General features: G+C 56.2%; 106 protein-coding genes and 1 tRNA gene (2 of these 107 running past the window's edge). 53 read left to right on the top strand and 54 right to left on the bottom strand.

Features of this window, described 5'->3' with window-relative positions; translation table 11 throughout:
- Both dinF and ABIE02_RS12470 read left to right on the top strand, forming a co-directional pair.
- Positions 1-746, top strand: the 3' portion of a protein-coding gene (dinF, locus tag ABIE02_RS12475) for an MATE family efflux transporter DinF (protein WP_103793481.1). Its footprint begins 574 nt before the window's first position; 746 of the gene's 1,320 nt are visible here — the last part of the coding sequence; its start codon lies beyond the left edge, outside the window; its stop codon occupies positions 744-746.
- Between the two features lie 141 nt (positions 747-887).
- Positions 888-1,097: a CsbD family protein gene (locus ABIE02_RS12470; RefSeq protein ID WP_032615972.1), complete on the top strand. Its 210-nt coding sequence runs from the start codon at positions 888-890 to the stop codon at positions 1,095-1,097.
- A 69-nt stretch (positions 1,098-1,166) separates the two neighbouring features.
- On the opposite strand, the gene zur is transcribed toward ABIE02_RS12470, so the two are convergent.
- Complete coding sequence (gene zur, locus ABIE02_RS12465; protein ID WP_032615974.1) at positions 1,167-1,682, bottom strand: zinc uptake transcriptional repressor Zur; 516 nt, start codon at positions 1,680-1,682, stop codon at positions 1,167-1,169.
- A gap of 112 nt (positions 1,683-1,794) precedes the next feature.
- Here zur and ABIE02_RS12460 point away from each other — a divergent pair, with 112 nt between their 5' ends.
- The 4 genes from ABIE02_RS12460 to pspG all read left to right on the top strand — a co-directional run bounded on the left by ABIE02_RS12460 (position 1,795) and on the right by pspG (position 5,218).
- A complete protein-coding gene (locus ABIE02_RS12460; RefSeq protein WP_032615976.1) occupies positions 1,795-2,283 on the top strand; it encodes a cupin domain-containing protein in 489 nt (162 codons plus the stop codon).
- Positions 2,284-2,446: 163 nt separating this feature from the next.
- Complete coding sequence (locus ABIE02_RS12455; protein WP_336995171.1) at positions 2,447-3,757, top strand: conjugal transfer protein TraF; 1,311 nt, start codon at positions 2,447-2,449, stop codon at positions 3,755-3,757.
- Positions 3,758-3,837: 80 nt separating this feature from the next.
- Positions 3,838-4,833, top strand: coding sequence for a tRNA dihydrouridine(20/20a) synthase DusA (dusA, locus tag ABIE02_RS12450; RefSeq protein ID WP_117386859.1), 996 nt, complete (start codon positions 3,838-3,840; stop codon positions 4,831-4,833).
- A gap of 142 nt (positions 4,834-4,975) precedes the next feature.
- Positions 4,976-5,218 (top strand): envelope stress response protein PspG, encoded by a 243-nt coding sequence (pspG, locus tag ABIE02_RS12445; protein ID WP_032615982.1) that lies wholly within the window; start codon positions 4,976-4,978, stop codon positions 5,216-5,218.
- Positions 5,219-5,565: 347 nt separating this feature from the next.
- Here pspG and ABIE02_RS12440 read toward each other — a convergent pair whose 3' ends face one another.
- On the bottom strand, positions 5,566-6,549 hold the full coding sequence (locus ABIE02_RS12440; protein WP_032615984.1) for a quinone oxidoreductase: 984 nt from the start codon (positions 6,547-6,549) through the stop codon (positions 5,566-5,568).
- Between the two features lie 85 nt (positions 6,550-6,634).
- Here ABIE02_RS12440 and dnaB point away from each other — a divergent pair, with 85 nt between their 5' ends.
- The 6 genes from dnaB (at position 6,635) to ABIE02_RS12410 (ending at position 12,825) form a co-directional block, all read left to right on the top strand.
- Entirely contained in the window at positions 6,635-8,047 is a 1,413-nt protein-coding gene (gene dnaB, locus ABIE02_RS12435; protein WP_032615986.1) for a replicative DNA helicase, read from the top strand.
- 205 nt (positions 8,048-8,252) lie between these two features.
- Positions 8,253-9,332, top strand: coding sequence for an alanine racemase (alr, locus tag ABIE02_RS12430; RefSeq protein WP_059308947.1), 1,080 nt, complete (start codon positions 8,253-8,255; stop codon positions 9,330-9,332).
- A gap of 506 nt (positions 9,333-9,838) precedes the next feature.
- Complete coding sequence (gene tyrB, locus ABIE02_RS12425) at positions 9,839-11,032, top strand: aromatic amino acid transaminase (protein WP_336995170.1); 1,194 nt, start codon at positions 9,839-9,841, stop codon at positions 11,030-11,032.
- Positions 11,033-11,227: 195 nt separating this feature from the next.
- On the top strand, positions 11,228-11,941 hold the full coding sequence (gene aphA / locus ABIE02_RS12420) for an acid phosphatase AphA (protein WP_336995169.1): 714 nt from the start codon (positions 11,228-11,230) through the stop codon (positions 11,939-11,941).
- 111 nt (positions 11,942-12,052) lie between these two features.
- On the top strand, positions 12,053-12,469 hold the full coding sequence (locus tag ABIE02_RS12415) for a secondary thiamine-phosphate synthase enzyme YjbQ (protein ID WP_032615993.1): 417 nt from the start codon (positions 12,053-12,055) through the stop codon (positions 12,467-12,469).
- A gap of 2 nt (positions 12,470-12,471) precedes the next feature.
- Complete coding sequence (locus ABIE02_RS12410) at positions 12,472-12,825, top strand: MmcQ/YjbR family DNA-binding protein (protein ID WP_032615995.1); 354 nt, start codon at positions 12,472-12,474, stop codon at positions 12,823-12,825.
- Here ABIE02_RS12410 and uvrA read toward each other — a convergent pair whose 3' ends face one another.
- Positions 12,826-15,651: an excinuclease ABC subunit UvrA gene (uvrA, locus tag ABIE02_RS12405; protein ID WP_117386864.1), complete on the bottom strand. Its 2,826-nt coding sequence runs from the start codon at positions 15,649-15,651 to the stop codon at positions 12,826-12,828.
- A 250-nt stretch (positions 15,652-15,901) separates the two neighbouring features.
- Between uvrA and ssb1 the strand changes: the two genes are divergently transcribed.
- Positions 15,902-16,432, top strand: a complete 531-nt coding sequence (gene ssb1, locus ABIE02_RS12400; RefSeq protein ID WP_032615999.1) for a single-stranded DNA-binding protein SSB1 — start codon at positions 15,902-15,904, stop codon at positions 16,430-16,432.
- A gap of 97 nt (positions 16,433-16,529) precedes the next feature.
- On the opposite strand, the gene ABIE02_RS12395 is transcribed toward ssb1, so the two are convergent.
- The gene (locus ABIE02_RS12395) at positions 16,530-16,811 is read right to left on the bottom strand and encodes a YjcB family protein (RefSeq protein WP_032616001.1); all 282 of its coding nucleotides are present in this window, start codon (positions 16,809-16,811) and stop codon (positions 16,530-16,532) included.
- Between the two features lie 610 nt (positions 16,812-17,421).
- Between ABIE02_RS12395 and ABIE02_RS12390 the strand changes: the two genes are divergently transcribed.
- Complete coding sequence (locus ABIE02_RS12390) at positions 17,422-18,750, top strand: GGDEF domain-containing protein (protein WP_230431116.1); 1,329 nt, start codon at positions 17,422-17,424, stop codon at positions 18,748-18,750.
- Positions 18,751-19,088: 338 nt separating this feature from the next.
- Positions 19,089-20,675 carry an EAL domain-containing protein gene (locus tag ABIE02_RS12385; protein WP_059308943.1) on the top strand — a complete coding sequence of 529 codons (1,587 nt, stop codon included), beginning with the start codon at positions 19,089-19,091 and terminating at the stop codon, positions 20,673-20,675.
- Here ABIE02_RS12385 and soxS read toward each other — a convergent pair.
- Positions 20,672-20,998, bottom strand: coding sequence for a superoxide response transcriptional regulator SoxS (gene soxS / locus ABIE02_RS12380; RefSeq protein WP_039031951.1), 327 nt, complete (start codon positions 20,996-20,998; stop codon positions 20,672-20,674). The two genes, ABIE02_RS12385 and soxS, sit on opposite strands and share 4 nt — an antisense overlap.
- A gap of 98 nt (positions 20,999-21,096) precedes the next feature.
- On the opposite strand from soxS, the gene soxR reads away from it, so the two are divergent.
- The 4 genes from soxR (at position 21,097) to ABIE02_RS12360 (ending at position 25,957) form a co-directional block, all read left to right on the top strand.
- The gene (gene soxR, locus ABIE02_RS12375; protein ID WP_032616010.1) at positions 21,097-21,555 is read left to right on the top strand and encodes a redox-sensitive transcriptional activator SoxR; all 459 of its coding nucleotides are present in this window, start codon (positions 21,097-21,099) and stop codon (positions 21,553-21,555) included.
- A 273-nt stretch (positions 21,556-21,828) separates the two neighbouring features.
- Positions 21,829-22,500 carry a glutathione S-transferase family protein gene (locus tag ABIE02_RS12370; protein ID WP_336995168.1) on the top strand — a complete coding sequence of 224 codons (672 nt, stop codon included), beginning with the start codon at positions 21,829-21,831 and terminating at the stop codon, positions 22,498-22,500.
- Positions 22,501-22,809: 309 nt separating this feature from the next.
- Entirely contained in the window at positions 22,810-24,159 is a 1,350-nt protein-coding gene (gene ghxP, locus ABIE02_RS12365) for a guanine/hypoxanthine transporter GhxP (protein ID WP_032616060.1), read from the top strand.
- A gap of 151 nt (positions 24,160-24,310) precedes the next feature.
- Positions 24,311-25,957, top strand: a complete 1,647-nt coding sequence (locus ABIE02_RS12360) for a Na+/H+ antiporter (protein WP_032616015.1) — start codon at positions 24,311-24,313, stop codon at positions 25,955-25,957.
- A 94-nt stretch (positions 25,958-26,051) separates the two neighbouring features.
- Here the strand turns inward: ABIE02_RS12360 and ABIE02_RS12355 are convergent, their stop codons facing one another.
- A complete protein-coding gene (locus tag ABIE02_RS12355) occupies positions 26,052-26,936 on the bottom strand; it encodes a LysR family transcriptional regulator (protein ID WP_059308941.1) in 885 nt (294 codons plus the stop codon).
- A gap of 101 nt (positions 26,937-27,037) precedes the next feature.
- Here ABIE02_RS12355 and ABIE02_RS12350 point away from each other — a divergent pair, with 101 nt between their 5' ends.
- The gene (locus tag ABIE02_RS12350) at positions 27,038-27,448 is read left to right on the top strand and encodes a CidA/LrgA family protein (protein ID WP_032616019.1); all 411 of its coding nucleotides are present in this window, start codon (positions 27,038-27,040) and stop codon (positions 27,446-27,448) included.
- The gene (locus tag ABIE02_RS12345) at positions 27,441-28,130 is read left to right on the top strand and encodes an LrgB family protein (RefSeq protein ID WP_032616021.1); all 690 of its coding nucleotides are present in this window, start codon (positions 27,441-27,443) and stop codon (positions 28,128-28,130) included. Before ABIE02_RS12350 ends, ABIE02_RS12345 begins: the two co-directional genes overlap by 8 nt.
- A gap of 74 nt (positions 28,131-28,204) precedes the next feature.
- On the opposite strand, the gene ABIE02_RS12340 is transcribed toward ABIE02_RS12345, so the two are convergent.
- Positions 28,205-29,479, bottom strand: a complete 1,275-nt coding sequence (locus ABIE02_RS12340; RefSeq protein ID WP_336995166.1) for an ABC transporter substrate-binding protein — start codon at positions 29,477-29,479, stop codon at positions 28,205-28,207.
- Positions 29,480-29,577: 98 nt separating this feature from the next.
- Positions 29,578-30,873 carry a Gfo/Idh/MocA family protein gene (locus tag ABIE02_RS12335; protein ID WP_059308939.1) on the bottom strand — a complete coding sequence of 432 codons (1,296 nt, stop codon included), beginning with the start codon at positions 30,871-30,873 and terminating at the stop codon, positions 29,578-29,580.
- 47 nt (positions 30,874-30,920) lie between these two features.
- On the opposite strand from ABIE02_RS12335, the gene ABIE02_RS12330 reads away from it, so the two are divergent.
- Positions 30,921-32,498, top strand: a complete 1,578-nt coding sequence (locus ABIE02_RS12330) for a hypothetical protein (protein ID WP_285124984.1) — start codon at positions 30,921-30,923, stop codon at positions 32,496-32,498.
- A 210-nt stretch (positions 32,499-32,708) separates the two neighbouring features.
- On the opposite strand, the gene actP is transcribed toward ABIE02_RS12330, so the two are convergent.
- From actP to acs, 3 genes are all read right to left on the bottom strand, one after another.
- Positions 32,709-34,358 (bottom strand): cation/acetate symporter ActP, encoded by a 1,650-nt coding sequence (gene actP, locus ABIE02_RS12325; RefSeq protein WP_032616029.1) that lies wholly within the window; start codon positions 34,356-34,358, stop codon positions 32,709-32,711.
- Positions 34,355-34,669, bottom strand: a complete 315-nt coding sequence (locus tag ABIE02_RS12320; protein WP_032616031.1) for a DUF485 domain-containing protein — start codon at positions 34,667-34,669, stop codon at positions 34,355-34,357. The genes actP and ABIE02_RS12320 overlap by 4 nt, the downstream gene beginning before the upstream one ends.
- A gap of 140 nt (positions 34,670-34,809) precedes the next feature.
- Positions 34,810-36,768, bottom strand: coding sequence for an acetate--CoA ligase (acs, locus tag ABIE02_RS12315; RefSeq protein ID WP_032616033.1), 1,959 nt, complete (start codon positions 36,766-36,768; stop codon positions 34,810-34,812).
- A 420-nt stretch (positions 36,769-37,188) separates the two neighbouring features.
- Between acs and gltP the strand changes: the two genes are divergently transcribed.
- Positions 37,189-38,502, top strand: coding sequence for a glutamate/aspartate:proton symporter GltP (gltP, locus tag ABIE02_RS12310; RefSeq protein WP_032616035.1), 1,314 nt, complete (start codon positions 37,189-37,191; stop codon positions 38,500-38,502).
- A gap of 88 nt (positions 38,503-38,590) precedes the next feature.
- On the opposite strand, the gene ABIE02_RS12305 is transcribed toward gltP, so the two are convergent.
- Positions 38,591-39,265, bottom strand: a complete 675-nt coding sequence (locus ABIE02_RS12305) for a tetratricopeptide repeat protein (RefSeq protein WP_032616037.1) — start codon at positions 39,263-39,265, stop codon at positions 38,591-38,593.
- A gap of 254 nt (positions 39,266-39,519) precedes the next feature.
- Positions 39,520-41,667 carry a formate dehydrogenase subunit alpha gene (gene fdhF / locus ABIE02_RS12300; RefSeq protein ID WP_429211276.1) on the bottom strand — a complete coding sequence of 716 codons (2,148 nt, stop codon included), beginning with the start codon at positions 41,665-41,667 and terminating at the stop codon, positions 39,520-39,522.
- Between the two features lie 264 nt (positions 41,668-41,931).
- On the opposite strand from fdhF, the gene ABIE02_RS12295 reads away from it, so the two are divergent.
- Positions 41,932-42,663, top strand: coding sequence for a response regulator (locus tag ABIE02_RS12295; protein ID WP_032616044.1), 732 nt, complete (start codon positions 41,932-41,934; stop codon positions 42,661-42,663).
- Here the strand turns inward: ABIE02_RS12295 and ABIE02_RS12290 are convergent.
- The 6 genes from ABIE02_RS12290 to ABIE02_RS12265 all read right to left on the bottom strand — a co-directional run bounded on the left by ABIE02_RS12290 (position 42,660) and on the right by ABIE02_RS12265 (position 48,966).
- On the bottom strand, positions 42,660-43,673 hold the full coding sequence (locus ABIE02_RS12290) for a carbohydrate kinase family protein (protein WP_429211274.1): 1,014 nt from the start codon (positions 43,671-43,673) through the stop codon (positions 42,660-42,662). The genes ABIE02_RS12295 and ABIE02_RS12290 overlap by 4 nt on opposite strands.
- Complete coding sequence (locus ABIE02_RS12285) at positions 43,670-44,530, bottom strand: ketose 1,6-bisphosphate aldolase (protein ID WP_059308934.1); 861 nt, start codon at positions 44,528-44,530, stop codon at positions 43,670-43,672. The genes ABIE02_RS12290 and ABIE02_RS12285 overlap by 4 nt, the downstream gene beginning before the upstream one ends.
- 10 nt (positions 44,531-44,540) lie before the next feature.
- Positions 44,541-45,227 carry a D-lyxose/D-mannose family sugar isomerase gene (locus ABIE02_RS12280; RefSeq protein ID WP_144839726.1) on the bottom strand — a complete coding sequence of 229 codons (687 nt, stop codon included), beginning with the start codon at positions 45,225-45,227 and terminating at the stop codon, positions 44,541-44,543.
- Positions 45,228-45,357: 130 nt separating this feature from the next.
- Positions 45,358-46,299 (bottom strand): ABC transporter substrate-binding protein, encoded by a 942-nt coding sequence (locus ABIE02_RS12275; RefSeq protein ID WP_059308932.1) that lies wholly within the window; start codon positions 46,297-46,299, stop codon positions 45,358-45,360.
- 154 nt (positions 46,300-46,453) lie between these two features.
- Complete coding sequence (locus ABIE02_RS12270) at positions 46,454-47,449, bottom strand: ABC transporter permease subunit (protein WP_032616052.1); 996 nt, start codon at positions 47,447-47,449, stop codon at positions 46,454-46,456.
- 2 nt (positions 47,450-47,451) lie between these two features.
- On the bottom strand, positions 47,452-48,966 hold the full coding sequence (locus ABIE02_RS12265; RefSeq protein WP_032616054.1) for a sugar ABC transporter ATP-binding protein: 1,515 nt from the start codon (positions 48,964-48,966) through the stop codon (positions 47,452-47,454).
- A gap of 564 nt (positions 48,967-49,530) precedes the next feature.
- On the opposite strand from ABIE02_RS12265, the gene ABIE02_RS12260 reads away from it, so the two are divergent.
- Together ABIE02_RS12260 and yjdP are read left to right on the top strand one after the other, a co-directional pair.
- A complete protein-coding gene (locus ABIE02_RS12260) occupies positions 49,531-51,813 on the top strand; it encodes an ATP-binding protein (RefSeq protein ID WP_336995162.1) in 2,283 nt (760 codons plus the stop codon).
- 72 nt (positions 51,814-51,885) lie between these two features.
- Positions 51,886-52,209: a DDRRRQL repeat protein YjdP gene (gene yjdP, locus ABIE02_RS12255; protein WP_336995161.1), complete on the top strand. Its 324-nt coding sequence runs from the start codon at positions 51,886-51,888 to the stop codon at positions 52,207-52,209.
- Between the two features lie 515 nt (positions 52,210-52,724).
- On the opposite strand, the gene phnP is transcribed toward yjdP, so the two are convergent.
- The 16 genes from phnP to ABIE02_RS12175 all read right to left on the bottom strand — a co-directional run bounded on the left by phnP (position 52,725) and on the right by ABIE02_RS12175 (position 64,978).
- A complete protein-coding gene (phnP, locus tag ABIE02_RS12250; protein ID WP_336995160.1) occupies positions 52,725-53,483 on the bottom strand; it encodes a phosphonate metabolism protein PhnP in 759 nt (252 codons plus the stop codon).
- A 9-nt stretch (positions 53,484-53,492) separates the two neighbouring features.
- Complete coding sequence (phnO, locus tag ABIE02_RS12245; protein ID WP_059308930.1) at positions 53,493-53,927, bottom strand: aminoalkylphosphonate N-acetyltransferase; 435 nt, start codon at positions 53,925-53,927, stop codon at positions 53,493-53,495.
- On the bottom strand, positions 53,920-54,471 hold the full coding sequence (gene phnN, locus ABIE02_RS12240; RefSeq protein WP_098946279.1) for a ribose 1,5-bisphosphokinase: 552 nt from the start codon (positions 54,469-54,471) through the stop codon (positions 53,920-53,922). The genes phnO and phnN overlap by 8 nt, the downstream gene beginning before the upstream one ends.
- Positions 54,468-55,604 (bottom strand): alpha-D-ribose 1-methylphosphonate 5-triphosphate diphosphatase, encoded by a 1,137-nt coding sequence (gene phnM / locus ABIE02_RS12235; protein ID WP_059308928.1) that lies wholly within the window; start codon positions 55,602-55,604, stop codon positions 54,468-54,470. The genes phnN and phnM overlap by 4 nt, the downstream gene beginning before the upstream one ends.
- Positions 55,601-56,281, bottom strand: coding sequence for a phosphonate C-P lyase system protein PhnL (gene phnL / locus ABIE02_RS12230; protein WP_336995159.1), 681 nt, complete (start codon positions 56,279-56,281; stop codon positions 55,601-55,603). Before phnL ends, phnM begins: the two co-directional genes overlap by 4 nt.
- A 54-nt stretch (positions 56,282-56,335) precedes the next feature.
- On the bottom strand, positions 56,336-57,091 hold the full coding sequence (gene phnK / locus ABIE02_RS12225) for a phosphonate C-P lyase system protein PhnK (RefSeq protein WP_032616077.1): 756 nt from the start codon (positions 57,089-57,091) through the stop codon (positions 56,336-56,338).
- Positions 57,088-57,933, bottom strand: a complete 846-nt coding sequence (gene phnJ / locus ABIE02_RS12220) for an alpha-D-ribose 1-methylphosphonate 5-phosphate C-P-lyase PhnJ (protein WP_336995158.1) — start codon at positions 57,931-57,933, stop codon at positions 57,088-57,090. The genes phnK and phnJ overlap by 4 nt, the downstream gene beginning before the upstream one ends.
- Positions 57,926-58,990, bottom strand: coding sequence for a carbon-phosphorus lyase complex subunit PhnI (locus tag ABIE02_RS12215; RefSeq protein WP_336995157.1), 1,065 nt, complete (start codon positions 58,988-58,990; stop codon positions 57,926-57,928). The genes phnJ and ABIE02_RS12215 overlap by 8 nt, the downstream gene beginning before the upstream one ends.
- Positions 58,990-59,574, bottom strand: coding sequence for a phosphonate C-P lyase system protein PhnH (gene phnH / locus ABIE02_RS12210; protein WP_032616083.1), 585 nt, complete (start codon positions 59,572-59,574; stop codon positions 58,990-58,992). The genes ABIE02_RS12215 and phnH overlap by 1 nt, the downstream gene beginning before the upstream one ends.
- Positions 59,571-60,023, bottom strand: coding sequence for a phosphonate C-P lyase system protein PhnG (gene phnG, locus ABIE02_RS12205; protein WP_059308924.1), 453 nt, complete (start codon positions 60,021-60,023; stop codon positions 59,571-59,573). The genes phnH and phnG overlap by 4 nt, the downstream gene beginning before the upstream one ends.
- Positions 60,024-60,749, bottom strand: a complete 726-nt coding sequence (gene phnF, locus ABIE02_RS12200; protein WP_230431121.1) for a phosphonate metabolism transcriptional regulator PhnF — start codon at positions 60,747-60,749, stop codon at positions 60,024-60,026.
- A 20-nt stretch (positions 60,750-60,769) separates the two neighbouring features.
- Positions 60,770-61,549, bottom strand: a complete 780-nt coding sequence (phnE, locus tag ABIE02_RS12195) for a phosphonate ABC transporter, permease protein PhnE (RefSeq protein ID WP_032616090.1) — start codon at positions 61,547-61,549, stop codon at positions 60,770-60,772.
- 532 nt (positions 61,550-62,081) lie between these two features.
- Complete coding sequence (gene phnD / locus ABIE02_RS12190) at positions 62,082-63,098, bottom strand: phosphonate ABC transporter substrate-binding protein (protein WP_032616093.1); 1,017 nt, start codon at positions 63,096-63,098, stop codon at positions 62,082-62,084.
- A 66-nt stretch (positions 63,099-63,164) separates the two neighbouring features.
- A complete protein-coding gene (gene phnC / locus ABIE02_RS12185) occupies positions 63,165-63,953 on the bottom strand; it encodes a phosphonate ABC transporter ATP-binding protein (protein ID WP_144839741.1) in 789 nt (262 codons plus the stop codon).
- Between the two features lie 133 nt (positions 63,954-64,086).
- On the bottom strand, positions 64,087-64,518 hold the full coding sequence (gene yjdN / locus ABIE02_RS12180) for a VOC family metalloprotein YjdN (RefSeq protein WP_336995156.1): 432 nt from the start codon (positions 64,516-64,518) through the stop codon (positions 64,087-64,089).
- A 124-nt stretch (positions 64,519-64,642) separates the two neighbouring features.
- Complete coding sequence (locus tag ABIE02_RS12175; protein ID WP_032616100.1) at positions 64,643-64,978, bottom strand: zinc ribbon domain-containing protein YjdM; 336 nt, start codon at positions 64,976-64,978, stop codon at positions 64,643-64,645.
- Between the two features lie 589 nt (positions 64,979-65,567).
- Between ABIE02_RS12175 and crfC the strand changes: the two genes are divergently transcribed.
- Together crfC and ABIE02_RS12165 are read left to right on the top strand one after the other, a co-directional pair.
- Positions 65,568-67,925, top strand: coding sequence for a clamp-binding protein CrfC (crfC, locus tag ABIE02_RS12170; RefSeq protein ID WP_059308920.1), 2,358 nt, complete (start codon positions 65,568-65,570; stop codon positions 67,923-67,925).
- On the top strand, positions 67,922-68,800 hold the full coding sequence (locus ABIE02_RS12165) for a diguanylate cyclase regulator RdcB family protein (RefSeq protein WP_336995155.1): 879 nt from the start codon (positions 67,922-67,924) through the stop codon (positions 68,798-68,800). The genes crfC and ABIE02_RS12165 overlap by 4 nt, the downstream gene beginning before the upstream one ends.
- Before the next feature lie 477 nt (positions 68,801-69,277).
- Here the strand turns inward: ABIE02_RS12165 and kdgT are convergent, their stop codons facing one another.
- Positions 69,278-70,273, bottom strand: coding sequence for a 2-keto-3-deoxygluconate transporter (gene kdgT, locus ABIE02_RS12160; protein WP_059308919.1), 996 nt, complete (start codon positions 70,271-70,273; stop codon positions 69,278-69,280).
- Positions 70,274-70,924: 651 nt separating this feature from the next.
- Between kdgT and proP the strand changes: the two genes are divergently transcribed.
- From proP to ABIE02_RS12105, 11 genes are all read left to right on the top strand, one after another.
- Entirely contained in the window at positions 70,925-72,427 is a 1,503-nt protein-coding gene (proP, locus tag ABIE02_RS12155) for a glycine betaine/L-proline transporter ProP (protein ID WP_032616111.1), read from the top strand.
- Positions 72,428-72,743: 316 nt separating this feature from the next.
- Complete coding sequence (locus tag ABIE02_RS12150; protein WP_032616113.1) at positions 72,744-74,159, top strand: undecaprenyl-phosphate glucose phosphotransferase; 1,416 nt, start codon at positions 72,744-72,746, stop codon at positions 74,157-74,159.
- Positions 74,149-75,450 (top strand): outer membrane beta-barrel protein, encoded by a 1,302-nt coding sequence (locus ABIE02_RS12145; protein WP_336995154.1) that lies wholly within the window; start codon positions 74,149-74,151, stop codon positions 75,448-75,450. Before ABIE02_RS12150 ends, ABIE02_RS12145 begins: the two co-directional genes overlap by 11 nt.
- 1 nt (position 75,451) lies before the next feature.
- Positions 75,452-76,009 carry a polysaccharide biosynthesis/export family protein gene (locus ABIE02_RS12140; RefSeq protein ID WP_032616118.1) on the top strand — a complete coding sequence of 186 codons (558 nt, stop codon included), beginning with the start codon at positions 75,452-75,454 and terminating at the stop codon, positions 76,007-76,009.
- A gap of 2 nt (positions 76,010-76,011) precedes the next feature.
- The gene (locus tag ABIE02_RS12135) at positions 76,012-78,129 is read left to right on the top strand and encodes a GumC family protein (protein WP_032616120.1); all 2,118 of its coding nucleotides are present in this window, start codon (positions 76,012-76,014) and stop codon (positions 78,127-78,129) included.
- Positions 78,126-79,337, top strand: coding sequence for a lipopolysaccharide biosynthesis protein (locus ABIE02_RS12130; RefSeq protein ID WP_059308917.1), 1,212 nt, complete (start codon positions 78,126-78,128; stop codon positions 79,335-79,337). The genes ABIE02_RS12135 and ABIE02_RS12130 overlap by 4 nt, the downstream gene beginning before the upstream one ends.
- Positions 79,334-80,710, top strand: coding sequence for a hypothetical protein (locus ABIE02_RS12125; protein WP_032616125.1), 1,377 nt, complete (start codon positions 79,334-79,336; stop codon positions 80,708-80,710). Before ABIE02_RS12130 ends, ABIE02_RS12125 begins: the two co-directional genes overlap by 4 nt.
- Entirely contained in the window at positions 80,707-81,705 is a 999-nt protein-coding gene (locus tag ABIE02_RS12120; RefSeq protein WP_098946280.1) for a glycosyltransferase, read from the top strand. Before ABIE02_RS12125 ends, ABIE02_RS12120 begins: the two co-directional genes overlap by 4 nt.
- Positions 81,705-82,916, top strand: coding sequence for a glycosyltransferase family 4 protein (locus ABIE02_RS12115; RefSeq protein WP_059308916.1), 1,212 nt, complete (start codon positions 81,705-81,707; stop codon positions 82,914-82,916). Before ABIE02_RS12120 ends, ABIE02_RS12115 begins: the two co-directional genes overlap by 1 nt.
- A gap of 1 nt (position 82,917) precedes the next feature.
- The gene (locus ABIE02_RS12110; RefSeq protein ID WP_032616132.1) at positions 82,918-84,030 is read left to right on the top strand and encodes a glycosyltransferase family 4 protein; all 1,113 of its coding nucleotides are present in this window, start codon (positions 82,918-82,920) and stop codon (positions 84,028-84,030) included.
- A 2-nt stretch (positions 84,031-84,032) separates the two neighbouring features.
- Complete coding sequence (locus ABIE02_RS12105; protein WP_077226960.1) at positions 84,033-84,440, top strand: hypothetical protein; 408 nt, start codon at positions 84,033-84,035, stop codon at positions 84,438-84,440.
- Between the two features lie 43 nt (positions 84,441-84,483).
- Here the strand turns inward: ABIE02_RS12105 and galE are convergent, their stop codons facing one another.
- Together galE and ABIE02_RS12095 are read right to left on the bottom strand one after the other, a co-directional pair.
- Complete coding sequence (gene galE, locus ABIE02_RS12100) at positions 84,484-85,500, bottom strand: UDP-glucose 4-epimerase GalE (RefSeq protein WP_032616137.1); 1,017 nt, start codon at positions 85,498-85,500, stop codon at positions 84,484-84,486.
- Positions 85,501-85,573: 73 nt separating this feature from the next.
- Positions 85,574-86,548 carry a glucosamine inositolphosphorylceramide transferase family protein gene (locus tag ABIE02_RS12095; RefSeq protein ID WP_243428328.1) on the bottom strand — a complete coding sequence of 325 codons (975 nt, stop codon included), beginning with the start codon at positions 86,546-86,548 and terminating at the stop codon, positions 85,574-85,576.
- Positions 86,549-86,930: 382 nt separating this feature from the next.
- Here ABIE02_RS12095 and ABIE02_RS12090 point away from each other — a divergent pair, with 382 nt between their 5' ends.
- On the top strand, positions 86,931-88,355 hold the full coding sequence (locus ABIE02_RS12090; protein ID WP_336995153.1) for a DUF4832 domain-containing protein: 1,425 nt from the start codon (positions 86,931-86,933) through the stop codon (positions 88,353-88,355).
- Positions 88,356-88,921: 566 nt separating this feature from the next.
- On the opposite strand, the gene ABIE02_RS12085 is transcribed toward ABIE02_RS12090, so the two are convergent.
- Both ABIE02_RS12085 and ABIE02_RS12080 read right to left on the bottom strand, forming a co-directional pair.
- Entirely contained in the window at positions 88,922-89,593 is a 672-nt protein-coding gene (locus ABIE02_RS12085) for a hypothetical protein (RefSeq protein ID WP_336995152.1), read from the bottom strand.
- A 656-nt stretch (positions 89,594-90,249) separates the two neighbouring features.
- Positions 90,250-90,325 (bottom strand) — tRNA-Phe (locus tag ABIE02_RS12080).
- A gap of 172 nt (positions 90,326-90,497) precedes the next feature.
- On the opposite strand from ABIE02_RS12080, the gene ABIE02_RS12075 reads away from it, so the two are divergent.
- Positions 90,498-91,340, top strand: a complete 843-nt coding sequence (locus tag ABIE02_RS12075; protein WP_336994955.1) for an AraC family transcriptional regulator — start codon at positions 90,498-90,500, stop codon at positions 91,338-91,340.
- Between the two features lie 36 nt (positions 91,341-91,376).
- Positions 91,377-91,967, top strand: coding sequence for a LysE family translocator (locus ABIE02_RS12070; protein WP_032616143.1), 591 nt, complete (start codon positions 91,377-91,379; stop codon positions 91,965-91,967).
- Here ABIE02_RS12070 and ABIE02_RS12065 read toward each other — a convergent pair.
- The 5 genes from ABIE02_RS12065 to aspA all read right to left on the bottom strand — a co-directional run bounded on the left by ABIE02_RS12065 (position 91,964) and on the right by aspA (position 97,561).
- Entirely contained in the window at positions 91,964-92,539 is a 576-nt protein-coding gene (locus tag ABIE02_RS12065) for a transcriptional regulator (protein WP_032616144.1), read from the bottom strand. The genes ABIE02_RS12070 and ABIE02_RS12065 overlap by 4 nt on opposite strands.
- Before the next feature lie 47 nt (positions 92,540-92,586).
- Entirely contained in the window at positions 92,587-94,296 is a 1,710-nt protein-coding gene (locus tag ABIE02_RS12060; RefSeq protein ID WP_155166221.1) for a protein-disulfide reductase DsbD, read from the bottom strand.
- Positions 94,272-94,595 carry a divalent cation tolerance protein CutA gene (gene cutA, locus ABIE02_RS12055; RefSeq protein WP_032616146.1) on the bottom strand — a complete coding sequence of 108 codons (324 nt, stop codon included), beginning with the start codon at positions 94,593-94,595 and terminating at the stop codon, positions 94,272-94,274. Before cutA ends, ABIE02_RS12060 begins: the two co-directional genes overlap by 25 nt.
- Positions 94,596-94,708: 113 nt before the next feature.
- Entirely contained in the window at positions 94,709-96,010 is a 1,302-nt protein-coding gene (locus ABIE02_RS12050) for an anaerobic C4-dicarboxylate transporter (RefSeq protein WP_032616147.1), read from the bottom strand.
- 114 nt (positions 96,011-96,124) lie between these two features.
- A complete protein-coding gene (gene aspA / locus ABIE02_RS12045) occupies positions 96,125-97,561 on the bottom strand; it encodes an aspartate ammonia-lyase (protein ID WP_032616148.1) in 1,437 nt (478 codons plus the stop codon).
- Positions 97,562-97,896: 335 nt separating this feature from the next.
- Here aspA and ABIE02_RS12040 point away from each other — a divergent pair, with 335 nt between their 5' ends.
- Entirely contained in the window at positions 97,897-98,367 is a 471-nt protein-coding gene (locus tag ABIE02_RS12040) for an FxsA family protein (RefSeq protein ID WP_032616149.1), read from the top strand.
- Between the two features lie 78 nt (positions 98,368-98,445).
- Here the strand turns inward: ABIE02_RS12040 and yjeH are convergent, their stop codons facing one another.
- Entirely contained in the window at positions 98,446-99,684 is a 1,239-nt protein-coding gene (gene yjeH / locus ABIE02_RS12035; RefSeq protein ID WP_032616150.1) for an L-methionine/branched-chain amino acid transporter, read from the bottom strand.
- Positions 99,685-99,861: 177 nt separating this feature from the next.
- Between yjeH and ABIE02_RS12030 the strand changes: the two genes are divergently transcribed.
- The 3 genes from ABIE02_RS12030 (at position 99,862) to ABIE02_RS12020 (ending at position 102,443) form a co-directional block, all read left to right on the top strand.
- A complete protein-coding gene (locus ABIE02_RS12030) occupies positions 99,862-100,155 on the top strand; it encodes a co-chaperone GroES (RefSeq protein WP_032616151.1) in 294 nt (97 codons plus the stop codon).
- A gap of 44 nt (positions 100,156-100,199) precedes the next feature.
- Positions 100,200-101,846 carry a chaperonin GroEL gene (groL, locus tag ABIE02_RS12025; protein WP_032616152.1) on the top strand — a complete coding sequence of 549 codons (1,647 nt, stop codon included), beginning with the start codon at positions 100,200-100,202 and terminating at the stop codon, positions 101,844-101,846.
- Between the two features lie 243 nt (positions 101,847-102,089).
- Entirely contained in the window at positions 102,090-102,443 is a 354-nt protein-coding gene (locus ABIE02_RS12020) for a DUF4156 domain-containing protein (RefSeq protein ID WP_032616153.1), read from the top strand.
- Between the two features lie 54 nt (positions 102,444-102,497).
- Here the strand turns inward: ABIE02_RS12020 and epmB are convergent, their stop codons facing one another.
- On the bottom strand, positions 102,498-103,529 hold the full coding sequence (epmB, locus tag ABIE02_RS12015; RefSeq protein ID WP_336994954.1) for an EF-P beta-lysylation protein EpmB: 1,032 nt from the start codon (positions 103,527-103,529) through the stop codon (positions 102,498-102,500).
- Positions 103,530-103,569: 40 nt separating this feature from the next.
- On the opposite strand from epmB, the gene efp reads away from it, so the two are divergent.
- The 3 genes from efp (at position 103,570) to ecnB (ending at position 104,586) form a co-directional block, all read left to right on the top strand.
- Positions 103,570-104,136: an elongation factor P gene (efp, locus tag ABIE02_RS12010; RefSeq protein ID WP_032616155.1), complete on the top strand. Its 567-nt coding sequence runs from the start codon at positions 103,570-103,572 to the stop codon at positions 104,134-104,136.
- 96 nt (positions 104,137-104,232) lie between these two features.
- Positions 104,233-104,334 carry an entericidin A/B family lipoprotein gene (locus ABIE02_RS12005; RefSeq protein ID WP_373407770.1) on the top strand — a complete coding sequence of 34 codons (102 nt, stop codon included), beginning with the start codon at positions 104,233-104,235 and terminating at the stop codon, positions 104,332-104,334.
- A gap of 105 nt (positions 104,335-104,439) precedes the next feature.
- The gene (ecnB, locus tag ABIE02_RS12000; protein ID WP_032616157.1) at positions 104,440-104,586 is read left to right on the top strand and encodes a lipoprotein toxin entericidin B; all 147 of its coding nucleotides are present in this window, start codon (positions 104,440-104,442) and stop codon (positions 104,584-104,586) included.
- A gap of 49 nt (positions 104,587-104,635) precedes the next feature.
- On the opposite strand, the gene ABIE02_RS11995 is transcribed toward ecnB, so the two are convergent.
- Positions 104,636-105,223, bottom strand: coding sequence for a helix-turn-helix transcriptional regulator (locus ABIE02_RS11995; RefSeq protein ID WP_032616158.1), 588 nt, complete (start codon positions 105,221-105,223; stop codon positions 104,636-104,638).
- 271 nt (positions 105,224-105,494) lie between these two features.
- Here ABIE02_RS11995 and sugE point away from each other — a divergent pair, with 271 nt between their 5' ends.
- Complete coding sequence (gene sugE, locus ABIE02_RS11990) at positions 105,495-105,812, top strand: quaternary ammonium compound efflux SMR transporter SugE (protein ID WP_032616159.1); 318 nt, start codon at positions 105,495-105,497, stop codon at positions 105,810-105,812.
- On the opposite strand, the gene blc is transcribed toward sugE, so the two are convergent.
- From blc to frdA, 5 genes are all read right to left on the bottom strand, one after another.
- Positions 105,809-106,339, bottom strand: a complete 531-nt coding sequence (blc, locus tag ABIE02_RS11985; protein ID WP_130587955.1) for an outer membrane lipoprotein Blc — start codon at positions 106,337-106,339, stop codon at positions 105,809-105,811. The two genes, sugE and blc, sit on opposite strands and share 4 nt — an antisense overlap.
- Positions 106,340-106,425: 86 nt before the next feature.
- Positions 106,426-106,785 carry a fumarate reductase subunit FrdD gene (gene frdD / locus ABIE02_RS11980; protein WP_032616161.1) on the bottom strand — a complete coding sequence of 120 codons (360 nt, stop codon included), beginning with the start codon at positions 106,783-106,785 and terminating at the stop codon, positions 106,426-106,428.
- 10 nt (positions 106,786-106,795) lie between these two features.
- The gene (gene frdC, locus ABIE02_RS11975) at positions 106,796-107,191 is read right to left on the bottom strand and encodes a fumarate reductase subunit FrdC (RefSeq protein ID WP_032616162.1); all 396 of its coding nucleotides are present in this window, start codon (positions 107,189-107,191) and stop codon (positions 106,796-106,798) included.
- 10 nt (positions 107,192-107,201) lie between these two features.
- Positions 107,202-107,936, bottom strand: coding sequence for a succinate dehydrogenase/fumarate reductase iron-sulfur subunit (locus ABIE02_RS11970; RefSeq protein WP_032616163.1), 735 nt, complete (start codon positions 107,934-107,936; stop codon positions 107,202-107,204).
- Positions 107,929-109,719: a fumarate reductase (quinol) flavoprotein subunit gene (gene frdA / locus ABIE02_RS11965; protein WP_032616164.1), complete on the bottom strand. Its 1,791-nt coding sequence runs from the start codon at positions 109,717-109,719 to the stop codon at positions 107,929-107,931. Before frdA ends, ABIE02_RS11970 begins: the two co-directional genes overlap by 8 nt.
- A gap of 310 nt (positions 109,720-110,029) precedes the next feature.
- On the opposite strand from frdA, the gene epmA reads away from it, so the two are divergent.
- From epmA to ABIE02_RS11950, 3 genes are all read left to right on the top strand, one after another.
- Positions 110,030-111,007, top strand: coding sequence for an elongation factor P--(R)-beta-lysine ligase (epmA, locus tag ABIE02_RS11960; protein ID WP_032616165.1), 978 nt, complete (start codon positions 110,030-110,032; stop codon positions 111,005-111,007).
- 198 nt (positions 111,008-111,205) lie between these two features.
- Positions 111,206-112,708, top strand: a complete 1,503-nt coding sequence (gene yjeM, locus ABIE02_RS11955) for a glutamate/gamma-aminobutyrate family transporter YjeM (protein ID WP_336994951.1) — start codon at positions 111,206-111,208, stop codon at positions 112,706-112,708.
- A 278-nt stretch (positions 112,709-112,986) separates the two neighbouring features.
- Positions 112,987-113,304: a DUF2645 family protein gene (locus ABIE02_RS11950; RefSeq protein WP_077226977.1), complete on the top strand. Its 318-nt coding sequence runs from the start codon at positions 112,987-112,989 to the stop codon at positions 113,302-113,304.
- A gap of 46 nt (positions 113,305-113,350) precedes the next feature.
- Here ABIE02_RS11950 and mscM read toward each other — a convergent pair whose 3' ends face one another.
- On the bottom strand, positions 113,351-114,923 hold the end of the coding sequence (gene mscM, locus ABIE02_RS11945) for a miniconductance mechanosensitive channel MscM (protein WP_032616168.1). 1,751 nt of this gene lie beyond the right edge of the window; 1,573 of the gene's 3,324 nt are visible here — the last part of the coding sequence; the start codon falls outside the window, past its right edge; it ends in the stop codon at positions 113,351-113,353.

Genomic DNA, 114,923 nt, shown 5'->3' with positions numbered 1-114,923 from the left:
TGGCGACCGCTATCGCGGAATACGCCACCCTGTTGATCGGCTTATGGATGGTCTGGCGGGTATTGGCGCTGCGCGGTATTTCGCTGGCGCTGCTGAAAACGAGCTGGCGCGGCAACATCCGTAAGCTACTGGCTCTCAATCGCGACATCATGTTGCGCTCGCTGCTGCTGCAACTCTGCTTCGGGGCGCTGACGGTTATGGGGGCACGGCTGGGGCCGGAGATTATCGCCGTCAACGCCGTGCTGATGACCTTGCTGACCTTTACCGCTTACGCGCTGGATGGCTTCGCCTATGCGGTCGAGGCGCACTCCGGGCAGGCCTATGGCGCACGGGAAAGCGGTCAGCTGCGGGAAGTGTGGCGGGCGGCCTGCCGTCAGTCTGGCCTGGTCGCGCTGACCTTTGCCCTCATCTATGCCCTGGCAGGCGATCAAATCATTGCCCTGCTGACTTCACTGCCCGAACTGCGCGAGCTGGCGAGCCACTATCTTATCTGGCAGGTGATCCTGCCGGTGGTGGGCGTCTGGTGCTATCTGCTGGATGGCATGTTTATCGGTGCCACCCGCGGGGCGGAGATGCGCAACAGCATGGCGGTGGCCGCTGCCGGGTTTGGCCTGACGCTCTTCACCCTGCCGTGGCTGGGCAACCATGGTTTGTGGCTGGCCCTGAGCGTGTTCCTGGCCCTGCGCGGGCTGTCTCTGGGGTGGATCTGGCATAGGCACTGGCGCAACGGCAGCTGGTTTTCATAGCGGCCTCGCCTTGCCAAATGGTAAAAGATTCCGAATAACAAACCTAACGCCGCAGGCTTATCTATAATTATTATCACGTCCAGCACGAAACGTATTTCAGGACGAACTTAACCTTAACGACCGAACGAAGAGGAATCGATGATGAATAAAGACCAAGTCGGCGGTAACTGGAAACAATTCAAAGGTAAAGTGAAAGAACAGTGGGGCGACCTGACTGACGATGACATGACCGTCATCGAAGGTAAACGTGACCAGCTGGTGGGTAAAATTCAGGAACGCTATGGTTATGAGAAAGACCAGGCGGAGAAAGAAGTTGGTGACTGGGAAACCCGTAACAACTATCGCTGGTAATTAACCTATACCCGCAGGTACACGGATGTACGCCCAGGGCGACCTTACAGGTCGCCCCTTTTTTTGCCCTCAGCGCGGCTTTTTCTTCAGCTGGATAGAGTGATCGTGCTGGCAATCTTCCTGATGGCGGCAGGCTTCCACTTCGACGCAGTTACGGCACAGGCCGTGCGCCTCAATCACGTTGTGACGCAGGGCAAAGCCCATCTTCGCTGCCAGGGTATGCATGATATCTTCCACCCCTTCCGCGCCCTCTTCCTTCACGCTGCCACAGCGGTCACAGATAAACATCGCAGAGGTGTGGGTCGGCTGATCGAACAGATGGCACAGCACATAGCTGTTGGTCGATTCCACCTTATGTACAAAGCCCTGCTCAAGTAAAAAATCGAGCGCCCGATATACGGTAGGCGGTTTGGCCTGAGGCTCGCTTTCGCGCAGCAGGTCGAGCAGATCGTAGGCGCTGATGGCCCCGTTTTGCAGACTCAGCAGACGCAACACTTCAAGGCGCTGCGGAGTCAGGCGCACATTGCGTTGCGCGCACAGCTTTTCGGCTTGCGCTAACAGTGCCTGCATTGTGGTCGTTTCCATTTTGCACCTCGAATAACGTGGAATAACAAACCGCCACTTTATCATGTTCTGGCCCAAACACCGAGATCCACCGGGTGTGCTACCCTGACGAAAAACCACAGGGGATGAAAAGATGAAAAGACCGGACTGCATTCGACACTGGCGTGAAGTAGAAGGTGCTGACAACTCGACCTATCCTGACAGCCCAGAGCGTTTCTCCATTGGCGCGCCGCTGGCCCGTGCGCTGGGGCTTGGCCGCCTCGGTATCCACCACGAACGTCTGCCGCCCGGGCGTCGCACTTCTTATCCTCATGCCGAAAGCGATGAAGAGGAATTTATCTTTGTGCTCGAGGGTTATCCCGAAGCCTGGATCAACGGCTATTTATGGAAGCTGGAGCCGGGGGATAGCGTGGGTTTTCCTGCCGGGACGGGGGTCTGTCACACCTTTATTAATAATACCAGTGAAGATGTACGGTTATTAGTCGTGGGTGAAGCAAATAAAAAACATAACCGAATTTATTATCCGCTGAATCCGGTATATGCCGCCACGCGCGAAGATCGCTGGATCGATCATCCGCCGCAATTTTTTGGACCTCATGATGGAAAACCAGGGCAAAAATAATTTCTTGTTCTATACATATTTAAACAGATAAGAAAATCAACGAGTTATCTAATACGAAAGTTTAGATAAATTCGTCGCCTAATACTTTTTTCACAAAGGACGTATGCCCCTGCGCGGCATTTAGCTGCCGGGGTTTATTCACCCACAATAAGTCAGGTGTCCTGTGAAAATAAAATTCAAATTTTCTGTGGCGGGAATTGCCACCGCTTTTCTTTTGTCTAATCAGGCCGGAGCTGCAAATACATGGACGGAAGCACGCGGCGATGCAATGGGTGGGACAGGCGTTGCGTCGGCGCATTATAGCAGTGGGGTATTGATCAACCCGGCCCTGCTGGCAAAATCCCAGGCGGAAGATGACGTCGCCATTATATTTCCCTCGGTGGGGGCGCAAATCAGCGATAAAGACAATCTGCAGGATAAGATCGACGAAATCAGCGATGAGATCCGCGCCGATCAGGAGATGATCGACGATCTGACCGTAGCGAGGATCATGGCCGATCCGCAGGGAACGCTCAGTGAGCTTCAGGGTGCCGCAGGCAGTCTGGCCGACCAGCTGGAGTTTCTTGAGGGAAAAACCGCGCACGGCAACGCCGGGGCAGGGATCGCCGTCAGTATTCCCGGCTCGGGGCTGTCGCTGGCGTTTGTCGCTAAGGCCAATGCCCACGCGCGCGTCAGCTCGGAGATCGACCAGCAGGATATCGATTTTCTTCGGAGATTGCAGGGCAGCATGGGGATGACCAACCAGATGGCGTTGGGTGCGGCGCGAAACGGCAGTGACGTGATTACCCGCAACCTTAACTCCATCGCCAAGGGCAGGGCGGCGATCGTCTCTGATTACGGCGTGGCGATTGCCCGCCAGTTTGATTTCAACGGCCTGCCGGTTTCGGTCGGCGTGACGCCAAAGCTGCAACAAACCTGGCTCTACAACTACACCACCTCCATCTATACCTACGACAGCAGCGACTTTAACAGCAGCCGTTACCGCAATGACGATACCAGTTTTAACGTTGATGTCGGCGTTGCAGTGGACCTCGGTGAAAACTGGACGGTCGGTCTGAGCGGGCAGAACCTGTTGTCCCGCGACATTGATACCAACGATATCCGCGTTCTCAACGGGCGTACCGGGCAAGAGGTGAGTTATCAGGATACCTGGCAGATCCGCCCTCTGGTCACGGCGGGGGTGGCCTGGCATACCGGCCTGTTAACCCTCAGCGCCGACGGCGATCTGACTCAAACCCGGGGCTTCAAAAGCGAAGAAAATTCGCAGTATGTCGGGGCGGGGGCAGAGGTCTCTCTGCTGGGCTGGCTGGCGGTGCGCGGCGGCTTTCGCGGTGACGTGAAGGGCAACGACAGTAACGTCTTTACCGGCGGGCTGGGCTTCGCCCCCTTTAACACCGTGCATATCGATCTGACCGGCATCGTCGGCGAGGATGAAACCTGGGGGGCCGGAGCGCAATTTAGCGTGAGGTTCTGACAGGAACCGGAGGCGCTCTGCCTCCGGCAAATCTGTGCTATAGTAGCGCCCCCTTTTCACCAGATGCTTAAAATTTCGCCATGTCGTCAGAAAACTCGTCCATCTATCCTGCTCACCGTTTTTCCATCGCGCCGATGCTCGACTGGACAGACAGACACTGTCGCTACTTCCTGCGTTTGCTGTCGCGCCATACTCTGCTCTATACCGAGATGGTGACCACCGGGGCGATTATTCATGGCAAGGGCGACTACCTCGCCTTCAGCGAAGAAGAGCATCCGGTAGCCTTGCAGCTCGGCGGCAGCGATCCGGCCGCGCTGGCGCACTGCGCGAAGCTGGCAGAAGAGCGCGGTTATGACGAGATCAACCTCAACGTTGGCTGCCCCTCCGATCGTGTGCAGAACGGCATGTTTGGTGCCTGCCTGATGGGCAATGCGCAGTTGGTGGCCGACTGCGTGAAAGCGATGCGCGATGTGGTCTCCATTCCGGTGACGGTCAAAACCCGTATCGGCATCGACGATCAGGACAGCTACGAATTTCTCTGCGACTTTATCGGCACGGTAGCCGGCAAGGGCGAGTGCGACATGTTTATCATCCATGCCCGCAAAGCCTGGCTTTCTGGCCTTAGCCCGAAAGAGAACCGTGAGATCCCGCCTCTGGATTACCCGCGTGTCTATCAGCTGAAGCGTGATTTCCCGCAGCTGACCATGTCGATCAATGGCGGTATCAAATCTCTGGACGAGGCCAAAGCGCATTTAGCGCATATGGATGGCGTAATGGTGGGCCGCGAGGCGTACCAGAACCCGGGCGTGCTGGCGGCGGTCGATCGCGAAATCTTTGGTGTGGATTGCGCCGATCGCGATCCGGTCGCGGTGGTGCGGGCAATGTACCCCTACATTGAGCGTGAGCTGAGCAACGGCACCTATCTGGGCCACGTGACCCGCCACATGCTGGGTCTGTTCCAGGGGATCCCGGGGGCGCGCCAGTGGCGTCGTTACCTGAGTGAAAACGCCCATAAAGCGGGAGCCGATATCGAGGTGCTGGAGCAAGCGCTGCGTCTGGTGGCAGACAAGCGATAATTTTCACTAAAACCTGGTCAAATTCACCACGCCCGGCACCGCATTGCCGGGCGTTTTTATTTACTATCAATCACTTATTTTTGGCACGGATCTTGTAATGGTCATAGCAGCGTATCGTTGTTATGCATTACTGGAGAGAGCCATGCTGGAACTACTTTTTGTGATTGGATTTTTTGTCATGCTGTTGGTAACCGGCGTCTCGCTGCTGGGGATCATTGCCGCATTGGTGGTTGCCACCGCGGTGATGTTTATCGGCGGGCTGTTTGCACTGATGCTAAAACTGCTGCCGTGGTTGCTGTTGGCCGTGGCGGTGGTGTGGGCGATACGGGCGATTAAATCGCCAAAAATCCCACGCTATCAGCGCAATAACCGCTTTCGTTACTAAGGTATTGAGCGGTTCGTCACATCCTTGCAACTTTTACGGCAGCATTGCTTAGAACAGAATAGGATTTAGTTATCGAATCTGTCACTATTGCCGCCGTTAAAGAATTCATCGTGCTGTACCCTACATACAGCCGAACTAAAAAAAGAAAGGGCTTCCTCCGGGAAGCCCAATTTCTTTCTGACCCGTTATCATTCCTGCCGCAAATGCGTTGACTGCTTTCATTCACCCCAGTCACTTACCTGAGTAAGCTCCTAGGGTTCATTCAATTGTCGCGTTACCCGGACTTTCGGGGCCAGCGCAAGCGCTGTTCAAAGCGGTTAAGCGTTTCGTCCTGCAACATGAATTAGTTAGGGGATCAGCAGACTCGACCCCTGCGTCGCCCGGCTCTCCAGCACTTCATGCGCCCGTTGCGCATCGGCCAGCGGATATTTCTGCGCCTCCGCCACATCCACCTTAATTACGCCGCTGGCAATCAATGAGAACAGCTCATTGCTGGCCTCAACCAGTTCGTCATGATTAGTGATGTAGCCTTGCAACGAAGGACGAGTGGCGAACAACGATCCTTTCTGGTTGAGAATGCCGAGATTCACCCCGGTCACCGGGCCGGAGGCGTTACCGAAGCTGACCATCAGGCCGCGACGTTGCAGACAATCCAGCGAGGCTTCCCAGGTGTCTTTGCCCACCGAGTCATACACAACGCGCACCTTTTTACCGCCGGTGATCTCTTTCACCCGCTCAACGATGCTCTCTTCACGGTAGTTGATCACCTGCCAGGCACCCGCCTGAAGCGCGCGCTGCGCCTTTTGCGCGTTGCCGACGGTGCCGATCAGTTTGGCGCCCAGCGCTTTTGCCCACTGACAGGCAATCAGCCCAACGCCGCCTGCGGCCGCGTGGAACAGGAACTGTTCATCGGGTTTGATCTCATAGGTTTTGCGCAACAGATAAAACACCGTTAACCCTTTCAGGAAGGAGGCGGCGGCCTGCTCAAAGGAGATGGCGTCAGGCAGAATGGCGGCTTTATCTGCCGGGACATTGTGGATCGAGCTGTAGGCGCCGAGGGCAGATTGCGCATACACCACGCGGTCGCCCTCTTTTATATGCTTAACGGCGCTGCCCACTTTGACCACTACGCCCGCCGCTTCGGTGCCCAGTCCGCTTGGCAGAGCCGGGGGCGGATAAAGGCCTCCCCGGATATAGGTGTCGATATAGTTAATACCAATGGCTTTGTTTTCGACCTGGACTTCGTTATCGCCAGGCGCGGTGGGGGTAAACTCTACCGCTTTGAGAACGTCCGGGCCGCCGTGCTTATGAAATTCAATACGCGTTGCCATTTATCCTCCAGTGACATTTGGGTGGGGCAAATGTTATGAATCATGGTAAAATATCGACCCCATTTCTATCTCGGCTCCCTTCACTATGGCAGGAAATAAACCCTTCAACAAACAGACTGAGCCCCGCGAGCGCGATCCGCAGTTAGCCGGGTTAAAAGTCCCGCCGCACTCGATTGAAGCGGAACAGTCGGTGTTGGGCGGTTTAATGCTGGATAACGAACGCTGGGACGATGTTGCCGAGCGCGTTGTCACCGACGATTTCTATACCCGCCCGCACCGCCATATCTTTACCGAGATGGCGCGTTTGCAGGAGTCGGGCAGCCCGATTGACCTGATCACGCTCGCGGAATCGCTGGAGCGACAGGGACAGCTCGAATCCGTTGGCGGCTTCGCCTATCTGGCCGAGTTATCGAAAAATACCCCAAGTGCGGCGAACATCAGCGCCTACGCCGATATCGTGCGCGAACGTGCGGTTGTGCGCGACATGATTTCCGTCGCCAACGAAATCGCAGAAGCCGGTTTCGATCCGCAGGGGCGTAACAGCGACGAGCTGCTCGATCTGGCCGAATCCCGGGTATTTAAAATCGCGGAAAGCCGCGCCAATAAAGACGAAGGGCCAAAAAACATTGCCGAAGTGCTGGACGCCACCGTCTCGCGTATTGAGCAACTGTTCCAGCAGCCGCATGACGGGGTAACCGGGGTTAACACCGGCTATGACGATCTGAACAAAAAGACCGCAGGTCTGCAGCCGTCGGATCTGATTATCGTCGCCGCGCGTCCGTCGATGGGTAAAACCACCTTTGCGATGAACCTCGTCGAAAATGCGGCGATGTTGCAGGATAAACCGGTTTTGATTTTCAGTCTGGAGATGCCCTCTGAGCAGATCATGATGCGTTCTCTGGCCTCGCTGTCGCGCGTGGATCAGACCCGCATTCGTACCGGCCAGCTGGACGACGAAGACTGGGCGCGGATCTCCGGCACCATGGGTATTCTGCTGGAAAAACGGAACATCTATATCGATGACTCCTCCGGCCTGACGCCGACGGAAGTACGTTCCCGCGCGCGCCGCATTGCCCGCGAGCATGGCGGCATTGGCCTTATCATGATCGACTACCTCCAGCTGATGCGCGTTCCGTCCCTGTCGGATAACCGTACCCTGGAGATTGCCGAAATCTCCCGCTCGCTGAAGGCGCTGGCGAAAGAGTTGCAGGTGCCTGTTGTGGCGCTGTCGCAGCTTAACCGCTCTCTGGAACAGCGTGCCGATAAACGCCCGGTAAACTCCGACCTGCGTGAGTCTGGCTCCATCGAGCAGGATGCTGACCTCATCATGTTCATCTACCGTGATGAGGTGTATCACGAAAACAGCGATCTTAAAGGCATCGCAGAAATTATTATCGGTAAGCAGCGTAACGGCCCGATCGGTACGGTGCGGCTTACCTTTAACGGCCAGTGGTCGCGCTTTGATAACTATGCGGGCCCGCAATACGACGACGAATAACGCTTCACCATCCTTCACGCCGCAGGGGCGTTGACTGCGCCCGCTCACCCCGGCTTACTAAGCTCCCGGGGTGAACGGGCTTGTCACGTGACTCGGCTGCGTCCTCGCTCCTTTGGGGCCTGCGCAGGCGCTGTTCAAACACGCGATAGCGTTTTTGTTCTGCATCGTGAATGATTCCGGAGAGTCTTTTTATTAAGGAATTCAAATGCAAGCGGCAACTGTAGTCATTAACCGCCGCGCTCTGCGACACAACCTGCAACGCCTGCGTGAACTGGCTCCCGCCAGCAAACTGGTTGCAGTCGTGAAAGCGAACGCTTACGGACACGGTCTGATCGAGACCGCGCGAACGCTCCCTGATGCAGACGCCTTTGGCGTCGCCCGTCTCGAAGAAGCCCTACGCCTGCGCGAAGGGGGGATCACCCAGCCGATACTGCTGCTCGAAGGCTTCTTTAATGCCGCCGATCTGCCAACCATCGCCGAAAAACAGCTGCATACCGCCGTGCACAACAGAGAGCAGCTCGAGGCGCTGGAGAACGCGGTACTCAGTGAGCCGGTCACCGTGTGGATGAAGCTCGACACCGGCATGCACCGCCTCGGCGTACGCCCGGAGCAAGCTGAGGCTTTTTATCAGCGTTTAAGCCAGTGCCAGAACGTTCGTCAGCCGGTCAATATCGTCAGCCATTTTGCTCGCGCCGATGAGCCGGAATGTGGCGCGACCGAACAGCAGCTCGATATCTTCAATACCTTCTGCGAAGGCAAGCCGGGCTTACGCTCGATAGCGGCCTCCGGCGGTATTTTGCTGTGGCCGCAGTCCCACTTCGACTGGGCGCGTCCGGGCATTATTCTGTATGGCGTTTCACCGCTGGAGGGCAAGCCCTGGGGGCCGGACTTCGGTTTTCAGCCGGTGATGTCACTCACTTCCAGCCTGATTGCGGTGCGCGAGCACAAAGCCGGTGAACCGGTGGGCTACGGCGGCACCTGGGTCAGCGAGCGCGACACCCGTCTGGGCGTGGTGGCGATGGGCTATGGCGACGGTTACCCGCGCGCGGCCCCATCCGGTACGCCAGTGCTGGTCAATGGCCGCGAAGTGCCTATTGTCGGCCGTGTCGCGATGGACATGATCTGCGTTGACCTCGGGCCAGAGGCGCAGGAGAAGGCGGGCGATCCAGTGATCCTGTGGGGGGAAGGTTTACCCGTGGAGCGCATTGCAGAAATTACAAAAGTGAGTGCTTACGAACTTATCACCCGACTGACGTCGCGGGTGGCAATGCACTACCTCGACTGATATCGACTTTCCCTCAATTCTGTATGAGTGAGAAACCCGCACGGACTGCTCTCTCTCCCTTAGGGAGAGGGCTGGGGTGAGGGGGAGCATGCGACTGAGGTGATTGTTCCGTTCACCTTAGGTTCTGCACTTCTCTGCCAGCCGCGTCACGGTGCACTCAGCTTATTCCTTCAGGCTTTCGGGTCGGGCACCAGCCTGCATCCCTGCAGGCTATGCCCTCCCGGCGCATCTCTGCGCCTCGCCCCGGCCTTCCGGAAACGCTTCGACGATTTTCAGCCGGACCAGGGAGTCGCTGTAAGTTATTTATCCCCTTAGAACGCCGACATGGCTTTAAGGGCAATAAAATACTGGGGAGCCCTCGGCCTTTTAGAGCCAGGGTGAGGGGAAACAGGCCGCCCGCAGGTTCTGTCGCCCACACCTCATCTTCCTTAACATCCTCTCGATCTTCTGCCGCTTCCGGTTTATTGTTGAATTCCCTGCCTCATTATTACCCGGAGAACCATCGCGTGTTCCAGAAAGTTGACGCCTATGCTGGCGACCCCATCCTCTCCTTAATGGAGCGTTTTAAAGAAGATCCGCGCGGCGATAAAGTTAACCTCAGCATCGGTCTTTATTACAACGAAGCCGGCATTATTCCGCAGCTGCAGGCGGTGGCCAAAGCCGAAGAACGTCTGAACGCCACGCCGCACGGCGCCTCGCTCTATCTGCCGATGGAAGGGCTGAACAGCTATCGTCACACCATTGCCCCGCTGCTGTTTGGCGCAGACCATCCGGTTCTGGTGGAAAAGCGTGTCGCCACCATCCAGACCCTGGGCGGCTCAGGCGCGCTGAAGGTTGGCGCAGACTTCCTGCACAAATATTTCCCGGAATCTGGTGTCTGGGTGAGCGACCCGACCTGGGAAAACCACGTCGCCATCTTTGAAGGCGCGGGCTTCACGGTGAACACCTACCCGTGGTTTGACGATCAGAGCAATGGGGTGCGTGTTGGTGCGTTACTGGAAAAACTGAGCACTCTGCCGGAACGCAGCATCGTGCTGCTGCATCCATGCTGCCATAACCCGACCGGTGCCGATCTGACCAACGATCAGTGGGATGCCGTAATTGAGGTGCTGAAAGCGCGCAACCTGATCCCGTTCCTCGACATTGCCTATCAGGGCTTTGGTGCCGGGATGGAAGAGGACGCCTATGCCATTCGCGCCATCGCCAGCGCTGGCCTGCCGGCACTGGTCAGCAACTCCTTCTCCAAAATCTTCTCCCTGTATGGCGAGCGTGTGGGTGGCCTTTCCGTGGTCTGCGAAGACCAGGACGCTGCCGGGCGCGTGCTTGGCCAGTTGAAAGCCACCGTGCGTCGTATCTACTCCAGCCCGCCAAACTTTGGTGCGCAGGTCGTGGCGACCGTACTGGGCGACGACGCACTCAAAGCCGAGTGGCTGGCGGAAGTGGAAGCGATGCGTACCCGTATCCTTTCCATGCGCCAGACGCTGGTCGATGTGCTGAAAGAGGCGGTGCCGGGGCACAACTTCGACTACCTGCTGCAGCAGCGCGGCATGTTCAGCTACACCGGCTTCAGCGTGCAGCAGGTGGATCGCCTGCGCGATGAGTTTGGCGTCTACCTGATTGCCAGCGGACGTATGTGCGTGGCAGGCCTGAACAGCAGCAACGTTCAGCGCGTGGCGCAGGCCTTTGCCGCTGTAATGTAAGTACTTACTCGCGGCCTCCTTGCGTTGACGAAGGGGGCCGCAATCAGGAAACCCCGCGCTGTGATATCCCTCCTTTTATTACGCCTTTAATGAAGAATTTCCTTTCATTCCCCTCCCGCTGCGGTTATTTTCGATGTGGTTTTTGACCAACCGCTCAAAAATAAACAATAACGGTTTGAATATTCAGGGGATAATATGCGCAAGATCACACTGGCTTTCAGCGCTGCCTGCTTATTACTCTCGCTTAGTCACCCGGTAGTCGCGCGCCCCTCATCACCCCCACCGTTATATACCGGTACCAACGCCGCCAGACTGGCCGAACAGGAGCCGATCCATTGGGTGTCTGTTACCCAGATAGAAAACAGCCTGATGGGACGTCCGCCCATGTCGGTGGGATTTGATATTGATGACACCGTCCTGTTCTCCAGCCCGGGCTTCTGGCGGGGTAAAAAGACCTGGTCACCGCAGAGCGAGGATTACCTGAAAAATCCGGCCTTCTGGCAGCAGATGAACAACGGCTGGGATGAGTTCAGCATTCCGAAAGAGGTGGCCCGCTCGCTGATTGCCATGCACGTTAAGCGTGGCGACAGGATCTGGTTTATTACCGGGCGTCATCCTACTCGAACCGAAACCGTCACCAAAACCTTGCAGGACGCCTTTCTGATCCCCGCCGCGGCCATGAACCCGGTCATTTTTGCCGGTGACACATCGGGCACAAACAACAAAGCGTCGTGGATGGAGCAGAAACAGATCAAGATTTACTACGGCGACGCCGATAGCGACATCACCGCGGCCCGCGAGGCAGGCGCCAGAGGCATTCGGGTGCTGCGCGCCTCCAACTCGACGTACAAACCTCTGCCGCAGGCAGGGGCGTTTGGCGAAGAGGTGATCGTCAATTCAGAATACTGAGTGCCCGGGGCGGAAAAGTCGCTTTTTTAAGCAGATTTACCCGCAACGGGTTTTACCTTTCGTCGTATTGCTGCACACTTAGAAGGATTATCCTGTAACACGGAGCAGCACATGTGGTATCAGCAAACCCTGACCCTGCGCGCCAGGTCTCGTGGTTTTCACCTGGTGACGGACGAGGTCCTTGGACAGATCCGCGATCTTTCCCGCATCAACGTCGGTTTACTGCATCTTTTGCTGCAACACACGTCAGCCTCTCTCACGCTCAACGAGAATTGCGATCCCACCGTCCGTTCCGATATGGAGCAGCATTTTCTCAAATCCGTTCCCGACGGTGCCCGCTGGGAACATGATGATGAGGGGCCAGACGACATGCCTTCCCATATTAAATCCTCCATGCTGGGCGTCTCTTTGCTGCTGCCGGTGAATCATGGCCGCGTGCAGTTGGGTACCTGGCAGGGGATCTGGCTGGGAGAACATCGTATCCATGGCGGTTCGCGCAAAATTATCGCTACGCTACAAGGGGAATAATGATGACAATTTCGGAGATACTTCAGTACTGCATGAATAAGCCGGGTGCGGAGCAAAGCGTGCACAGTGACTGGAAGGCAACCCAGATTAAAGTCGCAGACGTGCTGTTTGCGATGGTGAAAGATGTGGAGGGGCGTCCGGCGGCCTCGTTAAAAACCAGCCCGGAACTGGCGGAGCTGCTGCGTCAGCAGCATACCGATGTGCGTCCCAGCCAGCACCTGAATAAAGCCCACTGGAGCACGGTCTACCTGGATGGGTCGATACCGGATTCGCAGATTTACTACCTGGTGGATGCCTCTTACAAACAGGCGGTGGAACTGCTGCCGGAGATGACCCGGCAGCAGCTTTCGGTGTAACTACTTCAGAAGAGGCTTAAGGAAGCGGGCCGTGTGTGAGGCTTCGCATTCCGCGACGGTTTCCGGGGTGCCGGAAACCAGGATTTCGCCGCCGCCGCTGCCGCCTTCCGGGCCGAGATCGACAATCCAGTCCGCGGTTTTAATCACGTCCAGGTTGTGCTCAATCACCACGATGGTGTTGCCCTGATCGCGCAGCTGGTGCAGCACGTCGAGTAATTGCTGGATATCGGCAAAGTGCAGACCGGTGGTTGGCTCATCCAGAATGTACAGCGTCTGACCGGTGCCGCGCTTGGAAAGCTCACGCGCCAGCTTCACGCGCTGCGCTTCACCGCCTGACAGCGTGGTCGCCGACTGGCCCAGACGAATGTAGGTCAGACCGACATCCATCAGGGTCTGGAGCTTACGCGCCAGCGCCGGAACGGCATCAAAGAACTCACGTGCTTCTTCAATGGTCATATCCAGCACTTCGTGGATGGTCTTGCCTTTGTACTTAATTTCCAGCGTTTCGCGGTTATAGCGCTTGCCTTTGCACTGGTCGCACGGCACGTAGATATCCGGCAGGAAGTGCATTTCGACTTTGATCACCCCATCGCCCTGACAGGCTTCGCAGCGACCACCGCGCACGTTAAAGCTGAAACGACCTGGCGTATAGCCGCGCGAACGCGATTCCGGCACGCCGGCAAAGAGTTCACGTACCGGCGTAAAGACACCGGTATAGGTCGCCGGGTTAGAACGCGGAGTACGACCAATCGGGCTTTGATCGATATCGATCACCTTGTCGAAATGCTCCAGACCGGTAACGTCGCGATACGGCGCTGGCTCAGCCAGGGTCGCACCGTTCAACTGCGTCTGAGCAATCGGGAACAGGGTATCGTTGATCAGCGTCGATTTACCGGAACCTGACACACCCGTAATACAGGTGAACAGGCCAACCGGCAGGGTCAGCGTGACGTCTTTCAGGTTGTTGCCACGCGCCCCGGTGAGCTTCAGCACTTTTTCCGGGTTCGCAGGTACGCGCTTTTTCGGCACTTCAATCTTGCGCTTGCCGCTCATGTACTGGCCGGTCAGGGATTCCGGTACCGCCATAATAGCGTCCAGCGGCCCTTCTGCCACAACCTGACCACCGTGGACGCCAGCCCCCGGGCCGATGTCGATCACGTGGTCGGCCGCACGAATGGCATCTTCGTCATGCTCAACCACAATCACCGTGTTACCGAGGTTACGCAGGTGGATCAGCGTGCCGAGCAGGCGTTCGTTGTCGCGCTGGTGCAGGCCGATAGACGGCTCATCCAGCACGTACATCACCCCGACTAAGCCCGCACCAATCTGGCTCGCCAGACGGATACGCTGCGCTTCGCCGCCGGACAGGGTCTCTGCCGAGCGGGAGAGGGTCAGGTAGTTCAGGCCGACGTTGACCAGGAACTTGAGGCGATCGCCGATCTCTTTCAGCACTTTCTCGGCGATTTGCGCACGCTGGCCGGAGAGCTTCAGGTTGGTGAAGAAGTCCATCGCGTGGCCGATGCTCATGTCCGAGATGGTCGGCAGCGGCGTGTTTTCAACATACACGTGGCGCGCTTCGCGACGCAGACGGGTGCCGTCACAGGTCGCGCAGGAGCGGTTGCTGATGAACTTCGCCAGCTCTTCACGTACCGCGCTGGATTCCGTCTCTTTGTAACGGCGCTCCATGTTGTGCAGCACGCCTTCGAACGGATGACGGCGTACCGAGGTATCGCCGCGATCGTTCATGTATTTGAACTCGATGTTCTCTTTCGCGGAACCGAACAGGATCACCTTGTGCACGGTTGGGCTGAGGCTGCCCCACGGCGCTTCGACGTCAAATTTGTAGTGTTCCGCCAGCGACTTCAGCATCTGGAAGTAGTAGAAGTTACGCTTATCCCAGCCGCGGATCGCGCCGCCTGCCAGCGACAGCTCCGGGTTCTGGATCACCCGGTCAGGATCGAAATACTGCTGCACGCCCAGACCATCGCAGGTCGGGCACGCCCCCGCCGGGTTGTTGAACGAGAACAGACGCGGTTCCAGCTCGCGCATGCTGTAACCGCACACCGGGCAGGCAAAGTTGGCCGAGAAGAGCATTTCGTCTGCTTTCGGGTCGTCCATATCGGCAACCACGGCCGTACCGCCGGAGAGATCCAGCGCGGTTTCGAACGACTCCGCCAGGCGCTGAGTCAGATCGTCACGCACCTTAAAGCGATCGATGACCACTTCAATGGTGTGTTTCTTTTGCAGCTCCAGCTTCGGCGGATCGGAAAGATCGCACACTTCCCCGTCAATACGGGCGCGGATATAGCCCTGGCTTGCCAGGTTTTCCAGCGTTTTGGTGTGCTCGCCTTTACGCTCTTTAATGATTGGCGCCAGCAGCATCAGGCGTTTGCCTTCCGGCTGCGCCAGCACGTTATCCACCATCTGGCTGACGGTCTGGGCCGCCAGCGGAACATCGTGATCCGGGCAGCGCGGCTCGCCCACGCGGGCATACAGCAGACGCAGGTAGTCATGGATTTCGGTGATGGTCCCGACGGTGGAGCGCGGGTTATGGGAGGTCGACTTCTGCTCAATAGAGATGGCCGGCGATAACCCTTCGATATGGTCGACGTCCGGTTTTTCCATCAGCGACAGGAACTGGCGCGCATAAGCAGAGAGCGATTCGACGTAACGACGCTGCCCTTCGGCATACAGGGTGTCGAAAGCCAGTGAAGATTTGCCTGAGCCTGAAAGCCCGGTCACGACGATCAGTTTGTCGCGAGGGATGACGAGGTTGATATTCTTGAGATTGTGGGTGCGGGCGCCCCGAACTTCTATCTTATCCATTCACCTTTCCCGGTAGGTAGATACACGGAATGCCTGGTTTGTTTGAAGGACAACCGGCAGAAACGATTAATTATGACACAAATTGACCTGGCTGGATATACAGTATTGGAATGCAAATTCTGGTGACTTGTGCAACAATGTATCCTTCGTGAGAACTCTGGAAGATGCTTCGAAACTATCGAAAGACCACGTGGAAATGGTACACTCGCGCGCTACACTCTTTTCAGACAAGTTTTCAGGAGACACGATCATGGCCAGCAGAGGCGTAAACAAGGTGATTCTCGTCGGTAATCTGGGCCAGGACCCGGAAGTACGCTATATGCCGAGTGGTGGTGCAGTGGCCAACATTACGCTGGCTACTTCCGAATCCTGGCGTGATAAAGCGACCGGCGAGATGAAAGAGCAGACCGAATGGCACCGCGTTGTGCTGTTTGGCAAACTGGCCGAAGTGGCCGGTGAATATCTGCGTAAAGGCTCCCAGGTCTATATCGAAGGCCAGCTGCGTACCCGTAAATGGACCGATCAGTCCGGCGCAGAAAAATACACCACTGAAGTGGTGGTAAACGTCGGCGGCACCATGCAGATGCTGGGTGGCCGTCAGGGCGGTGGCGCACCAGCAGGTGGCGGCCAGCAGCAGCAGGGCGGTTGGGGTCAGCCTCAGCAGCCTCAGGGCGGCAACCAGTTCAGCGGCGGCGCGCAGTCTCGCCCGCAGCAGCAGCCGTCTGCACCAGCGCAGTCTAACGAACCGCCAATGGATTTCGACGACGATATCCCGTTCTGATAATCAGAACCTGCGTTTCGCAACAACAAAAAACCCAGACCGCGGTCTGGGTTTTTTGTTTACAGTTTTTCTTTTCAGAATGTCTCGCCCACAGGCATCAGGTGTACATCATTGGCCAGTCTGGTGGCGTATGGCTCATCGCCTCGACCATTACCGCTTTAACGTTATTCCAGATCGCCGCCACATCCAGCAGGGTGATACCCAGCAGGCCGGTGGCAAACCAGCATGCCGCCGCCAGACCCAGACAGGTGCTGATCACCGCCAGAACGGCGTAATCCGATTTACGAAACTGAATGTTCAGCGTGCTGGCCAGAAACATCAGCACCGCGCTCAACAACTCCCAGCGTGCAAACACAACGCCAGTGGTAATAGCTGCCATAAAAACGATCCTCAAAGATAACCGCCGCCGGGTAAAGCGCGACGTTGCCCACACACTGTGGCAAACTGGCTATCGGCAGGCTCAGACTCACAACAATGAAACAATGTTTCTTGTTACATAAGATGTGTGAACTATATCACATTTGTTCTTTTATTCGCCACTGGGCAAATGCATAAAAATAGCGATTTTTAAACCATGCTGTCAGCATGGTTATAACTACTTGAAATATATATTTAGTCTGCCATGCGCTGTATTTATGATAACTTTGCTGATAATTCATCAGGATAAGAAAACATGTACAGAGCGAAGGCCGATGTACAATATTTACAGCCTCAGAGGTATGGATTATGCTTCTTCCGGTTGCTTAATATGTTCGTAATAAATAAATCAGGCTTGAGCTTTTTTTCTGTTTATTCTTTTTTCCTTTAATTTTACACACGCGTCTCTGGAAGATTCTCGGATTCATGTATCTGACTGAATGTCATTTCATTCCTGATTAATTCGTTGCGGTATTTCTGTCTCGTTAATGAGCTGCGAATAAACAATGAAGCAAGTAAATCGAGAAAATATTAATGACAGTACCCGGGCCTTGCATGCATTAGCTAAATTAATGCCAAAACTATCCTCCCATGCCACCTTAACGTCTTTGCTGGAGACGATAAATTATACCTTTGGCGCCCAGCTCAGCTGGGTAATGATGCAGGATGAGACGGGCCAGCCGCAGCTGGTCAGTGCCGGTGAGTTAACCTGCCATCCGCTGGAAATTAATGCTTTTCTTGCCAGCCTGTTATTGCAACGTCATCAGCGTTCATGGCAGACAATCGGCTGGAAAGAGAATACCGGCACGCTGATATTCCCTCCCGGCCATCCGGGACACCACCAATTACAGTGCGGGGTGCTGTGTAAAATGGCCCCGCATCAGCACGGCTACTTCTTCCTTGGGTTTACGCAGCCGCAAAGCCCCCTCACTGTGCTGAAAGAGGTGGTGATTATCCTGGTGGAAAAGCTGAAGGATGTTGTCACCGGGCTTGTCGCCCGAGAGCGCACGGCAAAAGAGATGCAGCGGATGATCGCCCAGTACAAAACACTGTTTGAACGGGCGCCGGTGCTGATGAACTCGTTCGACAGAAATAGCCGCTGCGTGTTGTGGAATGCCGAATGCGAAAAGGTGTTTGGCTGGACGATGGCGGAGATCAACGCCCATCCCGATCCGCTGGCGCAGTTTTATCCTGACCCGGAGATGCGTCGCCGGGTGCATGAGTCGGTCAACATCACCCCGCTTAACGACATGTACGAATGGCACCCTGTGCGCCGGGACGGGATGCAGCTGACGATCCTGTGGTCGAACATTTCCCTGCCGGACGGCTCAATACTCAATATCGGGCTTGATATTACCGCCCGTAAAAACGCGGAGCGGCTTCTGGAAATGAAGGCCATGACCGACGATCTGACGGGCTGCTTAAATCGTTTTGCCATCCTGCAGCAAATTGCCGTTGCCCTTGAAGCCAGCCAGCGACAGGAGGGCGACAGCTACTTCTCAGTCCTGATGTTTGACCTGGATTTCTTCAAACAGATTAATGACCAGTGGGGCCACCTGGTGGGAGATGCCGCGCTGGTGCACTTCTGCGACTGCCTGCGGGCGCTGATCCCCCCAGATGCAGCGCTGGGCCGGGTGGGTGGAGAAGAATTTTTACTGCTGTTGCCTAAGACCCGCAGCGACACGGCGGTGCAGCTTTCCACCCGTCTCCGCCAGGCGCTGACCGTGACGCCGCTTAACGTAGGCACCCGAATGCTGACCCTTTCCTTTAGCGCGGGGGTCGTGGAGGTGAGCGGCGAACCGCACGATACCTCCTCGCTACTCATTAGCGCAGATAAGGCACTTTACGATGCCAAACGCGCGGGAAGAGGAAAAACAATCGTCGCGGTTGATTATTTATAAATCACTTTAATCATTATCATGGGATAAATAGCACAAAATCTCATGATGAAGTTGCGCTTTTTACATGCTGTAGGTAGTTTGAGTTAATCGACGACATTCTGTTGAGTTATCCGGGAGCCTGGCTTTCGACACCGGTAATTATTTTACTTAATAACCAGGAAACGAATACTTTCAGTTTGGCTTACGGACAAATATTATCGGCATAACCAAATATTAGGTTATTGGTGTTAAAAGTCAGTTGCTAACTTCGCATGATTCATGCAACGTAATCACCTGTTTAGCAAAGCATCCGGCCTTCATGATTACAGGCACATAAAAAGCAGGGATATAGGGCGGAAATGAATCGTAACGCACGGGACAAGGTGCTGAGGATAGTCGGGGTTATCATGGTAGTTTTGCTACCTGTGATGCTTGCGCTATGGTTTGCCCAGCAACGCGCGATTAACGAAACAAGCAGCCAACTTCGTTCCTTTGCAAAACTCGCTTTAGACAAAACTGAACTGGTCATTCAGCAGGTTGAGCTGGCTCGTCATGCTGCCGAACAGTATTCGGGCGATATTTGCACGCCGGCACACCGACAAAATATGTTGAATATCGTCCGGGGGCGACTCTACATTGCTGACCTGGTGTATGCGCAAGGCCGTGAATTCCTTTGCTCAACGACGAGCACCCCCGAGAATCCGTATACCATTTCCGCCGCCAATTACCAACGCAAGCCTGACGTCTCTATCTATTATTACCGCGACACCCCGTTTTATGAGGGATATAAAATGACCTATATGCAGTTAGGTCATTATGTGGTGGTGGTTAACCCCCTGACGTATAGCGAAGTAATGTCTTCAGACCGATCCCTGGCGTGGGGAGTATTTGATACGGTCACTAATACCTTTTTCTCCGCCAGTGAACAGGCTAATCAGAGTGAATTGAAAACCCAGATTAGCAATGACGATCTTATATTCCAGAATGAAGGCCGTTTTTATACGATTGTTCGCTCGGACAAGCGCCCGATTGCCGCCATTGTCTCAACGACTAACCAACGTTTTTATGAAGTCCTTTATCACCAGGCGACATTAACTCTGCCGCTGGGGATGATCAGCAGCATTATTATTTTATTAATGTGGTCGAGAACACGACGCGAATTTAATTCTCCGGGGCGCTTATTGCATCGGGCATTAAATAAAAGACAGCTTTGCCTGCACTACCAGCCCATTATCGATATCAAAACCAATGTCTGTGTCGGGGCTGAAGCGTTATTGCGCTGGCCGGGTTTTAACGGCCCGGTAATGAGTCCGGTAGAATTTATTCCACTGGCAGAAGAAGAGGGCATGAGCGAGCGCATTACCGACTATGTAGTGGAAGAAGTCTTCAGCGATCTGGGTCCGTTTCTCGCCTGCAATCCGCATATCTATATCTCGATTAACCTGTCGGCCACGGACTTCCACTCTTCACGCCTGATTGCGATGATCACCGATAAAGCCCGCCACTACAATGTCCGGGCGCAGCAAATCAAAATTGAAGTGACCGAGCGTGGGTTTATCGACGTGCCGAAAACGACGCCGGTAATTCAGGCGTTTCGTCAGGCGGGTTATGAAGTGGCGATCGATGATTTTGGTACCGGCTATTCCAACCTGCACAACCTCTATTCGCTGAACGTCGATATCCTGAAAATCGATAAATCTTTTATCGATACTCTGACGACCAACAGCACCAGCCACCTGATTGTCGAGCACATCATCGAAATGGCTCAAAGCCTGCGCTTAAAAACCATCGCCGAAGGGGTGGAAACACCGGAGCAGGTCACCTGGTTAAACAAGCGCGGCGTGCAGTATTGTCAGGGCTGGCACTTCGCGAAGGCGATGTCGCCGCAGGATTTCATGACCTGGCAGCAACAGCCTGTCGCGGCATCACTCGCCCACAGCCACTAATTCAGCTGATGACGATAGTCGCTGGGAGTACGATCAAACTCGCGGCGGAATACGCGGGAAAAGGTCTGCTGGGAGACATAGCCCAGATCCATGGCGATATCAAAAATAGGGCGCTGGGTGGTGCGTAACGCCTGAGCCGCCAACAATAATCTGCGTTGCCGAATGTACTCGCCCAGCGTCTGGTGCATGACGGCGCGGAACATTCTCTGTAAGTACCACTTCGAGTAACCCGACTTTTTAGCCACCACATCAATACTCAAGGGTTGATCGATATGGTCATCCATCCATTCAATAAGTGTCTGAATAATTTGTTGATGCGACATAGAGCAGCCTCTTTCTGGTTACACCTGTATCGGTTAATTCGTCGTTTTGTCTGCGGGCGAGTATAATTCCTCAAGTTAACTTGAGGTAAAGAGGTTTTATGGAAAAGAAATTACCGCGGATTAAATCGCTGCTGACGCCGGGCGAGGTGGCAAGGCGTAGCGGCGTGGCGGTGTCGGCTCTGCATTTCTATGAAAGCAAAGGGTTAATTAAGAGTATCCGCAACACGGGCAACCAGCGCCGTTATACCCGCGATGTGCTGCGCTATGTGGCGATCATCAAGATTGCCCAACGCATCGGGATCCCGCTGGCCACCATTGGCGAGGCGTTCGGCATCCTGCCGGAGGGGCATACGCTGAGTACGAAGGAGTGGAAAGCACTCTCGTCACAGTGGCGCGATGAGCTGGATCGGCGCATTCATACCCTGGAGGCGCTGCGCGACGATCTTGACGGCTGTATTGGCTGCGGATGCCTGTCGCGCAGCGACTGCCCGCTGCGTAACCCTGGCGATAAGCTGGGCGAGCAGGGCACCGGCGCGCGGTTGCTGGAAGAAGATTAGCCCGACGCATAAAAAACTAAAGCGCCATACAGGCGCTTTAGTTTATTTCCGGTCTTTGTCTTTCTCTCTATCCCGCTGGTTCACAGGAGGGTTTCCCCCGACATCAACACCCCTCAGTCGAGCATGGTTTGGAGGTTCCGGTTTGTGCTGACAATTTAAGTCTAGGCCGGGAGGCCGGGTTTGCCAGTTCCACAGCGCACAAAATAGGCGAAATTTTTTCGCCAGGTTGTGCAATTTTCTATAGTTAGTGGGTAAGCCCAACTGGAGATGTCCATGATTAAGGTCCACCACCTCAACCAGTCCCGATCCCAGCGTGTGCTGTGGGCGCTGGAAGAGCTTTCTCTGCCGTATAAGATTGAACGTTATCAGCGTGATAAGACGATGATGGCGCCCGCCGCATTGCGAAAAGTTCACCCGCTGGGTAAATCCCCGGTGCTGGAGGATAACGGCCTGATTCTGGCGGAATCGGGGGCGATCCTCGAATATTTGCAGGAGACCTACGATCCTACATCGCAGCTCAAGCCGCAGGATCGCGAGATGAAACTGCACTACCGCTTCTGGCTTCACTACGCGGAAGGTTCCCTGATGCCGTTGCTGCTGATGAAGCTAGTTTTCTCCAGCCTCGGTAAACCGCCGATCCCGTTTGGCCTGCGCTCGCTGGGCAAAGTGCTGGGGCAGGGGGTGCAAAAGGCGTATCTCAACCGTCAGCTGGAAACCCACGCCCGTTTTCTGGAGTCCTGGCTGAAGGATCACCGCTGGTTTGCCGGGGATAACCTCAGCATGGCGGACGTGCAGATGAGTTTTCCGGTGTTTGCCCTGCTGGAGCGTGGCGGCATCGCGGATCTCCCTTATCTGCAAACATGGATGAAAAACGTCGAAATGCGTCCGGCCTGGCAGCGGGCGATCCAGCAGGGCGGTCCGTTCGAAATCCCTGGCAAATCCTGAACGAACCCTGAAAATGTTATCAAATTGCGCATTCACGATAACGTTTGCGCATACTCTGGTTATTTCTTCACCGCCCCGCAGGAAAATAAGCGAAAAACGGCAAAGTTAAGTTGAAAATGCCCGTGTTCAGGACGGATAATCGTTTGCCTTTAATTCAACACCCGTTTTGTCAGCGTGAAGCTAAACGTTTGCTTTTTTTATGACGCCCCTCTTTGTCATAAACGCAGCACAGGGATATGACGTTTCGCTGGTCGTGGAGTGTCCATCACGCTGACCGACGACGATTATAATTTTCAGGGGATGTTTTCTATGTCTACGCCATCTGCGCGTACCGGCGGTTCACTCGACGCCATGTTCAAAATTTCTGCCCGCGGCAGCACCGTGCGTCAGGAGATCGTTGCCGGTCTGACGACCTTCCTGGCCATGGTCTACTCGGTGATCGTGGTGCCGGGCATGCTGGGCAAAGCCGGTTTCCCACCGGCGGCGGTCTTTGTCGCCACCTGTCTGGTTGCCGGTGTCGGCTCCATCGTGATGGGTCTGTGGGCCAACCTGCCGCTGGCAATTGGCTGCGCCATCTCACTGACCGCCTTCACCGCGTTCAGCCTGGTGCTGGGCCAGCAGATCAGCGTCCCGGTTGCGCTGGGCGCCGTGTTCCTGATGGGTGTGCTGTTTACCATCATCTCTGCCACCGGTATCCGCAGCTGGATCCTACGTAACCTGCCGCAGGGCGTTGCGCACGGCACCGGCATTGGTATCGGCCTGTTCCTGCTGCTGATTGCCGCCAACGGCGTTGGCCTGGTGATCAAGAACCCGCTGGACGGTCTGCCGGTTGCGCTGGGTGATTTCGCCAGCTTCCCGGTGATCATGTCGCTGATTGGCCTGGCGGTGATCATTGGTCTGGAAAAACTGAAAGTGCCGGGCGGCATCCTGCTCACTATCATTGGCGTCTCTGTGGTGGGGCTGATTTTCGATCCCGCGGTACACTTCTCCGGTGTATTTGCCATGCCATCCCTGAGCGATGAAAACGGCAACTCGCTGATTGGCAGCCTGGATATCATGGGCGCGCTGAACCCGGTTGTCCTGCCAAGCGTGCTGGCGCTGGTGATGACCGCGGTCTTCGACGCCACCGGCACCATCCGCGCGGTAGCGGGCCAGGCGAACCTGCTGGATAAAGACGGTCAGATCATCGATGGCGGCAAAGCGCTGACCACCGACTCCCTGAGCAGCGTCTTCTCCGGTCTGGTGGGTGCTGCGCCAGCAGCGGTATATATCGAATCGGCGGCGGGTACGGCGGCAGGCGGTAAAACCGGTCTGACGGCGATCACCATCGGCGTGCTGTTCCTGTTGATCCTGTTCCTTGCCCCGCTGTCCTATCTGGTTCCGGCGTACGCAACTGCCCCTGCGCTGATGTACGTTGGCCTGCTGATGCTGAGCAACGTGGCGAAAATTGATTTTGCCGACTTCGTTGACGCGATGGCCGGGCTTATCACCGCGGTGTTCATCGTGCTGACCTGTAACATCGTTACCGGCATCATGATCGGCTTCGCATCACTGGTGATCGGGCGTATCGTCTCCGGTGAATGGCGTAAGCTGAACATCGGTACGGTGGTGATTGCCGTGGCGCTGGTGGCGTTCTACGCGGGCGGCTGGGCTATCTAAGCTGTCAACTGCGCAAACAGACGGGTGGCTAAGGCCGCCCGTTTTTATTTTCGGAACACATCTTGTTGCCTTATGCGTTACTCTGAGGGAGATACACTGTGGCAAGATGCCAGTGATGTAAACGTACCAAAACCTCGCAAACAGGGAACGCATGGAAATCTTCTTCACAATACTCATCATGACCCTTTTGGTCTCCCTCTCCGGGGTAGTTACCCGCGTACTGCCCTTCCAGTTACCGCTGCCGCTGATGCAGATCGCCATCGGTGCTCTGCTGGCATGGCCGACGTTCGGATTGCATGTCGAGTTTGATCCTGAACTGTTTCTGGTGCTGTTTATCCCGCCTCTGCTGTTTGCCGACGGCTGGAAAACCCCGACGCGGGAATTTCTTGAGCATGGGCGCGAGATCCTGGGGCTGGCGCTGGCGCTGGTGGTGGTCACCGTGGTGGGGATTGGTTTTCTCATCTACTGGGTGGTGCCGGGGATCCCGCTGATACCGGCCTTTGCGCTGGCGGCGGTGCTGTCGCCCACCGATGCCGTGGCGCTGTCCGGGATCGTTGGTGAAGGACGCATTCCGAAGAAAATCATGGGCATTTTGCAGGGCGAAGCCCTGATGAACGACGCCTCCGGCCTGGTGGCGCTGAAGTTTGCCGTCGCCGTGGCGATGGGCACCATGATCTTCACCATCGGCGGGGCATCCGTTGAATTCTTGAAAGTGGCGATTGGCGGCATTCTGGCCGGTTTTGTGGTGAGCTGGCTGTATGGCCGTTCGCTGCGCTTCCTTAGCCGCTGGGGCGGCGACGAACCTGCCACGCAAATCTTACTGCTGTTCCTGCTGCCGTTCGCCTCTTATCTGATTGCGGAACACATTGGCTTCTCCGGCATCCTGGCGGCGGTGGCGGCCGGGATGACCATCACCCGCTCCGGTGTCATGCGCCGCGCGCCGCTGGCGATGCGCCTGCGCGCCAACAGCACCTGGGCAATGCTGGAGTTTGTCTTCAACGGCATGGTGTTCCTGCTGTTGGGCCTGCAGCTGCCGGGGATCCTCGAGTCCTCGCTGGTGGCGGCCGAGGCCGACCCGAATGTTGAAACCTGGATGCTGTTTACCGACATCGTGCTGATTTACGCCGCGCTGATGCTGGTACGTTTCGGTTGGCTGTGGACGATGAAAAGATTCAGCGTGCGTTTCCTGAAAAACAAACCGATGGAGTTTGGTTCCTGGACCACGCGTGAGCTGCTGATCTCCACCTTCGCCGGGGTGCGTGGGGCCATCACCCTCGCCGGTGTGCTTTCCATTCCGCTGCTGCTGCCGACTGGCGATGTCTTCCCGGCGCGCTACGAGCTGGTGTTCCTGGCGGCAGGGGTGATTCTGTTCTCCCTGTTTGTTGGCGTGGTGATGCTGCCAATCCTGCTGCAACATATGGAGGTGGGCGACCACGTTCAGCAGCATAAAGAGGCGCGTATCGCCCGGGCAGCAACGGCTGAAGTGGCGATTGTCACCATTCAGAAGATGGAGGAGCGTCTGGCCGCCGATACCGAAGAGAACATCGATACCCAGCTGCTGAAAGAGGTGAGCTCGCGGGTGATTGGTAACCTGCGCCGCCGTGCGGATGGCCGCAACGACGTGGAAAGCTCGCTGATGGAAGAGAACCTTGAACGCCGCTTCCGCCTGGCAGCGCTGCGCTCGGAACGCGCAGAGCTGTACCACCTGCGTGCCACCCGGGAGATCAGCAACGAGACGCTGCAAAAACTACTGCACGATCTCGATTTGATGGAAGCGTTGTTGATAGAGAAGCAGTAGGGTGAGTGCGGTCTGATGCCTTCACCCCGGCCCTCTCCCACAGGGAGAGGGTGCAAACACTAAAAACGGTAACCTGGCGGTTACCGTTTTGCGTTTACCCCGGCACCCAAAACCCTTCGCAGCATTTCAGCCAGGCCTGGGCGCTGTGCGACAGATACACTCCCTCCCGCCAGATCATCCCCAACTGCCAGTGCAGGTCGCTCTGCAGCGGGATCCAGCGCAACGTGTTTTTATCCAGCCGCTCACAGATGGGCTGCGGCAAAATCGCGATCCCAACCCCCGCCTGTACCATCGCAGCCAGAAAGTCCCACTGTCCACTGCGCACCGCGATGCGCGGCTTAACACCGTGCTGGCTGAACAACTGCATCAGCTGGCGGCTGAGGGCAAAATCTTCGTTGTAGATCAGCAGCGGGTGCTCGGCCAGCAGTTCAGGATTAATGGTATCGAGGGTCAACCAGTTGCCGGAGCGCGGCACCAGCACGCACAGCGGGTGGCTGAACAGCGGCAGTGCCGTCAGACCGCTGTCCTCCTCCACGGGCAGGGCGGTCATCGCCAGATCCAGCTCGCCGTTGATCACCGCCTGCTGGACGGTTAAGCCACCAAATTCAGAAATTTTCAGCTCTACGCCGGGATAGCGCTGGCGAAACAGGCCGATAGGCCCGGCCATCATCATCCCCACCATCGGCGGAATACCGAGGCGTAATATGCCTTTGTTAAGGTGGTTGATGTCGCCAAGCTCCGCCTCCAGCTGGCGAAACTCTGCGAGGATCGCCAGACCGCGTTCAAACACCACCCGACCGGTGTCGGTTAACAGCAGCTTGCGCCCGTCGCGGATCAGCAGGGTACAGTTCAGTTCATCTTCGAGGTTTTTCAGCATTTTGCTGATGGTGGGTTGGGTGACAAAAAGCTTCTCCGCAGCGCGGGTGAAACTCTGCTGGCGTACCACTTCGACAAAGTAACGCAGCGTGCGTATGTCCATGACTATTCCTCGAAACTATACCTTTGATGATTTTAATTCATTTCAGTCAATTACGGGCGCTGACTATACTGGCGCTCCGTCTCATTTTGAGGAAATCCCCCATGACCGTGGCGTTAGGTCGCGTTACGCCTGCCGTCGTGCAACGACTCCAGGTACCGGTTCAGGTACTGCTTTACGCGGGTCTTTTTGTCTTCGCTGAATACCTTGTTGGCTGGCTACATCTGCCGCTGCCGGCCAATCTGGTCGGGATGGTGCTGATGTTCAGCCTGATCCTCTGCCGCGTTATTCCCCTGAATTGGGTGCGGGCAGGCTCACGCTGGCTGCTGGCAGAAATGCTGCTGTTTTTTGTGCCCGCGGTGGTGGCGGTGGTGAATTACGTCCAGCTGCTGATGGTGGATGGCTGGCGCATCTTTGCGGTGATCGCCCTGAGCACGCTGATGGTGCTGGGTGCCACCGCGTGGGTGGTGGATAAAGTCTATCGCTTTGAGATTAGCAGGCAGAAACATGACTAACTTTCAGGTCAGCGTGCTCTGTCTGGTGGTGACGCTGATTATCTATTTCGCCAACAAGCGCCTGTATCGTCGCTTTCGCAAACTTCCCCTGATGCCGCTGGTCTTCACCCCGATTTTGCTGGTAATGATGCTGGTGTGGGGGCATATCTCCTGGCAGAACTATATCGGTGAGGCGCACTGGCTGCTATGGCTGCTCGGCCCGGCGACCATCGCCTTTGCGGTGCCCGTGTACGACAACCTCGCGGTGATCAAACGCCACTGGATGTCGCTTTCGGCCGGGGTGATCACCGCCACGGTGGTGGCCGTCACCAGCTCGGTCTGGCTGGCGCGGTTGTTTACCCTGTCGGATGAGATCCAGCGCAGCCTGGCGGTGCGCTCCGTCACTACGCCCTTTGCGCTGGCCGCGGCAAAACCGCTCGGCGGACAGCCGGATCTGGTGGCGCTGTTTGTGGTGGTCACCGGGGTGTTTGGCATGGCGGTGGGGGACATGCTGTTTTTGCGGCTCTCGATCCGCGAAGGGATGGCGAAAGGGGCCGGGTTTGGTGCCGCCTCCCATGGCGCTGGCACCGCCCGCTCCTATGAGCTGGGCCAGCAGGAGGGGGTGGTCGCCAGCCTGGTGATGATGCTCTCCGGCGTGGTGATGGTGCTGGTGGCACCGCTGGTGAGCTGGTTAATGTTCTGAGTCTTGCCCGGCGGCACGGCGCTTGCCGGGCCTGCGGTTCTCCAGGTCGGTAAGCGCCGCGCCATGCGACAATACTAACGGTTTAAACGCCGCACAATCCGCTCCACCTGCTGGCGGAAATCCGCTGCGACCTGAGCGGGAAGCTGGCCCTGCTCCAGTTTTTCCCGCGCGGCGGTGAACCTGTCGATCACCTGCAAATCTTCAATATAGGGCGTGGCGACGGCGGTCGTGTGCAGCGACTGCGCCTGGCGCAACCCGGCGATCACCGGATCCTGCGGGTCAATCAGCCCCTGCTCTGTGAGCTGTGTTTCCGCCGCCTTGTTAAGCGGAATACCGCGCTCCAGCCCCAGCGCCTCTACCGACTTAGGATCGTTAAGCAGGTAGTTCACCAGGATTGCCGCCTCTTTGGGATGTTTCGTGGATTTTGCCACCGACAGCATCTGCGCCGTTTTGAAATACACCCCCGATTCCTCCGTCCCGGGCTGCATCACGTAATCCCCCAGCACCAGCTTCGCGGGCGGGGTCATGTTGTTGGCAAACATACGAATGGTGATGTTCCAGGTGAACAGGCCGCCCCATTCGCCGTTGATCCACGGCTTCATCTCATAGAGGTTGCCTTTGCCGTAGGAGGAGAGGGTTTTGGGCGACGGCAGAACGTGGTCATCGCTCAGGCGCTTCACAAAACTGAAGGCCTCATCCCACTGCGCGTCGTTCCAGGCGAAGGTGCCGTCGCTATTGAACATCGGCTTGCGGTGCGTCTGCATCATGTAGGCATTGAGCAGCAGAATGACATCCTGATCGACCATGGTGTAGGGATAGTAGTTGTTGCCCAGTTTCTGCTGGAAGGTTTTCCCGGCGGCAAAAAACGCCTCCCAGTTTTTCGGGTACGCCAGCCCGGCTTTCTGCCAGGTCACGTCGTTATAGTAAAAGACCGGGGCGTTGACGGAGACCGGCAGGCCGTTGAGCTTGCCGTTGATGGTGGTGGATTGCAGATCCTGAGCCTGATACTGGCTTAAATCCAGCTCCGCTTTCAGCTTGTCGAGATCGTAATACCCGTCGCCGTTTTTGGAGAAGATTATCAGCCACGGCCAGTTGGTCTGCATCACATCCGGCTCGGTGCCGCTCGCCATCTGGGTGGTCAGGCGCGAAAGATGCCCGTCCCAGCCGGTGTATTCGGCCTTCACTTTGATATCCGGGTGCGACTTTTCGAAGGCGTCCAGCGCCTTCAGCGTGGCCTGGTGGCGGCTGTTGCCACCCCACCACGACATGCGTAATTCAACGGGCTGCGCCCAGGCAGAGTTACAGGTAAATAACAGCGATGCGATGACACCTGACAGGAGTTTATTCATTTTTTATCTCCGGAATTTTTATTATTAAACAGGTGAGTAACGACACAATACTGACCAGTCGCGCTGGCGCGGCCTCCTGCCGCGCCTTCATCATGCTCTTAGCGTTTCGTCAGACGGGAAACCAGCTCGAACTCCTTAAAATTGACCGGACGTTGCTGCTGCATGGAGATATTGCCCGCAATCCCGGTCAGGATGGACATAGCCCCTGCCCGGTGGTCGGCCGCGCGCTGCAGCGGATCCTGGCCCGGCGTGCCAAACAGGTCGGCCAGCATGGCGTTATCGCCGCCGCCGTGGCCCCCTTCACCGAGGCTGAATTCCGCTTTCCAGGGTTCGGCAAACATCGGGAAGACGGTGAGATCGCACTGCTCCAGGCTGCCCTCGTTTTCGCGATCGCCCCCGGCGTTGACGTAGGACTTCTCGACGATCTTCATCTCCAGACGACCTTCGGTGCCGTTAAAGACCACGTTCAGCCCTTCCCACGGCAGGTAGGCGTTCAGGGAGTAGGTGAGCTGCACCTGATTTTGATATTTAACCAGTACCGACAGGGTGTCTTCGATGGTGATGCCATCGCTGAACACGCTCTGGTCGCGGAAGTAGTTATCTTCATGCTCGGCATCGAGATAGAGCGCCTTAAGCTGGGCGTTCTCCGCCATCTGCAGGGCAAACGGATCCGCTTTCGCGTCGGCAAAGCCGTGGGCACGCGGGTAGAACTTCGTCACGCCGCGCTGCTCGGCGTTCTCCCTGCCGTAGAATTGCAGGCTGCCTTCGGCGTAAACCCGTTCCGGGTAGCTGCCGAGCCAGAAGTTCATCAGATCGAAATGGTGGGTAGATTTGTGTACCAGCAGGCCGCCACTGTTGCGCTTTTCCCGGTGCCAGCGGCGGAAGTAGTCTGCGCCATGTTCGGTGTTGAGCAGCCACTCAAAGTGTACCGAAGTAACCTTGCCAATCGTGCCCTGCATCAGCAACTCGCGCACCTTGCTGTGGTGCGGGGCGTATCGGTAGTTGAAGGCCACCCGCACGCTGCGGCCGGTCTCTTCGATGGCATCGAGAATGCGCAGGGCGCGTTGTTCGTCGATGGTCATGGGTTTTTCGGTGATCACATCGCATCCGGCGTGCAGCGCCCGAACGATGTAGTCGTCATGGGTGCGATCCATGGTGGTCACGATGACAACATCGGGACGCGTTTCGCGGATCATCTCTTCAAACTGCGCCGCCTGCCAGAGGGAAACCGGCTCTGCCCCTTCGTTTTTTAATAGCTGCCGGGCATACTCCATGCGCGTCCTATTGGTATCGCAGAAGGCGACCAGTCTGGCATTTTCCCGCCAGGCACCGCCGATAGCGGAAATATATAAACCAGCACGACCACCGGTTCCTACCAGAGCATAATTTTTCATGGCATCCTCAAGTCAAATAGCAAAATAAATATCAGCAAGGTGACGCAATGAAACGTATTCCACATCAGTTGATGGAGCTGAACAGCACTTTTATCTGGCACTGGCCCTGGTTTATTCAGGGGGTGAAAAGCGCGAAACAGCACGGTTTCACTGGGATCATCCTGCACCAACAGGAACTGCTTTCGGTACTTGCCACGCCCTCGGCATTAAGCCAAAAGCTCAACGTCGAGAACCTTATTCATCAGCAAAATTACGCCCTGCAATATTTAATCCGCGTCGATCGCTATCTGGCGGAAAATAACTTATCGTTCTGGCTGCAAGGGGAGGCCGCGCCTGATGACGATATTATTAAGCGTAAATTTCCTGAACTGACGTTCGACGAAAAAAGCGCGCCGGATTTCTGGCACCATTTCTATGCCGCCATATTGCATCCGCTATTACACGCCTTGCCTCACCTCAGCGGGCTTATTCTCAGCCTGACGACACCGGACTTTCAGACCACCCGCTGGCAGCAAAGCCTGCATGATGTCTGGAGCCTGCTGCGCGCCCGGGGCAAAAAGCTCATCCTGCGCGACTTTATTGATAACAGCTGGCCGCGACAGCAGCTGGCTAATATTCTGGCGACGCTCCCGGACGATGTCCGGGCCTCGGTTAAAGCCACGGAGCTGGATTACCACCCCGGCTTTGCCAACCATCCGCACATCGCCACCCTGCCGGGGCATAAAAAGTGGATCGAGTACGATCTCTTCGGCACCGGTTACGGCTGGACCGCGCTGCCGTGTTATCTGGGCGATGAGATCAGCGGCCGCTTAAGCTGGGCACTCAGCGCCGCCGAAAACGAAATCGAAGCCATTACCTCCCGCGTGAGCTGGCAGTGGCTGCCCGACAGCCGGGTGATGGACTCCGCCAATGCCATCAACCTGTTCGGTCTCACCGCCGCCAATCAGGCCGCCGATGCGGCGTTGCCCGCCACCTTCGATCGCTGGGCGGAACATCATCAGCTCGGCTTTCGCTCTTTGCAGGACAAGCATCAGCTCTCGACTATTGTCCACGCCAGCTACGACTGGCTGTGTAAAACGCCAAACCTCCTCGGGCGACGGCTGCACTACCAGAGCCAGATCCCGGAGAGCATTGCCCAGGCGCAGCAGCTGCTGCATATGGACACCCGCAGCGCCAACTGGCTGCACGCCTGGCAGCCGCTGATGCCCGCCGACGATCCTGCGCTTGGCAAAGAGCAGCGTGAGCGGATGGCGCTGGAGAAAGAGGCCGCCTGCTTCCTCGCATCACGCACGCTGCAAAACCTGCGGGAGCTCATGCCGCGGATAACCTGCCAGGACGACACCCTGGCGACCCTGCTCGCCGCCTGGCGCAGCGCGGAAATCTACAGCCAGATGTTCTCCCACGTGGCCGCCGCGGTGACCGACGTGTTGTGGCGGGATCACTACGGTGCGAACAGTCTGCCTGCTGACACCCTGCAAAAGCATCAGCAGCGGCTGCTTCACTACACCGACACCCTGAATCGCTGGCTGGCGGACCCACCCGCCAGCGGCCCCTTGTTCCTGCCGCTACTCCTCAGCCCGGAGCGGCTGGAGCGCTTTGCCAGAAGCCTGAGCGAGTCGCTGTGACTAAAGCATAAAAACTGAGACGGGGATTGTCTGTACGGGGGGCAGAGGGAAAGCCGGGGATTGAGGTAAAATCGGGAAAAGTGTGATGGCCTTTGCGAATTACAGATAAAGCCTGTGATGCACATCGGCTTTTTCCGTTCTGGTGACGTGATAAACGTCACCAGAAGGGGAAAAAAATGTGATCCCCGACCAGCGGCCGGGGAGGGGGTTTTAGTGCGCGCGGCCCTGTTCGACGCCCAGGCCGGTTTGTGAACGGATAAACTGGGCGCGGAATTTCTCACGCTCCAGGTTACCTTCTGGTGAGTTATCAGTAGCGGAGAAGAACCAGATCCCGATGAACGCCACGGCAATAGAGAACAGCGCCGGGTATTCATACGGGAAGATGGCGCTTTCGTGGCCGAGGATCTGCACCCAGATGGTCGGGCCGAGGATCATCAGGATCACCGCCGTCAGCAGCCCCAGCCAGCCGCCAATCATCGCGCCGCGTGTGGTCAATTTAGACCAGTACATGGAGAGCAGAATGATCGGGAAGTTACAGCTTGCCGCAATGGAGAAGGCCAGTCCCACCATAAAGGCGATGTTCTGTTTCTCGAACAGAATGCCGAGCAGGATCGCCACCACACCCAGTACCAGCACGGTGATTTTGGAGACTCGCAGCTCGTCGCGCTCGCTCGCGCCCTTACGGAAGACGTTGGCGTAAAGGTCGTGCGATACCGCAGAGGCACCAGCCAGCGTCAGCCCGGCCACCACCGCAAGGATAGTGGCGAAGGCCACGGCGGAGATAAAGCCGAGGAACAGGTTGCCACCCACCGCGTCGGCAAGGTGTACCGCCGCCATGTTATTACCGCCGATCAGCGCACCCGCCGCGTCTTTAAACGCCGGGTTCGCCCCCACCAGCATGATCGCGCCAAAGCCGATGATAAAGGTCAGAATGTAGAAGTAACCCATAAAGCCGGTGGCGAAGAAGACGCTCTTACGCGCTTCACGCGCATCGCTCACGGTGAAGAAGCGCATCAGGATATGCGGTAAGCCCGCCGTACCAAACATCAGCCCCAGGCCAAGCGACAGTGCGGATATCGGGTCTTTGACCAGCCCGCCCGGACTCATGATCGCTTCCCCTTTCGGATGCACCGCCATCGCTTCGGTGAACAGGTTATTGAAGCTAAAGCCGACGTGCTTCATCACCATAAAGGCCATAAAGCTGGCACCGAACAGCAGCAGCACCGCTTTGATGATCTGTACCCAGGTGGTGGCGAGCATGCCGCCAAACAGCACGTACATCACCATCAGTACGCCAACCAGGACTACCGCAACGTGGTAGTTCAGGCCGAACAGCAGCTCAATCAGCTTGCCGGCACCCACCATCTGCGCAATCAAATAGAGGGCTACAACCACCAGCGAACCGCAGGCAGAGAGCATACGGATGGGGCCTTGTTTCAGACGATAGGAGGCGACATCTGCAAAGGTGTAGCGCCCGAGGTTACGCAGGCGCTCGGCAATCAGGAACAGAATGATCGGCCAGCCGACGAGGAACCCGAGGGAGTAAATGAGGCCATCATAGCCGGAGGTATACACCAGCGCGGAGATCCCGAGGAAGGAGGCGGCGGACATAAAGTCACCCGCAATCGCCAGCCCGTTCTGGAAGCCGGTAATGTTTCCGCCCGCCGTGTAGTAATCGTTACGGGAGCGCACGCGTTTCGATGCCCAGTACGTGATGTACAGCGTCAACACGACGAAAATCAGGAACATGATAATCGCCTGCCAGTTGGTTGGCTGACGCTGAACCTCGCCGGTAATGGCATCTGCCGCATGGGCAGCAAAGGGAAGTGTGGCGGCAAGCGCCGTCAGAACTCGCTTCATGATGCTTTTACCTCGTGCAGGACAGCCTTATTAAGCCGATCGAATTCGCCGTTCGCACGCCAGACGTAGACGCCCGTCAGCACAAACGAAATGATGATAACGCCAATGCCAATGGGAATACCGCGCGTGACGCTGGTGCCAGCGTGCAGCGGCGTACCAAGCCAGTGCGGCGCAAAGGCGATCAGTAAAATAAAGCCGACGTAGATAATCAGCATGATGATGGAAAGAATGAAGGCGAACCGTTGCCGTTTTTCGACAAGCTCCCTGTAGTGCGCACTGTTCTCTATCTGCTGACAAATATCGTTATTCATCAGATTCTCCAGAAGTATCGGTAGGGTTGAGGTTTATTGTTATTCCCTCTCCCGGAGGGAGAGGGTTAGGGTGAGGGTGAAGGAAGGAGCGATCTGATGCCCTCACCCCAGTCCTCTCCCACAGGGAGAGGGAGAAAAAATTACGAAGGCATTGCGATGGCCTGCTTCTCTTCGAGCAGTTTGTCCACCACGCCAGGATCGGCGAGCGTCGAGGTATCGCCTAAGTTGCTGGTATCACCCGCGGCGATTTTGCGCAGAATACGGCGCATGATCTTGCCGGAGCGGGTTTTCGGCAGTGAGTCGGTCCAGTGCAGCACGTCCGGAGTGGCAAGCGGGCCGATCTCTTTACGTACCCAGTTACGCACTTCGGTGTACAGCTCCGGCGACGGCTCTTCGCCGTGATTCAGCGTGACGTAGGCATAAATCGCCTGGCCTTTGATGCTGTGGGGAATACCGACGACTGCCGCTTCGGCAATCTTCGGATGCGATACCAGCGCCGATTCAATTTCGGCAGTGCCCAGACGGTGGCCGGAGACGTTCAGCACGTCGTCCACGCGACCGGTGATCCAGTAGTAGCCATCTTCATCACGACGCGCACCGTCGCCGCTGAAGTACATGTTTTTGAAGGTGGAGAAATAGGTCTGCTCGAAGCGCTCGTGATCGCCAAACAGCGTGCGCGCCTGGCCCGGCCAGGAGTCGGTGATCACCAGGTTGCCCTCGGTGGCTCCGTCCAGCGGGTTGCCTTCGTTATCCACCAGCGCAGGCTGCACGCCAAAGAACGGACGGGTCGCGGAGCCGGCTTTCAGCTGGGTCGCGCCTGGCAGCGGGGTGATCATGAAGCCGCCGGTTTCGGTCTGCCACCAGGTATCGACAACCGGGCACTTCTCGTTACCGATCTTCTTCCAGTACCACTCCCAGGCTTCCGGGTTGATCGGCTCGCCCACGGACCCGAGGATGCGCAGGGAGGAACGGTCGGTCCCTTCAATGGCCTTGTCGCCCTCGGCCATCAGCGCGCGGATCGCGGTTGGTGCGGTGTAGAGAATATTGACCTGGTGTTTGTCCACCACCTGGCTCATGCGCGCCGGGGTTGGCCAGTTTGGCACCCCTTCGAACATCAGCGTGGTCGCGCCACAGGCCAGCGGGCCATACAGCAGGTAGCTGTGACCGGTGACCCAGCCCACGTCGGCGGTACACCAGTAAATATCCCCCTGATGATAATCAAAGACATATTTGAAGGTGGTCGCGGCATAGACCAGATAGCCGCCAGTGGTATGCAGCACGCCCTTTGGCTTGCCGGTGGAGCCGGAGGTATAAAGGATAAACAGCGGATCTTCCGCGTTCATTGCTTCTGGCTGGTGCTGGTCGCTGGCCTGCTCAATCAGGTCGCTCCACCACAGGTCGCGGCCCTCATGCCATTCAACCGCATTACCGGTGCGCTTGAGCACAATCACGCTGTTGACGCTGTTCACACTCGGGTTTTTCAGCGCCTCATCGACGTTCTTTTTCAGCGGAACGGCACGGCCCGCACGCACGCCTTCGTCGGCGGTAATCACCAGTTTTGAACTGGAGTCGATAATGCGACCGGCAACCGCTTCCGGTGAGAAGCCGCCGAAGATGACGGAGTGGACCGCGCCGATGCGGGCGCAGGCCAGCATCGCGACGGCCGCTTCCGGCACCATTGGCATATAGATAGCAACCACATCACCTTTTTTGATGCCCTGAGCCAGCAGAACGTTGGCAAAGCGGCAGACATCGCGGTGCAGTTCGCGGTAGGAAATATGTTTGCTCTGGGATGCGTCGTCGCCTTCCCAGATGATGGCCGTCTGATCGCCGCGCTCGGCAAGATGACGGTCCAGGCAGTTGGCGGCGAGGTTCAGCGTGCCGTCTTCATACCATTTAATAGAGACATTGCCGGGGGCAAAGGAGGTGTTCTTGACCGTTTGATAAGGGGTGATCCAGTCAAGAATTTTGCCCTGCTCGCCCCAGAAGGCGTCAGGGTTGGTAATCGACAGCTGATACTTCTCCTGGTACTGCTCCGGGTTGATCAGGCAGCGGTCCGCAATATTTGCGGGAATGTCGTGTTTATGGACCTGGCTCATGGTTTTTGTTCTCCTTGTAGAATGTTAATAATATGTCGCAAAAACGTTAATTGTAGGGGCTTTGGGACCTTTGTTTACTATTTGGGCGACAGATCACGCAAAAATTAAAGAGTTCGAAAATTGAGCAAATGACACTTTGCAGAAAAATAATTACTCTTGAGGATTATTTGCATTTATAGATAAAAAAGCGTTTTTATAACAAAAGGTTATTTATCATTACTGATATAAATTAGCGTGATAACGCCTTTTGTCAGTCAAATGCCTCGTTCTTAAAGGCTTGCGCAGCATGCCGTGCAAATGGTACTGATACCGCGCGTTAAAAAACCCCATAAATGAACGCAACACAATTCATACCCTTTCAGTATGTGTCGTCCCCGCCGTTTTACGAGTACGAACACTTCATTGAGGAAGTCTCTTGTTATGAAAAATTTGAAAGTCAGCCTGGCCTGGCAAATTTTGCTGGCCCTTGTGCTGGGTATCTTGCTGGGCAGTTATCTGCATTATCACAGTGACAGCCGCGAATGGCTGATCGCCAACTTACTGTCGCCAGCCGGTGATATCTTTATTCATCTGATCAAGATGATTGTGGTGCCAATTGTCATTTCGACGCTGGTGGTTGGGATTGCCGGGGTCGGCGACGCGAAGCAGCTCGGCCGTATCGGCGCAAAAACGATTCTTTATTTCGAAGTGATCACTACGGTCGCGATCATTCTTGGCATCACGCTGGCGAATGTGTTCCAGCCTGGCGCGGGTATTGATATGTCGCAGCTGGCGACGGTGGATATTTCGAAATACCAAAGCACAACCGCAGAAGTGCAAAGCCATTCTCATGGCCTGATGGGCACGATCCTGTCGCTGGTGCCGACCAATATCGTGGCGTCGATGGCGAAGGGCGAAATGCTGCCGATCATCTTCTTCTCGGTGCTGTTTGGTCTGGGCCTGGCGTCGCTGCCCTCCACCCATCGCGAGCCGCTGGTGACCGTGTTCCGCTCCATCTCTGAAACCATGTTCAAAGTCACCCATATGGTGATGCGTTATGCGCCGGTTGGGGTATTCGCGCTGATTTCCGTAACGGTGGCGAACTTCGGTTTTGCCTCCCTGTGGCCGCTGGCGAAGCTGGTGCTGCTGGTACACTTCGCCATCCTGTTCTTCGCCCTGGTAGTGCTGGGGCTGGTGGCGCGGATATGTGGCCTGAGCATCTGGATCCTGATCCGTATCCTGAAAGACGAACTGATTCTGGCGTACTCCACCGCCAGCTCCGAGAGCGTGCTGCCGCGTATTATTGAGAAGATGGAAGCCTACGGGGCGCCTGCGTCAATCACCAGCTTTGTGGTGCCGACCGGGTACTCGTTCAACCTCGACGGCTCCACGCTGTACCAGAGTATCGCGGCGATCTTCATTGCCCAGCTGTACGGTATCGACCTCTCCCTGTGGCAGGAGATCGTGCTGGTGCTGACGCTGATGGTGACCTCAAAAGGGATTGCTGGCGTGCCGGGCGTGTCGTTTGTGGTCCTGCTGGCGACGCTGGGTAGCGTGGGCATTCCGCTGGAAGGGCTGGCGTTTATCGCCGGTGTTGACCGTATCCTCGACATGGCGCGTACCGCGCTGAACGTGGTGGGTAATGCGCTGGCGGTGCTGGTGATTGCCAAGTGGGAACACAAATTCGACCGTAAGAAAGCCCTGGCGTATGAACGCGAGGTGCTGGGCCGTTTCGATAAGACGGCTGACCAGTAGTGTAAAAAAAGCCCGGTGGCGCTGCGCTTACCGGGCCTACCATACTATACCCTCTCCCCTTTGGGGAGAGGGTTAGGGTGAGGGGATTTTACTCCCCGCTCAACGCATCAAACTCCTCGCAGCCGGTATCAAACCCTTCGCTACAGCTCAGATTAAACCAGTACAGCGCCTTCTGTTTATTGGGGGTGATAAACCCGGCCTCGCCCTGATGAAACACCTGACCTGCCCAGTATTCCGCGTAACCCGTGCGCGAGAGGGCGGAGCTTTGCTTAAACCACTGCGCGGCCTGCACATCATCCTGCGCCACCTCCACGCCGTTGGCGTAGATCAACCCCAGCAGCAGTTGGGCATCGACAGCGGCGTCATCCTCGGTATTCGCCGCGGCTTTATGCAGTAAGGTCAGTGCCTGCGGGTAGTCGGTTTGCCCGGCACGGGTATTGACCAGCAACCGCGCCAGCATCACCGCCCCCGGCGAGCTGCCCGCCACTGTGGCCTGCTGCGCCAGCCCCTTTGCCTGGGTTAAATCGCCGTGTTTAAACTTGATTTGCGCCAGCAGCGCCATGGCATCAATATCGCCGTTTTTGGCTGCTTTTTCGGCCCAGGTTTCGGCCTGCTTATCATCACCCGAGCTGTAGTAGGTTTCGGCAAGGTAATACTGCGCGCGGCTGTCGCCCGCCTCAGCCTGCTTCAGGTACTGGCCGCCAATCTCTTCGGCGCCCACCAGGGAAGAAAAAAGGATCAATAAAAGATAAAGAGATTTCATGCGTTATTTTCGTAGGGGTAGATAACGGGCAGTATAAGCGTGGGACGAGAAGAAAAAAATGGGTGCATTAAGACCTCCACTGTCCACAAGCCGGGCGGGTTTCCCCGCCCGCTGACGTTAGCCTGCCGCGCAGGCTGATTTAGCCGCCACGTCGTGCTGTTCATCCTTTATACCCGTCATACTTCACGTTGCTGACGCCTGTAAAAATGGAGTGAATACTCACCCCATTTTTTTATGGTTCCGTTAATTAAGCCTTAGCCTGTGGCCATTTCACGTAAGTTATTTTTCAGTTTGTTATATTCCTCAAGAACATATTGTTCGGCAGCCAATTGATCCGCAATGGGTTCCACGCGCACCGCACAATATTTGTATTCCGGCGTTTTGGTTATGGGGCTTAAATTCTCCGTCACCAGCTCGTTACAGGCGCCGATCCACCACTGGTAAGTCATGTACACTGCCCCGACGTTTGGCCGGTCGCTCACCTGAGCGCGGGTAATGACCCGGCCTTTGCGTGAGTTGACCCACACCAGCGCCTCATCCTCAATGCCCAGCCGTGCGGCATCCTCAGTGTTAATTTGCACATAGCCGGGTTCATCGGCCAGCGCCGACAGGGCCGCACAGTTGCCGGTCATCGAGCGACAGGAGTAGTGACCCACTTCGCGCACCGTGGAGAGCACCAGCGGATAGTCGTCATCCAGCTTATCAATGGGGGCCATCCAGTCGCAGGTGAAGAACTGCGCCAGCCCGTTCGGGGTATCAAATTTTTCCGCGAACAGGTACGACGTGCCCTGATCTTCTGGCGATTCATCCCGGCAGGGCCACTGGATATAGCCCAGCTCGCCCATCTTTTCGTAGGTTGCGCCCTTAAAGCCCGGACACAGCTGGCGCAGCTCATCCCAGATTTGCTGGGTGTTGTCGTAGAGCATCGGATAACCCATCCGGGTCGCAATCTCGCTGATGATCTGCCAGTCGGTTTTCAAATCCCACTTCGGCTCGACCGCCTTAAAGAAACGCTGGAAGCCGCGATCGGCGGCGGTGTAAACCCCTTCATGCTCGCCCCAGGAGGTGGACGGCAGGACGACATCCGCCACCGCCGCGGTTTTGGTCATAAAGATGTCCTGAACAATCACCAGCTCCAGATCGGCAAAGGCCTGACGCACCGCCGGAAGTTCGGCATCGGTTTGCAGCGGATCTTCGCCCATGATGTACGCCGCCCGCACCTCGCCGTGGGCCACACGGTGCGGCAGTTCGCTGATGCGGTAGCCGGGATGCGCAGGCAGGCTCGCCACGCCCCAGGCTTTCGCAAATTTCTCGCGGTTTTCCGGGAATTTAACAAACTGGTAGCCCGGGTAGGTATCCGGCAGCGCGCCCATGTCGCAGGCACCCTGCACGTTATTCTGGCCGCGCACCGGGTTGACCCCGACGTGGGCTTTGCCGAGATTGCCGGTCAGCATCGCGAGGCTGGTGAGCGAGCGCACCGTTTCCACCCCCTGCCAGAACTGGGTGACACCCATCCCCCACAGCAGGGTGGCCGTTTTCGCTCCGGCATACAGACGCGCGGCCTGGCGGATCTCTCCCGCACTCACGCCGGTAATGGCCTCGACCGACTCCGGCGTATAGCGTTCAACGATCTTACGGTACGCCTCAAAGCCTTCCGTGCGGGCAGTGACGAAGGCCCGATCGTAGAGCTGCTCGGCAATAATCACGTGGCCGATGGCATTAAGCAGGGCGATGTTTGAGCCGTTTCGCAACGCGATATGCATATCGGCAATGCGCGCGGTTTCGATGCGCCGCGGATCGCAGACGATAATCCTGGCCCCGTTCTGCTTCGCGCGCAGAATGTGGTTCGCGACGATTGGATGTGAATCCGCCGGGTTATAGCCGAAAATAAACACCAGATCGGTGTTATCAATCTCGTTGATGGCATTGCTCATGGCGCCATTCCCGACCGACTGGTGCAGACCTGCAACCGAGGGGCCGTGTCAGACGCGTGCGCAGCAGTCGACGTTGTTGGTGCCAATCACGGCGCGCGCAAATTTTTGCATGATGTAGTTGGTTTCATTCCCGGTGCCGCGCGAGGAGCCGGTGGTCTGGATCGCATCCGGGCCGTGCTGCGCCTTGATGGCGCTGAGACGGCGGGCAACGTAATCCAGCGCTTCATCCCAGGAGACGGACTCCAGCTTGCCGCCACGTGTGCGCCGGATCATGGGGGTTTTCAGCCGCGGGGTCAGGATTTGGGTGTCGTTGATAAAATCCCAGCCGTAGTAGCCCTTCAGGCACAGCTTGCCCTGGTTGGTTTTCCCTCCGGCTGCCTCGGCACGGACGATGCTGCCGTTATCGACGACCAGGTTTATCTTGCAACCTGATGCGCAATAGGGGCACACCGTGATGACGTTTTTCATCGGTCTCGCTCCAGTGTAAATGATGCTGACGTGTTGGTTTATTATGCGGCTTTCAGGCCACATTCTTATTGTGGGATTGCCCTGACTTTACGGGTGAATTCGGGTCAAAACCCTGACAGAAAACAGGCCCACGTCAAAAAATGCGACGGCGAAAGCGATGGGGATGTGACGGCGGTTGAAGATCCGCGAGGGAAAGGGCGTTTTGGCTGGAGCCTTGCACATAATGGGCCAGACTGATCACTATCATCCCTGATGGAATCCAGTATGAAACCAGCAATTCTGGTGGTCGATGACGACACCGCGGTCTGCGAACTGTTGCAGGACGTCCTCAATGAGCACGTCTTCACTGTCCATGTGTGCCATAACGGCCAGGATGCCCTGCGTCTGGCGCAGCAAGCGCCGGAGATCGCGCTGGTGCTGCTGGATATGATGCTGCCGGATATCAACGGCTTGCAGGTGCTACAGCAGTTGCAAAAGCAGCGCCCCGAGCTGCCGGTGATCATGCTGACGGGCCTGGGCAGTGAATCGGACGTGGTGGTCGGCCTCGAGATGGGCGCCGACGACTACATTGGTAAACCCTTCAACCCCCGGGTGGTGGTGGCGCGCGTCAAAGCCGTGCTGCGCCGCACCGGTGCGCTGGCGGCAGAGCCGGTGGCCGTGCGGGCAGCCGGGATCAGCTTTAACGGCTGGACGCTGGACACCACCCGCTGTGAATTGATCGACGCCCGGCGCGGCGTGGTCGCCCTGACCCAGGGCGAGTACGGATTGTTGCTGGCGCTGACGCAAAACGCGCGTCGGGTACTCAGCCGGGAACAGTTGCTGGAGCTGACCCACAGCGAAAGCGCGGAGGTGTTCGATCGCACCATTGATGTGCTGATCATGCGCCTGCGACGCAAAATTGAAATTAACCCCCATCAGCCGCTGCTGATTAAAACCATCCGCGGGCTGGGCTATGTCTTTGCCGCCGACGTGCTGCATGGTGACAGGGCGGCCTAGGCCAGCAGATTCTCCTCGATAAAGTGCTGTAACTCCGGGAGGGTTTTTGCCCCGTCGATGGCGTTGGCCGCCAGCAGGCTGGCCCGGGCGCAGGCATGCGCCATACGGATGCTCTCTGCCAGCGACAGCGAGTCGTGGCAGCCATACAAAAAACCCGCGCAGAAGGCATCCCCCGCGCCGACGCTGCCGACGATCTCGTCCTGACTCAGCCGCCACGAAGGGATCCAGCCGCCTTCCTGGCCCGGCTCTTGTCCCCAGGCCCCTTCCGGGCAGTGGATCACCACCCGCGCCTTCACCCCCGACGCCAGCAGCTCTGCCGCCGCCGCGGCAATATTGGCGATCGCGGGCGCATCCCGGTCATCGCGCGTGGGCAGGCCGCTGAACTCGCCCGCCTCCAGCTCGTTGATCACCAGATAATCAAGATGGCGCAGGGCAGGGAGCACCAGCGGCTGATAGCGCGGATCGCCCTTGCGCGACACGAGGTCGAGAGAGGTCTGGAACCCCAGCTCGCGCATCTGCGCCAGCAAGCGCGCGCTGCGGGTGCCGTACTCCTCGTCCGGCTTATCCAGGCTGTCCAGCAGCAGGAGATAGCCCAGATGGAAGATTTTCATGCTCTGATCGAGCCGGTCAAAGGCGGGCAGATCCAGCAGCCGGTTGGCCCCCGGCGAGTGGAAAAAGGTACGCTGGCCGCTGGGGTCGGTCATCACCTGTGACATGGAGGTAGGGGCAAACGTGGTGCGCTGCACCCGCTGGCGGTTGACGTGATACTGGTCGAGCATGGCGATAATGTAATCCCCGTCGTGATCGTCCCCAACCAGTCCCACCGCCTGCAGCGGGAGCCCGGCACGCATTTTCGCCAGGGTCAACAAAACGTTGAGCGGTGCCCCGCCGGTGGCGCGCTCGCTGTGGGTGATCTCCGCCAGCCAGCCGCGCTCGGGCCACTGCACAATCTGATGAACATGATCCACCAGCATGTTGCCCGCCGCGATAATCCCCCGGCGTTCCATCATGCGTACCCCGCGCTGCCAAAGGTTCGCATCTGCGCGGCCACGGTGTCGGTGATCGCCTCTTCGATGCCGAGCAGCAGTTCAGCAAACTCATCGTACAGCGGCTGTCGGTTGGCCATCCGCTGTTCCACCGCCGCCAGCGCCGCCTGCGACATGCCGGTGTAGAAGTTAATTTTGTGGATCCCGAGTTCAATGGCGCGACGGAAATCGGCGTCGCTGATCCCGGACCCGCCGTGCAGCACCAGCGGCAGGCCGGTTTGCTGCCGGATGGCATCAAGACGGGCAAAATCGAGCTTCGGCTCGCCCTTGTACTTACCGTGAGCATTGCCAATCGCCACCGCCAGCGCATCGATGCCGGTCTGATCGACAAACTCCCGCGCCCGCAGCGGATCGGTAAAAAGCGCTTCGTCGGCATGACCATACAGGGCGCCGCCCTCATCGCCACCGACGGCACCAAGCTCCGCCTCCACCGACACGCCCACCGCGTGGCACATCTTCACCACTTCCCGCGTCTGGCGGATGTTCTCTTCGTAGCTCAGGGTGGAACCGTCAAACATCACCGAGCTAAAGCCTAAACGCAGCGCCCGCACCACCGCTTCGAAATGCAGGCCGTGATCGAGATTCAGCACCACCGGAATATCATGCCGGGCGGCTTCGAATTTCACCGCCTCCACCAGTGAATCGAGCGACACATACTTAAAATGCACTTCGGCAATGTTGATGATAAAAGGCGAATTCTCCTGGCGAGCCGCGGCAAACAGTGCCCGCAGGAAGTGAGAGTCGAGGACGTTAAACGCCCCCAGTGCGTAACGGTGTTCGCGGGCGTGCGCCAGCCCGTCGGCGAGAGAGATAAGCGGCATGATTCACTCCTTACAGGCGAAACAGGCTGTATTCATTGCACAGGACCAGCACGGCCGGTTCGTCTTCATCGATATTGTTATAGCGGGCGGTAGGGTGCAGGAAGTGGTTGTCCGTCTCGTCGTCATTGACTGACGAGACTTCGCCCACCAGCACATCACCAAAGCCCTTTTCACCCCAGAAGCTGTGGTATATGCCGGGCGGCAGGCAGATGCTCTCCCCCGGTGCGAGGCGGATATGGCTGCCCGCCACGTGGGTCTGCTGGCATCCATCAATGGCGACCTTGATATCGCCAGCCTCTTTCTGTTCATCCTCATCGGCATTCCACAGCTCAACAATCAGGTTCCCGCCGCCGCGGTTGATGATGTCTTCGCGTTTGCGCCAGTGAAAATGCAGCGGCGTCACCTGGCCCTCACGCACATGCATGATCTTCTCGGCATAGCATTTGTTCCAGGGTTTGCCGCCGGGAGAGCCGTTGCGCAGCGCAAAGAGAGTTAAGCCCTGCGTCGCAAAGTTATCGCCGCCGAAGGCAGTCACATCCCAGCCGAGCCGCAGGTCGAACACTTCTTGCCAGGCGTCGGCGTCAAGCTGCTGCCAGCGGCCAGGGGGGAAGCTGGCAAAGGGGGGTAAATGCACATCGTGCATCGAGAAAAACTGTCGTGTGTGGCCAAGGATCTCGTTAATTTCGGAGCGTTTCATAATGACTCCTTGAGTGATGTGCAAATATTACCCCTCACCCTAACCCTCTCCCCATACGAGAGAGGGAATCTGAACACCCCCTCCCTTATGGGGAGAGGGCCGGGGTGAGGGGCATCAGGCCGCACAAGGCTTACTTAACCGTCCAGCCTTTATAATTGCCGACGTTGCTCTTATCGATCATCGTCACCGGGATCAGCACAGGCTCTTTCGGCGCGGGTTTGCCCTGTAATATGTCATAGCCGATCTCAACCGCTTTCGCCGCCATGACCTGCGGATCTTGCGCCGGGGTGGCGATAAACAGGGAGTTTTCGCGCTTCAGCGCCTCTTCGGCATCCGGCGAACCATCGACGCCCACAATAAAGAACTCATTACGTTGCGCCTGTTTTGCTGCCAGATCGGCACCGATCGCGGTCGGATCGTTGATGGCAAACACGCCGTCGATCTTCGGATTGGCGGCCAGCAGGGAGGTCATCACCTCCAGCCCACCGTCACGGCTGCCTTTGGCGTTCTGGTTCCAGGAGAGCACTTTGATATCCGGGTGGCGCTTGAATTCAGTCTGGCAACCTTCCACGCGGTTTTGTACCGCAGAGACCGGCGGTCCGTTGATGATCACTACGTTGCCTTTGCCTTTCAGGCGGTCGGTGATCAGCTTACAGGCCATCTCACCGGCCTGGGTGTTGTTGGAGGTAATGGTCGCATCGGCACCCTCTGCCGCGACGTCAACCGCCACCACCACGATCCCGGCGTCTTTCGCGCGCTTCACCGCCGGGCCGATCCCTTTTGAATCCGCGGCGTTAAGAATGATCATATCGACCTTCGCGGCGATAAAGTTATCAATCTGAGAAACCTGCTGGCCGAGATCGTAGCCGCTGGACACCAGCGTCACTTTCACGTTATCCCCCGCCAGTTTGCGCGCTTCCAGCTCCGCGCCTTTGGTGATCTGCACAAAGAACGGGTTGGCCAGATCGCCCACCGTCACGCCGATGGACTTCAGCTCTTTGGCCTGGACAAACGGACTTGCTGCAAGCAGTGCGCCAGCACAGAGCGCGGTAACTAATGGCTTTAATCTCATGCTGTATTCCTCACGTAGGGTTTTCCCGTCATCCTTCTGGCCGCAGATGCGTTGGCTGCGCGCATTCACCCGAATCACTGACGACAGTCAGCGCATCGGGATTCATACACTTGCCGCCTCCCTGCGACCAGAATGATTCAGGGAAATATTGTTGTTATGCACTTTGATGGTGTCGGGTACGGTATTTGTCGATCAGCACCGCAATGATGATCACCGCCCCTTTGATCACCAGTTGCCAGAAATAGGAGACGCCCATCAGCGTCATGCCGTTGTTGAGGGTGGCGATAATCAGCGCGCCCACCAGCGTGCCGGTGATGGTGCCGATCCCGCCGACAAAGCTGGTGCCGCCGAGGATCACCGCCGCGATGGCGTCCAGCTCATAGCCGGTGCCGAGGTTGCCGTTGGCGCTGTACAGCCGCGAGGCGCTCATCACCCCGCCGAGGCCCGAGAGCAGGCCGCTCATGCCGTAGACAAACAGCAGCACCAGCCAGACCTTGATGCCCGTTAAGCGCGCGGCCTGCATGTTGCCGCCTACCGCGTAGATATGAACCCCGAGCGTGGTGCGGCGCAGGATGAACCAGCAGACCGCGATCACCGCGAGGGCAATCACCACCAGCCATGGCACCGGCCCGAGATAGTTATTGCCGATCCATTCAAAACTGATGCTGGAGTTGATCACCGTGGTGCCGTCGGCCAGTAGGTACGCCGCGCCGCGCAGCGCCGTATAGGTGCCGAGCGTGACGATAAAGGGCGGTAGCCCGGCAAAGGCCACCAGCGCCCCGTTAAAGGTGCCGAGCACCAGCCCGAGCATCAACGCCGCTGGCACCGAGAGCATGGACAACTCCGGCATCAGCGAGACCACCATCGCCGCCACCGCGGTGGTGCCCAGAATCGAGCCGACCGAGAGGTCGATGCCGCCGGTCAAAATAATGAAGGTCATCCCCGCCGCCAGCACGATGTTGATCGACGCCTGGCGGGTAATGTTCAGCAGGTTGCTTTCGGTAAAGAAGTTTGGCGCGATAAAGCCAAATACCGCGACAATCAGGATCAATATCGGCAGGATACCGATGGTTTGCATCAGATCGCCCATCAGCATTTTTTTGGCGGAGGCCGCTTTGGCCACCTGTTGCGGAGTGTTTGGTTGCGTCATGGTTATACCGCCCGATGATGAGAGTCGTTAACGCCGGTCGCCAGCGTCATGATGTTTTCTTGTGTGATATCGGCCCGATGGAGTTCACCGGCAATGCTCCCTTCGCGCATGACATACACGCGATCGCTCATGCCGACCACTTCCGGCAGTTCGCTGGAGATCATCAGGATCGCCACCCCTTTGCGCGCCATCTGGTTCATGATCCGGTAGATCTCGCTTTTGGCGCCCACGTCCACGCCGCGGGTCGGCTCGTCGAGGATCAGAATGCGTGGGCTGATCGCCACCCAGCGGGAGATGAGCAGCTTTTGCTGGTTGCCGCCGGAGAGACCGCCCGCCCGCACCTGGGAATGCGGGACGCGAATATTGAGCAGGGCGATGGCGTCATCGGAGATGGACTGCGCTTTTTTGCGATTCAGCATGCCGAAGGTGGCGTCGCGCTCCAGCGTCGCCATGGTGATGTTCTCCTGTGCCGCCAGTTCCAGAAACAGCCCCTGCTCCTTGCGGTTCTCGGTTAAGAAGCCAATTCCATGATCGATGGCGGCGCGCGGGGAGTGGATTACCACCGGCTCGCCATCCACCTCAATCATTCCGCCCGTGGCCTTACGCACACCGAAAATCAGCTGCGCCAGTTCGGAACGTCCGGCACCCACCAGCCCGGCAAGGCCGACGATTTCGCCGGAGCGCACCTGCAGGCTGCAGGGCTGCACTTTGCCGCCGTCGGTCAGGTGGTGAACGTTCAGGCGCGGGCTGCCGAGCGGGATATCGCGCTCTTTGTTGAACAGATCGCTCAGCGGCCGCCCGACCATCATCCGCACCAGCTCAGAGGCGTTGAGCTTGTCGCGGGTCAGACTGCCAACGTATTGCCCGTCGCGCAGCACGCTAACCCGGTCGGATAACTCATAGACTTCGGCCATGCGGTGGCTGATATAGATGATCGCCATCCCTTCGTCGCGCAGGCGCAAAATCAGCTCGAACAGACGGTGGGTCTCGCGTGAGGAGAGGGCGGCGGTGGGTTCATCCATCACCAGAATGCGGCTGTTGCGGTGCAGCGCGCGGGCAATTTCCACCTGCTGCTGCTCGGCGATGGTCAGCTTCATCACCAGGTCGGTGGCTTTGAAATGGGCGCCAAGACGATCGATTACCGCCTGCGCCTGGGCCGCCATCTCTTTGCGCTGCACCAGCCCGCCGCGTGACAGCTCGCTGCCAAGGAAAATGTTCTCTGCCACGGTGAGGTTAGGGGCGAGCTGCATCTCCTGATAGATCAGGGTGATACCAGCCGCCAGGGCATCTTTCGGGCCTTTGATGTTAAATGGCTTGCCGTCGATCAGGATCTCGCCGCTGGTGGCGATGTAGGCCCCGGCGAGGATCTTCATCAGGGTGCTTTTTCCGGCGCCATTTTCGCCCATTAAGGCGTGGATCTCGCCGGGATAGACCGTCAGATCCACACCCTTCAGCGCGTGAAAGCTGCCAAAGGTTTTGGCAATGTTGCGCATCTCTAAAACCGGGGTTCTGCTCATGGCGGATCTCCTGTGACGTTCGATATCCGCACTTCATCACATCCCGGTAAATGCAAAATGTCAGAAGTCGTTCATATTTGTCATAGTTATGAATAGTTAATGTGGATCACAGTTACGCTACTGAATCGCTTTCTCCCCTCACCCCGGCCCTCTCCCCAAAGGGGAGAGGGAGTAACGGTTCCCTTTCCCCTTTGGGGAAAGGGTGTACGGTCCCCTCTGGCCTTTGGGAAAAGGGGGCTGTTCCCTTTCTCCTTTGGGGAAAGGTGTAACTGTTCACGCTCTCCTTTGTGGAAAGGGGGTGACTGTTCCCTCTCTCCTTTCTGGAAGGGGTGACTGTTCCCTCTCTCCTTTGTGGAAAGGGGTAACTGTTCCCGCTCCCCTTTGTGGAAGGGGTGACTGTTCCCTCTCTCCTTTGTGGAAAGGGGTAACTGTTCCCGCTCCTCTTTGTGGAGGGGGTTAACTGTTCCCTGTTCCCTTTGGCGGGGAGTCACTGTTCCCTCTCCCCTTTGGGGAGAGGGTTAGGGTGAGGGGTAAGAGCCTCAAACCGCACAGGAGCTGATATAAATGCCCTCACGCCGTCCCCCCTTCTTCGCCAGCGCCCGTGGTCGCCTGCTGATCTTTAATCTGTTGGTAGTGGCGGTAACCTTAATGGTCAGCGGCGTGGCGGTGCTGGGCTTCCGCCATGCCAGCCATATCCAGGAGCAGGTACAGCGTCAGACGCTGGACGACATGACCGGTAGCATGAACCTGGCGCGTGAAACCGCCAACGTGGCGACGGCAGCAGTCAGGCTATCCCAGGTGGTAGGGGCGCTGGAGTATAAAGACGAAGCCAACCGCCTGAAACAGACCCAGACGGCACTGGTTCACGCGCTGGAGCAGTTGGCCGATGCGCCGCTGGCGCAGCAGGAGCCAGCCCTGGTGAAGCGGATCATCCAGCGCAGCAATGCGTTACAGCAAAGCGTGACCGGCATGCTGGAGCGCGGGCAGCGACGCCACCTGGAGCGTAACGCCCTGCTCAGTTCGCTCTACCAGAGCCAGAGCTATCTTCGCCATCTGCAGGACATTAACCGCCGCTATGCCAGTAACCTGCCCGACGCACGGCTGCTCAGTGAGATGGACCGGCTGATTGCCGCCGCCATCGAAACGCCCTCGCCACGCGCGACTATTCAGCAGCTGGATACGGTAACGGCGATGCTGCCCCGCCAGGCCATACAGCCAGCGGTAAGCTTCGTACTGCCCGATTTCAACGCCGAGCTGAATAAGCTCGGCCCGCTCTCCGGGCAGCTGGAAGAGAGCGATCTGGCGATCAGCTGGTATATGTTCCACATCAAGGCGCTGGTGGCGATCTTAAACAGCGATATCAATCAGTATGTGGAGCAGGTGGCGCAGGCCTCCCGGCAGCGCACCGCCGAGAGCCATCAGGAGCTGCGCTCGATCAGCGTCTTTATCACGGTATCTGCCGTGCTGGCGCTGATCATCACCGCCTTTGCCTGCTGGTATATCTACCGCAACCTGGGTACCAACCTGACCGCCATCTCCCGGGCGATGTCGCGGCTGGCCCACGGCGAACAGGATGTCTCGGTGCCTGCGCTACAACGCCGGGATGAGCTGGGCGAACTGGCCCGGGCATTTAACGTCTTTGCCCGTAATACCGCCTCGCTGGAGCACACCACCCGGCTGCTGAAAGAAAAAACCTCGCAGATGGAGGTGGATCGCCTCGAACGTCAGGGGCTGGAAGAGGCGCTGCTGCACAGCCAGAAGATGAAGGCCGTCGGGCAGTTAACGGGCGGACTGGCGCATGATTTCAACAACCTGCTGGCGGTGATCATCGGTAGCCTGGAGCTGGCTGACCCCCATTCGCCGGATGCCCTGCGCATCGGCCGCGCGCTGAAGGCCGCCGAACGCGGAGCGCTGTTGACCCAGCGTCTGCTGGCGTTTTCCCGCAAGCAGTCCCTGAACCCGCACGCGGTGGAGATGAAACCCCTGCTGGAAAACCTGGCTGAGCTGATGCGCCACTCCCTGCCCGCGACGGTCGCGCTGGATATCGAAGCGCAAACCCCGGCATGGTCCGCGTGGATTGACGTCAGCCAGCTGGAAAACGCCATCATTAACCTGGTCATGAACGCCCGCGATGCAATGGAAGGGCAAAGTGGGACGATCAAAATCCGTACCTGGAACCAGCGCGTGACCCGCAGCGACGGGCGCAGGCAGGACATGGTGGCGCTGGAGGTGATCGACCACGGCAGCGGGATGTCGCAGGAGATAAAGTCCCGGGTCTTTGAGCCGTTCTTCACCACCAAACAGACCGGGAGCGGCAGCGGGCTGGGGCTGTCGATGGTCTACGGCTTTGTGCGCCAGTCCGGCGGGCGGGTAGAGATCGAAAGCGCGCCGGGGCAGGGCACCACCGTGCGGCTGCATCTGCCGCGCGCCACCCTGCAGGCGCTACCCGCGCCGGAAGCCGGGGCAACCACCGCCTTGCCGCCAGGCGACCGGTTGGTGCTGGTGCTGGACGATCAACCCGACGTCCGGCAGACGCTGTGCGAACAGCTGCACCAGTTGGGCTATCTGACGCTGGAGGCCGAGACCGGCGAGCAGGCGCTGCAGATGCTGAATGCCTCTGCGGATATTGAGATGTTTATCAGCGATTTAATGCTGCCCGGCAATCTGAGCGGCGCCGAGGTGATTCAGCATGTACGCCAGCATTTCCCGCATCTGCCGGTGCTGCTCATCAGCGGTCAGGATCTGCGTCCTGCGCATAACCCGCAACTGCCGGACGTGGCGCTATTACGTAAACCCTTTACCCGTGAGCAGCTGGCGCAGGCGCTGCAAAAAGCGGTCAGAATTTGAGATTCCTCCGCTACTCGCGCTACCTGCCGTTCATTACCGTAAAGCCAGCTCAACCGCTGTGAGACTGGCTTTATGAAACGATATTCCACCGCTCTGTTATTTGGTCTGCTCTCTTTAACCAGCCAGCTGGCGCATGCCGACATCGTTGATGAGGCGATTGGCAATATTCAGCAGGCGATCAACGACGCTTATAATCCCAACAGCAGTCGCAACAATGATGACGATGACCGATACGATCAGCGGCGTCAAAGCGACAGCCGACAGTATGACGATCGCCGCAGACAGCTTGAGGACCGGCGTCAGCGTCTGGATGAGCGGCAGCGCCAGTTGGATGAAGACCGGCGTCGCCTGGAAGATGACGAACGGCGGTTAGAGGATGATTACGATCGGCGCTAAGGCACAGCCTGACGCCCTTATTCCGGCCCTCTCCCGCAGGGCTGAGGGATCCCCATAAAAATATTGGCACGGTCGGCCCCCTCTCCTGATATTGGCACGTTCAGCTCCCTCTCCCCTTTGGGGAGAGGGTTGGGGTGAGGGGGAACATGCGGCTCAGGTGGTGGTTCCGTTCACCTTAGGTTTTGCACTTCTCTGTCAGCCGCGTCACCCGTGAACGTGTGAAGGGGGCTCGCCGCCGCCCCCTTCACAATCCCGGCTCCCGGCACAGAAAATCGCCGCGTCGCGGTGCACTCAGCTTATTCCTCCAGGCTTTCGGGTCGGGCACCAGCCTGCATCCCTGCAGGCTATGCCCTCTCGGCGCGTCCCTGCGCCTCGCCCCGGCCTTACGGAAACGCTTCGTCGATTTTCAGCCGGACAGGGGAGTCGCTGTAAGTCGTTTAAAATATTGTGATTATTTCATTGCTGTAAGGGAAAATTACTGGGGATCCCTCAGCCCACGGGGAGAGGGAGAAACCTTAATCCAGCATCAGTACCATCCCGTCATACCCCGCCTCGATTCCCTCTGGCAGCGGGTTATCCATCATCCACACGTCAAACTGATGGCTGATATGGGTCAGGATCACCTGTGGACACCCGATCACCGCGTTTAACGCAACAACGGTATTCAAATCACAATGGTTGCGCGGCATCTCGTCCCGCGGCTCGTGGCTGCAGTCAATCACCATCACCTGCGGGTGGTTGTTAACTAAAAACTTCACCGTTTTCTCCGGCAGCCCGGCGGTATCAGAAAGCCAGGCCACCCGGCTGTAGGCGCTCTCCAGCAGGTAGCCAAACGTCAGCTTCGAATGGTTGAGCGGCAGCGGTGTCACCCGCAGGCCCTGGAGTTCAAACACCACAAATGGCTCCAGCGTATGGCTAAAGTCGAGGATGCCGGGATGCTTAAACAGATCGTCGCAGCCCGCCTCGTCCGGCGGGCCGTACACCGGGATGGTCGCCCCCACGCCCCAGCGCAGCGGGAACAGCCCCTGAACATGATCCATATGGTAGTGAGTGAGCAAAAACTGCTGAAAACTGCCCGCGGGCCAGTCGTCCATCAGGTGGGGGATCCCCGCATCCAGCAGCGTGATCGCGTCGTTGAATTTGACCACCGCGCTACAGGGACGGCGGCGATAGTCGTCCTGCAAACGCGCCCGACGGCAGGCCGGACAGTCGCAGCCAAAAGCGGGCACCAGTTGGGCACCGCCGGTGCCTGTTAACGTAATGGTCAGACTCATAGCGTCCCCTTACAGCGGTTTGGTGAAGCGAAAATGGCTCTGTGTGTACCCTTCACGAAGGTAAAAGCGGTGCGCGTCGAGGCGCTTTACGCTGGTGGAAAGCTCCGTCATCTCTGCGCCAGCCTGGCGCGCAAATTCCTCGGCCCAAGCCAGCAGCTGGCTACCCACCCTCAGTCCCCGCGCCTGCGGCATGACGACCAGTTCCTGAATTTCGCCGATCCAGTTGGCATGATGCAGATGAAACTGCATATGCAGGCCGATCATGCCGATAATGTGTCCATTCTGTTCGGCCAACTGGTAACGCATGTTGTGATCCAGCAGGTTGGCCGCAAAACCGGCGTGAAAAGCCGATCTGTCCAGCTCGGCCTGTTTTAGTTCGCAAATCAGGCCGTATACCGCGTCAACGTCCTCCGCAGTGGCGGGACGCAACTCACACTCAGGCATGGTTTTTCTCCTTCTGGTGGATCAGTGAAAGAAAGTTATCGACGGACTGAAGCAAGCTGCCGTCGTTATTCAGGACAGGGCAGTGGGACGGAGTGTAGCGGGCGGCGCGCTCCAGCCGCTGGTCGATCTCTCTGGCGTTCTCCCGGCCACGGCGTTGCAGGCGCTGGCGCAGAATGTCTGGCGACACCTGCAGGCAGACGGGCAGCAGCGCCCCGGCATAACGCGCCTGAGCCTGTGGAAGATGCGCGCGCGAACCGTTCACGACCACATCAAACCCCGCGTGTAGCCACAGGTCGATCTCCAGGCCCACCCCATAATAATAGCCGTTAGCGTGCCAGCTCAGGGCAAACAGTTGCTGCCCTGCGCGGGTAAAAAACTCTGGCTCGCTGAGGGCGATGTGGTTTTCACTCCCCGCACTGGCGGGGCGGGTAATGTAGCGATGCGCCACCAGCAGCTGCGGGTGTGTCTGCTGGCGCAATGCTGCCAGCAGACTGTCTTTACCGGAGCCGGACGGCCCCATTAACCAGATCACTCTTCCCATCAGAACACCCGTTTTCCCTGACGCCAGACGTGGTCGATATGAATATGCTCGCCTTTGCGGTGCGCCAGCACCAGGTCCGCGCGTTTGCCTTCACCAATCACCCCGCGATCGTGCAGGTTCAGAGCCTGCGCCGGGTTTTTTGTCACCAGACGGATCGCCTGCGGCAGGGTAAAGCCGTTGCCTGTATCGTCGGCCACCCGGAATGCCGCATCCAGCAGGCTGGCGGGATAGTAATCGGAGGAGAGAATGTCCAGCAGCCCGAGCGATGCCAGCGAACTGGCCGCCACGTTGCCGGAGTGCGATCCGCCGCGCACGATGTTAGGGGCACCCATCAGGACGTTCATCCCGTGCTGGCGGGACGCTTCTGCGGCTTCAAAGGTGGTAGGGAATTCGGCGATCACGCTGCCGAGCTGGTGCGACTCCAGCACATGATCCGCGGTGGCATCGTCGTGGCTGGCCAGGGCGATGTGTCGCTCCCGGCACAGCGCGGCAATGGCCTGGCGATTGGGCTGCGACCAGCGGGCGGCAAGCTGAAGCTGCTCCTCTTCGTAGCGCGCCATCTGCTCGTCATTGAGGGAGTATTTTCCCTGATAATATTCGCGGTACTTCTCGATATTGGCGAACTGGCGCTGGCCGGGGGAGTGATCCATCAGCGACACCAGGGTCACCGGCTCGCGGCCAACCAGCTTCTCGAACAGCGGCAGGGTAGTGTGATGGGGCAGCTCGCAGCGCAGATGCAGACGATGCTCGGCGCGGTTGAGGCCGCGTTTTTGCGTCTCTTCCACGGCGTTGATCATCTTCTCCAGATTCTCCAGTCGGTCGCCGCCGTCGCGCACGTCGCCAATCGCCACCGCGTCCAGCACGGTGGTGATCCCGCTGGCGACCATCATCCCGTCGTGGCTACTCATTGCCGAGTGGGCCGGCCAGTCCACCTTTGGCCGCGGGGTGAAGAATTTGTCCATGTTGTCGGTGTGCAGCTCAATCAGCCCCGGCAGCAGCCAACCGCCGTCGCCGTCCATCGCCTGCGGCGAGCGGCTTGGGGTTTCGGCGAAGGCGCGAATAACACCGTCCTGAACCTCGATGGAGCCGTCAACGACCTCGTTTTCCAGCACCAGTTTTACGTTGTTTACGATCATGCGGTGATCCCCATCGGGTGCAGTCGATCCGCCACGCGATCCCGCACTGCATCGTCGTGGAAGATCCCGACGATCGCCGCGCCGCGCGCTTTGGCCTCTTCGATCAATTCAATGACTGCCGCGCTGTTTTTCGCATCCAGCGAGGCGGTCGGTTCATCGAGCAGTAAAATCGGGTAGTCGACGATAAAGCCGCGGGCGATGTTTACCCGCTGCTGCTCGCCGCCGGAAAAGGTCGAAGGGGCGAGATGCCACAGGCGCTCCGGTACGTTGAGGCGCGTCAGCAGGCTGGCGGCTTTGGCGGCGCAGGTCTCTCGCGGCACGCCAAGATCCAGCAAGGGCTGCATCACTACCTCGAGCGCCGGGACGCGCGGGATGACCCGTAAAAACTGGCTCACCCAGCCGATGGTGGTGCGCCTGACGTCCCGCACCTTGCGCGCCGGGGCCAGCACCAGATCCACCCATTCATCGCCGTGACGGACATGAATGTGACCTTCGTCAGGCAGATAGTTGGCGTACAGGGAGCGCAGCAGCGTGGATTTTCCACTGCCGGAGTGGCCGTGCAGCACCACGCATTCGCCATTGTTGACCTCCAGAGAGGCATTTTGCAGCACCGGCAGACGGACGCCGTTTTGCTGGTGGAGCACAAAGGTTTTACTGACGTTTTCTACGCGGATCATAATAGGTTCCTGGGTCCGATTGCCGGGTAAGCCGCAGCCGCCACCCGGCAAAAATCAGTTCTGCAATACCGATGACACCAGCAGCTGGGTGTACGGATGATGGGGATCGTCGAGCACGCGGTCGGTTAGCCCACTTTCCACCACCTCGCCGCTCTTCATCACCAGCAGGCGGTCTGCCAGCAGGCGGGCAACGCCTAAATCGTGGGTGACAATCACCACGGCCAGGTTCAGCTCCACCACCAGACCGCGCAGCAGATCCAGCAAACGCGCCTGAACAGACACGTCCAGCCCACCGGTGGGTTCATCCATAAACACCAGCTTCGGATGCGTGACCAGGTTGCGGGCAATCTGCAGCCGCTGCTGCATCCCCCCGGAGAAGGTGGTCGGCAGGTCATCGATGCGCGAGGCCGGGATCTCCACCTCTTCCAGCCAGTGCTGGGCGGTGGCGCGGATGTTGCCGTAGTGTCGCGCGCCGGTCGCCATCAGCCTTTCACCGATATTGCCCCCCGCCGACACCTGACGGCGCAGGCCATCCATCGGGTGCTGATGCACCACTCCCCACTCGGTGCGCAGCAGGCGGCGGCGGTCGGCCTCGCTCATGCCATACAGCGACTGGTCTTCATACAAAATCTCGCCGTTCTGCGGGGCCAGACGCGCGGAGATCGCCTTCAGCAGGGTGGTTTTGCCGGAGCCGGACTCGCCGACAATCCCCAGCACTTCGCCCGGCCACAGGTCGAACGATACGCCGCTGAAGCCTTTGCCCGGCGCATAGAGGTGGGTCAGGTTATTGACCGAAAGCAACGGTTTCATTGGCTGAGGGCCTCGCTCTGTTGGCGGCAGTAATCCGTGTCGGAGCAAACAAACATCCGCTTGCCCGTGTCATCCAGTACCACTTCATCGAGATAGCTGTGTTTCGATCCGCAGATGGCGCACGGCTCATCCCACTCCTGCACCGTAAACGGGTGGTCATCGAAGTCGAGGCTCTCGACACGGGTGTAGGGCGGCACGGCGTAAATACGCTTCTCGCGTCCGGCCCCGAACAGCTGCAATGCGGGCATCATGTCCATCTTCGGGTTATCAAATTTCGGGATCGGGGAGGGGTCCATCACGTAGCGACCGTTGACCTTCACCGGGTAGGCGTAAGTCGTGGCGATATGGCCGAAGCGGGCGATGTCTTCGTACAGCTTCACCTGCATCACGCCATACTCTTCCAGGGCGTGCATGGTGCGGGTTTCGGTTTCGCGCGGCTCGATAAAGCGCAGCGGCTCCGGGATCGGAACCTGGAAAATCAAAATCTGATCTTCGGTGAGTGGGGTTTCCGGGATGCGGTGGCGGGTCTGGATCAGCGTGGCGTCTTCGGTGCGCTCGGTGGTGTTCACCCCGGTAACACGCTGGAAGAACTGGCGGATCGACACCGCATTGGTGGTGTCGTCGGCGCCCTGGTCGATGACCTTCAGCACGTCCGCTTCACCAATCACGCTGGCGGTGATCTGAATACCGCCGGTGCCCCAGCCGTAAGGCATCGGCATTTCACGCCCGCCGAACGGCACCTGATAGCCAGGAATGGCCAACGCTTTGAGGATGGCGCGGCGGATCATGCGTTTGGTTTGTTCATCCAGATAAGCAAAGTTATAGCCGCTGAGGTTAGCCATTTTTGCGCTCCCGTTGCAGACGTTTCAGTAGCTCCAGTTCAGCCTGGAAATCGACGTAATGCGGCAGCTTGAGGTGCGAGACAAACCCGGCGGCCTCCACGTTGTCCGCGTGGGCCAGTACAAACTCTTCGTCCTGCGCCGGGCCGCTGATGTTCTCGTCATAGTCCGGGGCCTGGAGGGCGCGATCCACCAGCGCCATGGCCATGGCCTTGCGCTCGCCCATGCCGAATACCAGCCCGTAGCCGCGGGTGAAGTGCGGCGGCTCCTCCTCAGGGGCAATAAAGCCATTCACCATTTCGCATTCAGTCATCAGCAGTTCGCCGACGTTCACTGCAAATCCCAGCTCTTCCGGCACAATCTCCACATTGATATAGCCGATGCGAATTTCACCGGCGAACGGATGGTTACGCCCGTAGCCGCGTTGGGTGGAGTAGGCCAGCGCCAGCAGATAGCCCTCGTCACCGCGCATCAGCTGTTGCAGGCGCGAGGCCCGCGAGCAGGGATAGACCGGCGGGGTGCGGGTGATGTCGTCCGGCTCGTCGCCGCGATCTTCTTCCGCTTTCGCCAGCCCCTGGTTTGCCAGCAGGCTAAAGACGTGCGGGGAGGCGGAGGATTGCGCCTCGCTGCTGTTCAGCTGCGGGGCTTCGCCATTCGCCAGCAGGGTGAAATCGAGCAGGCGATGGGTGTAGTCGTAGGTGGGGCCGAGCAGCTGACCACCGGGGATATCTTTATACACCGCCGAAATGCGCCGCTCGAGGCGCATATCCGCCGTATTCAGCGGCTCACTCACCGCCAGCTTTGCCAGCGTGGTGCGGTAGGCGCGCAGCAGGAAGATGGCTTCGACGTTATCGCCGCTGGCCTGTTTCAGCGCCAGCGCCGCCAGCTCGCGGTCGGCAATGCCGCCTTCGGTCATGACCCGGTCGACGGCAAGGTTGAGCTGCTGTTCTATCTGGGCGACGCTCAGCTCGGGAAGCCGCTCATCACCCCGGCGTCTGTGTTCCTGCAAGGCATGGGCGGCGGCGATCGCCTTCTCGCCCCCTTTGACGGCAACGTACATCAGCACACCTCCACATGGGTGGTTCGTGGGATCGCCAGCAGACGTTCGCCGCAGGTCAACAGCAGGTCGATCCCCAGCGGGAACGGGTGCGGGCGCTCTGTCAGCTCATGAATGATGCACTCCGGCAATTGCGGGGCGACCATCCGCTCCTCGGCGATCCCGGCGCCGGTCAGGCGCAGCATGCGGCCACCGCTCAGGCTCGGCACCTGCAAAATCAGGGTGGCGCTGGTCTCCGGTGCCACGGCGCTGCCTTCGCTCAGGGCGTTAAGCTGCTCGTGGCCGATCTGCTCGTCGGCGACGGCGAACACCGCCAGCTGGGGTTGATCCACCAGCGGGGCGCTGGTGTGAAAACGCAGGTTCGAGCTGACGATATCGTTACTAACCGCGCCCGACAGCCAGACCGGGGTGTCGTTGTCGGCCAGCGTCAGCAGCACGCTGGTGGTGGCGAGGTTCAGCGGCTGCCAGCCGTGTTTTAACTGGTGCAGGGAGACGATCACCCCCGGTTCGCTCATCGCTTTCAGCAGACGGCGAAAACTGTGTTGGGCATCCTGCACGGCAAGGGTAAAAGCGGGTTGAAGGGTCATGCGTTGTCTCCGCGAACGAGCGTAAAGAAGTCGACCCGGCTGGTGTTCACCTCGGCCTGACGCGCGGCAAGGCGTGCGGCGCGGTCGGCTTCCAGCGGGGCAATAAGGGTTTCCATCAAGGTCTGGAAGTGGGGCGCTTCCTGCAACAGGGCATCCACAACAGCGCACTGCTCGGCATGCGGTTTGTTGCGCCCGAGCAAATAGCTGTAGCCGAGCGTGCCGCTGGCGAGGCGCACCACGGCACGGGTCAGGGTGGCGTCACCGGCAAAGTAGCGCGCTCCGGTGCCGCCCATCCGCGCCTGGATCTGCACCAGCCCGATTTCCGGGGCGCGGATGAGTTCGTAGTCCGGCGTCAGGTTGAGCGCCGAAAGACGGGCCTGTAACGCCGCAGGCTGGCTGTGGGCCAGCACGGCCATCCAGTGCTGGCGGGTGGAGGTATCGAAATGCATTCAGTGCTCCATGGTGAATTCAATCATGTCGGCGCGGGTCAGGCTGACGGAGTACTCCGTCGCGTCGATCTCGCCGTCACGGTGGTTGAGGGTGCGCACGCAGAGCAGGGGGGCCATGTTAGGAATTTCCAGCACCTTGCTCTCTTTGGCCTGCGCGCGGCGGGCGCTGATGCGCGTCTGGGTGCGTTTCAGGGCGATACCGGTGGCCTCGAACAGAAAGTCGTGCAGCGAGCCGCTGGAGAAGTTTTGCAGCACCGGCCAGAGGGCCATATCCGCGAAGTAGTGGTCGATCTGGCATACCGCCACGCCGTTCACCCGGCGCAGGGTGCGTAGGTGGATCACGTTATCGCCCTCCTTGATCCCCAGCGCATCGGCGACGTGGCTGGAGGCCGGACGCAGCACCGAAAGCAATTTTTCGCTGGTGGGGTGACTGCCCTGATCCAGCAGGTTCTGGCTGAAGCGTGCCTGGGCGTTGAGCGGATAGTCGAATGGGCGCATCAGCACCAGCACGCCCACCCCCTGCCGACGCTGCACCCAGCCGCGCTCGACCAGCTGATCGATAGCGCGGCGTAGGGTGTGACGGTTCACTTCATAGCGGTCGGCCAGCTGCTGCTCGGCGGGAAGGTAGTCCCCGCAGCGGTAATGGGTGCACAGTTCCACTTCGAGTTTTGCCGCAATCTCTTGCCAGCGGGTCGGGTAACTGGTCGGATGTCTGGATAAGTGCATACAAATCAAAGCCTCGCTTCTCAGATGAAGTGCTTACGCAAACGTTGAGAAAGGAAATCCAGCAGGCTGACCGTGATGATAATGAGCACCATCAGGGCACAGGTTTGCTGGAACTGGAAACCGCGAATCGCTTCCCACAGGGTGACGCCAATCCCGCCTGCGCCGACCATGCCCACCACCGTGGCGGAGCGTACGTTGGACTCAAAGCGGTAGAGGGAGTAGGAGATGAGCAGCGGCATCACCTGCGGCAGGACGCCGTAGAGGATCTCCTCCAGCTTGTTGGCCCCGGTAGCGCGAATGCCTTCGACCGGGCCTGGCTCAATGGCTTCCACCGCCTCGGAGAGCAGCTTGGAGAGCACGCCGGTGGTGTGGATGAACAGCGCCAGCACCCCGGCGAACGGCCCGAGACCAACGGCGACGACGAACAGCATCGCAAAGACCATTTCGTTGATGGCGCGGCAGGCGTCCATCAGGCGACGCACCGGCTGGTAGATCCACCAGGGCACGATGTTGTCGGCGCTCATCAGGCCAAAGGGAATGGAGAGCACCACGGCCAGCGCGGTTCCCCAGACGGCGATTTGCAGGGTGATGGCCATTTCGCCGAGGTAGTCCTGCCACTGGCTAAAGTCTGGCGGGAAGAAGTCGGCGGCGAAGGTCGCCATGTTGCCGGAATCCTGAATCAACGTGAGCGGGGCCATTTCGGCCCCCTTCCAGGAGATAACAAGGACCGCCAGCAGGATGGCCCAGCTGATCAGCGAGAACCAGCTGCGCTTCGGCGGTGGGACGGTGATGGTTTGCATGTTGGCTCCTTTATGCGTTCTTCCTCTCCTTATGGGAGAGGGCCGGGGAGAGGCATTAGCGTGCGTACTTTCCCCTCACCCTAACCCTCTCCCCATAGGGGAGAGGGGACTGTTCGGTGCGGTTCTTTACCCTCAGCCCACAGGGGAGAGGGGACTGTTCGGTGCGGTTCTTTACCCTCAGCCCATAGGGGAGAGGGGACTGCTCGGTGCGGTTCTTTACCCTCAGCCCACAGGGGAGAGGGGACTGTTCGGTGCGGTTCTTTACCCTCAGCCCACAGGGGAGAGGGGACTGTTCGGTGCGGTTCTTTACCCTCAGCCCATAGGGGAGAGGGGACTGTTCGGTGCGGTTTTTTTACCCTCAGCCCACAGGGGAGAGGGGACTGCTCGGTGCGCTTCTTTACCCTCAGCCCACAGGGGAGAGGGGACTGTTCGGTGCAGTTTTTTACCCTCCGCCCACAGGGAGAAAGGACTGCCCGGAGCTTTTTTACCCTCTCCCCTGGGGGGAGAGGGCAGGATGAGGGGTGTAAAAGTGTTACTGCACTGCTTTATTCACGCTGGTCATCGCGCCCAGCGCGGCGGTCAGGCGGTCGAGATCGTCCAGCTGCGCCTGAATTTCAGACATCTTGCTGCTCTTCTCTTCGTCCTTCAGGCCCTTGTTCTCTTTCACGCCCTGGATCTGCTTGAACAGCGCCAGCTGGCGAATCGGCACCAGTTGCAGGTCGCTGGAGGCGCGGAACGGTGCCCAGCCCAGGCGTTCCAGTACGGTCTTCTCTTCGGCGGTTTTGCCGTAGTTCATAAAGAAGTCGTACACCTTGTCCTTGGTGCTTTCGGAGAGGTTTTTACGCCACACAATCGGGTCGCCCGGGATCAGTGGCGATTTCCAGATCACCTTCAGTTCTTTCAGCTTGTCCGGGGCGGAGGTTTTCAGCTTGTCGAGGTTTTCAGTGTTGTTGGTCGCAACGTCCACCTGCTTGTTGGCGACCGCCAGGGCGTTGGTTTCATGCCCGGCGTTGACCGTGCGTTTGAATTCGCTGGTGGAGACGTTGTTTTTGGCGAAGACGTAATAACCCGGGACCAGGTAGCCCGAAGTGGAGTTCGGGTCGCCGTTGCCAAAGGTGAGGTCTTTACGTTTGGCGAGCATGTCGTTGAGGTTGTTGATTGGGCTGTCTTTGTTGACGATCAGCACGCTCCAGTAACCCGGGGAGCCGTCGGCGGCTACCGTCTGGGCAAAGACCTGCCCGTTAGCGCGATCCACGGCTTCCATCGCCGAGAGGTTGCCGTACCAGGCGATATCGACTTTGTTAAAGCGCATTCCCTGGATGATGCCCGCATAGTCCGGGGCGAAGAAGGCGTTCACTTTGATCCCCAGTTTGCTTTCCATGTCTTTCAGGAAGGGTTCCCACTGCGGCTTCAGGTTCTGCTGTGATTCCGTCGAAATGATGCCAAAGTTCAGCGCCTTTTCTTGCTCCTGTGCAAACGCAGGGCTCACCAGGGTGCTGAGGCTGAACAGGCTGGTAAAGGCCAGCGCGGCAACGGCTTTGTAGCTCATCTATATTCCTCACGTTGACATTGTTCCAGGCTCTTTCACTTGCCAGCCTGGTCTTTTCGGGTTTCGTTACGCAGCCTGCGCGTTCTCTTCGACGCGAGTAATGCTGCGGTAGAGATGGTCAAAACGGTCGTTATCAAACTGATGGCTGGCACCATCAAAGAACACATGCCCCTGTCGCAGGGCGACGATGCGCTCGCAGTAGCGCAGGGCGTAATCCACCTGATGCAGCGTCACCACGATGGTGATGCCGTCTTTCTGGTTAATGTCGTGCAGGGTTTCCATCACGATGCGGGCCGACTCGGGATCCAGCGAGGCAATCGGCTCATCGGCGAGAATGATTTTGGCTTTCTGCATCAGCGCCCGGGCAATCGCCACGCGCTGCTGTTGTCCACCGGACAGGGTGGAGACGCGCTGGTGGGCGAAGTGGGCCATCCCGACGCGGGTCAGCGCCTGCAGCGCTTCCTGTTTTTGCGCGGGGGAGAACCAGCGCAGGCAGGTGCGCCAGAATGGGGTGCTGCCGAGCGCGCCGATCAGCACGTTTTCCAGCACCGTCAGGCGGTTCACGAGGTTGAACTGCTGGAAGATGTAGCCGGTCTGCGCGCGGCTTTTACGGATATCGCTCGCCAGACGCCCCGCGCGCTGCACGGTGTTGCCCAGCAGCTCCACGTGGCTGTCTGATGTTTTATCGCAGGTGATAAGGCCGCTTAAGTGGCGCAGAAGGGTCGATTTACCTGAACCGGATGGCCCCAGCAGCGCTACCATTTCGCCCTGCTGGACGGTCAGATCAACGGCATGCAGGGCCTTATTGTGATGGAAGGTCTTGCTCAGTTTCTCGACGCGGATGACGGTTTGCATGGATGAGGCCTCGATTCAAATGTGGCCTCATGCTGGCGGATCTATGTGACGTTTAGGTTAAGTGTTGGTTGCAAGGATTTGAAGAGTTGACGTGAAAGCGATGACAGGCGAGCGCGAGCGCCCGCCGCCGGGATTAGGGCTGTTTAACGACGTTGATCATCCAGGGTACGCCGTATTTATCGGTCACTTTGCCGAAGCCGTGCGCCCAGAAGGTCTCCTGCCAGGCCATGTCAATGTTGCCACCTGCGGCCAGGTTATCGAACCAGCGCTTGCCTTCGGCGACATCCTGGGTGTCGAGCACCAGCGTAAAGCCGGAGTAGGTGGCATTACCGCTGAGCGTACCGTCGCTCATCATGATGTCGCTGCCGGCGATGCGGACGTTGGAGTGGGCGATAGCGGAGTCCGGGAAGTGCATGCCGGACGGACAGCCCTCTTCGCTATTGTCGTCTTTGGGCATTTCGCCGAAGGTGATTTTATAGAGGAGTTCAGCGCCGACGGCCTGCTGATAGAAGGCGGTAGCCTCTTCGCAGTTACCGGCGAACGAGATGTAGGGACTTAACGGCATAATCGTTACCTCAGGTAAAGAGAAGCCCGTTAAGTGTAGTTCGGTATTTGTTGGCCGGATAAGCGTAGCGCATCCGGCAAAAGCGCCCGGCGTCGCGTCGCTTGCCGGGCCGACAAAAGAGGGATCAGTTCTTTTTCACGAACTCGGATTTCAGCTTCATTGGGCCAAAACCGTCAATTTTGCAGTCGATGTTGTGGTCGCCTTCAACCAGGCGGATGCCTTTTACTTTGGTGCCGATCTTCAACATCGACGAACTGCCTTTGACCTTCAGATCTTTAATGACGGTGACGTTATCGCCGTCGGCCAGCAGATTGCCGTTGGCATCTTTAACGATCAGCTCATCGCTCTCTTGCGCAGGTTCTGCGTTGTTCCATTCGTAAGCGCATTCCGGGCAAATGAACATACCGTTATCTTCGTAGGTATATTCAGAGTTGCATTTAGGGCAGTGTGGCAGTGACATGGTGTTCTCCTCAAATAGTGCGAACCGGCGGCAATCAGGCCCGCCAAAAACCGACAGGTTGTCGAAAAAGGCGGCAAGTATAACGCATGTCCTTACAGTTGTCGGTGACATTATTTTTCGCTTTTGACGAAAAAAAGTCTTTTCAATGACACCTTTTGTCAGTGACTCAGGCGATGCTAGCGGTCAGACGCAGGCGAGAAACGCGCCTGATTAAAAGCGACAATATTTTATTGCGGCAAATTGATACGCCGTGCTATTTCAGATAAGGTTAAGGCGCTAATGATATTTAACTTACTTGCTTTAATAGCCATCCCCGGTCTGCAAGGGATGTTTTGCCCCTCATTTTTGGTGGGTAACAAACCATGGTTTTTCCTGACGTTTTTAAAAATTGAGCTACGCTCTTAATCTTTCGGTTTCCCTGACCGAAGGAGCGTACTTCGCTGCGTTAACCGTTAAAAGAATATATTTTCACTGTTGCTACAGAATTATATGGCTTCGAACATATTTACAACACGTAATCATATAAGCCGATCCTTCATTCTTAAAAACAATTCGGTTATATAAAATTTGTGTTAGGGAAGGCTTTAGTATGCACACACAAACAATATTTGAATTGAGCCAGGAAGCCGAAAGGCTGCTGCAACTCTCCTTGCAGAATCTTGAGGCACTAAGCACCATGCCTGCTGCGATGCTGGACAACGCCACGTCGGCCCTTACCGGCGAAACCAGCAATGTATTACCTCTGCATTTTAGTACCCGTGGCTTAGAGGCGCAGCAGTCGATGCTGAATAATGAGCTGCGCAAAATTACCCGCCTGGAGATGGTGCTGGCGATCGTGGGCACCATGAAGGCCGGAAAGTCCACCACCATTAACGCCATTGTGGGCACGGAAGTGTTACCTAATCGCAATCGCCCGATGACTGCATTGCCGACGCTGATCCGCCATACGCCTGGCCAGAAAGAGCCGGTGCTGCATTTTTCTCACGTTGCGCCTATTGATACATTAATAAAGCAAATGCAAAAAAAGCTCGCCAATTACGATCGCGGCAAGCTGGCGCAACAGTTAGAAATTGATAAAGATATGAATGCGCTACTTGGGCGTATTGAAACGGGTGAGGCATTTGAAAAACATTATTTAGGCGCGCAGCCGATATTTAATTGTTTAAAAAACCTGAACGATTTAGTCCGGCTTTCTCAGGCGCTGGGCACCGATTTTCCGTTCCCGGCCTATGCCGCGATCGAAAATATCCCGGTTATTGAGGTGGAATTTGTACACCTGGCCGGGCTGGATGCTCATCTGGGGCAATTAACCCTGCTGGATACCCCAGGGCCGAACGAGGCCGGGCAGCCGCATCTGCAAAAAATGCTCACCGAGCAGCTCGCCCGCGCGTCGGCGGTGCTGGCGGTGATGGACTATACCCAACTGAAGTCGATTTCGGACGCCGAAGTGCGGCTGGCGATTTCCGCCGTCGGGAAATCGGTGCCGCTGTATGCGCTGGTCAATAAGTTCGATCAGAAAGACCGCAACAGCGATGATGAAGAGCAGGTGCGGGCGATGATCTCCGGCACCCTGATGAAGGGCCATATCTCCCCGGGCCAGATCTTCCCGGTGTCGTCGATGTGGGGATACCTGGCGAACCGGGCGCGTCATGAACTGGCGCTGCACGGTAAGTTGCCCGACCACCAGGAGCAGCGCTGGGTGCAGGACTTTGCCGAAGCTGCGCTCGGTCGCCGCTGGCGAACCGCCGATCTGGATGATATTGAACACCTGCGCCACTCTGCCGATCTGTTGTGGGAGGACTCCCTGTTTGAGCAGCCGATCCGCAAGCTGATCTATGCCGCTTATGCCAACGCCTCGCTGTATGCGTTACGCTCCGCGTCACATAAGCTGCTGAACTACGCCCAGAACGCCCGCGAGTACCTGGATTTCCGCTATCAGGGGCTGACGGTGGCGTTCGACGAGTTGCAGCACAATATTACCCGTCTGGAAGATGACATGGCGCTGCTGCACTCCCGCCAGGCATCGGTGAGCGATGAGGTGCGACATGAGGTGAGTCAGGCCCTGAGCGCGACAGATCTGTTTTTCGCCGCCCAGCAGAGCGAGATCAAGCGCGCCATCGGACATGTCTTCGATCCCGATAATATGCTCGACCTGGCGGGGTTTGACCCGCATAAGCAGCGTGCTGATGCCGCGGCGACGCCCGGCCAGCTGGTGCTGGATGATGAAGGCCAGGCGCAGATCCTGTTGAGCAAAATCCGCTCCGCCTGTGAGCTGATCATGCTGGATGCGCAGGCAAAAATCGGTCGTGAACTGGCGCTGCGTTTCGACCAGCTGGAGTCTACGCTGGCTAGGGCGTTGAACGACGCTATGCGCCCGATTGAAACGCGCATTAAAGAGGAGTTGAGCCATGCCGGTTTCCGCGCGCGGATCAGCTTCCCGGCGTTTCAGGCCAGCCAGCTTAACTTCAATACCCGTGGGCTGTTCAGCGATGCCATTGCCGAGGAGAGTGAGCCTGCCGGTCAGTCCCAGGGGGCTGGCAGCGCGCTGCGCGAGACGGTCTCCCGCTGGTTGAACAATCCGGGCTGGGGCTGGGAAGATTACGTGATGACGCGAACGCGGTATGTTATTAACGTGTCACAGCTTCATGAGAAATTTAATCAGCATATTGATCACTTTTGTGAACAAATCCGTAAAGCTTTGTCCGCCCAGGTCGATGTCTCTGTTACAGCGGGTATGGCGACATTCTTCGCAGAATTCTCGTTATGCCTTGCAGGGTTACAGGAAAGCTTGCGTGATAGCCTCGCGGTGCGCCAGCAAAATGAGCATGCCACACGCGCGCTCAGCCAGCTGTTGCAGCAATGTATTACGACTGCGACGTGGATTCAGGAAGATACCCGACTGTTACGCGATGATATTCAAACGCTATTCGCGGCAGAGCAACCATGACAAAACAATTACTGGACGGTCCCGGACGGACGCTGGAATGCATACATCCTAAATTTATGGTCGACCTGGTGCAGGGGGCTGACGCGCAGCGTCACGCCTCTGTGGGGTCGCAACAGCAGCACTTTCGTGAACGTTTAACTCAGGAGATCATGGCGCAGGCTCAGCTTCGTCAGTGGGCGATGGGGGGAATGTTCAGCGAAAATGCTGTGCTGCGACTCGGGCTGGCGGAGAAGCTGGCGGGCATGGTTGATCCCGGCCACCTGGCGCTGACCCGCATGACCCAGGCGCTGAATACGATGCGCCAGCAGGCCAGCCTGCGCAATCAACCCGCTATTGGCCTGGTACATCAGTACGAAATCCTCTCCGCCCATTTCCATCAACGCGCGCAGTTTAAAGAGAAGGCGTTAACCCAGCGCGGGTTAACGGTGCAGGCTGGCGTTCACAGCGAACAGATTTTTACCCGCTGGCGGGCCGGACACTATGACGGCTGGTCGCTGGCCGGGCGCGGCTATGTGGTGCTGGAAGAGCTGCGCTGGGGGGCATTCGGTGACGCCTGTCGGCTGGCGAATGCGGATGTCAGCGCCATGCTCAAAGACAACCTGAGTAGCATGGTGGCCAACTACCTGGCGCAGGGGATCAATGCGGCCCCCACGACCCGTCATTTTTATCACCAGTGGCTGACCACACCCAGTACGCCGGGGATTATCGACCATAAAGATATGCTTGGCTGGCTGGGGGACTGGTGTGATGCCGACAGGCATCCGGTGTGCTGGTCGGTGACGCAGAGCTGGCAGAATGTGGCGCTGGGCATGCCGAGACTCTGTTCGGCGGCAAGGCTGGCAAAAGCGATGGTGGAAGAGGTGTTTGGAGAGTAGTTGATTCCCTCTCCCCTTTGGGGAGAGGGTTAGGGTGAGAGGAATATGCTGCACCGGTGGTTGTTCCGTTCACTTCCAGTCCATTGCTTCTCTGTTAATACGGAACCGGTGAACGTGCCAGGGTGGCTCAATCGCCACCACCCTGGCGACCCGGGCTTCCGGCAAAGAAAATCGCCGCTTCGCGGAATATTCGCCCCATCCCTGGGGCTCACCCCTACGGGGCCAGCGCAGGCGCTGTTCAAAATTGCTCCCGGCAATTTTGTCCTCAGCTTATTCCTTCAGGCTTTCGGGTCGGGCACCAGCCTGCATCCATGCAGGCTATGCCCTCTCGGCGCGTCCCTGCGCCTCGCCCCGGCCTTCCGGAAACGCTTCGGCGATTTTCAGCCGGACCAGGGAGCCGCTGTAAGGCATTTATTGTTCTGAAGGCACTGCATTGCTTTAAATGCAAAACCCTCCTTGTGGGGGAGGGCTTACATCTTAGTGGTGCAGAGATTCAACTACTTGCTGTTCCTCGGCTTTCGCCGGAACCTGACCAAAGCGTTTGGCATACAGCGCGGTGATAATTGGTACCAGAATCGCCGTCACGATGACGCTGGCGGCAACCAGCGCAGTGGCGGATGCGGCTACCGGTTCGAACGCCGGGTTAATCTGGGCAATAATGACCGGGTTCGCCACGGCAGCACCCGCTGCGGAAGAGGCGGCGACACCCGCAGTACCATTCCCTCCACCGATAACACGGTCGGCAATAATCAGCGGAATACCGGTGATAATGATAACCGCCACACCCAGCACGATACCCAGCAGGCCGGTATCCAGAATCACGTTCAGGTTGATGGTGTTACCCAGCGCGAAACCGAAGAACGGGATCAGCACCGGCGTCGCTTTGCTGAAGAAGTCGCGCAGATCGTGGTCGAGGTTGCCGAGGGCAAAACCGATCAGGAACGGCAGGATGGCACCGACAAAGTGATGCGGTTCAAAGGAGGCCAGACCGGCGGAGCCGAGGATCAGCATGGTCATCAGTGGGCCGGATTCCAGAGACATCAGAACGAAGGCACCAGACTCTTCTTTGGTGCCGTACTGGTTCATCAGGCTGGCGTAGAGGCCGCCGTTGGTCATGTCCATCGCAGAGACAATCGCCAGCACAGAGAGGCCCGCGAAGAAGCCGGTCTGAATGCCATTTTCCGGGATAAACATGGCGCAGATCATCGCCACTACCCATGCAACGGCAATTTTAGTAATAACCAGCGTGCCGGATTTACGTAATACCGTGCCCGTTGCGCGTAAATTAATGGAGGCGCCGATACAGAAGAACCATACCGCCAGAATCGGAACGGTTCCGGTAATCATGCCTTTAGTGAACCCACCAAAATAGGCTCCGGTATTAGGTGCTAAGGTATTTAAAATCGCACCCAGTACCAGCGGTACCAGCATCATCCCTCCGGGGATGCGTTCAATCGTGGCTTTAATCTTCATCATTAACCCTCACATCTCATCACGCATCGCCAGCGGACAAGAGATATTTAATAATCTAATGAATTCAACGAATTGTGACTTGAAGGTGTCAGGCGTTTCGTCGTTCATACAGCAGATATAACCAGTCTGGTTTTTTTAAACCTTCATCTGAAGGCCACCTGACTCGTTTTGACGCGCTTATGATGCGATCGTTGGAATGATGATTCAATGAAAATAAAACAGCGTTTTAGTTATCTCCATCACATATTTTAAGGAAACACGAATTGCGCATCTTGCTAATTAAAATGGCTGTGAATGCATTGTAAAAAAATGTCGTCTTTTTTTGATTTGACAGCAAATAATAACGGCTGAAAGCGTATTTTCAGAGGCGGGTATAAGAAAGAGCGCATTGGGGGTATTTACAGTTTTGACACTTCCGTTAAAAACCTTAAACATATATGTGAAGTTGATCACAAATATAAACGCTGGTAGGGTATTGGCTCCATTTACAGCCCAGACAGGCGTCACAGGTTCGGTTGTACCGCTCCGAAAGGTCAGTGTAAGTAAACCTGCTACGCTTGAGAAAGGAGAATGCGCATGATGCGCTTCCCGGGTTCCACAGAGCGCGTTTTAGTGCGGTGGTGAGGACTGGGCTAATTTACGAGGATAGCCATGCTGAAAAGGAAAAAAGTAAAACCGATCACTCTGCGCGACGTTACCATTATTGATGACGGCAAGCTGCGCAAAGCGATTACCGCCGCCTCGCTCGGTAATGCGATGGAATGGTTCGATTTCGGTGTATACGGCTTCGTGGCCTATGCACTGGGTAAAGTCTTCTTCCCTGATGCCGATCCCAGCGTGCAGATGATTGCCGCCCTCGGGACCTTCTCTGTTCCCTTCCTTATCCGCCCGCTAGGGGGTCTGTTCTTCGGGATGCTGGGGGACAAGTATGGCCGCCAGAGGATCCTCGCGATTACCATTGTGATTATGTCGATCAGTACCTTCTGTATCGGCCTGATCCCGTCGTATGCGAGCATCGGCATCTGGGCACCTATTCTGCTGCTGCTGTGTAAGATGGCCCAGGGCTTCTCGGTCGGGGGCGAATATACCGGCGCATCCATTTTTGTGGCCGAATACTCGCCTGACCGTAAACGCGGCTTTATGGGGAGCTGGCTTGATTTCGGCTCTATTGCCGGGTTCGTGCTGGGTGCAGGGGTCGTGGTGTTGCTCTCCACCGTGGTGGGCGAAGAGAACTTCCTCTCCTGGGGCTGGCGTATTCCGTTCTTCCTGGCGCTGCCGCTGGGGCTGATTGGCCTCTATCTGCGTCACGCGTTAGAAGAGACCCCGGCGTTCCAGCAGCATGTTGATAAGCTGGAGCAGGGCGATCGCGAAGGTCTGCAGGAAGGGCCAAAAGTCTCGTTCAAAGAGATCGCGACCCGTCACTGGCGTAGCCTGCTGACCTGTATTGGTCTGGTGATTTCCACCAACGTGACCTATTACATGCTCCTGACCTACATGCCGAGCTACCTGTCGCATAACCTGCACTATTCAGAAGATCACGGCGTGCTGATCATCATCGCCATCATGGTCGGGATGCTGTTTGTGCAGCCGATTATGGGCCTGCTGAGTGACCGCTTCGGACGTCGTCCGTTCATTATTCTCGGCAGTGTCGCGCTCTTTGTGCTGGCTATCCCGGCCTTCATAATGATTAACAGCGATGTGATCGGCCTGATTTTTGCCGGTCTGCTGATGCTGGCGGTGATCCTCAACTGCTTTATTGGTGTGATGGCCTCGACGCTGCCAGCGATGTTCCCGACACACATCCGTTACAGCGCCCTGGCGGCAGCCTTTAACATCTCGGTACTGATTGCCGGCCTGACGCCGACGCTGGCGGCCTCGCTGGTAGAGAGCACCCAGAACCTGATGATGCCTGCCTACTATCTCATGGTCATTGCAGTGATTGGCCTGATTACCGGCCTTTACATGAAAGAGACGGCGAACCTGCCGCTGAAAGGGGCGACGCCTGCCGCGTCTGACCTGCAGGAAGCCAAAGAGATCCTGCGTGAGCACCACGACAACATTGAGCAGAAGATAGAAGATATCGATGCTGAAATTGCCGAGCTACAGGCGAAGCGTAGCCGGCTGGTCGATCAACATCCCCGCATTAATGAGTAAATAAAAAACCCGGCGCCCGCCGGGTTTTTTTTCATACCCAAATGGAATACAACGAAAGTTTATTGGCGGTTTTATTGAATAGTGCTTACGCTGTATATAAGCGGATGTCTCTATAAAATCGGCGCTTTCTTCTTTATAAGGGGTATGTATGCTGAGTTTTACACCCATCTAGTTGTTTACGCAGCCATCGTCTGAAATGCTGCCTCTTTTCGGTGACTGCTCTTTCCCCGAAACGGCATTTTACCTTTTTAAATATATCCCTTGGTGCCACAGCACAAAAAAATAATACCGAGACTCATTCTAAGTAGGTCTGGACATGCTGAGAAATTCGCAAAAGATCACCCATGGAAGTTACTCAGTATTCATTAAATTAATTGATTTCTTCTCAATTAATTTAATTTTAATCCTGAGTGGATGGGTATTGGAAATGGAGTCGTTCGATACTGTAATTCTGATCAGCTTATTGTACTCGACCGCCTTTTTGCTGTTTGGTGAATACACGCAGTGCTATCTTTATCGACCTAAAAACAATAAGTTGCGAAATCAAAGACGTCTGTTTTTGACGGCTTTTTTTGCCATTCTTTTTATCGGCATGGTGCGTCTGCTGGTCGCGAAATTATACGCCCTGGGCTACGTCAGCTTTATCGATGTGCGCAATATTCCTGCCATGCCGCTCTGGTATGCCTCACCGGTCATTTTCCTGTATGTGGTTCGTCTGATTATTTTCAAGCTGTCAGCGAAAAAGAAAATAAGGGTGGCAATCATCGGGATTACCGATAACGGCCTGGCGGCGGAGCGGGCGCTGCGCCTGGAGTACGCCGACGTCCAGCTGGAGCTTGCCTTCTACGATGAACGCGGCCCGGAGCGCCTGGGCGAGCTGGCCACCAAAATTACCAGCCCCTATAACGGAACGGTGATTAAGCTGGTTGAAGAAGCCAATGCCGGCAGAGTTGATGAAATCTATATTGCCCTGCCGATGGTGGCGCTGGAGCGCATCCGCCATTTTCTGGCGATGATGTCCGACACCACCGTGGATACCTATATCGTGCCGGACTTTTACGCCTACAGCACCAACACCTCCCAGATCCGTTCCATCCACAACCTGCAGACCATCGGCATCTTTACCTCCCCGCTGGATGGCGGTGGATCGATTATTAAACGCGCAGAAGATCTGGTTTTGGGCAGCGTGATTATGGTAATGATTGTCGTGTTAATGATCGCTATTGCCATCGGTATCAAACTCACTTCACGTGGGCCTGTTTTCTTCAAACAGGATCGCTATGGCCTGAGCGGGCAGAAGATTAAAGTCTGGAAGTTTCGGACGATGAAGGTGATGGAAAACACCGACAAGGTGGTTCAGGCGACACGAGACGACCCTCGCGTCACCCGCTTTGGCGCATTCTTACGTCGGACATCTCTGGATGAACTGCCGCAGTTCATTAATGTAATACAGGGGAATATGTCTATTGTCGGTCCACGACCGCACGCCGTGGCGCACAATGAGCTTTACCGTAAGCAAGTCGAAAATTACATGATTCGCCACAAAGTAAAGCCTGGGATCACAGGTTTAGCGCAAATTAATGGCTATCGTGGCGAAATTGATGCGCTATATAAAATGGAAAAGCGAGTCCAGTACGACATTGAATATATTCAGAACTGGTCCTTTTGGTTAGATATAAAAATCATCATTAAAACCATTTTTAAGGGATTTGTCGGTAAGAATGCATACTAAAATTATTATTATCGCTGGGATTATAGCGTCTCCGGTCGCTCTGGCAGATTTAACACCAAAATCACACATTGGCTGGGCAGGCATCGACTTTCAAAGCCACGTGGGTGTGGATTATGGGCATAACGATAACGTGACCTTCCAGCATCACGATAGCGACGCCAAAGGCTCCGACTTTCAGGGGCTGAAGCCCGTTATAAGCCTGAACGGCGAGCGTGGGCAGGATAAGTACCTGTTGATGTACTCCGGGGATTATCGTCACTACTCCAGCGATTCTACGGACGATTATGACGATCACGTTTTCCGCTTTAACGGGGACTGGCGTTTTGGTCTGATGCACGGCCTGAGCCTGAAACTGGAAGATTCGCTCGGCCATGAGGAGCGCGGGCGTGGCGTGACGGAGGGGTTCCTGCCTGAACAATTCCGGCAATTTGGCGTCACGTCACCCTTAACCACCAATCTGTTTAACAGCGAGCTACGCTATAGTTATGGCGCACCGAACGGACGTGGGCGGGCTGACCTGGCGTTAATGCACCGTGAGTGGACCTTTGGCAATACCGGCCAGGTTGAAAGCAAGGATGAGGACTTCGCGCAGTATATCAGGGAGCAGGAGTGGGACGAAAATACCCTGATTGCAGAAATTTTCGATCAGTACACATCTAAGACGCGTTTTCGCTATAGTTTTATTACCAACCAGTTTCGTTATGGCCATGCGTCAGAAAAAGACAGTAATGAATATTATTTGCGTTATGGGGTTCAGTCGCAAGTAACGGGCAAAACAAACGTCGATGCAAACGTGTCGTGGCTCTATAAAACGTTTGAAAATAACCCCGGTTCGAAGGATTTCAATGGGATTAACTGGGATATTCTGGGTGAGTGGCGACCTCTTCAACAGTCAATTTTTACGTTAAGAACATCCCAAAGTATTAAAGATCCCTCCGAAGCTGGCGGATATAATTTAGTGACGGAATACGGCGTCTCCTACAAACATCTCTGGATGAATGACCGCTTAACGACGTTGCTTGATTATGCATACATCACGGAAGACTACAAAGATCAGGACAAAGATCGTCAGGACAAAGATCGTCACGACAAGAATGGCGTGTTTTCTTTTATCGTAGGTTATGACCTCACACCATCGATTAACTTTGGTGTGGAATATCATCTTGATACGCTTAAGTCTAATAAAGATACAGATACCTTTACCATCGGCCCCAACGACGATCGCGTAGTGACCGAAACGTTGGGCTATGATCAATCTTTGATTATGCTTACAGCTAAGGTTCAGATTTAAAATGAAAATAATGAAACTGTGCGCATTTTTACTCCTCAGCATTGTTTTCGCCGGCTGCAAATCAACGCAGCCGACGCTAATGGACAATAGCGTGGTTGATACAGCAAATTATTTACTCGGGGCCGGTGATACCGTCAACATTAACGTTGCCGGTCAACCTGACCTGACCATGAAAGTAGTACTTGATAATAGTGGGGCTATTAATTACCCCTATATTGGCAAGCTGGAATTAAAGGGCAAAACCGCCAGTCAGGTCGATGCAGAGATTACGCAACGCCTGCAAAAAGGGTTTGTGCTCAATCCCATGGTGACGGTGAATATTGCTGAATTCCGCAAATTCTATATCTCTGGTGAGATCGAGAATCCTAATGGTTATGCCTATGAACCGGGGCTGACCGTGGAAAAAGCGATTGCGTTAGGCGGGGGATATACCGACCGTGCAGACCGCAGCGATCTCAGTATTCGACAATCATCCACTGGCGAGTTACTCGAAAATGTTGATGTGACTCACTCCGTGCTCCCCGGTGATCTCGTAATTATTGGCATAGGGTTCTTCTGACCATGAAACTATCAATAGTGGAAAATGGCAAAAAACGAGAAAGCGCTATCGATATCTCCAGATTTGCCAGTGAAATTAAAAAGAACTCCTGGAAAATCCTTCTCTCCGGCATCATTGCCGGGGCGATTGCCTGGCCACTAATGAGTTTAATGCCGTCAAAATATGTCTCTACTGCCACGGTTCTGCTCAAAGCCCAGCCCGATAATGTGACCCCTTTCCAGAAGGTAGAGGGGTACGACTCAACCCGTAACGGTTATTACGAAACCCAAAACGCGCTGATGCAGTCGCGCGTTGTGCTGGAGCAGGCGGTTCGCACCATGAAGCTGGACCAAAATCCAGCGTTCAACGGTAACGACGACGGCGCAGCGGGGAAAGAGAACGAGCAGCAGCGGATCGAAAATGCGCTGAAGACGCTGAACAAAAACCTCACCATTAACAGCGTGCGTACCACCCATCTGGCCACCGTCTCGTATGAGTCAACCTCGCCGCAGCTGTCGGCAGACATAGCTAACGGGGTGGCCGAATCCTTTATCAGTTACAGCTTAGGGCTGAAGCAAGAGAAAACGCGGCAGGCCAGCGAAGATACCCAGCACAAGCTGGCGTTGCTCAAGGAGCAGATGATCCAGCAAAAAACGGCGCTGGATAACTATCTGGCAAAAGCGGGGTTACTGACCTTCCGTGGCGTTGACGGTTTTGAAACCGAACAGATGGGTATTGTCACTAACCGGCTGGCAAATGCTACCGAACGCCGGGTAGCTGCGGAATCTCTCTATAACGAAGTGCGTTCCGGTAGCGGAAATGTCATCTCGCTGCCGTCGATTTCAAATCATGCCCAGATCCAGGATTTACGCATTGCGTTGATCCAGGCAAACAGCGAGCTTTCTCAACTGGAGAAAACGTACGGGCCACAGCACGACAAAGTGATCCAGGCGCGGGCGCGTATCAGCGCAATCCAGGCGCAAACGGCGATGACGCTGCGAGAACAGCAGGCCGGATTACGTCAGAACTATGAAGCGGCGCTGGCGGATGAAAAAAATTACCAGAAGCAGCTGGATGAACAGAGAGCGAACTTCCAGAGGCTGTCGATGAAGCGTGATGGCTACAACGAGCTGAAGCTGGCGCTGGATAAAACGGAAGAGATGTACAAGGTGATCTACCAGCGTACGCAGGAGCTGACGCTGCCGGGCACCTATACCGATGCCGATGCGGAGATCTACGATCCGGCTGTGCCCGCCGCGCGTCCAGTGAAGCCGAACAAACCGCTGCTGATGCTGATGATCGTGCTGCTGGTGATGCTCTTCTACGTGATGTACATCATGGTGAAAGCCGCGACGGATCGGTCAGTGAATACCCTCAGCCAGATGCAGAAACGGCTTAACCTCATGCCGCTGGGTGAAATCCGCCGTTTCAAAGGCGTGGGAGGCCGGGGCAAAATCCGCGACCTGATGACCAGCGATCCGCTGAATGCCGACATCATTCATAGCATACGCACGCAGATCATGCTGAACAGCCATCCGTTGCAGGTCATCGCCGTGACGTCGGCGGAAGCGGGCGAGGGGCGGTCACTGCTGGCGAACCTGCTGGCGAACTCCTTTAGCTTCGATCAGAAAACCCTGCTTATCGATATGGACTTCTTCAACAACGACGGACTGTCGGGCGAGCTGGCCTCCCCGAAAGCACCGGGCGTGGCAGAAGTGCTACGCGGTGAGGGCGACACTGACACGGTCCTGGTGAAGGTTAACGATAAGCTCGACTTCCTGCCGCGCGGTAATACCCCGGTCTCCGCGCTGCTGCTGCTGTCGCCTGAACGCCTGAAACCGCTGCTCGATACGCTGCGTAGCCGTTATCAGCGCATCATCATTGATGCGGCCGCGGTTAACCAGAGTCAGGAGGTGCAGCTGGTGAGCCAGGTGACGGACGGGCTGCTCTTCGTTCTGAAAGCGGGCCAGAACCGTGCCGACACCCTCGCACAAGCCGTTGATAAAGTGGCCAGCGATCGCTGCGTGGTCATTGGCGGAGTGCTGAATCAGGTGGTGGATAAAAATCTGGAGAGCAAAGAGGGGCTGCGTTCACTTAATTACCATACCCATGAACTGATGAATAACACAGGCCGGGCATGAGTTTACTCAGGAGCGCCTCCACGATCGCGGGCTCATCAGTTATTTCACAACTGATTGGCGCCCTGTCGATCTGGCTCATTTCGCATAAGTACGATCTTGGCGAAGTGGGGCTTTACGCGCTCAACTACAGTATCGCCCTGATCGGGGCACAGGTGTGTACCTTTGCCTCGCAGCTGTTGATTCCCCGGCAGCAGGATGACGAGCTGGCGCAGAACGTGGTGTTTTGTCTTCTGCAAAGCCTGACGATTGCTGTTCCCTATGCCGTGCTGACGGGCTGGTTGTTTCATCAGAATATGCTGTTTCTTTATCTGCTTACGCTCTCGAATACCTGGGTGCTGGTGGCAGAAAACCTGTCGCTACGCACAGCAAACTTCCGTTTTCTGGTGGTGCAGCGCATTTCCGTCTCGGTCGTGGTGGTGGTGTCGGTCCTGCTCACCCGCGAGGTGATGGCGTTTTACTGGATGTGGGCGATCCTGATGATGGCGCTGACCAGCGCCTGCATTCTGCGGGCCTTTGATATTCGCTCCATCACCCTGCATCACCTGCGGCTCTCCAGTAATCTGGCGTTTCTGAAAAAAAATATTCATCACGTCACGAAGGTGGGCAGTGCCGAAGTGCTGGCGATGGCGAACAACAATCTGCCGATTATGCTGATCAACTTCTGGTTCTCGGCCTTAACGGCGGGTTACTTTTCGGTGGTCAGCCGCTTCTGTCTGGCCCCGGTGGTGATTGTCGGCAATGCGGTGCGCAATACTATCTTCTCGAAATGGTCGATTGATTTCAGAAACAACGTCTTCAATTACGAAGAGTACACAAAGGTCCGTCTGCTGCTGCTGGTGCTGGGGGTGATCTGCACGCTGGGCGTGTTTATCTTCTACCCGATTGTGATGAATCTGGGTTTCAGCGAGGAGTGGATCGCCTCCGTGCCAACCTCGCGCTACATGCTGCCGTACCTGTTCCCGGCGCTGGCGGTCTGTCCGCTGACGGTCATAGAGCTGATCTTCGGCTCGCACCGCTATTTCCTGCGGATCCAGCTTGAGCAACTGGCGATCGTGGTGATCGCTTTTGTCGTTGTGCCCTATTTTTACAATGACTACGCGACATCCATCATCTTATTTTCGATTCTGACGTTTATCCGCTACGCCTTTATCTACCTGAAGGTGAACAAGCGCGCCGACATTCTGAAAAACGGGTCAGTGACATCATGAATCTTAATACCGGACATTATTTACAAAGCCTCGCGCTGCTGACCCTGATCTTCTGCGGGCTGGTGCAGTATTTCACGGGGGAGCTGGCGGTGCTGTGGCTGCCCTTTGTCATGACGCTGATCATGGCCGGTTTTCTGGTGCTGCAGAGCCGCGATGAACCCGTGCGGATGGATGCCCAGGAGACGATTATCCTGACGCTGTATGGCGCCTTTATCGTGCTGTCCGGTATTTCGACCCTCTTCCAGGGCGGGGCGCTGATTACCCTTATCGGATTCAAGAATGAGATTGGTCTGTCGCTGGTGATGCTCTGCCTGCTGCTGGGATTCTGTCGGGAATCGCAGATCTATCAGGTGACCCGGGCGCTGTACTGGGTCTTTTACATTCAGTTCCCGGTGGCGATTTACCAGCTGATTTTTGTCCTGCCGGAGCGCGTAGCGCTGCGCGGCGAGGCGGAAAAATGGGACTCCGTGGTGGGGACCTTTGGCGGCGATCCTATGGGTGGCGGCAATACAGCCGCCATGGGGCTGTTTTGTCTGCTGATCATGCTGCTGAAAGTCTCGGAATATAAGCATGGGCTGACCAGCTTCAAATCCATGGCGCTGCATATCGTGCTGGGGTTTGTGATGTGCATCATTGGCGAAGTCAAATTCGTGATCCTGCTGTCGCCCCTGCTGCTGGGCTGGGTGTGGCTGACTCCCTCCTGGGTCAAAGAGGCGAGTAAAGTTAACCTAGCCGTGCTGCTCTCTATTCTGCTCGGCATGGCGCTGCTGATCGTGCTGGCGGTCGTCGCGCTGGCCTATACTTACACCTCGGCCTATGGCGTGGACACGGCGGAGAACCCCTTTGTGGTCTTCCTCGACTCCATGAGCTACATCTTCGATCCCGATTTTATTACGCCTGGCGGGGAGGTAGGACGATTTACCTCTCTGCTGTTCTGGGCACAGCATAACGATCTGTCCGGGCTACCGGGAACGCTGTTCGGCTACGGTCTGAACGCCACCAATAGCGGCAGCTCCGTCTCTCCGGGCTTCCTGCATCAATACTACAACCTGTATCTCGATAGTACGTCCCTGAGTATGTTGTTATGGGAAGTGGGCATTGTGGGGACGTTGCTGTTTGTGGGCTTGTTTATCTACATCCTGAAGGCGGTCCGGCCTCAGCCGCTGCTGTCGGTTGAGCAGCTTGATAAGCCGGACGTGCAGCTGCTGAGCTTTGCCCCGGCGTTTAACGTCTTCGCCATCGCCTGTCTGCTCAGCCTGCCCTACAGCCAGATACTGATGATTACGCCGATGTTGCAGTTGTTGTTTTACATGTCGTTAGGTTCCAGTTTGATTATTCGCCGGACCGTACGCCGTTATACGGGGCTTTATTGATGTACAAACCGTTTATTACCGTAAGTATCAAAACCTTTAACGAAGCCGAATGTATTGAGAAAACCATCGACAGTATTCGCCGCCAGATCGGTGAGTATCCGCATAAGATTATTGTGGCCGACAGTCTCTCAACGGATAACACCCAGCAACTGGCCAGCGATAAAGGGGTGATGGTGGTGTCGTTAACCGAGCCGACAGACCGCTGCTGCGGTGTTGGACATCAGCTGGGCTACCTTCACAGCGAAGGGGAGTTCATCCTGCTGATGGATGGCGATATGGAGCTGGAGCCAGGTTTTATCGATCATGCGGTGACGTTTCTGCAGAACAACCCAACGTACGCTGGCGTGGCCGGTACGGTGGAGATGGACGACGCCTCAAACTACGAATTCACCTCCCGCAAGCAGCGCATTAATAAAATCTACCCGCTGGGCGACAGCGACCATCTGGGTGGCGGCGGTCTGTACCGTCTGTCGGCCATCGCCGATATCGGCTATCTGACCAACCGCAGCCTGCACGCCTATGAAGAGGCGGAGTTAGGCATTCGTCTGCTGGCCGCGGGCTATAAACTGCATCGCCTGAACGTGCCCTATTTCCGGCATACCTCTTATACGATGCCGACCTTCAGAATGCTGCGCTATCGCTGGAAGAGCGGCTTCCATCAGGCACCCGGCGAGCTGCTGCGCAGTGCATGGGGTAAACCCTGGTTCCGCGATGCGCTGATGATGGTGAAAAACGAAGTGATCTTTGCGAGTTACATCCTCATCGTGGTGATTGCGTTTTTCACCTTCGACGTCAGCCTGATTGATATTGCGCTGTTGCCGCTGCTGGCCTTTATCCTGCTAAAAACCATTCGCAACCGCTCGTTAAAAAACGGCTTGAACAGCGTGATTAACCTCGCCGTGCTCTCTGCCGGGCTGATAAAAGGCCTTTTCCGCCCGCAGCGCGATCCCCGGATCCCGCCGGACAATAAAGTTATTCATGAACAGGTAGAGTAATGAAAGTCTTACTGGTGAATAAGTTCTTCTTTATTAAGGGAGGAGCGGAGACGGTCTATTTTCAGGAACGCAACATGCTGAAAGAGGCCGGTGTGGAGGTGATCGATTTCTCCATGCAGCATGAGAAGAACTTCCCCTCGGCGTATGCCGACCACTTCGTCAGCAATGTTGATTACCACAACGGGGGAGGCCTGCTGGCGGGGGCGAAGACCGCTATTAACTTTATTCACAACCGGGAGGCCTGTAAAAAAATGCGGGCGCTGATGGAGCAGACGCGCCCGGAGATCGTCCATTTCCACAATATCTATCACCAGCTGACGCCGGCCCTGATCAAGGTCGCCCGGGATTTCGGCTGCAAAACCGTCCTGACCGCCCACGACTATAAGATTATGTGCCCATCGTACTCGATGCTGCGCGACGGCAAAGTGTGCGATGCGTGCGTCACGGGCAGCGTGTTTAATGCGTTTCGCTATCGCTGCCAGGAAGGCTCGGCGGCGAAGAGCCTGCTGCTGTCGCTGGAGGCGACCTGGCAGTACATCGCGCAGAATTATCAGGCGCTGGATGTGATTGTCTCGCCGAGCGAGTTTCTGCGTAACGAGCTGAAACGCTCGCTGCCGGACTCCCGCATCGATGTGATTGTGAACGGTATCGACGATAGCCACACCCCGGAAGCCGGCACGGATCAGGGTTATCTGCTGTACGTCGGGCGACTGAGCCGGGAGAAAGGGGTCCCGACCCTGGCCCGGGCGCATCAGTTAATGCGCAATAACATCCCCTTAAAAATTGTCGGCCACGGGCCGCTGTATGACGAGATGGTGGTGGACTATCCCAACGCAGAGTTCCTCGGCTATGTGCAACAAGGCCCGGCGCTGGATGCGTTGATCCAAAATGCCCGGGCCGTGGTGCTGCCGTCAGAGTGTTATGAAAACTGCTCCATGGCGGTGCTGGAGGCGATGTCCTTCGCCCGGGCAGTGGTGGGAGCACGCATTGGCGGGATCCCGGAGCAGATACGTCACGGTGTGGAAGGATTGCTGTTTGAACCTGGCAACGCTCAGGATCTGGCCGATGCGCTGGACGTGATGGCGGAAAACCCGGCGCAGGCCCATGAGATGGGGCTGAAAGGCCGGGTACGGCTGTGCCAGAAATACTCACTGCGCAAGCACATGGACACGTTGCTGTCGCTCTATCGCGAGCTGCTCGCCAGGCCATAATATGCCAAAAAAAATCACAGTATTGGGTACGCGCGGGATCCCCGATGTGTTAGGCGGCGTTGAAACCCATTGTCAGAATTTGTACCCGGCTATCCGGCAGCAATATGACGTGGAGATTTGCGTGATTGCCCGGTCACCTTATGTGCCTTATCGCCGCTCGAGCTATAAAAATGTCGAGACGCTGGCGATCTGGGCACCCAAAAAACGCAGTTTCGAAGCCATCGTGCATTCTGTTATTGCTGCGTTGAGGACATTTGTTGACCGATCCGATATTGTGCATGTTCACGCCATCGGACCTGGCCTGGTGGTGCCGTTGTTACGCCTGATGGGCAAACGTGTGGTCTTTACCCACCATGGGCCGGACTACGAGCGCCAGAAGTGGGGCCAGATGGCGAAAAAAATCCTGATGCTCGGCGAGAAAATGGCGGTGAAGTATGCCCACGAAGTGATTGTGATTTCTGAGGTGATCAACCAGCTGATCCAGCAGAAATATCATCGCTACGACGCGCATCTGGTCTATAACGGTGTTAACGTGCCGGAGCCACTGGCTGACGAGACGATCGACAGGATCCTCGGACGTTATGAGTTACAGCCCAGGCGCTACATCGTGATGGTCGGGCGATTCGTGGAAGAGAAGGGGATGCATGATGCCATCGCCGCTTACCAGCAATCGGGCCTGACCCTGCCGCTGGTGTTGGTCGGGGATGCGGATCATGACACGGAGTACAGCATCCACCTGAAGCAGCTGGCGTTTAAGACGCCGGGCGTTGTCATGACCGGCTTTTTAAAAGGTGAGGCGCTGCAGGTCGTTTTTTCGCAGGCCTCGCTGTTTGTGATGCCCTCTTACCATGAGGGATTGCCCATTGCGCTGCTGGAGGCGATGTCATTCTCCCTCCCGGTGGTGGTAAGCGATATTTTGCCGAACCTTGAGGTCGGCTTACCGGCTGAGACCAGTTTTAAGCTGGGTAATGTCGCTGATTTGGCCGATAAAATGACCCGTTGGGCGAACGCGCCCCGGATTGATTACGGCGATTTTTTACAGCGTTACAACTGGGATGAAATCGCCAGAAAAACCGTGTCCATTTACCATAGATTAGATAAAACAATAGGTTAAATTTGACCAGTAACACCAGACACCCGATTGTTATCGATCGTTTTTATGAAGTTCTTGATAAGGACGTGAGTGCCCAACTGACCCCGGAGCAAAAAGAGGAGATCGAGAACGCGATTGTCTCGATTACCCTGGCAACGCGGCACCGGATCGACATCCGTAAAAGTTTTCCTTTCTTCGGCAAACGCCTCTATATGGTGTTCTTACTGGGGCGGGATCTGCGCGCCCGCTCGCGCCCGGAGTCGAAGCTGTCGCGGATCGTGGTGACCTTTCTTATCCTGTTCGCCACGCTGTTCTTGCTGTGTTGCGTGCTGCTGACGCTGTATATGATCAAATCCGCGCTGGGAATAGACATCTTCCAGCACTTTCACGTCGGGATTTGGGACTGGTGGCTCAACCTGAAATACCAGTAGCTAACGGGTGCCGGATGCGGGCTCCTGTTTGCCTTGCCCTGTCTCAGGCGCTGTAGCCGCCGGGATTGTTCTTCTGCCAGTTCCAGGCATCCCGCATCATCTCCTCCAGATTGCGCGTGGCCTGCCATCCCAGATGCTGACGTGCGAGCGAAGAATCTGACCAGCACTCTGCCACGTCGCCGGAACGTCTGCCGACCACCCGGTAATTGATTTTGGTCTGGGCAGCTTTTTCAAAGGCCTTAATCAGATCAATCACCGAATAGCCCACCCCGGTCCCGAGATTGATGGCCTTAAACGCCTCGCCATCGGCTTTATGATCCAGTGCGGCCAGGTGACCATGGGCGAGATCCATCACGTGAATATAGTCGCGCACGCCGGTGCCGTCCGGCGTCGGATAATCATCCCCAAAGACGGTCAGGCATGGCAGCTTGCCGATAGCCACCTGAGAGATATAGGGCACAAGATTATTCGGGATACCGTTCGGATCTTCTCCCAGACGCCCGGAAGGGTGTGCGCCAACGGGATTAAAATAGCGCAGGCAGGTGATCCTGAAGTGCGGCTCGGCAACGGAGTAATCCCGTAAAATATGCTCCACCATCAGCTTCGACGTTCCATACGGGTTGGTGGTGCCGCCGGTTCGCGACTGTTCGCTTAAAGGAACCGATTCGGGATTGCCGTACACCGTGGCCGATGAGCTGAAAATAAGACTGTGTACGCCCGCACGCTGCATTTCATCCAACAGCACCATGGTCCCGACGACATTATTTTCATAATAGGCGAGGGGACGTGCAATGGAATCTGAGACGGATTTAAGTCCAGCGAAATGGATAACGTCGGTAATGTTATGTTGCCTGAAAAGCGTTTTTAACGCATCGCGATCCAGAATATCCGCGATACAGACCACCGGCTTTTTACCCGTTAATTCTGCGACCCGGATTAATGACTCCTGCGAGGCATTGGAAAGGTTATCGATGACGACCACCTCTTCGCCTCTCTCCAGTAATGTTAACACCGTATGTGAACCAATATAGCCTGCGCCACCCGTGACCAGAATTGCCATAATAAATCCCCCAAAAAGCCAGCAACTGCCGGCACAAAAATGTGCCGGAACAGAGATGCGCTTTTGCAGTGTTTTATTTTGTCGCTCTGGTTAGCGTAGTGCGACTTTCCTGTATTGTCACTTTGTTAAACAGCCGTTTACGGTGGCTAACCATAATTTTGTACGCCAGCTTTTTAAGCGTAGAGAGCAGGCTAAATGTCAGGTGCTTGGTATCATAGACAATATAGTTGTCGGTAAAGTTTAACGTGTGAATACCATCGCTGTTATTAATCGACGCGCTTATTTTCCCTACCAGTTTCTCTTCATAGTTATGCGGGGTTAAGCTGGTCAATTCTTTAATAAAAATGGATTTCCCATACACATCAGGATTGGACTCCTGAGTGAAAATGTAGGTTTTGTTGTTGATTGAGTAAGGCTTTCCGGCCCCGCGGAAATGCACGTTGCAAACATCCAGGTTTGGGGAGATCCGCTTCCAGTCGCCCAGAATGCCCTCTGAAGTATGAATAACCAGCTCGTTATCTATGGTGGTTGAGACCAGGTAACTGACGCCATTCAACTCAAAGACCACGTTATCCGTGACGGCCATGTCGGAGACCAGCACTTTGACCTTTTCCCAGCGCGCGGGGAAATCGACGGACTGGAACAGAATCACCTCTTTGCGTTCTGACGACTCGGGGATCATGAACAGTTTACCGTCGAGCTGGAACAGGAAGGGGAAAGAGAGATGACATTTTAAATCATCAAATCCTTCCAGCTTCAGGTCCTCGATCTCTTCGAGTGCGTTATTGAGGATACGGCAGCGCAGCACCCCCTTCGAGTTAAGAAAGGAAAACGCTTCATAAAAAACATACAGCCGATCGTCTTTATCAATAATAAAAGGATCGGCCTGGAAGATATATTTTTTATGAAGCTGCTGTGCTTTACTATTTGTGAGGATATCCAGCGTATTATCCGGGAAAACGTGCTGGCCATTGCTGTTAATGACCATGATGTCCCAGGACTCATGGAAAAACAGCTTTTTGATTATCCTGTTATTTTTATTAAACATTTTACCATGCTTCTCATTAGGAAATATTAATCATTCCAGAAATGAGCGGCTGTCCAGGTGTTCAGAGGCATCACAAGATAATCCAGACATTCACTATTTCCAGAGCATTTACATTACTTTGCAAAGAGTCTGTATCAGCATTAAAATTTACTTCAGGTACGGGCTATGGTCAGGGCGCAGGGATGTTGTCATAAAAACTGTATAATTAGCGCGTTAGAAGGGATTATTCCTGCGTATAACAACCCTATGTCCAATCCTTATATAAGGAAATAATAGAAATGGGTGAGTTCGGGATATATCGCATGAAATACAATGAAGTCATCTTCTGCGCGGGCTTGGCAGCTGCGACGTTATTACAGGGCGTGGGTGTAAGGGGTATTTAATGCGCTTAGGGGAGCTGCGATACAAAAAAAATCGACTGCTGCTGCTGGTCGCCGGGGCGCTCGCGTTCTCGCCGGTATGGGCGAAGGCGGAAAGTACGCAACCGCTGCAAAGGGTGAATCCTCCGGCCATGAGCGGGCTGTTGACCAACCCGGGCACTGGCGTGGCCCGTTTTCATAATCAGGACTTAAGCATCGCGCAATACCCGACGACGGGCCTTGAGTATCGTCGCTATTACTGGACCGAAGTGGAACCGCAGGAAGGGCAATACAACTTTGCGCTGGTGGATGAAGGGTTTGCCGCTGCGGCTGCGCAGCAGCCAGCAATGAATGTCGGACTGCGGTTTATGATCCTCGATGGGCCAGAGTCGGGTTCCGAGATCCCGCAATGGCTGATCAATAAAGGGATCAAAGGCACCTGGACGCCGGATCATAAGACCTTTGTACCGGATCTGGATGATCCCACCTATCTGGCCTACGCACAGCGTCTTCTCCAGGCGTTTGGCGCGCGTTACAACAACAACCCGGAGCTGGCTTTCATCGACATCGGCATGGTCGGCGCGTGGGGAGAGTGGCATAACAGCAATTTCCCGAGCCTGCCGCCGTTGCAGGAACGCTATCCCCCTGAACTGCTCAACCGCTATGTCGATATGCACTTCAGTGCCTTCCCTGACACCCCCAAAATTATGCTGCTCAACGGCTATGATTCCGTGGCCTATGCGGTGAAGAGAGGGGCGGGCTGGCGTGCTGACTGCTGGGGCGACTGGCGCAACTTTAGCCCCAGCTGGAGCCATATGCGCAATGATTACCCGGAGCGCCTCACGGCGGCAGAGACGGCCTGGCCGGGGTTCGACCAGGCATGGAAAAAAGCCCCCGTCAGCCTGGAGATTTGCGGCCACATGGCGGAGTGGCTGAGCGAGCAGAAGTATTCCCGGGAAGAGGTGCAGGCCACCTTTGACTGGGCCCTGGCGCAGCATGCCAGCACCCTGAACCTGAAATCCACCGAGGTGCCGCAGGCGTATCGCGATATCCTCGACAACGCGCTGACAAAAATCGGTTACCGTTTCCGGGTCGTGTCGCTGACCCATCCGCCGAGCGTCCATGCGGGGCAGGCTGTTACGCTCAACAGCGAATGGTCCAACGATGGGGTGGCGCCCATTTATCTGCGCTATACCCTCGCCTGGCGTTTACAGGACGCGCGCGGGAATACCGTCGCACAGGGCAGCGCCGGGGATGATATCCGCCAGTGGCTACCGGGCAAGCATAGCTCGGCATACCCGCTTGCAACCCCACGTAACCTGGCGTCAGGGCACTATCTGCTGGACGTGGCGATGGTGGACAGAAATAACAAGGCGCGTATCCAGCTGGCTAACGAGGGGAAGCTGAGCGATGGCTGGTATCGGCTGTCGTCGGTGATGATTAATTGAAGGGCAGGCTGACCCGGCTGGTGTCTTTACATCCTGGTGCGGTGGCGCGGTTCTGATAAAAAGCCCCCGCAGGAGGGGGGCTATGCTCAGTAATAATAGATATAAGGTTTACGAGGAAGAGGGAACAGCACACCATCGGGATCGGCTCCCTTCATGATCCGCGCAATAGCCGCGGACTCCTTTGCCCGACGCGGCCGGGTTATAAACATACGTGTCCGGGCGGAAGAGCAATGACGGGCATTCCAGTCAGGCCAGCATCCCGCGGTGCGATTGCGGTGGTGCATCATCTTGCCTTCAAAACCGGGGTAGCCAACGTGGCAATGGGGTTTTGGCTTCCCGTTCCGTTCACGATCTTTTCTTGTGTTAAATACAGACATTTCAGATACCTGGTTATGGATAGTTACCTCATATGTCCTCCTTACGTGTTTCTTCGTCGTGTGCGTCTCTTCTGGATACCTGCGGCGCTGATGCCCACACATTCAGCAAGAGCTATTGCACGGTGTCTTATCGTAACCGCCGGATGTTTGGGCTGCCGTTACCCGTAGCCAGAAGGGGGCCTTGCAGGCTTATTCTTTCATTTTCAGGGATGTGTAGACAGGGTGGCCTGAATAACAGACATGTGCCGGCACGTCAGACATCCAGTGACGTTCTCCGCGAGCATGAAAGTCTGCAATGGCAGTTTCAATCACAGCCCGGTTTAACCTGTCAGCGTCAACGACCATCTGCAAACCCACCCCGAAAGCATATCCCGGCAAGATGCGGTAACCGCAGTAAATGGCTGGCGGATTATCCCGCGCGATTTCCAGCGCCCGTTTATCGACGAAATCATGAAAAGTTAAGCCGTCAAACTGTGGGTAGTGTCTTTGGGGTTTACGCAGCCATGTCTTGCCCTGGCTACTGGCGTCAGGAATGAAATCCACTTGCATTAAGTCATCTTTTTCAGCGGCATCTAACTTCGACAGGGCCTCATTGAAAGCGATGTCTTCTACGGCATCGGCAAAAGCCACATTGGCTGTGACGATCTCTGCGTTCCAGAAAAGAGCGGGATCGTGACTGAGAAAGAGAATATCGCTCCAGGTCCAGTGGCCGCTGACGAGTGCGACATCCTGGTCGCATTCGTCAAAGAAGATGCCGCCCAGCCTGTCACGTTCACGATAGATAAGATTTTTGACTCGTAAGGCTTTAGCCCGACGCTTTCGACGCGAAAGAGACGTGAATGGAAGTTGTTTATGGCCCATGAGGATCTCTGCGAATGTTCGCTGGGAGAAATCCAGCCTGTCAGGCTACCCGAAAGGGTTTAACGTTGGAAGCTTTTGATGGGGGGAAGAGGGGGGGTAGTGCGATGGAGAGTCCTGAACCCCAGAAAGCAAAAAACCAGCCTTAAGGCTGGTTTTTCTGAATAGTGGTGCCCGGGCTCGGACTAACGCCGGAGGCGTTGAACAGCGCGCTTGTCGCGCTGGCCCCGAAGGGGTGAGCCGCTGGCGGCGAATAATCGAACGTAGTTCGATGGAGAGTCCGGAACTCCAGAAAGCAAAAAACCAGCCCTAAGGCTGGTTTTTCTGAATAGTGGTGCCCGGACCCGGACTAACGCCGCAGGCGTTGAACAGCGCGCTTGTCGCGCTGGCCCCGAAGGGGTGAGCCGCTGGCGGCGAATAATCGAACGTAGTTCGATGGAGAGTCCGGAACTCCAGAAAGCAAAAAACCAGCCCTAAGGCTGGTTTTTCTAAATAGTGGTGCCCGGACTCGGACTAACGCCGGAGGCGTTGAACAGCGCGCTTGCCGCGCTGGTCCCGAAGGGGTGAGCCGCTGGCGGCGAATAATCGAACGTAGTTCGATGGAGAGTCCGGTTCTCCAAAAGCAAAAACCCGCCTTTTGGGCGGGTTCTTTAGAATAGTGGTGCCCGGACTCGGAATCGAACCAAGGACACGGGGATTTTCAATCCCCTGCTCTACCGACTGAGCTATCCGGGCAACGGGGCGCATTAAACCGCAATCACGTACGGGCGTCAACCTTATTTCTGGAAAAGCTGTTCAACTGCTTAAGTTTGCGGCAATCTGTCGGTTTGCGCGTCGATTTTGCACAAATCTTCCAGACATAAAGGTGAACCGGGGCAATGCTGACAGCGAAAAAGGGGGCGCGACAGTGAACGACTGGCTTGAGCTGCGACAGCATGCGGATACAGGAATTGAAACCATCAAGGCGCACTTTGAAGGGCACGCCTACGATCCGCACTGGCACGACAGCTATCTGGTGGGGATCACCCTCAGCGGCATCCAGCAATTCCATTGCCGCCGTAAGCGCTATCTTAGCCATCCGGGGGATGCGTTCCTGCTTGAGCCGGGTGAGATCCATGACGGTGACGCACCCGTCGCGGGCGGTTTCACCTATGTGACGTTCTACCTCGACGAGCGCTGGCTCCTCAACACTCTGCATGGCCTTTATGAGGCCACACCCGGCAGTTATTCTCTGCATTTCTCGCAAATCCTGACCCGCGAGCCGCAGCTGGCGCACACCATCGGCAACACCTTTGCGGCCCTGCACAATGACGAGATGAAGATCGTGCAGCAGAGCACGATGGATAATCTGCTGGCGCAGCTCACGTCCCATAGCCACTGGCGTAAAAAATTACCGTCACAGTTGCAGAGCGCAGCGGTGGCGCATCGGGCGCGGGACTATCTCTATGCCCATCTGGGCGACAATATCGGCCTGTCCGATCTGGCCCGGGAGACCGGCACCGATCGCTTCACGCTCACCCGCTGCTTTAAGCGAGAGTTCCACCTGGCGCCGCATGCCTGGCTCATTCAACTGCGTCTGGCCAAAGCGCGGCAGTTTCTGGCGCGTGGGGATCAGCCCGTCGATGTGGCGGCGGCGCTGGGGTTTGCCGATCAAAGTCATCTGGGCCGCTGGTTCCAGCGGGCTTACCGTATCACGCCTGCCCACTACCGTCGGTTGTGCACAAACCTTCCAGACGTTTCCAGAAAATAGCGGCACTGTCAGGACTCTTATAATAAGGAGTCACCTGTGAATCTAATGCCGTTTCTGTTATTTGCTTTTGTCGCCTCGATAACGCCCGGGCCAACCAATATCCTTGTACTGACCAACAGCCAGCATTTCGGGGTGAGGGCAACCCTGCCGGCGCTATTGAGTGCCTGCGTGGCAGCCAGTGCCATTGTGCTGATTTCCGGGGCCGGAGCGGGTGAGATGCTGCATCAGTATCCGCTGGTGCGTCAGGTGATGAGCTGGGCCGGGGTACTGTGGTTAAGCTGGATGAGCTGGCAGCTCTTTTGTGCGCCAGCGGCAAACGTCTCCCGCGACACGCATACCCGCTTCACCGCGCGGGCGGCGGCGTTACTGCAGGTCATTAACCCTAAAACCTGGATGATGGCGCTGGCGGTGGTCAGCCTGTTTGCCCCAGCGGGAGAGGGGGCGTTGCGGGATATCGCGCTGATGGCGCTCTGGTTTCTGCTGATCTCCGTGGCCTGTCTGCTGTGCTGGGCATGGCTGGGACAGGCGGTAAACAAAGTGTTTCGGACCGCTGCGGCGATGGTGCGTTTTCAGCGCCTGATGGCGCTGTGTCTGTTCATCTCTGCCTGGGCGGGAATGCTGGCTTAAGTCAGCGCTCCACCTTTGCGACACTGCGCAAAGTGCAGAATATCTTCCGCCAGCCGCTGGGCGGTATCGACATCGGCCTGGCTGCGGTTCACCAGCATCCGGCTGAGGCAGCCTTCAATAATCAGATCCATCTGCTTTGCCACCATCGCCGGATCGTCCACTTCCAGCGTGGTCAGCAGTTCATGCGTAAAGTCATGCGAGGCGCGTTTTTGCTGGTCGGCAAGCTGGTGGATCGGGTGGCCCGGATCCGGGTAAAAGGTACAGGCGGCAATAAACAGGCAGCCCGGATAGCGATGGTTACGCACGCATTCGGTCAGCGCAGAGTAGCGCGCCAGTAATTTTTGCTCTGCCGAAAGCTCGGTATTGAGCATCAACTGTCTGCGCCAGGTATCCACCTGCTGGCTGAGATAACGCAGGGAATCGTACAGTAGCGCCTCTTTATCGGGCCAGAAACGACGTAGTTCATCCAGAGGATAATTAATACGTTCGGCAACCATTTCCAGCGAGGTGCTGGCTATCCCTTGAATTTCAAGTAATTGCAGGGTTGCACCCAGAACATCTTCACGTTGCACGGTTTTCTCCTCCGTTTACTTTCGTACTTTCCCATTTGAAGTGTCGTTTACGGTTGGCGATCGCGCAAATGCGCACTGAACGCGGCGGCATCCATAAAACCCGTTACCCGCTGTGCGGGCTGCTCTTCACCTTGTGCGTTGAAAAACAAGATAGTCGGCAGGCCGAGCACGTTAAGCTCCTTCAGCAGGGCCTTATCCTGCGGGCTGTTCGCCGTGACGTTAGCCTGCAACAGGACGGTCTCTTTCAGGGCATTTTGCACCTGTGGATCGCTAAAGGTGTATTTTTCAAACTCTTTGCAGGCGATGCACCAGTCGGCGTAGAGGTCGAGCATCACCGGTTTTCCCTCTGCCTGTGCCAGCGCGCGGTGTAACGCGTCGATATTGTCGACAGGCGTGAAGTTCAGGTGCGCCTGGCTTTGCGCAGTAGGCGCACCAAAGGCCCAGTCCTGCAACGGACGCACGCTGACCAGCGCGGCAGCCAGCAGCAGGATTTGCACCAGGCGGATCCATGGCGTGCGGGCGTTCAGACTGTTGATAAAGGCCCAGCTAAAGAAGGCGACGCCCAGCATGGCCCACAGCCGCAGGCCCCAGACATCACCGACCACGCGCTCCAGCAGGAACACCGGCAGGGCCAGAATGACAAAACCAAAGGCGGTTTTTACCGTCTCCATCCACGGGCCGCTCTTCGGCAGCAGGCGGTTGCCAAACACCGTGACCAGGATCAGCGGCAGACCCATCCCGAGGGCATAGAGATACAGCGTGCCGCCGCCGAGCCACATATTGCCGCTCTGAGCGATATACAGCAGGATCGCGCTGAGCGGGGCGGTGGTGCAGGGCGAGCAGATCAGCCCGGCAATAGCTCCCATTGCAAATACCCCGCCGACAGATCCACCCTGCTGGCGGTTGCTCATCAGCGTTAATCGGGTTTGCAGGGAGGAGGGCAGTTGCAGGCTGAACAGGCCAAACATCGACAGCGCGAGCAGGATAAAGACCGCCGACAGCCCGATCAGCACCCAGGGATGCTGGAGCGCCGCCTGAAACTGTAGTCCGGCTGCCGCGACGACCAGACCGAGCGCGGTATAGGTGAGCGCCATCCCCTGAACGTAGATAAACGCCAGCAGCAGCGCACGGCCAGTAGAGAGCCGCTGTTTACCGCCGAGAACGATGCCTGAGATCAGCGGATACATGGGCAATACGCATGGCGTGAAGGCGATACCGATGCCAATTAACAGCGCCCAGAGCGCGGAGAAGGGCAGTTCAGCGCCGCTTTCGCCCTTCGCCCCGGTCCTCTCTTCTGAGGGAAGAGGAGCAACAGCAGGTTGGGCGGCTGCTTTCACTTCACTGAGGGGTATCACTTTGGTTTCGGGCGGGTAGCAGAGACCGGCATCGGCACAGCCTTGATAAGTTACCGTCAGCGTAGCGCCTTTATCGGCCTGCGCGACGGCGACAGGCACAGACAGCTGGCCCCGGTAGATTTCACTTTTGCCGTAAAATTCGTCTTCGTGCGCTACCCCGGCGGGCAGCTGGAGTGGATCTACCTGCGCCTGAGCGGGCGTAATGCTGATCTGCTTGCGATAGAGGTAGTAACCCTCTTTTACCTGCCAGTTGAGATTCAGGTCATGTTGGTTTTGCTGAAAATCGAAGACAAAAGCCTGGTCGGCAGGCGTGAAATTCGAGCGGCCGGGCGCGTCAAATAACCCGGCAAAAACTGATGTGCTGCACAGCAGCAGGATCAGCGTAAGGAAGCGTTGAGCCATGAGAGATAGTCGTTATCACCGTGGAGCACTGGCAGCACCAGCAGTTCCGGGGTCTGGTAAGGATGATGCGATTTGAGGCAGTCGAGGAGTGCTTGCTGATGGGTCACGCTGGATTTGAGCAGCATCTGTACTTCGTACTCTTGTTCCAGCTTGCCTTCCCAGTAGTAAAGGGAGGTGGCGCCGGGGAGGATGGTCACGCAGGCTGCAAGCTTATCTGCCAGCACTTTGGCGGCAAGATCCTGGGCGGTAGCTTCATCGGGAGCGGTACACAGAACAACAACAGTGTCGGGCGTATTCACAAGTCGACCTCGGTATCGCGAAAAAAATTACTATATCACGACCGGCCGCTGCTCATTAATGAATCGGGCCGCTAAGCGGCCCGACTTTAACTCTTTTTACAACCGAAAGCGGTTTACAGCACAATTCCGCCGATGATGAAGCCGAGCACGACACACAGGGTAATGGCAATCACGCCCGGGATCAGGAAGGCGTGGTTAAACACGTACTTACCGATACGGGTAGAGCCGGTGTCATCCATCTCGACCGCAGCCAGCAGCGTCGGATAGGTTGGCAGAACAAACAGCGCGGAAACGGCCGCAAAAGAGGCAATCGCCGTCAGCGGAGAGACGCCCAGCATCAGCGCCGCAGGCATCAGCGCCTTAGTGGTCGCCGCCTGGGAGTAGAGCAGGGTCGCAGCAAAGAACAGCACCACCGCCAGCAACCACGGGTAGTTATGCAGCAGATCGCCCGCAACGGTCTGGATATCGGTGATATGGGCTTTCACGAAGGTATCACCCAGCCAGGCCACACCCAGTACGCACACACAGGCGCTCATACCGGATTTGAAGGTGCTGGCGTTGAGTACTTCGCTGGTGTCGATTTTACAGGTGATGCTAATCAGCGTGGCGATGGTCAGCATGAACACCACGATCGCTTCGTTACGTGGCAGAACCGGGTTCTGAATCAGCCCCACGGTATCGCTGATGGCGGTCGCGTAGAACATCACCGCGATGATCCCGATCAGGAACAGCAGCACGGAGCGTTTAGCGTGTGGCTTCAGGACAAAGGCCTGGCTGCCGCGCAGCTTCACTTCACCTTTTGCCAGACGCTCCTGATAGACCGGATCGTCTTTCAGCTCGGCACCGAGGAAGTTACAGAACACCGCGGTGATCATCACCGCAATCAGGGTGACCGGAATACAGATTGCCAGCAGCGTCAGGTAGCTTACGCCCAGCGGCTCGAGGATCCCGGCAAAGAACACCACCGCCGCAGAGATAGGAGACGCGGTGATAGCAATCTGTGACGCGACAACGGCAATGGAGAGTGGACGAGAAGGACGGATGCCCTGCTCTTTCGCCACTTCGGTAATGACCGGCAGGGTGGAGAACGCGGTATGGCCAGTACCGGCCAGAATCGTCATAAACCAGGTTACCAGCGGGGCGAGGAAGGTGATGTATTTCGGGTGGCGGCGCAGCATACGCTCCGCCAGGCTCACCAGGTAGTCCATCCCCCCGGCAACCTGCATGGCGGCGATAGCGGCGATAACCGCCATGATGATTTCAATAACGTCGAACGGAATAGCGCCGGGTTTAATTTGAAAAATGAGAGTAAGGACAAGTACGCCAAGACCGCCGGCGAAACCGATGCCGATCCCCCCGAGCCTTGCCCCTAAATAGATCGCCAACAGGACGACGACGAGTTCTGCTCCAAACATGAGTGCCTACCTTGCTTATTAACAAGTTGATATTGAATTGTTGTGTTTTGGTAAAGCCTAAAAACAAAAAAGGCACGTCAAGTGACGTGCCTTCATGAAGATTAACCTGAACTGTTATTGTTCACTTTCATCCGTATATCTTTTTGCTTTATAGGCCGGGTGCATTAAGTTTTGTGCGGAGAAGATATCATCCAGCTCAGCTTCTGTCAGCAAGCCACGCTCAAGTACGACCTCTCGTACGCTCTTACCGGTTTCGGCACAGATCTTACCAACGATGTCGCCGTTGTGGTGACCGATGAACGGGTTGAGGTAGGTGACGATACCGATGGAGTTATAGACGTAGCTTTCACACACCGCTTTGTTCGCCGTGATGCCGTTGATGCATTTCTCCAGCAGGTTGTAGCAGGCGTTGGTCAGAATGTGAATCGACTCAAACATCGCCTGGCCAATCACTGGCTCCATCACGTTCAGCTGCAGCTGACCCGCTTCTGAAGCCATGGTGACAGTGATGTCGTTCCCGATGACTTTGAAGCACACCTGGTTAACCACCTCTGGCACCACCGGGTTCACTTTGGCTGGCATGATGGACGAGCCTGCCTGCAGTTCTGGCAGATTGATTTCGTTCAGACCTGCACGCGGACCTGAAGAGAGCAGGCGCAGGTCGTTACAGATTTTGGAGAGCTTCACCGCCAGACGTTTCAGGGCGCTGTGCACCATAACGTAAGCGCCGCAGTCGGAGGTGGCTTCGATCAGGTCTTCCGCTGGCACAACCGCCAGGTTGGAAACTTCGGCCAGCTTCTGTACCGCCAGCTGCTGATAGCCATCCGGGGTATTCAGACGTGTACCGATGGCCGTGGCTCCAAGGTTCACTTCCAGCAGCAGTTCAGAGGTGCGCATCAGGTTGCGGGTCTCTTCATTCAGCAGCACGTTAAATGCGTGGAACTCCTGGCCGAGGGTCATCGGCACCGCGTCCTGCAGCTGGGTGCGGCCCATTTTCAGGATGTCCTGGAATTCGACGGCTTTATTCTGGAAACCTTCACCCAGTTGGTTAATGGCATCAACCAGCTTCACCACGGAGGCGTAAACGGCGATACGGAAACCGGTCGGGTAGGCGTCGTTAGTGGACTGGCATTTATTGACGTGATCGTTCGGATTCAGGTACTGGTACTCACCTTTCTGGTGGCCCATCAGCTCAAGACCGATGTTTGCCAGTACCTCGTTGGTGTTCATGTTCACCGATGTCCCCGCGCCGCCCTGATAGACGTCGACCGGGAATTGATCCATGCACTTGCCATTGTTCAGCACTTCATCGCAGGCGGCAATGATGGTATTGGCAATGTTTTTCGGAATGGTTTGCAGCTCTTTGTTCGCCATGGCTGCCGCTTTCTTCACCATCACCATGCCACGCACAAACTCAGGGATGTCGCTGATTTTGCTGTTGCTGATGTAGAAGTTTTCAATCGCTCTCAGAGTGTGAACACCATAGTAGGCATCCGCTGGAACTTCCCTGGTACCCAACAAATCTTCTTCGATACGAATGTTGTTTAACATGTGAACCTTCTTTTCAAGCTGCCGATTGATTGTACTAAACACACAGTACATCTGTGGTTATGTCTATTTTCTGACCGACGATTATCCCCTGAATCGACCAGATACCCGGAATGATATGCTGATGATAGCGAAATGCCGTAACCTGGATCACTTATTATCGACCCCGTAACATGATATTTATCAATATGTGAAATGAGTCACCGCTTCAATATTTCCAAAAAAAATATCCGTGCAAACCGATTGAATTTTGACTAAACGCCTCCATTTCAGACAGACGCGAATCGCAAATTGATACCGACAGGGGCCTTAAGGCGTCTGCCACACAGGAGAAGCCATTGCGCTGGATACCGTTAGTTGCCATTTTCCTTTATGTTTACATAGAGATATCTATTTTTATTCAGGTCGCCCATGTGCTTGGCGTCCTGCTGACGTTAATCCTGGTGATTTTCACGTCGGTCATTGGTATGTCGCTGGTGCGTAATCAGGGTTTCAAAAATTTCCTGTTAATGCAGCAGAAGATGGCCGCAGGCGAAAGCCCGGCGGCGGAGATGATCAAAAGCGTGTCGCTGATTATTGGCGGTATCCTGCTGATTATTCCCGGCTTCTTCACCGATTTCCTCGGCCTGTTGCTGCTCTTCCCGCCAGTGCAAAAGTTGCTGACGCTGAAGCTGATGCCGCACCTGCGTTTTAACCGGATGCCGGGCGGCGGATTTAGCACCGGCCCAGGTAACGGCGAGACGTTTGACGGGGAATTCCAGCGCAAAGATGACCAGCGCGACCGTCTGGATCATAAAGACGACCGTTAAGATATTTTGCCCGGCGGCGCTGCGCGTACAATGGGCCTACGGTTTTGTAGGCCAGGTAAGCGAAGCGCCATCCGACGCTTACACTGCACTCCGCTTCGGCAAGAACCACCACAGCCCCGCCAGCATCACAATGGCGTACAGACTCTTCCATCCCACCATCGCCAGCAGCAGTAAGCACAGCACCCCACCGATCACCGCCAGCGCCTTATAGCGGCCTTTCAGCAGGCGACAGCCCGCCAGCATGCACAGCAGATAGATCATGATGAATATGCCGTTGGCATAGACGATAAGCGCGTCAAGGTTGATGTCCAGCCAGTAGATCGCCAGCGTGCTCAACACGCAGCAGCCCAGCACGGCGTTCAGCGCGTTGAGCGGCAGCTGGCGTTTCGACAGACGCGACAAACGGCTGTCCGGTTTATACAGCGCCTGGGACCATACCAGCCGGGCAAAACTCTGGATGTAGATATTCAGGCTGGCGAAGCAGGCGAGATAGCCAATGACGCAGGCGATCCACAAAGCCTTCACTCCAAACAACTGCACCACAATGGCTGGCAGCGAGGCCGCCGCGGCCATATCGGCGCCATAAGCGGTGAAATGAAGGACCAGGACCGTACAGGCCCAGTAGACCGTGCCCGCCAGCAGCAAGCCAATCATCAACGCCCGTGGGAAATCGCGTTCTGGCTGTTTGAATTCCGAGGCTAAGTGAGCGAAAGCTTCCAGGCCGACAAAACACCAGAACATCACGGAAAGGGCGGCAAAAAGCTGTGAATGGTCGATATCAGTCACGGCAGGGAAGGGGATAGCACTAACGTTAATCTCCCCGGCCCACCAGATGGCGGCGATCAGCGCCACAATCAGCACCGCAACCAGCGTCTGGAGGTTGGCGCTGGAGCTTGCGCCCCGTGAACCGACCCACCAGACAATCGCCAGGGTACCCAATTCGGCCAGCAATAGTTGCGCATCATGCCAGCCAAACAGCGCCTGACCAAAGCCTGTCGCGATATGCAAGGCAGCCGGTAAGCCTACGGGGATCACGGAGAGGAACAACCAGCCGGTCACACGCTCCAGGCGTGGGCCAAACGCCATCCCGACAAAATGCGCCACCCCGCCGGCACTGGGAAAGTGTCGCCCGAGAATGGCAAAGACAATCGCCACCGGAAACACCAGCACGATTAACACTGGCCATGCCCACAGACTGTTATCACCTGCGACCAGGGCAGCCAGCGCCGGTACGGCAAACACCCCCGTACCCAGTAATGACGTTGAAAGTAAGCCTACACCCTGTGCGAGTCCCAGCTCCTGTTTGAGTCCACTCATTCCGTTGTCCTGCCGCCATCAAAAGAGAGGCGATGGTAACACTTTCGCAAATTTTTTTTCGACTACCCCTTGAAGGGGTAAAACCCCATCCCCATCTCTCTGGGCACTAGCCGGAAAACCGCTTACGGCCCGGCGTCACCCATAACTGATAATGACTTTCTCAAAGGAGAGCTATCAATGAGTATTCGTCCGTTACATGATCGTGTGATCGTCAAACGTAAAGAAGTTGAAACTAAATCTGCTGGCGGCATCGTTCTGACCGGTTCTGCAGCAGCGAAATCAACTCGTGGCGAAATCATCGCTGTCGGTAAGGGTCGCATTCTGGAAAACGGAAATGTGCAGCCTCTGGACGTTAAAGTTGGTGACATCGTTATTTTCAACGATGGCTACGGTGTGAAGTCCGAGAAGATCGACAATGAAGAAGTGTTGATCATGTCCGAAAGCGACATTCTGGCAATTGTTGAAGCGTAATCCGCGAACGACACTGAACATACGAATTTAAGGGAAAGATTAAAATGGCAGCTAAAGACGTAAAATTCGGTAACGACGCTCGTGTGAAAATGCTGCGCGGCGTAAACGTACTGGCAGATGCAGTTAAAGTAACTCTGGGTCCAAAAGGCCGTAACGTGGTTCTGGACAAATCCTTCGGCGCGCCGACCATCACCAAAGACGGTGTGTCCGTTGCGCGTGAAATCGAGCTGGAAGACAAGTTCGAAAACATGGGTGCTCAGATGGTGAAAGAAGTTGCCTCTAAAGCGAACGACGCTGCAGGCGACGGCACCACCACTGCAACTGTACTGGCGCAGGCAATCATCACTGAAGGCCTGAAAGCCGTTGCTGCGGGTATGAACCCGATGGATCTGAAACGTGGTATCGACAAAGCTGTCGTTGCTGCTGTTGAAGAGCTGAAAGCGCTGTCCGTACCGTGCTCTGACTCTAAAGCTATTGCTCAGGTTGGTACCATCTCCGCTAACTCCGACGAAACCGTAGGTAAACTGATCGCTGAAGCGATGGATAAAGTCGGTAAAGAAGGCGTGATCACCGTTGAAGACGGTACCGGTCTGGAAGACGAACTGGACGTGGTTGAAGGTATGCAGTTCGACCGCGGCTACCTGTCCCCATACTTCATCAACAAGCCGGAAACTGGCGCAGTAGAACTGGAAAGCCCGTTCATCCTGCTGGCTGATAAGAAGATCTCCAACATCCGCGAAATGCTGCCAGTTCTGGAAGCCGTTGCGAAAGCAGGCAAACCGCTGGTTATCATCGCTGAAGACGTTGAAGGCGAAGCGCTGGCGACCCTGGTGGTTAACACCATGCGTGGCATCGTGAAAGTGGCTGCGGTTAAAGCACCTGGCTTCGGCGATCGTCGTAAAGCCATGCTGCAGGATATCGCAACCCTGACTGGCGGTACCGTGATCTCTGAAGAGATCGGTATGGAGCTGGAAAAAGCCACTCTGGAAGATCTGGGCCAGGCGAAACGCGTTGTTATCAACAAAGACACCACCACCATCATCGATGGCGTGGGTGAAGAAGATGCCATCCAGGGCCGTGTGACTCAGATCCGTAAGCAGATCGAAGAAGCCACCTCTGATTACGATCGCGAAAAACTGCAGGAACGCGTAGCGAAACTGGCTGGCGGCGTTGCGGTAATCAAAGTCGGTGCAGCTACCGAAGTTGAAATGAAAGAGAAGAAAGCTCGCGTTGACGATGCCCTGCACGCGACCCGTGCTGCGGTAGAAGAAGGCGTGGTTGCTGGTGGTGGTGTTGCTCTGGTTCGCGTTGCAGCGAAACTGGCTGGCCTGACCGCTCAGAACGAAGACCAGAACGTGGGTATTAAAGTTGCGCTGCGCGCAATGGAAGCACCACTGCGTCAGATCGTTTCCAACGCCGGTGAAGAGCCGTCTGTTGTAGCGAACATGGTGAAAGCGGGCGAAGGTAACTACGGTTACAACGCAGCGACTGAAGAATACGGCAACATGATCGACTTCGGTATCCTGGACCCAACCAAAGTGACCCGTTCTGCTCTGCAGTACGCGGCCTCTGTTGCGGGTCTGATGATCACCACCGAATGCATGGTGACCGACCTGCCAAAAAGCGACGCGCCTGATTTAGGTGCTGCTGGCGGTATGGGCGGCATGGGTGGAATGGGCGGCATGATGTAATTGCCCTACGCCCTGCATCTTTCAGGCTGTAGATGCGTTGGCTACGTTCGCGAACCCCAGTTACTTACTGGGGATTCACAAACTTGCCGCCTTCCTGCAACCAGAATGATTTGGGCGTATACCTCGCAGAAATGAAGAAACCCCCGGTCAGAAATGACCGGGGGTTTTTCTTTTGGTCATCTTTTTAGTATAAGGTTTAGACGCGGGCAGCGAGTGCTCAACTTTTTGAAAACGAGGAATAACATGCGCGTTAACGTTTGTGCAGGGATTGTAGGAGCAGCACTGCTGCTGGCGGGGTGTAGTTCCGGTAATGAGCTGTCTGCTGGTGGGCATAGCGTTCGCTTTGTAGAAGATAAGCCGGGCAGCGAATGCCAGCTGATTGGCACCGCTACGGGCAAACAAAGCAACTGGCTTTCCGGGCAGCATGGCGAAGAGGGCGGTTCAATGCGTGGTGCAGCGAATGGTCTGCGTAACCAGGCGGCAGAGATGGGCGGGAATGTGATTTATGGCGTCAGCAGCCCGACGCAAGGCCTGTTATCAAGCTTTGTACCGACTGCCAGTGAAATGCAGGGCCAGGTTTATAAGTGTCCGAATTGATATGCTGTGCCTCTCTCTGCGCGATCGGAAAGAGGCTCAACATTCTCTTCTTGCTTAACTCTCTTGTTTCAGCCCTAAATCAAGCGGTGTTTTACTCGGTTGACCGCCAATTTCCCGGGCTAACCTTGGCACCATGTACCCTGATACCAGGGTCAGCAGTTCACGCATAATGGCGCGGGCTTCATCATCATTCACCATGAAATGCGCGGCGCCCTGCACCTTATCGAGCACATGGATGTAATAAGGCATCACCCCCGCATCAAATAAGGCATTGCTCAGGTTAGCGAGGGTGTGGGCATTATCGTTCACGTCGCGCAGCAGAACGCTCTGATTAAGCAGTGTTACTCCGGCCTGGCGTAAGCTGGCCATTGCCGCCCGGAATGTCTCATCAATCTCGTTAGCATGGTTGATATGGTTAACCAGCAAGATTTGCAACGAAGACCACGCAAGACGTGCCGTGAGTTCTTCAGTAATACGCGCCGGGATCACGATCGGTAAACGGCTATGAATGCGTAACCGCTTGATATGCGGGATCGCCTCCAGCTGGGTAATCAGCCAGTCCAGCTCATGATCTTTCGCCATCAGCGGATCGCCGCCAGAGAAGATAATCTCATCCAGCTCAGTATGAGAAGCAATGTAGTCGAGCGCGGCCTGCCAGTTGCGCTTGTTGCCCTGATTGTCGGCATACGGGAAGTGACGACGGAAGCAATAGCGACAATTTACTGCACAGCCGCCCTTAACCAGCAGCAGGGCGCGATTACGGTACTTATGCAGTAAACCGGGCACCACGCTGTTCTGCTCTTCGAGGGGATCGGTGCTAAAACCCGGAGCGGAGATAAACTCATCCTGGGCTGTGAGCACTTGTTTTAACAGCGGATCATCGGGATTTCCTTTCTCCATGCGAGCCACGAAAGCACGTGGAACGCGCAGGGGGAAAAGACGTTTCGCTTCACGTCCGGCAAGAAGTTTTTCATCATTATCCAGATCCAACAGATGAAGGAGTTCATCAGGACGGGTGATTACATCGGCAAGTTGCGATAACCAATCTTCTCTGGACGGGGTATTTAGGGTTACAATATGCGCCATTTTGTGGCTTAGCTACCAGTTAACAATTTCAGAGGGCCTTATGGCGACTTACTATAGCAACGATTTTCGTGCCGGTCTTAAAATCATGATGGACGGCGAACCGTACGCGGTTGAAGCCAGCGAATTCGTTAAACCAGGTAAAGGTCAGGCATTCGCACGCGTTAAGCTGCGCCGCCTGCTGACCGGTACCCGTGTAGAGAAAACCTTCAAATCCACCGACTCTGCTGAAGGCGCAGACGTGGTTGATATGAACCTGACCTACCTCTACAACGACGGTGAATTCTATCACTTCATGAACAACTCCACTTTCGAACAGCTGTCTGCTGACGAGAAAGCGGTAGGTGACAGCGCTAAATGGCTGCTGGATCAGGCAGAGTGCATCGTGACCCTGTGGAACGGCCAGCCTATCGCTGTGACCCCACCAAACTTCGTTGAACTGGAAATCGTTGAAACAGACCCAGGTCTGAAAGGCGATACCGCAGGTACTGGCGGTAAGCCAGCCAAGCTGTCTACCGGTGCCGTGGTTAAAGTTCCACTGTTCGTGCAGACTGGCGAAATCATCAAAGTGGATACCCGCTCTGGTGAATACGTATCTCGCGTGAAGTAATTCACTTCGGGATGAAAGGCGCAGTTTTTTGCTGCGCCTTTTTGACCGAAAAAGGATTCATGGACGATGCAGCGCGCAATCAAAATTTTCCTGCTGATGATCCTTGCTGGCTCACTGCTCACCGGCTGCAATACGGCCCGTGGCTTCGGGGAAGACATTAAAAGCCTCGGCCATGCCATTTCGCACGCCGCCTCCTGATTTTTCTTCTTTTCCTAAAAATTCTTCCTTTTCCATCACTCGCCGGGATCCTGGCTATGCTTATGTAGCTGTACACAATAACTTTGGCTAAAAAAGGAAGACATTATGCTTAAGAAAACATTTGTAGCGATCTTTTCGGTTCTGGTGCTTTCGTCTGTACTGACGGCCTGTAATACCACTCGCGGCGTCGGTGAGGATATCTCCTCTGGCGGTAGCGCGATTTCTGGTGCGGCAACTAAAGCACAACAGTAATCTTGGGCGGTACGGTGCTGAATACGTCGCCGTACCCTCAGTTTCCCCCTCAGGGTAGTGACAGAAACGGCGAGTACCGTGTATCCATGTGCAATTTCATTCGAATATTGCGCTTGTAGGTGTAAACCGTTTTCCCGTGAATACTCAGTTTACTGGCAATCTTCTGGTTGCTGGCACCGTCCATCCATAGCGTTAACACTTTCTCTTCCTGGCGCGTCAGTAATGGCGTTGCGACAGGTCCAGGTTCACTGATTTCTTGTGAGGCTAATGCCTCATTAATTGTCTGCGCCAGTATCGCCAGCGGGATCGTTTTGGCTAATGATGCCCACAAGGGAAAGGTATTCATAAAGGCCGACGTTTCAGGTTGTTCCTCTGATTGCAGTAAAACAAAAGGCACGGTTTCACTGGCGCTCATTAGAGAAGAGAGCTGCTGGATATGTTGTATGTCTGACGTAAATCCCTGCAAATCTGCAATGACCAGCGTCGGTTTCCATTGCAGAATATGCTCTCTGGCCAGAAAGAGATTGTTAAGGCCCGTTACCAGAACGGGGGAGGGGAACAGCCCTGAATGATTGATCCACATTTCCAGGCCCATGCGGGTGTAATGACACCGGTCAATCAAAAGAATTTTGAACATTTGGTTTTCGCAATCGGCAAAGTGAAGTCGCTTCCTGCATCGAGGAAGTCACTCATAGTAAAGAAGTCGGATGAGTTATAAATGGGGGAATTTCGCAGCTAATTACGTCTATTTCTTGCATTCAAATGGTTAACTATGGCCAGAAACAAAGACGTTGAAAAATGAATGCATGCTCTTCACAATAAGTTGTTCACCTGCCTTACAGGACGACCTGTAAGCGCTTCTCTCATCGGGGACGGCCCCAGACTGTTATTTAAGTTAAGGAGCCTTTATGTCCTGGATTATTCTTTTTATTGCCGGTTTACTCGAAGTGGTTTGGGCCATTGGCCTGAAATATACCCACGGGTTCACGCGTCTCACGCCCAGCATTATTACCGTTTCTGCGATGATCGTGAGCATTGTGCTGCTCTCCTGGGCCATGCGTTCGCTGCCCGTAGGGACGGCTTATGCAGTGTGGACGGGGATTGGTGCGGTAGGCGCGGCCATTACCGGGATTTTACTGCTGGGTGAGTCTGCGAGCCTGGCGCGTATTGCCAGCCTCGCATTGATCGTCGCCGGGATTATTGGGCTGAAGCTCAGCACTCACTAATGGGTCTGCTCAACCCAGACCAACTGGCTGATATCAAATCCCTGACGGCTGGCAGAATCCAGCAATCTCTGTTTCATCTCATCTGAAATCGTTGGTGTGCGGGAAAGAACCCACAGGTAGTCACGATCGGCCCCGCACACTAGCGCATGCTGATAATTTTTATCCAGCGCAATCACGTTATACCCGCCATAAAAAGGACCGATGAAAGAGGCTTTCAGCGCGCCGGTGTCAGACGCGCCGGTAAAGTAGGCTTTCCCCGTCATTTTTTGCCACATGCCGCGGTCAGGATTATAGCCACGGTTGATGACCTGGATTCCACCGTCGCTCATCAGGCTGTAGTGAGCCGTAACCTGTTGTAAGGCTCGCTCATAGCGATGGTCAAAACGGGCAATTTCATACCAGGAACCCATAAATTGCTGGGCGTTAAAGGGCCGGACGACAGTCACGCCCTGAGGCGGGGCAGGCGTACTACAGGAAACAACCAGAAATGCAGCGGCAATGGCGGCGATGACGGGCAGGATGCGCATAGGCGTTTCCTTACAGGATTTTTCATAAGTGTAGAACCTGTCAGGAATTTTGCTCTCCCACCAACAGGTGGGAGAGCGGAGGAAGATCACATAAACACAACGGCAACCAGCGTGACCACGCTGAGAATGGCGGCCAGTCCGTAGAACACCCATTTCCCGTTAGGGACGTGGATCTTCAGGTCGTGCATGGCGTGATGAATGCGGTGCAGGCCACACCACAGCGGCAGCACGATCATCAGGAAAATGAACACCCGGCCAATAAGGCTATGGGCAAAAGCCAACACACGCTCGTAGCCCAGCGCATCGCCGGGGTAAAGCCCCAGCGGCAGCATAATGCCCACCAGCAGAATAATGACCGGCGCGATAATGGCGCACCACATACCACCTGCTCCGAAGAGTCCCCAGAAGACTGGCTCATCAGAACGTTTTGGAGTTGGATTAATCACAGAGGTCTCCTTACCAGAACAGGGCTACGCCAAGAACAACCACGGTCACGACCGCAGTCACCGCCCAGAGTCCTTTGATGATCGGCTCTGGCCCCAGTTTTTCGTTTTTGACGATAATATTTGCCGCTTTCGGCGCCAGCTCAAACCAGGTTTTGGTATGCAACAGCGCTGCCGCCAGCACGATGATATTCAGGATCACCACAATAGGGTTCTGCAGGAATCCAACAAAACCGGCCCAGGTTTCAGGCCCGTGCTTAAGGGCAAACAGACCGTACAGCAGTTCGATGCTGAACCACACCGCCGGCACCGCCGTGCCTTCACGCAGCATATAGAAGCGATAAAACGGCAGATTTTTCCACCAGGTGGACGGCATCGGCCGGACATAGGCTTTGCGTTTAGTCGTCATCATGCACTCCTTAGCGTGGTTTCAGGGTAGCGATAAGAAAGTCTTTCGAACTTTCCACTTTGCCCTGCTGGATCGCGGCGGCCGGGTCGACATGCTTCGGACACACTTCCGAGCAGTAGCCGACGAAGGTACAGGTCCAGACGCCGTTCTGGCTGTTCAGCTGCGCCATACGTTCTTTCTTACCGTGATCGCGGCTATCTTCGTTGTAGCGATGCGCCAGGGTAATCGCGGCTGGGCCAATAAACTCTGGATTCAGACCAAACTGCGGGCAGGCGGCATAACAGAGACCGCAGTTAATGCAGCCGGAGAACTGATGATATTTAGCCATCTGTGCCGGGGTTTGTTTGTTCGGCCCCTGTTCCGGCGTGCGCGGGTTGCCAATAATGTACGGCTTGATGGCTTCCAGGCTCTCGATAAAGTGGGTCATGTCGACCACCAAATCGCGCTCAATCGGGAAGTTAGCCAGCGCTTCGACCTTCATCCCTTTCGGGTATTCACGCAGGAAGGTCTTACAGGCCAGTTTGGGCACCTTGTTGACCATCATGCCGCAGGAGCCGCAGATCGCCATACGGCAGGACCAGCGGTAGCTCAAGTCCGGCGCCAGGTTGTCTTTGATGTAGCCAAGCGCATCCAGCAGGGAGGTCTGCTCATCGTAAGGCACGTCATAGAAAGTGCTATGCGGCGCGCTGTCTACTTCCGGGTTGTAGCGCACCACTTCCACTTTCATTGTTTGCATCTCAGCCATTTGTCGTCTCCTTCTTCTCGGCTGCTTCCGCTTCTGCACCGTACACACGTTTCGCCGGTGCCAGCGTGGTGATCTTCACGTCGCTGTAGTCCAGACGGGTAGAGCCGTCTGCATCGCGATAAGCGAGGGTATGCTTCAGGAAGTTCACGTCGTCACGCTCCGTGCAGCCTTCGTCCAGGCGCTGGTGCGCACCGCGCGACTCTTTACGTGCGAAGGCGGAGTGCGCCATACATTCGGCCACATTCAGGCCATGCCCCAGCTCAATGGTGTAGAGCAGATCGGTATTAAAGACGCTGGAGGTGTCAGTCACGCGTACCCGTTTGAAGCGCTCCTGCAGCTCGGCCAGTTTGTCGATGGTCTTCTGCATCAGCTCCGGTGTACGGTAAATGCCGCAACCTTCTTCCATGGACAGACCCATTTCGTCGCGGATCTTCGCCCAGTTTTCAGTGCCTTCCTGATTAACCAGCTTTTTCAGGCGCTGCTCCACATCGGCCACCTGCGCATCAAGCGCGGCACTGTTAGCGGTGCCAGCCGTCGCAGCGCGTGCCACGGCTTGTTCACCAGCCAGACGGCCAAACACCACCAGTTCTGCCAGTGAGTTTGAACCCAGACGGTTAGCGCCATGCAGGCCGACGGACGAACATTCGCCCACCGCAAACAGCCCTTTAATACGGGTTTCACACTGCTGATCGGTTTCGATACCGCCCATGGTGTAGTGCGCGGTTGGGCGTACCGGAATCGGATCTTTGACAGGATCGACGCCCACATATGCTTTCGACAGTTCGCAAATGAAGGGCAGACGTTCCAGCAGCTTCTGCTCACCCAGGTGGCGCAGGTCGAGATAGACCACATCGCCGCGTGGGGTTGGAATGGTGTTGCCTTTACGCCACTCGTGCCAGAACGCTTGTGACACTTTGTCGCGCGGACCGAGTTCCATGTATTTGTTTTTCGGCTCACCCAGCGGGGTTTCGGGACCCATGCCGTAATCCTGCAGATAGCGATAGCCGTCTTTATTGACCAAAATGCCGCCTTCGCCGCGGCAGCCTTCAGTCATCAGAATGCCGGAGCCGGGCAGGCCGGTTGGGTGATACTGGACGAACTCCATGTCGCGCAGTGGAATACCATGCTGTAACGCCATGCCCATTCCGTCGCCCGTCACGATGCCGCCGTTGGTGTTGTAGCGATACACGCGTCCGGCACCGCCGGTGGCCATCACCACCGCATTGGCGCGGATCTGAACTAGCGTGCCTTCCATCATGTTCATCGCCACCAGGCCGCGGGCCTGGCCGTCATCGACCAGAATGTCGAGGACGAAATGTTCGTCGAAGCGTTGGATCTGTGGGAACTGCAGTGAGGTCTGGAACAGGGTGTGGAGCATATGGAAGCCGGTCTTATCGGCGGCAAACCAGGTACGTTCAATCTTCATGCCGCCGAAGCGACGCACATTGACGCTGCCATCTTCACGACGGCTCCAGGGGCAACCCCACTGCTCCAGCTGGGTCATTTCCGTTGGGCAATGATGAACGAAATAATCAACGACATCCTGTTCGCACAGCCAGTCGCCACCGGCAACGGTGTCGTGGAAGTGATACTCAAAGCTGTCATGATCCTGCGCGACGGCGGCGGATCCTCCCTCCGCGGCGACCGTATGGCTGCGCATCGGGTAGACTTTTGAAATCAGGGCAATTTTAGCGTTTGGGTTAGCCTGGGCTGCAGCAATTGCTGCGCGTAATCCCGCTCCGCCTGCGCCTATAATGGCAAGATCGGCTTGAAAGGTATGCACGACATTCCTCCAGATTTTTGATATTTCGCATCTCCGCTACCCTGAGGTAGTGCACGGCCCGGTAAGGCGAATGCGAAAGCGATTCCACTGCTCCTTTATGGGTAACGCAGTATAGCCTTAGGAAAGAAAGGGAAATTTGACGTGTTCGATTTTTTTGCGGTTCTTTCCCGCGATTTATCACTGTAATTGATGAATCACGTCACGAAATTATTGGAAGTTATGAAAACCACAAAATTGACTGTGCAAAATTTGTCTCTGCCATAGGTTACGAGTAGACTTCGTCCCCTTGTCTGAAATCGGAGAACTTCTCATGAGCGAAACGGCCACCTGGCAGCCGAGCGCATCCATCCCCAATCTTTTAAAACGCGCAGCAATTATGTCGGAGATCCGCCGCTTCTTTGCCGACCGCGGTGTGCTGGAGGTGGAAACGCCCTGCATGAGCCAGGCGACGGTAACGGATATTCACCTGGTGCCGTTTGAGACCCGTTTCGTTGGCCCTGGTCACTCCCAGGGGATGAATCTCTACCTGATGACCAGCCCGGAATACCACATGAAGCGCCTGCTGGCGGCGGGATGTGGCCCGGTATATCAGCTGTGCCGCAGTTTCCGTAATGAAGAGATGGGGCGTCATCACAACCCGGAATTCACCATGCTGGAGTGGTACCGGCCGCATTATGATATGTATCGCCTGATGAACGAGGTGGACGACCTCCTGCAGCAGGTACTGGAGTGCCCGGAAGCCGAAACCCTCTCTTATCAGCAGGCTTTCCAGCGCCATCTGGAAATTGATCCGCTCTCTGCGGATAAAACCCAGCTGCGCGAAGTGGCGGCAAAACTGGATCTCAGCAACGTTGCCGATACTGAAGAAGATCGCGACACGCTGCTGCAGCTGCTCTTTACCTTTGGCGTTGAGCCGCAGATTGGCAAAGATCGTCCGACCTTTGTCTATCACTTCCCGGCAAGCCAGGCGTCACTCGCGCAGATCAGTACCGAAGATCACCGCGTGGCGGAGCGTTTCGAGGTGTACTTTAAAGGTATTGAACTGGCGAATGGTTTCCATGAACTGACCGACGCCCGTGAACAGCAGCAGCGTTTCGACCAGGATAATCGCAAGCGTGCCGCGCGCGGCCTGCCGCAGCAGCCTATCGATCACAATCTGTTGGGCGCGTTAAAAGCTGGCTTGCCGGACTGCTCCGGCGTGGCGCTGGGGGTTGATCGTCTGGTGATGCTGGCGCTTGGCGCAGAGCAGCTTGGCGACGTGATTGCATTTACGGTCGATCGCGCATAATAAAATGCCGGGCGGTGCGCGTCTCTGCCCGGTATGCCTCCCTCCCTGGCAATAAATTCCTCACTAATTATTAATGACATCAATAACTTCCAGTGCCGCGTAACGCAGGCTATTTTCCTAATTTGCCCTGAATAGCCACACTGTTAATCTGGTCATCTGCTACCATCCGCGCAGTTTATTTTCGCTTTGGATGGTTCTATGTCCCACTCAATGAAAAAGATGACCCTGACCGGTCTCATCCTGATGATCTTTACGTCAGTATTTGGTTTTGCCAACAGCCCCTCGGCGTTTTACCTGATGGGCTACAGCGCGACGCCGTTTTATATTGTCTCTGCTCTGTTCTTCTTTATTCCGTTTGCGCTAATGATGGCGGAGATGGGGTCCGCTTATCGCAAGGAAGAGGGCGGGATTTACTCGTGGATGAACAACAGTATCGGGCCGCGCTACGCGTTTATCGGCACGTTTATGTGGTTCTCTTCCTACGTAGTCTGGATGGTCAGTACGGCCGCCAAGGTGTGGGTGCCTTTCTCGACGTTTCTCTTTGGAGCAGATAAAACGCAGGTCTGGTCTTTGGCTGGACTTAGCTCCACACAGGTCGTCGGGATTCTCGCGGTCTGCTGGATGATGCTGGTAACGCTGGTGGCATCGAAAGGCATCAACAAAATCGCACGCATAACCGCCGTAGGCGGTATTTCAGTCATGTGTCTGAACCTGGTCCTGCTGTTGGTGAGCATCGCGATTTTGTGCCTCAACGGCGGCCATTTTGCACAGGAGGTGAATTTCGTTTCGTCACCTAACCCGAGCTATCAGTCCGGCCTCGCGATGCTCTCCTTTGTGGTGTTTGCGATCTTTGCCTACGGCGGAATTGAAGCCGTGGGCGGCCTGGTCGATAAAACCGAAAACCCGGAAAAGAACTTTGCCAAAGGGATTATCTTCGCGGCGATAGTTATCTCTGTCGGCTACTCGCTGGCGATTTTCCTCTGGGGGGTGAGCACCAACTGGCAGCAGGTGTTAAGCAACGACACCACTAACCTTGGCAATATTACTTACGTGCTGATGAAAAGCCTGGGGATGACGCTCGGACAGGCAATGCAGCTGACGCCGGATACGGCCACGACGATGGGCGTCTGGTTTGCGCGTATCACCGGCCTGTCGATGTTCCTCGCCTATACCGGTGCTTTCTTCACGCTGATCTATTCGCCGCTAAAAGCGATTATCCAGGGAACACCAAAAGCGCTGTGGCCGACCCGCATGACGCAACTCAACACGGCAGGCATGCCTGCGAATGCCATGTGGATGCAGTGTCTGCTGGTCTGTGTGTTTATTCTTCTGGTGTCGTTCGGAGGGGATACTGCTTCTGCGTTTTATAACAAGCTGACCCTGATGGCGAACGTATCAATGACGCTGCCCTATCTTTTCCTGACCCTGGCGTTCCCGTTCTTTAAGGCGAAGCAGGATCTCGAACGTCCGTTCGTGATTTTCAAAACCCGCGCCGCCACGCTGCTGGCAACGACCGTCGTCGTGCTGGTGGTAGCCTTTGCAAATATTTTCACCGTGATCCAGCCGGTTATTGAGGCCAACGACTGGAACAGCGCGCTGTGGATGGTCGGCGGCCCGATCTTCTTCTCGCTGATGGCGATGGGGATTTATGAGAATTACCGTCGTCGCGTAGCGCCATCACCGATTTGGGTGGCTGACTGAGTTCGCTATTCCCCTACTGCCTGAAAGTGTGCGGGGAGTAGGGGGGTGAATTTTATTTACGCGATTTAACCTCTTATGCCAATCCGGGTATCCGAACCGATAATCTGGCAGATGAAAAATCATTCTGGCAGGTTCACGATGTAACAGAGATACCCAAAGAAGTGCGGGTAATCGCATTGCTTCCATTCACCATCCCGTGGGTCAGTCTTCACGAGTATACGGTGAGACGCATAATTGCGAAAAAAAGCGCGATCATGGCCATCTTAGAAGGTATTTAAGTGAGCTATAAAATATTTACGCTTGGGATCATCTGGCTGTGCTTATCGATTATCGTCACTGTTATCTTCTCAACACAGGATAAGGAATGGTGGATTGGAGAAGAGAACATCAAAAACATCTGTGACCTGATGGCGTATGTCGAGAATGATGATATCCGCGGTTTCGGAATGCTCATTACGTTCCCGATTTTTTTACCTGCGCTTTATGCTTTTTTGATAAAAAAAGCCCATCACGGATTTCTGTACCTTATAACAATACTTATCGCAGGCATCTGGTTATGGCGATTTGTTTTCAGGTACCAGTTTTGTCTTGGGTAAAATCGCAGGCAAAAAAGCCAGCCACTGATGCGGCTGGCTTTTATTTTTACAAACTTCCCGCCGGGCGTGTCTTCGCCGCTGACGTTAATGTTCTTCCCGTCTTACGTCCGTCCAGGGTTTCCAGTCGCATCTGGAACGGTGGGAATGGCATGTCGATACCGTGTTCACGGAAGCCCGCCAGAATCAGCTGGTGGATCTCATGACGCAGCGGCATGCGATGACCCATTTCGGCCGCATAGATACGCAGCTCGAAAATCTGGATCCCCTGTTGTAAATCCACCAGGAATACTTCCGGCTCCGGCGTGCTGATTACCAGCGAACAGCGCTCGGCCGCGGTATAGAGAATTTGCGTCACCTCTTCGCTGTTGGCATCTGACGGGGCCGGTACGGTCAGTACCACACGCGTCACGGAGTCCGACAGCGACCAGTTGATAAACTGCTCGGTGATAAACGCCTTGTTAGGGACGATAATCTCTTTGCGATCCCAGTCGCTGATCGTGGTGGCGCGGGTGTTGATCTTCGTAATGCTGCCGGTCAGATCGCGGATCGTCACGGTATCGCCAATACGGATCGGCTTTTCAAACAGGATAATCAGGCCTGAGATAAAGTTGGCGAAGATCTCCTGCAAGCCAAACCCAAGCCCGACACCGAGCGCGGCTACCAGCCACTGCAACTTCGACCACTCGATGCCGATCATCGAGAAGCCCACCAGCCCGCCAAACACCATCAGCAGGTATTTGGTGATGGTGGTAATGGCGTATCCGGTGCCCGGGGTGAGATCCAGATGCTGCAACAGGGCCAGCTCCAGCAGCGCCGGGAAGTTACGGATTAGCTGGGTGGTGATGATGAACACCAGAATGGCGATCAGCACCGCGCCGAGCGTAATCGGCTCCAGGCTTTCCACGCCCTGAACCGTCGAGGTCACATCCCAGAGGGTAATGTTTTCCAGGAAGCCAAACGCTGAATGGATTTCCGACCACAGCACAATGACGGACAGCAGCGCGATCAGCATCAGAATGGAACGGACCAGGCGCAGGGACTGGGTACTAATGGCATCCAGATCCAGCTCCGTTTCATCGACCTCCACCGTTCCTTCCGTACTGAGCATATGGGCTGGCTCTTCTTCGCCGCGCGCACGTTGGGCGAGAATTTCGGCACGACGGTTTTTCGCCCGGTCGAAGGCCAGACGACGACGCTGAATCAGCATCCAGCGGCGAATAACGTGGTAGACCACCAGCAGCAGGAACCAGATTGCTACCGAGGTTTCAAGACGCGCCAGTAGCGCCTGGGCAGTGGCCAGATAGCCGACGGCTGCCGCCAGAATCGCCGCCAGCGGGGCGCTGAGCAGCAAATTCCACAGCATATGGTTGACCATGTTATCGCCGCTGCCCTCTTTGTCGAGATAGAGCGGGATCCCGGCTCTCTTCAGACTCAGCGTGACCACCGCCAGCGCACCGCAAATCAGGATGAAACACAGACGGCCGAACGAGCCGGAAAACTCCCTGTCGTTCAGATTATCAAACATAATCAGCGCCATGATCAGCGGCACAATCAGCCCGATGCTCATCAGGTAGTAGCGCATCGCCCGCGCCACGCGGTGACGCGGCCAGCCAAAGTGG

The organism is Leclercia sp. 1548, from assembly GCF_050435045.1.
In the GTDB taxonomy this organism is placed as follows: Bacteria; Pseudomonadota; Gammaproteobacteria; order Enterobacterales; family Enterobacteriaceae; genus Enterobacter; species Enterobacter adecarboxylatus.
Note: the sequence above shows the minus strand (reverse complement) of the source record. Positions and strands in the feature narration are given on the sequence as shown.

Coding starts and splice junctions, on each gene's coding strand:
- ABIE02_RS12370 (WP_336995168.1), top strand. CDS start 21,829: ATGATTAAGGTCCACCACCTCAACCAGTCCCGATCCCAGCGTGTGCTG.
- phnP (WP_336995160.1), bottom strand. CDS start 53,483: ATGAGTCTGACCATTACGTTAACAGGCACCGGCGGTGCCCAACTGGTG.
- ABIE02_RS12265 (WP_032616054.1), bottom strand. CDS start 48,966: ATGAGCAGAACCCCGGTTTTAGAGATGCGCAACATTGCCAAAACCTTT.
- ABIE02_RS12175 (WP_032616100.1), bottom strand. CDS start 64,978: ATGTCACTGCCACACTGCCCTAAATGCAACTCTGAATATACCTACGAA.
- phnJ (WP_336995158.1), bottom strand. CDS start 57,933: ATGGCTAACCTCAGCGGCTATAACTTTGCTTATCTGGATGAACAAACC.
- ABIE02_RS12020 (WP_032616153.1), top strand. CDS start 102,090: ATGCGCGTTAACGTTTGTGCAGGGATTGTAGGAGCAGCACTGCTGCTG.
- ABIE02_RS12150 (WP_032616113.1), top strand. CDS start 72,744: ATGCTGAGAAATTCGCAAAAGATCACCCATGGAAGTTACTCAGTATTC.
- blc (WP_130587955.1), bottom strand. CDS start 106,339: ATGCGCATCCTGCCCGTCATCGCCGCCATTGCCGCTGCATTTCTGGTT.
- soxS (WP_039031951.1), bottom strand. CDS start 20,998: ATGTCGCATCAACAAATTATTCAGACACTTATTGAATGGATGGATGAC.
- galE (WP_032616137.1), bottom strand. CDS start 85,500: ATGGCAATTCTGGTCACGGGTGGCGCAGGCTATATTGGTTCACATACG.
- ABIE02_RS12345 (WP_032616021.1), top strand. CDS start 27,441: ATGACTAACTTTCAGGTCAGCGTGCTCTGTCTGGTGGTGACGCTGATT.
- yjdP (WP_336995161.1), top strand. CDS start 51,886: ATGAAACGATATTCCACCGCTCTGTTATTTGGTCTGCTCTCTTTAACC.
- ABIE02_RS12415 (WP_032615993.1), top strand. CDS start 12,053: ATGTGGTATCAGCAAACCCTGACCCTGCGCGCCAGGTCTCGTGGTTTT.
- ABIE02_RS12125 (WP_032616125.1), top strand. CDS start 79,334: ATGAATCTTAATACCGGACATTATTTACAAAGCCTCGCGCTGCTGACC.
- ABIE02_RS12395 (WP_032616001.1), bottom strand. CDS start 16,811: ATGGCAGCTATTACCACTGGCGTTGTGTTTGCACGCTGGGAGTTGTTG.
- ABIE02_RS12145 (WP_336995154.1), top strand. CDS start 74,149: ATGCATACTAAAATTATTATTATCGCTGGGATTATAGCGTCTCCGGTC.
- actP (WP_032616029.1), bottom strand. CDS start 34,358: ATGAAGCGAGTTCTGACGGCGCTTGCCGCCACACTTCCCTTTGCTGCC.
- ABIE02_RS12260 (WP_336995162.1), top strand. CDS start 49,531: ATGCCCTCACGCCGTCCCCCCTTCTTCGCCAGCGCCCGTGGTCGCCTG.
- ABIE02_RS12090 (WP_336995153.1), top strand. CDS start 86,931: ATGCGCTTAGGGGAGCTGCGATACAAAAAAAATCGACTGCTGCTGCTG.
- ABIE02_RS11970 (WP_032616163.1), bottom strand. CDS start 107,936: ATGGCTGAGATGCAAACAATGAAAGTGGAAGTGGTGCGCTACAACCCG.
- ABIE02_RS12460 (WP_032615976.1), top strand. CDS start 1,795: ATGAAAAGACCGGACTGCATTCGACACTGGCGTGAAGTAGAAGGTGCT.
- aphA (WP_336995169.1), top strand. CDS start 11,228: ATGCGCAAGATCACACTGGCTTTCAGCGCTGCCTGCTTATTACTCTCG.
- uvrA (WP_117386864.1), bottom strand. CDS start 15,651: ATGGATAAGATAGAAGTTCGGGGCGCCCGCACCCACAATCTCAAGAAT.
- phnL (WP_336995159.1), bottom strand. CDS start 56,281: ATGATCCGCGTAGAAAACGTCAGTAAAACCTTTGTGCTCCACCAGCAA.
- pspG (WP_032615982.1), top strand. CDS start 4,976: ATGCTGGAACTACTTTTTGTGATTGGATTTTTTGTCATGCTGTTGGTA.
- ABIE02_RS12165 (WP_336995155.1), top strand. CDS start 67,922: ATGACAAAACAATTACTGGACGGTCCCGGACGGACGCTGGAATGCATA.
- phnH (WP_032616083.1), bottom strand. CDS start 59,574: ATGACCCTTCAACCCGCTTTTACCCTTGCCGTGCAGGATGCCCAACAC.
- ABIE02_RS12130 (WP_059308917.1), top strand. CDS start 78,126: ATGAGTTTACTCAGGAGCGCCTCCACGATCGCGGGCTCATCAGTTATT.
- ABIE02_RS12390 (WP_230431116.1), top strand. CDS start 17,422: ATGCCAAAACTATCCTCCCATGCCACCTTAACGTCTTTGCTGGAGACG.
- ABIE02_RS12060 (WP_155166221.1), bottom strand. CDS start 94,296: ATGGCTCAACGCTTCCTTACGCTGATCCTGCTGCTGTGCAGCACATCA.
- yjdN (WP_336995156.1), bottom strand. CDS start 64,518: ATGCCGTTAAGTCCCTACATCTCGTTCGCCGGTAACTGCGAAGAGGCT.
- ABIE02_RS12295 (WP_032616044.1), top strand. CDS start 41,932: ATGAAACCAGCAATTCTGGTGGTCGATGACGACACCGCGGTCTGCGAA.
- ABIE02_RS12320 (WP_032616031.1), bottom strand. CDS start 34,669: ATGAATAACGATATTTGTCAGCAGATAGAGAACAGTGCGCACTACAGG.
- gltP (WP_032616035.1), top strand. CDS start 37,189: ATGAAAAATTTGAAAGTCAGCCTGGCCTGGCAAATTTTGCTGGCCCTT.
- ABIE02_RS12110 (WP_032616132.1), top strand. CDS start 82,918: ATGCCAAAAAAAATCACAGTATTGGGTACGCGCGGGATCCCCGATGTG.
- sugE (WP_032616159.1), top strand. CDS start 105,495: ATGTCCTGGATTATTCTTTTTATTGCCGGTTTACTCGAAGTGGTTTGG.
- phnO (WP_059308930.1), bottom strand. CDS start 53,927: ATGCCTGAGTGTGAGTTGCGTCCCGCCACTGCGGAGGACGTTGACGCG.
- phnG (WP_059308924.1), bottom strand. CDS start 60,023: ATGCATTTCGATACCTCCACCCGCCAGCACTGGATGGCCGTGCTGGCC.
- ABIE02_RS12270 (WP_032616052.1), bottom strand. CDS start 47,449: ATGACGCAACCAAACACTCCGCAACAGGTGGCCAAAGCGGCCTCCGCC.
- ABIE02_RS12280 (WP_144839726.1), bottom strand. CDS start 45,227: ATGAAACGCTCCGAAATTAACGAGATCCTTGGCCACACACGACAGTTT.
- aspA (WP_032616148.1), bottom strand. CDS start 97,561: ATGTTAAACAACATTCGTATCGAAGAAGATTTGTTGGGTACCAGGGAA.
- ABIE02_RS12410 (WP_032615995.1), top strand. CDS start 12,472: ATGACAATTTCGGAGATACTTCAGTACTGCATGAATAAGCCGGGTGCG.
- epmB (WP_336994954.1), bottom strand. CDS start 103,529: ATGGCGCATATTGTAACCCTAAATACCCCGTCCAGAGAAGATTGGTTA.
- crfC (WP_059308920.1), top strand. CDS start 65,568: ATGCACACACAAACAATATTTGAATTGAGCCAGGAAGCCGAAAGGCTG.
- ABIE02_RS12335 (WP_059308939.1), bottom strand. CDS start 30,873: ATGAAAAATTATGCTCTGGTAGGAACCGGTGGTCGTGCTGGTTTATAT.
- phnF (WP_230431121.1), bottom strand. CDS start 60,749: ATGCACTTATCCAGACATCCGACCAGTTACCCGACCCGCTGGCAAGAG.
- ABIE02_RS12215 (WP_336995157.1), bottom strand. CDS start 58,990: ATGTACGTTGCCGTCAAAGGGGGCGAGAAGGCGATCGCCGCCGCCCAT.
- ABIE02_RS12385 (WP_059308943.1), top strand. CDS start 19,089: ATGAATCGTAACGCACGGGACAAGGTGCTGAGGATAGTCGGGGTTATC.
- frdC (WP_032616162.1), bottom strand. CDS start 107,191: ATGACGACTAAACGCAAAGCCTATGTCCGGCCGATGCCGTCCACCTGG.
- ABIE02_RS12330 (WP_285124984.1), top strand. CDS start 30,921: ATGAAACGTATTCCACATCAGTTGATGGAGCTGAACAGCACTTTTATC.
- groL (WP_032616152.1), top strand. CDS start 100,200: ATGGCAGCTAAAGACGTAAAATTCGGTAACGACGCTCGTGTGAAAATG.
- ABIE02_RS12115 (WP_059308916.1), top strand. CDS start 81,705: ATGAAAGTCTTACTGGTGAATAAGTTCTTCTTTATTAAGGGAGGAGCG.
- epmA (WP_032616165.1), top strand. CDS start 110,030: ATGAGCGAAACGGCCACCTGGCAGCCGAGCGCATCCATCCCCAATCTT.
- ABIE02_RS12005 (WP_373407770.1), top strand. CDS start 104,233: ATGATCCTTGCTGGCTCACTGCTCACCGGCTGCAATACGGCCCGTGGC.
- acs (WP_032616033.1), bottom strand. CDS start 36,768: ATGAGCCAGGTCCATAAACACGACATTCCCGCAAATATTGCGGACCGC.
- ABIE02_RS12030 (WP_032616151.1), top strand. CDS start 99,862: ATGAGTATTCGTCCGTTACATGATCGTGTGATCGTCAAACGTAAAGAA.
- ssb1 (WP_032615999.1), top strand. CDS start 15,902: ATGGCCAGCAGAGGCGTAAACAAGGTGATTCTCGTCGGTAATCTGGGC.
- efp (WP_032616155.1), top strand. CDS start 103,570: ATGGCGACTTACTATAGCAACGATTTTCGTGCCGGTCTTAAAATCATG.
- ABIE02_RS12290 (WP_429211274.1), bottom strand. CDS start 43,673: ATGATGGAACGCCGGGGGATTATCGCGGCGGGCAACATGCTGGTGGAT.
- dnaB (WP_032615986.1), top strand. CDS start 6,635: ATGGCAGGAAATAAACCCTTCAACAAACAGACTGAGCCCCGCGAGCGC.
- ABIE02_RS12135 (WP_032616120.1), top strand. CDS start 76,012: ATGAAACTATCAATAGTGGAAAATGGCAAAAAACGAGAAAGCGCTATC.
- phnK (WP_032616077.1), bottom strand. CDS start 57,091: ATGAAACCGTTGCTTTCGGTCAATAACCTGACCCACCTCTATGCGCCG.
- ecnB (WP_032616157.1), top strand. CDS start 104,440: ATGCTTAAGAAAACATTTGTAGCGATCTTTTCGGTTCTGGTGCTTTCG.
- ABIE02_RS12440 (WP_032615984.1), bottom strand. CDS start 6,549: ATGGCAACGCGTATTGAATTTCATAAGCACGGCGGCCCGGACGTTCTC.
- ABIE02_RS12350 (WP_032616019.1), top strand. CDS start 27,038: ATGACCGTGGCGTTAGGTCGCGTTACGCCTGCCGTCGTGCAACGACTC.
- soxR (WP_032616010.1), top strand. CDS start 21,097: ATGGAAAAGAAATTACCGCGGATTAAATCGCTGCTGACGCCGGGCGAG.
- ABIE02_RS12285 (WP_059308934.1), bottom strand. CDS start 44,530: ATGCCGCTTATCTCTCTCGCCGACGGGCTGGCGCACGCCCGCGAACAC.
- ABIE02_RS12275 (WP_059308932.1), bottom strand. CDS start 46,299: ATGAGATTAAAGCCATTAGTTACCGCGCTCTGTGCTGGCGCACTGCTT.
- kdgT (WP_059308919.1), bottom strand. CDS start 70,273: ATGAAGATTAAAGCCACGATTGAACGCATCCCCGGAGGGATGATGCTG.
- ABIE02_RS12050 (WP_032616147.1), bottom strand. CDS start 96,010: ATGTTTGGAGCAGAACTCGTCGTCGTCCTGTTGGCGATCTATTTAGGG.
- ABIE02_RS12085 (WP_336995152.1), bottom strand. CDS start 89,593: ATGGGCCATAAACAACTTCCATTCACGTCTCTTTCGCGTCGAAAGCGT.
- phnM (WP_059308928.1), bottom strand. CDS start 55,604: ATGATCGTAAACAACGTAAAACTGGTGCTGGAAAACGAGGTCGTTGAC.
- yjeM (WP_336994951.1), top strand. CDS start 111,206: ATGTCCCACTCAATGAAAAAGATGACCCTGACCGGTCTCATCCTGATG.
- phnE (WP_032616090.1), bottom strand. CDS start 61,549: ATGCAAACCATCACCGTCCCACCGCCGAAGCGCAGCTGGTTCTCGCTG.
- ghxP (WP_032616060.1), top strand. CDS start 22,810: ATGTCTACGCCATCTGCGCGTACCGGCGGTTCACTCGACGCCATGTTC.
- dusA (WP_117386859.1), top strand. CDS start 3,838: ATGTCGTCAGAAAACTCGTCCATCTATCCTGCTCACCGTTTTTCCATC.
- ABIE02_RS12355 (WP_059308941.1), bottom strand. CDS start 26,936: ATGGACATACGCACGCTGCGTTACTTTGTCGAAGTGGTACGCCAGCAG.
- ABIE02_RS12095 (WP_243428328.1), bottom strand. CDS start 86,548: ATGTTTAATAAAAATAACAGGATAATCAAAAAGCTGTTTTTCCATGAG.
- ABIE02_RS12305 (WP_032616037.1), bottom strand. CDS start 39,265: ATGAAATCTCTTTATCTTTTATTGATCCTTTTTTCTTCCCTGGTGGGC.
- zur (WP_032615974.1), bottom strand. CDS start 1,682: ATGGAAACGACCACAATGCAGGCACTGTTAGCGCAAGCCGAAAAGCTG.
- proP (WP_032616111.1), top strand. CDS start 70,925: ATGCTGAAAAGGAAAAAAGTAAAACCGATCACTCTGCGCGACGTTACC.
- yjeH (WP_032616150.1), bottom strand. CDS start 99,684: ATGAGTGGACTCAAACAGGAGCTGGGACTCGCACAGGGTGTAGGCTTA.
- ABIE02_RS12340 (WP_336995166.1), bottom strand. CDS start 29,479: ATGAATAAACTCCTGTCAGGTGTCATCGCATCGCTGTTATTTACCTGT.
- ABIE02_RS12360 (WP_032616015.1), top strand. CDS start 24,311: ATGGAAATCTTCTTCACAATACTCATCATGACCCTTTTGGTCTCCCTC.
- ABIE02_RS12140 (WP_032616118.1), top strand. CDS start 75,452: ATGAAAATAATGAAACTGTGCGCATTTTTACTCCTCAGCATTGTTTTC.
- ABIE02_RS11995 (WP_032616158.1), bottom strand. CDS start 105,223: ATGTTCAAAATTCTTTTGATTGACCGGTGTCATTACACCCGCATGGGC.
- phnD (WP_032616093.1), bottom strand. CDS start 63,098: ATGAGCTACAAAGCCGTTGCCGCGCTGGCCTTTACCAGCCTGTTCAGC.
- alr (WP_059308947.1), top strand. CDS start 8,253: ATGCAAGCGGCAACTGTAGTCATTAACCGCCGCGCTCTGCGACACAAC.
- ABIE02_RS12470 (WP_032615972.1), top strand. CDS start 888: ATGAATAAAGACCAAGTCGGCGGTAACTGGAAACAATTCAAAGGTAAA.
- phnC (WP_144839741.1), bottom strand. CDS start 63,953: ATGCAAACCGTCATCCGCGTCGAGAAACTGAGCAAGACCTTCCATCAC.